The 115,343-nt window shown below is 43.1% G+C and carries 99 protein-coding genes, 2 tRNA genes, 8 pseudogenes and 1 CRISPR repeat array (2 of these 110 only partly in view); of the genes and pseudogenes, 63 read left to right on the forward strand and 46 right to left on the reverse strand.

The window, feature by feature from the left end; translation table 11 throughout:
• Together ACQY1Y_RS18120 and ACQY1Y_RS18125 are read right to left on the reverse strand one after the other, a co-directional pair.
• Positions 1–504: the beginning of a pentapeptide repeat-containing protein gene (locus ACQY1Y_RS18120; RefSeq protein WP_430014691.1), read on the reverse strand. The gene continues 561 nt to the left of window position 1, outside the view; 504 of the gene's 1,065 nt are visible here — the first part of the coding sequence; the start codon lies at positions 502–504; the stop codon falls past the left edge of the window.
• 125 nt (positions 505–629) lie between these two features.
• Positions 630–1,523: a ferritin-like domain-containing protein gene (locus ACQY1Y_RS18125; protein ID WP_002751461.1), complete on the reverse strand. Its 894-nt coding sequence runs from the start codon at positions 1,521–1,523 to the stop codon at positions 630–632.
• 411 nt (positions 1,524–1,934) lie between these two features.
• Here ACQY1Y_RS18125 and ACQY1Y_RS18130 point away from each other — a divergent pair, with 411 nt between their 5' ends.
• The 6 genes from ACQY1Y_RS18130 to ACQY1Y_RS18155 all read left to right on the forward strand — a co-directional run bounded on the left by ACQY1Y_RS18130 (position 1,935) and on the right by ACQY1Y_RS18155 (position 7,119).
• Positions 1,935–2,270: a hypothetical protein gene (locus ACQY1Y_RS18130; protein ID WP_002791025.1), complete on the forward strand. Its 336-nt coding sequence runs from the start codon at positions 1,935–1,937 to the stop codon at positions 2,268–2,270.
• Positions 2,267–2,878, forward strand: a complete 612-nt coding sequence (locus ACQY1Y_RS18135) for a class II aldolase/adducin family protein (protein WP_430013283.1) — start codon at positions 2,267–2,269, stop codon at positions 2,876–2,878. Before ACQY1Y_RS18130 ends, ACQY1Y_RS18135 begins: the two co-directional genes overlap by 4 nt.
• Positions 2,879–2,984: 106 nt before the next feature.
• The gene (locus ACQY1Y_RS18140) at positions 2,985–3,188 is read left to right on the forward strand and encodes a hypothetical protein (protein ID WP_002735090.1); all 204 of its coding nucleotides are present in this window, start codon (positions 2,985–2,987) and stop codon (positions 3,186–3,188) included.
• A gap of 169 nt (positions 3,189–3,357) precedes the next feature.
• Positions 3,358–4,773, forward strand: a complete 1,416-nt coding sequence (argH, locus tag ACQY1Y_RS18145) for an argininosuccinate lyase (RefSeq protein WP_430013284.1) — start codon at positions 3,358–3,360, stop codon at positions 4,771–4,773.
• A 460-nt stretch (positions 4,774–5,233) separates the two neighbouring features.
• Positions 5,234–5,689 carry an NUDIX hydrolase gene (locus tag ACQY1Y_RS18150; protein ID WP_002785137.1) on the forward strand — a complete coding sequence of 152 codons (456 nt, stop codon included), beginning with the start codon at positions 5,234–5,236 and terminating at the stop codon, positions 5,687–5,689.
• A gap of 269 nt (positions 5,690–5,958) precedes the next feature.
• Positions 5,959–7,119, forward strand: a complete 1,161-nt coding sequence (locus ACQY1Y_RS18155) for a restriction endonuclease subunit S (protein WP_430013285.1) — start codon at positions 5,959–5,961, stop codon at positions 7,117–7,119.
• A 454-nt stretch (positions 7,120–7,573) separates the two neighbouring features.
• Here the strand turns inward: ACQY1Y_RS18155 and ACQY1Y_RS18160 are convergent, their stop codons facing one another.
• Positions 7,574–8,656: a molecular chaperone DnaJ gene (locus tag ACQY1Y_RS18160; RefSeq protein ID WP_430013286.1), complete on the reverse strand. Its 1,083-nt coding sequence runs from the start codon at positions 8,654–8,656 to the stop codon at positions 7,574–7,576.
• A 397-nt stretch (positions 8,657–9,053) separates the two neighbouring features.
• On the opposite strand from ACQY1Y_RS18160, the gene ACQY1Y_RS18165 reads away from it, so the two are divergent.
• From ACQY1Y_RS18165 to ACQY1Y_RS18185, 5 genes are all read left to right on the forward strand, one after another.
• A complete protein-coding gene (locus ACQY1Y_RS18165; protein ID WP_430013287.1) occupies positions 9,054–10,412 on the forward strand; it encodes a CmpA/NrtA family ABC transporter substrate-binding protein in 1,359 nt (452 codons plus the stop codon).
• 112 nt (positions 10,413–10,524) lie between these two features.
• A complete protein-coding gene (gene ntrB, locus ACQY1Y_RS18170) occupies positions 10,525–11,355 on the forward strand; it encodes a nitrate ABC transporter permease (RefSeq protein WP_430013288.1) in 831 nt (276 codons plus the stop codon).
• A gap of 70 nt (positions 11,356–11,425) precedes the next feature.
• Positions 11,426–13,444, forward strand: coding sequence for a nitrate ABC transporter ATP-binding protein (locus ACQY1Y_RS18175; protein WP_016514940.1), 2,019 nt, complete (start codon positions 11,426–11,428; stop codon positions 13,442–13,444).
• Between the two features lie 79 nt (positions 13,445–13,523).
• Complete coding sequence (locus tag ACQY1Y_RS18180; RefSeq protein ID WP_287232222.1) at positions 13,524–14,363, forward strand: nitrate ABC transporter ATP-binding protein; 840 nt, start codon at positions 13,524–13,526, stop codon at positions 14,361–14,363.
• Between the two features lie 371 nt (positions 14,364–14,734).
• Positions 14,735–15,208 (forward strand): phosphate-starvation-inducible PsiE family protein, encoded by a 474-nt coding sequence (locus tag ACQY1Y_RS18185; RefSeq protein WP_002751476.1) that lies wholly within the window; start codon positions 14,735–14,737, stop codon positions 15,206–15,208.
• 159 nt (positions 15,209–15,367) lie between these two features.
• Here the strand turns inward: ACQY1Y_RS18185 and ACQY1Y_RS18190 are convergent, their stop codons facing one another.
• Together ACQY1Y_RS18190 and ACQY1Y_RS18195 are read right to left on the reverse strand one after the other, a co-directional pair.
• Positions 15,368–15,880: an SH3 domain-containing protein gene (locus ACQY1Y_RS18190; RefSeq protein WP_430013289.1), complete on the reverse strand. Its 513-nt coding sequence runs from the start codon at positions 15,878–15,880 to the stop codon at positions 15,368–15,370.
• 12 nt (positions 15,881–15,892) lie between these two features.
• Positions 15,893–17,398 carry an AAA family ATPase gene (locus ACQY1Y_RS18195; RefSeq protein ID WP_430013290.1) on the reverse strand — a complete coding sequence of 502 codons (1,506 nt, stop codon included), beginning with the start codon at positions 17,396–17,398 and terminating at the stop codon, positions 15,893–15,895.
• 738 nt (positions 17,399–18,136) lie between these two features.
• Here ACQY1Y_RS18195 and ACQY1Y_RS18200 point away from each other — a divergent pair.
• The 4 genes and pseudogenes from ACQY1Y_RS18200 to ACQY1Y_RS18215 all read left to right on the forward strand — a co-directional run bounded on the left by ACQY1Y_RS18200 (position 18,137) and on the right by ACQY1Y_RS18215 (position 21,036).
• On the forward strand, positions 18,137–19,372 hold the full coding sequence (locus tag ACQY1Y_RS18200) for an RNA-guided endonuclease InsQ/TnpB family protein (RefSeq protein WP_430013291.1): 1,236 nt from the start codon (positions 18,137–18,139) through the stop codon (positions 19,370–19,372).
• 498 nt (positions 19,373–19,870) lie between these two features.
• Positions 19,871–20,140, forward strand: a complete 270-nt coding sequence (locus ACQY1Y_RS18205) for a hypothetical protein (RefSeq protein WP_069474347.1) — start codon at positions 19,871–19,873, stop codon at positions 20,138–20,140.
• A gap of 27 nt (positions 20,141–20,167) precedes the next feature.
• Positions 20,168–20,496, forward strand: a pseudogene (locus ACQY1Y_RS18210) (DUF4351 domain-containing protein); the annotation flags it as partial.
• A gap of 39 nt (positions 20,497–20,535) precedes the next feature.
• A complete protein-coding gene (locus tag ACQY1Y_RS18215; protein WP_430013292.1) occupies positions 20,536–21,036 on the forward strand; it encodes a hypothetical protein in 501 nt (166 codons plus the stop codon).
• A 366-nt stretch (positions 21,037–21,402) separates the two neighbouring features.
• Here ACQY1Y_RS18215 and ACQY1Y_RS18220 read toward each other — a convergent pair.
• Positions 21,403–21,474, reverse strand: a tRNA-Thr gene (locus ACQY1Y_RS18220).
• A 59-nt stretch (positions 21,475–21,533) separates the two neighbouring features.
• On the opposite strand from ACQY1Y_RS18220, the gene ACQY1Y_RS18225 reads away from it, so the two are divergent.
• The 5 genes from ACQY1Y_RS18225 to ACQY1Y_RS18245 all read left to right on the forward strand — a co-directional run bounded on the left by ACQY1Y_RS18225 (position 21,534) and on the right by ACQY1Y_RS18245 (position 26,260).
• Complete coding sequence (locus tag ACQY1Y_RS18225; protein WP_002791004.1) at positions 21,534–21,788, forward strand: DUF3493 domain-containing protein; 255 nt, start codon at positions 21,534–21,536, stop codon at positions 21,786–21,788.
• Between the two features lie 221 nt (positions 21,789–22,009).
• Positions 22,010–22,303: an RNA recognition motif domain-containing protein gene (locus ACQY1Y_RS18230; protein ID WP_430013293.1), complete on the forward strand. Its 294-nt coding sequence runs from the start codon at positions 22,010–22,012 to the stop codon at positions 22,301–22,303.
• A 480-nt stretch (positions 22,304–22,783) separates the two neighbouring features.
• Entirely contained in the window at positions 22,784–23,077 is a 294-nt protein-coding gene (locus tag ACQY1Y_RS18235; RefSeq protein WP_430013294.1) for an RNA recognition motif domain-containing protein, read from the forward strand.
• A gap of 198 nt (positions 23,078–23,275) precedes the next feature.
• Complete coding sequence (locus tag ACQY1Y_RS18240; RefSeq protein WP_430013295.1) at positions 23,276–25,798, forward strand: glycogen/starch/alpha-glucan phosphorylase; 2,523 nt, start codon at positions 23,276–23,278, stop codon at positions 25,796–25,798.
• Between the two features lie 180 nt (positions 25,799–25,978).
• On the forward strand, positions 25,979–26,260 hold the full coding sequence (locus tag ACQY1Y_RS18245; RefSeq protein ID WP_430013296.1) for a hemolysin XhlA family protein: 282 nt from the start codon (positions 25,979–25,981) through the stop codon (positions 26,258–26,260).
• A 111-nt stretch (positions 26,261–26,371) separates the two neighbouring features.
• Here ACQY1Y_RS18245 and ACQY1Y_RS18250 read toward each other — a convergent pair whose 3' ends face one another.
• Both ACQY1Y_RS18250 and ACQY1Y_RS18255 read right to left on the reverse strand, forming a co-directional pair.
• A complete protein-coding gene (locus ACQY1Y_RS18250) occupies positions 26,372–26,794 on the reverse strand; it encodes a type II toxin-antitoxin system VapC family toxin (RefSeq protein WP_002740818.1) in 423 nt (140 codons plus the stop codon).
• Positions 26,781–27,041: a hypothetical protein gene (locus ACQY1Y_RS18255; RefSeq protein ID WP_002740817.1), complete on the reverse strand. Its 261-nt coding sequence runs from the start codon at positions 27,039–27,041 to the stop codon at positions 26,781–26,783. Before ACQY1Y_RS18255 ends, ACQY1Y_RS18250 begins: the two co-directional genes overlap by 14 nt.
• A gap of 562 nt (positions 27,042–27,603) precedes the next feature.
• Between ACQY1Y_RS18255 and ACQY1Y_RS18260 the strand changes: the two genes are divergently transcribed.
• The 5 genes from ACQY1Y_RS18260 to ACQY1Y_RS18280 all read left to right on the forward strand — a co-directional run bounded on the left by ACQY1Y_RS18260 (position 27,604) and on the right by ACQY1Y_RS18280 (position 33,633).
• A complete protein-coding gene (locus ACQY1Y_RS18260; RefSeq protein ID WP_002740815.1) occupies positions 27,604–27,810 on the forward strand; it encodes a type II toxin-antitoxin system HicB family antitoxin in 207 nt (68 codons plus the stop codon).
• Entirely contained in the window at positions 27,800–28,021 is a 222-nt protein-coding gene (locus ACQY1Y_RS18265) for a type II toxin-antitoxin system HicA family toxin (protein WP_002800940.1), read from the forward strand. The genes ACQY1Y_RS18260 and ACQY1Y_RS18265 overlap by 11 nt, the downstream gene beginning before the upstream one ends.
• 125 nt (positions 28,022–28,146) lie before the next feature.
• Entirely contained in the window at positions 28,147–28,419 is a 273-nt protein-coding gene (locus ACQY1Y_RS18270; RefSeq protein ID WP_430013297.1) for a hypothetical protein, read from the forward strand.
• Between the two features lie 179 nt (positions 28,420–28,598).
• Positions 28,599–29,948: an AAA family ATPase gene (locus tag ACQY1Y_RS18275; RefSeq protein ID WP_002800942.1), complete on the forward strand. Its 1,350-nt coding sequence runs from the start codon at positions 28,599–28,601 to the stop codon at positions 29,946–29,948.
• Entirely contained in the window at positions 29,935–33,633 is a 3,699-nt protein-coding gene (locus tag ACQY1Y_RS18280; protein ID WP_430013298.1) for a CHAT domain-containing protein, read from the forward strand. The genes ACQY1Y_RS18275 and ACQY1Y_RS18280 overlap by 14 nt, the downstream gene beginning before the upstream one ends.
• A gap of 79 nt (positions 33,634–33,712) precedes the next feature.
• Here ACQY1Y_RS18280 and ACQY1Y_RS18285 read toward each other — a convergent pair whose 3' ends face one another.
• The gene (locus tag ACQY1Y_RS18285) at positions 33,713–34,114 is read right to left on the reverse strand and encodes a hypothetical protein (protein WP_008206040.1); all 402 of its coding nucleotides are present in this window, start codon (positions 34,112–34,114) and stop codon (positions 33,713–33,715) included.
• A gap of 211 nt (positions 34,115–34,325) precedes the next feature.
• On the opposite strand from ACQY1Y_RS18285, the gene ACQY1Y_RS18290 reads away from it, so the two are divergent.
• Entirely contained in the window at positions 34,326–34,451 is a 126-nt protein-coding gene (locus tag ACQY1Y_RS18290) for a hypothetical protein (RefSeq protein ID WP_256377565.1), read from the forward strand.
• On the opposite strand, the gene ACQY1Y_RS18295 is transcribed toward ACQY1Y_RS18290, so the two are convergent.
• The 4 genes from ACQY1Y_RS18295 to bchL all read right to left on the reverse strand — a co-directional run bounded on the left by ACQY1Y_RS18295 (position 34,448) and on the right by bchL (position 38,618).
• On the reverse strand, positions 34,448–35,251 hold the full coding sequence (locus ACQY1Y_RS18295) for a nucleoside phosphorylase (protein WP_430013299.1): 804 nt from the start codon (positions 35,249–35,251) through the stop codon (positions 34,448–34,450). The genes ACQY1Y_RS18290 and ACQY1Y_RS18295 overlap by 4 nt on opposite strands.
• Before the next feature lie 77 nt (positions 35,252–35,328).
• On the reverse strand, positions 35,329–36,729 hold the full coding sequence (locus ACQY1Y_RS18300; RefSeq protein WP_002773285.1) for a ferredoxin:protochlorophyllide reductase (ATP-dependent) subunit N: 1,401 nt from the start codon (positions 36,727–36,729) through the stop codon (positions 35,329–35,331).
• A gap of 16 nt (positions 36,730–36,745) precedes the next feature.
• A complete protein-coding gene (locus ACQY1Y_RS18305) occupies positions 36,746–37,510 on the reverse strand; it encodes a DUF5331 domain-containing protein (protein WP_103112656.1) in 765 nt (254 codons plus the stop codon).
• Between the two features lie 238 nt (positions 37,511–37,748).
• Complete coding sequence (gene bchL / locus ACQY1Y_RS18310) at positions 37,749–38,618, reverse strand: ferredoxin:protochlorophyllide reductase (ATP-dependent) iron-sulfur ATP-binding protein (protein WP_430013300.1); 870 nt, start codon at positions 38,616–38,618, stop codon at positions 37,749–37,751.
• A 458-nt stretch (positions 38,619–39,076) separates the two neighbouring features.
• Between bchL and ACQY1Y_RS18315 the strand changes: the two genes are divergently transcribed.
• The 4 genes from ACQY1Y_RS18315 (at position 39,077) to ACQY1Y_RS18330 (ending at position 41,030) form a co-directional block, all read left to right on the forward strand.
• The gene (locus ACQY1Y_RS18315; RefSeq protein WP_430013301.1) at positions 39,077–39,922 is read left to right on the forward strand and encodes a hypothetical protein; all 846 of its coding nucleotides are present in this window, start codon (positions 39,077–39,079) and stop codon (positions 39,920–39,922) included.
• A gap of 4 nt (positions 39,923–39,926) precedes the next feature.
• Entirely contained in the window at positions 39,927–40,112 is a 186-nt protein-coding gene (locus ACQY1Y_RS18320) for a hypothetical protein (RefSeq protein WP_002751529.1), read from the forward strand.
• An 80-nt stretch (positions 40,113–40,192) separates the two neighbouring features.
• Positions 40,193–40,372 (forward strand): type II toxin-antitoxin system RelE family toxin, encoded by a 180-nt coding sequence (locus ACQY1Y_RS18325; RefSeq protein WP_002773272.1) that lies wholly within the window; start codon positions 40,193–40,195, stop codon positions 40,370–40,372.
• 289 nt (positions 40,373–40,661) lie between these two features.
• Positions 40,662–41,030 carry an STAS/SEC14 domain-containing protein gene (locus tag ACQY1Y_RS18330; protein ID WP_002738247.1) on the forward strand — a complete coding sequence of 123 codons (369 nt, stop codon included), beginning with the start codon at positions 40,662–40,664 and terminating at the stop codon, positions 41,028–41,030.
• A gap of 412 nt (positions 41,031–41,442) precedes the next feature.
• On the opposite strand, the gene ACQY1Y_RS18335 is transcribed toward ACQY1Y_RS18330, so the two are convergent.
• On the reverse strand, positions 41,443–42,384 hold the full coding sequence (locus ACQY1Y_RS18335; protein ID WP_430013302.1) for a DUF1517 domain-containing protein: 942 nt from the start codon (positions 42,382–42,384) through the stop codon (positions 41,443–41,445).
• A 208-nt stretch (positions 42,385–42,592) separates the two neighbouring features.
• Between ACQY1Y_RS18335 and ACQY1Y_RS18340 the strand changes: the two are divergent.
• Both ACQY1Y_RS18340 and ACQY1Y_RS18345 read left to right on the forward strand, forming a co-directional pair.
• Positions 42,593–43,882: pseudogene (locus ACQY1Y_RS18340) on the forward strand (phosphopantothenoylcysteine decarboxylase).
• A gap of 43 nt (positions 43,883–43,925) precedes the next feature.
• Entirely contained in the window at positions 43,926–44,225 is a 300-nt protein-coding gene (locus ACQY1Y_RS18345; RefSeq protein ID WP_430013303.1) for a 2Fe-2S iron-sulfur cluster-binding protein, read from the forward strand.
• 63 nt (positions 44,226–44,288) lie between these two features.
• Here the strand turns inward: ACQY1Y_RS18345 and psbQ are convergent, their stop codons facing one another.
• Both psbQ and ACQY1Y_RS18355 read right to left on the reverse strand, forming a co-directional pair.
• The gene (psbQ, locus tag ACQY1Y_RS18350) at positions 44,289–44,729 is read right to left on the reverse strand and encodes a photosystem II protein PsbQ (protein WP_002737745.1); all 441 of its coding nucleotides are present in this window, start codon (positions 44,727–44,729) and stop codon (positions 44,289–44,291) included.
• 241 nt (positions 44,730–44,970) lie between these two features.
• Complete coding sequence (locus ACQY1Y_RS18355) at positions 44,971–46,104, reverse strand: FAD-dependent oxidoreductase (RefSeq protein ID WP_149107473.1); 1,134 nt, start codon at positions 46,102–46,104, stop codon at positions 44,971–44,973.
• 219 nt (positions 46,105–46,323) lie between these two features.
• Between ACQY1Y_RS18355 and phaA the strand changes: the two genes are divergently transcribed.
• From phaA to ACQY1Y_RS18395, 8 genes are all read left to right on the forward strand, one after another.
• Positions 46,324–47,514, forward strand: coding sequence for an acetyl-CoA acetyltransferase PhaA (phaA, locus tag ACQY1Y_RS18360; RefSeq protein ID WP_430013304.1), 1,191 nt, complete (start codon positions 46,324–46,326; stop codon positions 47,512–47,514).
• A 12-nt stretch (positions 47,515–47,526) separates the two neighbouring features.
• Complete coding sequence (gene phaB, locus ACQY1Y_RS18365; protein ID WP_002751543.1) at positions 47,527–48,243, forward strand: acetoacetyl-CoA reductase PhaB; 717 nt, start codon at positions 47,527–47,529, stop codon at positions 48,241–48,243.
• Between the two features lie 216 nt (positions 48,244–48,459).
• Entirely contained in the window at positions 48,460–48,672 is a 213-nt protein-coding gene (locus ACQY1Y_RS18370; protein ID WP_002784823.1) for a hypothetical protein, read from the forward strand.
• A 79-nt stretch (positions 48,673–48,751) separates the two neighbouring features.
• A complete protein-coding gene (gene phaE, locus ACQY1Y_RS18375; RefSeq protein WP_002751547.1) occupies positions 48,752–49,747 on the forward strand; it encodes a class III poly(R)-hydroxyalkanoic acid synthase subunit PhaE in 996 nt (331 codons plus the stop codon).
• A gap of 159 nt (positions 49,748–49,906) precedes the next feature.
• Positions 49,907–51,001 carry a class III poly(R)-hydroxyalkanoic acid synthase subunit PhaC gene (locus tag ACQY1Y_RS18380; RefSeq protein ID WP_002737173.1) on the forward strand — a complete coding sequence of 365 codons (1,095 nt, stop codon included), beginning with the start codon at positions 49,907–49,909 and terminating at the stop codon, positions 50,999–51,001.
• Positions 51,002–51,249: 248 nt separating this feature from the next.
• On the forward strand, positions 51,250–52,467 hold the full coding sequence (gene chlP, locus ACQY1Y_RS18385; protein ID WP_002751549.1) for a geranylgeranyl reductase: 1,218 nt from the start codon (positions 51,250–51,252) through the stop codon (positions 52,465–52,467).
• Positions 52,468–52,949: 482 nt separating this feature from the next.
• Complete coding sequence (locus ACQY1Y_RS18390; RefSeq protein ID WP_002751560.1) at positions 52,950–53,894, forward strand: isoaspartyl peptidase/L-asparaginase; 945 nt, start codon at positions 52,950–52,952, stop codon at positions 53,892–53,894.
• A gap of 71 nt (positions 53,895–53,965) precedes the next feature.
• A complete protein-coding gene (locus ACQY1Y_RS18395; RefSeq protein WP_430014692.1) occupies positions 53,966–55,153 on the forward strand; it encodes an FtsW/RodA/SpoVE family cell cycle protein in 1,188 nt (395 codons plus the stop codon).
• 523 nt (positions 55,154–55,676) lie between these two features.
• Here the strand turns inward: ACQY1Y_RS18395 and ACQY1Y_RS18400 are convergent.
• From ACQY1Y_RS18400 to ACQY1Y_RS18415, 4 genes are all read right to left on the reverse strand, one after another.
• Entirely contained in the window at positions 55,677–56,981 is a 1,305-nt protein-coding gene (locus tag ACQY1Y_RS18400; protein WP_430013305.1) for an ABC transporter substrate-binding protein, read from the reverse strand.
• A gap of 432 nt (positions 56,982–57,413) precedes the next feature.
• Positions 57,414–58,652: a carboxyl-terminal processing protease CtpA gene (ctpA, locus tag ACQY1Y_RS18405; protein ID WP_430013306.1), complete on the reverse strand. Its 1,239-nt coding sequence runs from the start codon at positions 58,650–58,652 to the stop codon at positions 57,414–57,416.
• A 191-nt stretch (positions 58,653–58,843) separates the two neighbouring features.
• Positions 58,844–59,923 carry a class II fructose-bisphosphate aldolase gene (gene fba / locus ACQY1Y_RS18410; RefSeq protein WP_002751568.1) on the reverse strand — a complete coding sequence of 360 codons (1,080 nt, stop codon included), beginning with the start codon at positions 59,921–59,923 and terminating at the stop codon, positions 58,844–58,846.
• Positions 59,924–60,055: 132 nt separating this feature from the next.
• Positions 60,056–61,183, reverse strand: coding sequence for an aldo/keto reductase (locus ACQY1Y_RS18415; protein ID WP_430013307.1), 1,128 nt, complete (start codon positions 61,181–61,183; stop codon positions 60,056–60,058).
• A gap of 614 nt (positions 61,184–61,797) precedes the next feature.
• On the opposite strand from ACQY1Y_RS18415, the gene ACQY1Y_RS18420 reads away from it, so the two are divergent.
• On the forward strand, positions 61,798–63,273 hold the full coding sequence (locus ACQY1Y_RS18420) for a leucyl aminopeptidase (protein WP_430013308.1): 1,476 nt from the start codon (positions 61,798–61,800) through the stop codon (positions 63,271–63,273).
• A gap of 168 nt (positions 63,274–63,441) precedes the next feature.
• Here the strand turns inward: ACQY1Y_RS18420 and ACQY1Y_RS18425 are convergent.
• Positions 63,442–63,648, reverse strand: a pseudogene (locus ACQY1Y_RS18425) (IS200/IS605 family transposase); the annotation flags it as partial.
• A gap of 78 nt (positions 63,649–63,726) precedes the next feature.
• Between ACQY1Y_RS18425 and ACQY1Y_RS18430 the strand changes: the two are divergent.
• From ACQY1Y_RS18430 to ACQY1Y_RS18445, 4 genes are all read left to right on the forward strand, one after another.
• A complete protein-coding gene (locus tag ACQY1Y_RS18430) occupies positions 63,727–64,941 on the forward strand; it encodes an RNA-guided endonuclease InsQ/TnpB family protein (RefSeq protein WP_430013309.1) in 1,215 nt (404 codons plus the stop codon).
• Between the two features lie 134 nt (positions 64,942–65,075).
• Positions 65,076–66,260: a tetratricopeptide repeat protein gene (locus ACQY1Y_RS18435; RefSeq protein WP_430013310.1), complete on the forward strand. Its 1,185-nt coding sequence runs from the start codon at positions 65,076–65,078 to the stop codon at positions 66,258–66,260.
• 77 nt (positions 66,261–66,337) lie between these two features.
• The gene (gene ftsH4, locus ACQY1Y_RS18440) at positions 66,338–68,215 is read left to right on the forward strand and encodes an ATP-dependent zinc metalloprotease FtsH4 (protein WP_193977306.1); all 1,878 of its coding nucleotides are present in this window, start codon (positions 66,338–66,340) and stop codon (positions 68,213–68,215) included.
• A gap of 578 nt (positions 68,216–68,793) precedes the next feature.
• Complete coding sequence (locus ACQY1Y_RS18445) at positions 68,794–70,167, forward strand: TIGR03279 family radical SAM protein (protein ID WP_430013311.1); 1,374 nt, start codon at positions 68,794–68,796, stop codon at positions 70,165–70,167.
• 429 nt (positions 70,168–70,596) lie between these two features.
• Here the strand turns inward: ACQY1Y_RS18445 and ACQY1Y_RS18450 are convergent, their stop codons facing one another.
• Together ACQY1Y_RS18450 and ACQY1Y_RS18455 are read right to left on the reverse strand one after the other, a co-directional pair.
• Complete coding sequence (locus ACQY1Y_RS18450) at positions 70,597–71,391, reverse strand: MlaE family lipid ABC transporter permease subunit (protein WP_002735680.1); 795 nt, start codon at positions 71,389–71,391, stop codon at positions 70,597–70,599.
• A gap of 124 nt (positions 71,392–71,515) precedes the next feature.
• Positions 71,516–71,647 carry a hypothetical protein gene (locus ACQY1Y_RS18455; protein WP_430013312.1) on the reverse strand — a complete coding sequence of 44 codons (132 nt, stop codon included), beginning with the start codon at positions 71,645–71,647 and terminating at the stop codon, positions 71,516–71,518.
• Between ACQY1Y_RS18455 and ACQY1Y_RS18460 the strand changes: the two genes are divergently transcribed.
• The gene (locus tag ACQY1Y_RS18460) at positions 71,646–72,830 is read left to right on the forward strand and encodes a class I SAM-dependent rRNA methyltransferase (protein ID WP_430013313.1); all 1,185 of its coding nucleotides are present in this window, start codon (positions 71,646–71,648) and stop codon (positions 72,828–72,830) included. The two genes, ACQY1Y_RS18455 and ACQY1Y_RS18460, sit on opposite strands and share 2 nt — an antisense overlap.
• On the opposite strand, the gene ACQY1Y_RS18465 is transcribed toward ACQY1Y_RS18460, so the two are convergent.
• The 4 genes and pseudogenes from ACQY1Y_RS18465 to ACQY1Y_RS18480 form a co-directional block, all read right to left on the reverse strand.
• Positions 72,797–73,207: a VOC family protein gene (locus ACQY1Y_RS18465; RefSeq protein WP_430013314.1), complete on the reverse strand. Its 411-nt coding sequence runs from the start codon at positions 73,205–73,207 to the stop codon at positions 72,797–72,799. The genes ACQY1Y_RS18460 and ACQY1Y_RS18465 overlap by 34 nt on opposite strands.
• 163 nt (positions 73,208–73,370) lie before the next feature.
• On the reverse strand, positions 73,371–74,078 hold the full coding sequence (locus tag ACQY1Y_RS18470; RefSeq protein ID WP_193977310.1) for a hypothetical protein: 708 nt from the start codon (positions 74,076–74,078) through the stop codon (positions 73,371–73,373).
• Positions 74,079–74,137: 59 nt separating this feature from the next.
• Positions 74,138–74,584, reverse strand: coding sequence for a ubiquitin-like protein (locus tag ACQY1Y_RS18475; RefSeq protein WP_016515733.1), 447 nt, complete (start codon positions 74,582–74,584; stop codon positions 74,138–74,140).
• Positions 74,585–74,819: 235 nt separating this feature from the next.
• A pseudogene (locus tag ACQY1Y_RS18480) lies at positions 74,820–75,131 on the reverse strand (DNA mismatch repair endonuclease MutL); the annotation flags it as partial.
• A 124-nt stretch (positions 75,132–75,255) separates the two neighbouring features.
• Here ACQY1Y_RS18480 and ACQY1Y_RS18485 point away from each other — a divergent pair.
• The 5 genes from ACQY1Y_RS18485 to rdgB all read left to right on the forward strand — a co-directional run bounded on the left by ACQY1Y_RS18485 (position 75,256) and on the right by rdgB (position 82,861).
• Complete coding sequence (locus ACQY1Y_RS18485; protein WP_430013315.1) at positions 75,256–76,356, forward strand: S1C family serine protease; 1,101 nt, start codon at positions 75,256–75,258, stop codon at positions 76,354–76,356.
• 59 nt (positions 76,357–76,415) lie between these two features.
• The gene (locus ACQY1Y_RS18490; RefSeq protein WP_430013316.1) at positions 76,416–77,024 is read left to right on the forward strand and encodes a COP23 domain-containing protein; all 609 of its coding nucleotides are present in this window, start codon (positions 76,416–76,418) and stop codon (positions 77,022–77,024) included.
• Positions 77,025–77,063: 39 nt separating this feature from the next.
• Positions 77,064–80,879, forward strand: coding sequence for a tetratricopeptide repeat protein (locus tag ACQY1Y_RS18495; protein ID WP_430013317.1), 3,816 nt, complete (start codon positions 77,064–77,066; stop codon positions 80,877–80,879).
• A 245-nt stretch (positions 80,880–81,124) separates the two neighbouring features.
• Positions 81,125–82,030, forward strand: coding sequence for a class II fructose-bisphosphate aldolase (locus ACQY1Y_RS18500; protein ID WP_002774772.1), 906 nt, complete (start codon positions 81,125–81,127; stop codon positions 82,028–82,030).
• A 237-nt stretch (positions 82,031–82,267) separates the two neighbouring features.
• A complete protein-coding gene (gene rdgB, locus ACQY1Y_RS18505; protein ID WP_052275329.1) occupies positions 82,268–82,861 on the forward strand; it encodes an RdgB/HAM1 family non-canonical purine NTP pyrophosphatase in 594 nt (197 codons plus the stop codon).
• Here the strand turns inward: rdgB and lipA are convergent.
• Positions 82,824–83,729, reverse strand: coding sequence for a lipoyl synthase (gene lipA / locus ACQY1Y_RS18510; RefSeq protein ID WP_128575114.1), 906 nt, complete (start codon positions 83,727–83,729; stop codon positions 82,824–82,826). The two genes, rdgB and lipA, sit on opposite strands and share 38 nt — an antisense overlap.
• 71 nt (positions 83,730–83,800) lie before the next feature.
• Here lipA and ACQY1Y_RS18515 point away from each other — a divergent pair.
• The 3 genes and pseudogenes from ACQY1Y_RS18515 to ACQY1Y_RS18525 form a co-directional block, all read left to right on the forward strand.
• Positions 83,801–83,874 (forward strand) — tRNA-Pro (locus ACQY1Y_RS18515).
• A gap of 68 nt (positions 83,875–83,942) precedes the next feature.
• Positions 83,943–84,273 (forward strand): annotated as a pseudogene (locus tag ACQY1Y_RS18520) (nucleotidyltransferase family protein).
• Positions 84,258–84,446 (forward strand): annotated as a pseudogene (locus ACQY1Y_RS18525) (HepT-like ribonuclease domain-containing protein); the annotation flags it as partial. The pseudogenes ACQY1Y_RS18520 and ACQY1Y_RS18525, both read left to right, overlap by 16 nt.
• A gap of 47 nt (positions 84,447–84,493) precedes the next feature.
• On the opposite strand, the gene ACQY1Y_RS18530 reads toward ACQY1Y_RS18525, so the two are convergent.
• Positions 84,494–84,964: a DUF4079 domain-containing protein gene (locus ACQY1Y_RS18530; RefSeq protein WP_002741005.1), complete on the reverse strand. Its 471-nt coding sequence runs from the start codon at positions 84,962–84,964 to the stop codon at positions 84,494–84,496.
• A gap of 287 nt (positions 84,965–85,251) precedes the next feature.
• Here ACQY1Y_RS18530 and der point away from each other — a divergent pair, with 287 nt between their 5' ends.
• The 4 genes and pseudogenes from der to ACQY1Y_RS18550 all read left to right on the forward strand — a co-directional run.
• On the forward strand, positions 85,252–86,610 hold the full coding sequence (gene der / locus ACQY1Y_RS18535) for a ribosome biogenesis GTPase Der (RefSeq protein ID WP_430013318.1): 1,359 nt from the start codon (positions 85,252–85,254) through the stop codon (positions 86,608–86,610).
• A gap of 3 nt (positions 86,611–86,613) precedes the next feature.
• A complete protein-coding gene (locus ACQY1Y_RS18540; protein WP_002774784.1) occupies positions 86,614–87,489 on the forward strand; it encodes an energy-coupling factor transporter transmembrane component T family protein in 876 nt (291 codons plus the stop codon).
• Between the two features lie 509 nt (positions 87,490–87,998).
• On the forward strand, positions 87,999–91,190 hold the full coding sequence (locus ACQY1Y_RS18545; RefSeq protein WP_430013319.1) for a beta strand repeat-containing protein: 3,192 nt from the start codon (positions 87,999–88,001) through the stop codon (positions 91,188–91,190).
• A gap of 112 nt (positions 91,191–91,302) precedes the next feature.
• Positions 91,303–91,780, forward strand: a pseudogene (locus ACQY1Y_RS18550) (IS1634 family transposase); the annotation flags it as partial.
• Positions 91,781–92,344: 564 nt separating this feature from the next.
• Here ACQY1Y_RS18550 and ACQY1Y_RS18555 read toward each other — a convergent pair.
• The 12 genes from ACQY1Y_RS18555 to ACQY1Y_RS18610 all read right to left on the reverse strand — a co-directional run bounded on the left by ACQY1Y_RS18555 (position 92,345) and on the right by ACQY1Y_RS18610 (position 104,508).
• On the reverse strand, positions 92,345–94,021 hold the full coding sequence (locus tag ACQY1Y_RS18555) for an RAMP superfamily protein (RefSeq protein WP_430013320.1): 1,677 nt from the start codon (positions 94,019–94,021) through the stop codon (positions 92,345–92,347).
• Between the two features lie 5 nt (positions 94,022–94,026).
• Positions 94,027–94,434, reverse strand: coding sequence for a hypothetical protein (locus ACQY1Y_RS18560; protein WP_002779055.1), 408 nt, complete (start codon positions 94,432–94,434; stop codon positions 94,027–94,029).
• 19 nt (positions 94,435–94,453) lie between these two features.
• Positions 94,454–95,281, reverse strand: coding sequence for an RAMP superfamily CRISPR-associated protein (locus ACQY1Y_RS18565; RefSeq protein ID WP_069474141.1), 828 nt, complete (start codon positions 95,279–95,281; stop codon positions 94,454–94,456).
• A gap of 142 nt (positions 95,282–95,423) precedes the next feature.
• Entirely contained in the window at positions 95,424–95,549 is a 126-nt protein-coding gene (locus ACQY1Y_RS18570; RefSeq protein ID WP_430013321.1) for a hypothetical protein, read from the reverse strand.
• Positions 95,550–95,691: 142 nt separating this feature from the next.
• Positions 95,692–96,675: a type III-B CRISPR module-associated Cmr3 family protein gene (locus ACQY1Y_RS18575; RefSeq protein WP_004268164.1), complete on the reverse strand. Its 984-nt coding sequence runs from the start codon at positions 96,673–96,675 to the stop codon at positions 95,692–95,694.
• Between the two features lie 10 nt (positions 96,676–96,685).
• On the reverse strand, positions 96,686–98,110 hold the full coding sequence (locus ACQY1Y_RS18580; protein ID WP_430013322.1) for a Cas10/Cmr2 second palm domain-containing protein: 1,425 nt from the start codon (positions 98,108–98,110) through the stop codon (positions 96,686–96,688).
• Positions 98,111–98,117: 7 nt separating this feature from the next.
• Complete coding sequence (locus tag ACQY1Y_RS18585; RefSeq protein ID WP_430013323.1) at positions 98,118–99,149, reverse strand: SAVED domain-containing protein; 1,032 nt, start codon at positions 99,147–99,149, stop codon at positions 98,118–98,120.
• Positions 99,150–99,164: 15 nt separating this feature from the next.
• Positions 99,165–99,767, reverse strand: a complete 603-nt coding sequence (locus ACQY1Y_RS18590) for a Uma2 family endonuclease (protein ID WP_430013324.1) — start codon at positions 99,765–99,767, stop codon at positions 99,165–99,167.
• Between the two features lie 672 nt (positions 99,768–100,439).
• Positions 100,440–100,982: a CRISPR direct-repeat array (repeat unit 36 nt; unit sequence CCTTACCTATTAGGTCAAATAGGATTAGTTGGAAAC).
• Between the two features lie 633 nt (positions 100,983–101,615).
• Entirely contained in the window at positions 101,616–102,206 is a 591-nt protein-coding gene (gene hpsU / locus ACQY1Y_RS18595) for a hormogonium polysaccharide biosynthesis acetyltransferase HpsU (RefSeq protein WP_046661380.1), read from the reverse strand.
• Positions 102,207–102,211: 5 nt separating this feature from the next.
• Positions 102,212–103,162 (reverse strand): glycosyltransferase family 2 protein, encoded by a 951-nt coding sequence (locus ACQY1Y_RS18600; RefSeq protein ID WP_002752838.1) that lies wholly within the window; start codon positions 103,160–103,162, stop codon positions 102,212–102,214.
• Between the two features lie 148 nt (positions 103,163–103,310).
• Entirely contained in the window at positions 103,311–103,976 is a 666-nt protein-coding gene (locus ACQY1Y_RS18605; protein WP_430013325.1) for an urease accessory protein UreF, read from the reverse strand.
• Between the two features lie 28 nt (positions 103,977–104,004).
• A complete protein-coding gene (locus ACQY1Y_RS18610) occupies positions 104,005–104,508 on the reverse strand; it encodes a MogA/MoaB family molybdenum cofactor biosynthesis protein (RefSeq protein WP_016514428.1) in 504 nt (167 codons plus the stop codon).
• 314 nt (positions 104,509–104,822) lie between these two features.
• Between ACQY1Y_RS18610 and ACQY1Y_RS18615 the strand changes: the two genes are divergently transcribed.
• Together ACQY1Y_RS18615 and ACQY1Y_RS18620 are read left to right on the forward strand one after the other, a co-directional pair.
• Complete coding sequence (locus ACQY1Y_RS18615) at positions 104,823–105,680, forward strand: IS5-like element ISMae4 family transposase (RefSeq protein WP_420065461.1); 858 nt, start codon at positions 104,823–104,825, stop codon at positions 105,678–105,680.
• Between the two features lie 488 nt (positions 105,681–106,168).
• The gene (locus tag ACQY1Y_RS18620; protein WP_430013326.1) at positions 106,169–107,032 is read left to right on the forward strand and encodes a helix-turn-helix domain-containing protein; all 864 of its coding nucleotides are present in this window, start codon (positions 106,169–106,171) and stop codon (positions 107,030–107,032) included.
• Between the two features lie 54 nt (positions 107,033–107,086).
• Here ACQY1Y_RS18620 and ACQY1Y_RS18625 read toward each other — a convergent pair whose 3' ends face one another.
• Positions 107,087–107,599, reverse strand: coding sequence for a dihem cytochrome c family protein (locus ACQY1Y_RS18625; protein WP_430013327.1), 513 nt, complete (start codon positions 107,597–107,599; stop codon positions 107,087–107,089).
• Between the two features lie 955 nt (positions 107,600–108,554).
• A pseudogene (locus ACQY1Y_RS18630) lies at positions 108,555–108,949 on the reverse strand (bluetail domain-containing putative surface protein); the annotation flags it as partial.
• On the opposite strand from ACQY1Y_RS18630, the gene ACQY1Y_RS18635 reads away from it, so the two are divergent.
• Together ACQY1Y_RS18635 and ACQY1Y_RS18640 are read left to right on the forward strand one after the other, a co-directional pair.
• The gene (locus tag ACQY1Y_RS18635) at positions 108,933–110,999 is read left to right on the forward strand and encodes a CHAT domain-containing protein (protein WP_430013328.1); all 2,067 of its coding nucleotides are present in this window, start codon (positions 108,933–108,935) and stop codon (positions 110,997–110,999) included. The pseudogene ACQY1Y_RS18630 and the gene ACQY1Y_RS18635 sit on opposite strands and share 17 nt — an antisense overlap.
• Positions 110,989–111,321 carry a hypothetical protein gene (locus tag ACQY1Y_RS18640; RefSeq protein ID WP_194018217.1) on the forward strand — a complete coding sequence of 111 codons (333 nt, stop codon included), beginning with the start codon at positions 110,989–110,991 and terminating at the stop codon, positions 111,319–111,321. The genes ACQY1Y_RS18635 and ACQY1Y_RS18640 overlap by 11 nt, the downstream gene beginning before the upstream one ends.
• Positions 111,322–111,413: 92 nt before the next feature.
• Here ACQY1Y_RS18640 and ACQY1Y_RS18645 read toward each other — a convergent pair whose 3' ends face one another.
• Entirely contained in the window at positions 111,414–112,433 is a 1,020-nt protein-coding gene (locus ACQY1Y_RS18645; protein ID WP_430013329.1) for a hypothetical protein, read from the reverse strand.
• Positions 112,434–112,706: 273 nt separating this feature from the next.
• Positions 112,707–113,924, reverse strand: coding sequence for an ATP phosphoribosyltransferase regulatory subunit (locus ACQY1Y_RS18650; RefSeq protein ID WP_430013330.1), 1,218 nt, complete (start codon positions 113,922–113,924; stop codon positions 112,707–112,709).
• A 91-nt stretch (positions 113,925–114,015) separates the two neighbouring features.
• On the opposite strand from ACQY1Y_RS18650, the gene ACQY1Y_RS18655 reads away from it, so the two are divergent.
• Positions 114,016–115,203, forward strand: coding sequence for an RNA-guided endonuclease InsQ/TnpB family protein (locus ACQY1Y_RS18655; protein ID WP_430013331.1), 1,188 nt, complete (start codon positions 114,016–114,018; stop codon positions 115,201–115,203).
• A gap of 81 nt (positions 115,204–115,284) precedes the next feature.
• Here ACQY1Y_RS18655 and ACQY1Y_RS18660 read toward each other — a convergent pair whose 3' ends face one another.
• Positions 115,285–115,343 carry the 3' end of a J domain-containing protein gene (locus ACQY1Y_RS18660; protein WP_069474130.1) on the reverse strand. 880 nt of this gene lie beyond the right edge of the window, so 59 of the gene's 939 nt are visible here — the last part of the coding sequence; its start codon lies off the right edge, out of view; it ends in the stop codon at positions 115,285–115,287.

Below are 115,343 nucleotides of genomic sequence, written 5' to 3' on the forward strand. Positions count from 1 at the left end.
ACTTAAAAAAGCATCAAATTGATTTTCCATTAGGAAAAATGCTAACTTTCGCTCTAAAATACTATGTTTATTGGGACTTAGATCGTGTTTCCATAATCCCGATGTTTCCGTGATACAGATATCCGCAGCTGTCAGCGAAAATTGCACCGTCAGATGATAAGGTTCTTCCTCCACACTCACGGTTCCTAGGTTAATCCTTTCAATCGCTCCTGTAAATATTGACTGAGGACTTTTGAAAGATAACCGCCATTGATAATTATTAATACGATTTATGTATAACTCTTGACTAGAAAGAGGATTTGGTGTTAGGTGACAATTAACTAAAAGAAAATCTAATTTTCCTCCTTTTAGTCCCCATTTGATTTCCCCGCCAAGGAGAGATTGAATTTGAGCTTGTAGGTGTAAAGTTAAATATAAATCAAATTTTTGCGAGTCGGTGGCTACTGGTTCTAGGGTTAACGATACACTATCGGGGTAGCGATCAAAGGCAGCTAAAAGACGCATAATCCAAAAGAGAAAAGTCAAAATAAACAGTAAAAAAGTGGTGTTTCTCTGGCTCCAAAGCCGAGAACTCACCCCTATTTAAAACAATAGCTGATTTTCTCGATCCTTTGAAAATCAAGATTAAATTAGTTGACTTTCTCTTTTTTGCCGATATTGTCGTCCGCATTAAAAAACATCGGTAAAAAGCGTTCCATAAACATTTGTGGATCACGATTCCAGGCTTTTTGAGCCGCTTCTACCCGGAATAATTGCAATTTCGGGTCGAGAAGGGATTGGGGTAAACGTTCCATCAGATATTGAGGACGTTCCCAGAGCGGCATAGTGGCGGCGATGTCCATTAAATGACCGACGCGGCGCAATTCTGCTCCCAGGGTGATATCCATACCCGATTCATAGGCGGCCTGTTCGATCGCTGAGTATTTGGCCTTGGCTTTTTCGACTTTTTGCCGATGTTCGGGGCTTTTTTGGGCAATTTTGGCTAACCAACGATTGCCCCAACGCACATGACCTGCTTCTTCGGGAAAGATTTTGGCGATCGTTTCCTGAATTTTCAGATTTTCCGGGGTTTGTTCCCCTGCTTTGAGAGCATAAATATGGGCGGCAAAGTATTCGCATCCCCGTTTTTCCGTGACGTTAATTGCCGCTAGGGCCGCAATCAGTCCATCTTCCCTTTGTTCTTCGCCTTGGAATTGATCTTGATCGAGAAGACGTTCAAATTCATCGATATAGGACAACCCCGGCGGTTTCCCCACATCGGCCCCCAATTCGATTAATAAATCGGTTAACCAGTAGGCATGGCGGGCCTCATCGGCGACGTGACGGGAAAGCTCCTGGATCAGTTCTTTCGGTTGTCCGTCTAGGGTTTCGATCAGTTCGGTCAGGTCTTTACAGCTACGTTGTTCGTTGTAGCGGTAACGGTTGAGGGTGACAAGATGAATTTCGCGATCGCTAATGACACGCTTCATGATGTCGCGAGCGCTCATCGTCTTCTTGAATTTACGAGGGTAAGCAACGGTCATGATTTTGTATCGTTTTGTAAACGGCTTTCCGTATTCTAACGGAGTTTTTTGGCTCTCTTGGATTTGGTGGGTAAAATGTATTCTAAGATACATTCCTCCTAGAGAGGGGGTGGAACGAACCACAAAGACACAAAGGACACAAAGATCGATCAATCATATAGTAAGTTAAACTTATCACACACAACCTAGAAGAGCCGTTTTTTCCCGATCTGGCAAGGGATTGGCAAGTGGCCAGCTTTTTTCAGTGACCAGTGAAAGATAAGCTGCCCGCGCATTTAAATTGCTTGTGGAGATGAGATACTCTTTACTGTTGGCTCTTGCAAGAGTCAAGAGATTGGGGGAAGATTCGGCTAATCTAAGAATAAGCGATTAAAATGCGTCTTAGCTGATCGAGGAAAACTAGAATCGTCTATGAACACATTCACTCCCCATCAAATTGTTAGTTTATTCTGCAAAAATCGAACTTTATACGGAGAAGTAATTCAGGTGATCGAAAGTCGTTCGGCTCTTTGGGTGCGTCCTCTCTGGTTAATTATAGCCGATAATTTTGAGACCATTGATGTGCGGGAATGTTCCGATTTAATTCTACCTATCAACTTATTTAACCCCGCCTTAGATACGGAAGTTTTACCCCTATTTTCTCAAGCAATTAAAGATAATTATATCACTAATATTTCCTATCCTCTCCAGGACTTTGTGCAGAAAGTTTGTCAAAATTATCCCGAATATTTTCAGAAAAATCTATGATTGATGAAGGTTACGTTAAATACAATTGTACTTGGATTCCTGACCGTCCCTTAATAAGCTCAGAGATTGCAGAATTAAATTATTGGCGCAATCGCCTCTATCGATTAGGATTAATCGGTCAATACGATAACGGAATCGGTTTTGGGAATGTGAGTCAACGAGGAAAAATAGACAAAGAAATCATTATTTCTGGCACTAACACCGGGGGAATCCCAGTATTAAATGAATCCCATTACACCACAGTTATAGACTACGATTGGCAAGAAAATCGGGTCACTTGTCGGGGAACAATTGCCGCTTCTTCAGAAACTCTCACCCATGGAGCAATTTATGAAGCGAATCCCCAGATTAATGGGGTGATTCATATTCACCATCGCCCCCTGTGGCAAAATTTAATGTATCGAGTGCCGACCACTCAAGAAAATATCGCCTATGGAACCCCAGAAATGGCCGCAGAAATTATCCGTTTATGTCAAGAAGATCGTCTAGAGGAGCAACAAATTTTAGTGATGAGTGGTCATGAAGAAGGAATTATCGCCTTTGGGCAAGATTTAGCAAAAGCGGGCAATTTACTATTATCCTATTACCAGCAATCTCAATCATCTTGAAAGTGACCTCCTTTCCAACTCACCACCAGGGAGACAAAAGCGGTTTTGATTTAGTCGTTTTCATGTTAACTTATTCTGTAGATTTTCGTCTTTGAGGAATGCCATCGTGATCGACATCTTCCATCATCTATCCGTCTCGATCGACTTTTCGCCCCTTACCAATGTCTTGATGACTATTTCCGAGCAAGACGTGGATATCATCGGCAATGTTCAGAAATCCTTCTCAAATTTCGTCAAAACTGGGCAAGCATGGGCCCTATTAATCGGTTTCATTGCCGGTTATATGTTTCGAGGTTTTACTTCTTATTAGCTTTTCGCCTATGGGCATTCAGCCAGAGCGAGCAATTCTTGCTATTCTTATGTTTGTAGGGTTGGAGATTTTTCTAACCTGAAGCGGTAATGCTATCAGCGCCGGATTATTCCCCAAAATTGTCCAGCATATTTTGGTTAACTTTATCCACAATCATCTAACGAAAACAGTGACAGCAAAGAAAACTTGGAGCGATCGCTTTGAAGGTAGTCTCCATCCTACGATCGTAGAATTTAACGCCAGTATTGGCTTTGATATCGAATTAATCGAGTATGATCTCACCGGATCGATAGCTCACGCTAAAATGCTCGCCTATACGGGTATTATCAGCCCCGAAGAAGCAGATAGTCTCGTCTCTGGATTGGAACAAATTCGTCAAGAATACCGCACCGGCAACTTTAACCCCAGCATCGATCAAGAGGACGTGCATTTTGCCGTGGAACGTCGTTTAACCGAGATTGTGGGAGATGTGGGCAAAAAACTGCACACGGCCCGTTCGCGGAATGATCAGGTAGGAACGGATATACGTCTGTATCTTAGACAACAAATTGATGATATTAGGCAAGAAATTCGCAATTTTCAGCAAGCTTTAGTCAATCACGCTGAAAACCATCTGGAAACCCTGATCCCCGGTTACACCCACCTACAGCGCGCTCAACCGATTAGTTTAGCCCATCATCTCCTCGCTTATTTTCAAATGGCCGAACGGGATCACCAAAGATTAGGGCAAATTCGCGCCAGGACTAATATTTCGCCCCTAGGATGTGGCGCTTTAGCGGGGACGACTTTTCCGATTGATCGTCATTACAGTGCCAATTTACTCGATTTTGAGCAGGTGTATAACAATAGTCTCGATGGAGTCAGCGATCGAGATTTTGCCATTGAATTTATGACGGCCGCTAGTCTGATTATGGTCCACCTGAGCCGTTTGAGCGAAGAAATGATTCTCTGGTCTTCCCAAGAATTTAGTTTTATCACTCTCACCGATAGTTGTGCCACGGGATCTAGCATTATGCCCCAGAAAAAAAATCCCGATGTTCCCGAATTAGTGCGCGGCAAAACAGGGCGGGTTTTTGGGCATTTACAGGCGTTATTGACCTTAATGAAGGGTTTACCCCTAGCCTATAACAAAGACTTGCAGGAGGACAAGGAGGCGTTATTTGATGGCGTTAAAACCGTGCGGATTTGTTTGCAAGCGATGACGGTACTTTTAGCCACCGGGATTCAATTTAAAACCGACCGATTAGCTAATGCGGTGGCGGAAGATTTTTCTAATGCGACGGATGTGGCGGATTATTTAGCCAGTAAGGGAATTCCCTTCCGAGAAGCTTATAATTTAGTCGGGAAAGTCGTTAAAAGCAGTTTGGCAGCGGGTAAGTTATTAAAAGATTTAACCCTGACGGAATGGCAAGAATTACATCCGGCTTTTGAGGCCGATATCTATGACGCGATCGCTCCTCGTCAGGTGGTAGCGGCCCGTAATAGCTATGGTGGCACAGGTTTTGAACAAGTGCGATCAGCTTTAATTCAAGCTAAAGCCATTCTCGATCATCGAAAATTTGCGTCTGAAACCCCGCCGTTCTAGGTTGGCTTTACGTTAGAATTAAAAGGCCAGCCTCGAAAACCAAGTGGACGGCGCAGCACCGTTCGGCTGAGCTCACGGCCGAAGCCTTGAAAACTCGGCTTAGGGGGTTCCGACCAGAAAAGCTTGGCCGGGTAAAAAGTCCCGCGCAACAAGTACAAGAAGCTATAGGCGGTCAACGTACCGTGGGACACACGGAATCGGGCTTCTGAAATGGGGCGAAAGTCTGTGGACTCTGTGTAAGACAGTACATGGTTTTTTAACTGTGGTATGCGACGGTGGTGGAAGCAGAAACTTAAATCGTGAGGTTTGGGAATCACCGTCCGTTTACGGCGGTGAGGATGTCAAGATTGATATTGTTAGGGGTTTTGGGGTTTTGGGGTTTTGGGGTTTTGGGGTATTAGTTAAAATTTCCCTATCTCCCTATCTCCCTATCTCCCTATCTTCCTATCTCCTAATTCCTATGGGTCGTGTTTGGCATTTTATTAAAAGTGTGATGGGAATTATCTTTCGTCATCCTGTAACTGGGGTGACAATGATTCCGCTGCTTGCTGATGGTACAATTGTTTTAATCCGACGCAGAGACACCGGCAAATGGGCCCTACCGGGGGGAATGATCGATTGGGGGGAAGATATTTTTAATACTGCCCAAAGGGAATTAAAAGAGGAAACAGGATTAAATTTAGTCAGTTTAGGGCGTTTAGTCGGGGTTTATTCCTCTTTTGAGCGTGATCCGCGCATTCACTCCATTTCATTGTTAATTGAAGTGACGGCCGCGGGGAATTTTCAGATCAAAGATACATTAGAAGTTAGCGAGGTGAGAGCTTTTAGCGTCGAAACTTTACCTCTAGGCAATCTCAGTCACGACAATGATCGCCAACTAGAAGATTATCTCAGGGGTGCCACTGTAGTGGCTTGATTTTTTTCTAGTATCTGCGACCCTAAGTAGCTGGTTATAATTAAATTAAAAATAGATTTTAGGTTCGATCCCCCCCAACCCCCCTTAAAAAGGGGGGAGAAGAGTTCATAGTAGGGTGGGTTAGAAGGCAACAATCTAGGCGTTAAAGTCAATCTAACAATCCGTCGTAACCCACCGCTTTAGTCAACCGAAAGGATGTTTGATTTATGTTTGAAAATAAAATTGATCAGGTTTTACACGCGTTATAAGGAGATGTTGGGATGAAGTATATGTCTCTAGATGATATCTGTGAGATGGTTACAGATGGAACTCATGCCTCATTTAAGGACTCTGGTAAAGGGTTTCCATTTTTAACCGTCAAAGACATGACAGAAAACGGGTTGGACTTTAGCGGATGTATTCATATTAGCCAGGAGGAGTATGATCGCGCTGATGCTGGAAACTCAGCACCAAAGCTGGGTGATGTCCTTTTCTCTAAAGATGGAACAGTTGGAAAAGTTTGCGTAGTTAGAGAGAAGCGAGAATTTGCCGTACTCTCATCAATTGCAATCCTAAGACCAAAAAAAGAGATTGCGGATAGTAGTTATTTAGGCTATATATTAGGTTTCCAGAAAACTATTGATGAAGCATCAAAGAGAAAAACTGGTTCAGCTGTTCGCAGAATTATTCTCAAAGACTTAAAACAAGTAGAAATCCCCCTCCCACCCCTCGAAGAACAGCGAAGAATTGCGGCAATTTTAGATAAAGCGGATGGGGTGCGACGCAAGCGCAAAGAGGCAATTCGTTTGACTAAGGAGTTATTGCGATCAACTTTCCTAGAGATGTTCGGTGATCCTGTTACTAATCCGAAAGGGTGGGAGATTGTAAAGTTAGAAAAAGTATCAGAAAGTATTAGCTATGGAATTACTGCGTCTGCGGATTTTGTACCTACTGCCACTAAAATGCTTAGAATTACTGATATTCAAAATGGTGAAATTAATTGGGAAAGTGTACCGTTCTGCTCAGGTGATAAAAAAGATATACAAAAATATTCTATAGTTTCTGGTGATATCGTTTTTGCTAGAACTGGAGCAACAACAGGTAAGAGTTTTTTAATTCGTCACTGCCCTGAAAATACTTTATTTGCATCATATTTAATAAGAGTCAGACCATCTAGCTTGATAAGTCCTGAATATTTAGCATATTTTTTTAAAACTGAGTTCTATTGGAAGCAAATCCAACAAAATTCCAGTGGTTCAGCTCAACCTGGTGTTAATTCCAGTAAGCTCAAGGAATTATTAATTATACTTCCCCCTATTGAGCTTCAAAAAGGTTTCGCAAGATTAGATATATTTATTCAAAATAATTTAATGAAGATGAATAACTTTCTGCATCAGCAAGACAATCTCTTTAATTCCCTTTTACAAAAGGCATTTAGGGGGGAACTGTAGCCATGGCAGCCGGCGGATTACTACCATAATCTTGTGGGAAATGCCATTAAAAAAGACCGTTGGACAATTAACCAAGATTCAGCTACCGCCGCGGCGACTTCGACCTCTGCGGTTTTCGGGTGGTGTGCGGTGCTGGGAGGACTTTGTAACCCTTTTTCTCTTTTTTCCCTTTTTACCCTTATTCCCTATTTTTTCTCTTTTCCTTTCTTTCCCGCTCTTAGGCGGGTCGATTTTTTTGAGAAAATGGCGTTAATGTTAAATTTTATACTAAATCCAGTTATTAAAAACTGATTATTTATTCCCCCTTTTGTCTTTTGCATGAGTAGAAAACGGGTTTCTCCGAGAAACCCGTTTTCTGTGCATTACTCAACGGATTTAAAAATTAGGTAAAACCCTACACTCAGCCCCCAGGAAAAACTTTTTGCCGCATACCCTAAATATTGGCTTTCTCTCTTTAACGGCTGATTCCGCGAAGTTGCTCCAGAAGTTGATCAAGAATGTCTTCCATCTCTTCCGGGCTTCTGCCCATCCTGACCGGTCCGCGCAGAAACTCTTTAACCGTTATCTTTTTATCGCGGAAGTCACGGACAAAATTATAGATTTTTTCGGTGGATTGAACTTGTAATTTCATCTCCTCTAGCATTTGCTCAATCGGGTCGATGCCATCCTTCTCACAAGCGCGGCTGGCCCTCACCATCTCGCCTTCCGGGGTATTTCGCACCGAGCGCAGTTCTCTTTTCAGGTTCTCGTATTGCTTTTTAAGTAGTTCGTTATTGGTTTCAACCCTCTCGCACTGTCGTTGGAGGTCGCTTTCCGATGAGCCTTCAACCTCGAAAGTGTCCCCCATTTGATACTGTCGTTCGATTTCGAGCAGTTTGGCAATATCTCCCTCTTTATAGGCACGGTTGACTTCCTTCATAATCTCGTTGTGACGCATCCGAGTTTCGGGGTCTGTAACCTTGTCGGGGTGAAAAATCTCGGCCATTCTCAGGAAAGTGCGGCGTATTTGTCTAGATTCAGGAGATTTAGGCGAGCTTTCAGGTGATAGCTCTGTTCCATCATCGTGACGGCCATAGGAGTCTCCCCCAGAGAAGAAATCCTGCGCGGATTGCTCCGATGACCCTTCCGACTCTTCGTCTCCGAAAAGTTCGTCAAGTTCTTCATCTCCATCGTCAAATTTCGGGCTAATCACCCCCGTTAACTGAAGTGTCTCGTAAATTCCGAGAATCCTTTTTTTTGTCTGCTGCCCCATTTTTCTAGCAGTGAGGATTTCGTCAAAAAGGGCGTGTATTTCGCGGTCGAGGTCGGTAAGTTTTTCATAGAGAGGTTGCCCTCTCTGGAAAATCTCCGTCGCTAAGGAACGCATCTGGTCGAGGAATTTCTTCAGTTCGTTGCGTTTTCTGCCAATCTGCTTGAGGAGCCACTGATGCTCCTCCTCTAAAGCTTGGAGACGAAAATGTAGGGAAGACAGAGCCAAGGAAGGAGAGGTAGGCGAATCAGAGGAGTTCGGTGATTTCGGCTTTTTAGATCTGGTCATTACTTTGGGGTGAAAGCATATTGTCCATTCTACCAAGCCGGAAGGAGCCGCATTCCTAAAACTCACCCTTGGCTCATTTTGTTGTTTCTCCCCACTTCCATCACCCCATCACCCCTGCTCCAGCGCCCTACGGAAACCTTTTTAAGTGGCTAGAAGCTAGATATATCAATGGTCTTAATTAATTCTTATCAATCGAATTAAATTTTTGTAAATAAAATTCTCGCTCGGATTAATTATTTTTTCCAAATTCCGCTAGACTTATTTAGTAAGTTCAATCGAGATTCAATATTCCATAGCTAAATTTCTATAGCACGGGCTAGAAGGGAAGTTTAGCGAGGGATTCCTTTACCCATAATTCAGCACACATATTTGCTTTAGCAGCAGGTAGGAGGATTCTATGTCAAATTTTTCGAGACGGAAATTTTTAACCACGGCGGCAGTTTCAGCCGCAGGGGCTGTTGTCCTCAAAGGTTGTGTGGGTAATCCCCCCGACACTACGGGTGGAACCACCACCACCGCGCCCGCTGCCCCGGTTGCTTCTCCCGTCGCCATCGCCCCGGAACAAGCTCCTGAAACCACCAAAATTAAATTAGGTTATATTCCTATCGTTGAGGCCGCACCCTTAATTATTGCCAAGGAAAAAGGCTTTTTCGCCAAACACGGGATGCCCGATGTGGAAGTCTCCAAACAAGCAAACTGGGGATCCGCTAGAGATAACGTCGAAATTGGGGCAGATGCGGGCGGAATTGACGGAGGACAGTGGCAAATGCCCATGCCTTACCTAATTTCCGAGGGACTAATCACCAAAAATAACGTTAAAGTCCCCATGTATGTGTTAGCGCAGTTAAACACCCAGGGTAACGGAATTGCGATCGCAGGTAAACACGAGGGCAAAAATATCGGTTTAGACCTGAAACCCGCCAAAGATTACATCCTCGGCATGAAAACGACGGGAACTCCCTTCAAAGCTGCCTATACCTTCCCGAAAGCTAATCAGGACTTCTGGATTCGTTACTGGTTAGCCGCCGGTGGTATTAACCCCGATACGGATGTTAACCTAATTGCCGTACCCGCAGCCCAAACCGTGGCCAACATGAAAACGGGAACTATGGATGCGTTTAGTACCGGCGATCCTTGGCCGGCGAGAATTGTAGCTGATCAGATCGGTTTTATGTCAGCTTTAACCGCAGAAATCTGGCCCTATCACCCAGAAGAATACCTCGCTATCCGCGCCGATTGGGTGGATAAAAACCCGAAAGCCACCAAAGCGGTGTTAAAAGGAATTATGGAAGCGCAGCAATGGCTCGATCAAGAGGCAAATCGGGCAGAAGCGGCGGCAATTCTCGCTAAACCGGCTTATTTCAACCTCAAAGAAGAAATTATCGCCGGTCCCCTCAAAGGAATGCAGAAAATGGGTGACGGTAAACCGGAAATCACCGACAAAAATAAAGGGGTTTTCTACTGGAAAGATCCCGCCGGTAGCGTTTCCTATCCCTACAAGAGTCATGATCTCTGGTTTTTAACCGAAAGTGTTCGTTGGGGTTTCTTGCCGAAAGAAACTTTAACCACTGCCTCAACATTAATCGACAAAGTTAACCGCGAGGATCTTTGGAAAGCGGCAGCCACAGAATTAGGAGTTCCTGCGGCCGATATTCCCACCAGTACCTCCCGGGGTGTCGAAAAATTCTTTGATGGCAAAACTTTTGATCCTGCCAATCCCCAAGCTTATCTCGATAGTTTGGCGATCAAAAAATAGCGAGCTTTTCTCGATAGGCTAGGGGCATAAAATATCTAGTCTATTAATCCCAAAAGTGTTTTCTTCTCTCCCCAATCAAGTAACTTTATCTTCAACAAAGGAAAACGGCAAAATGGCAAGTAGCGTCAGCAGAACAGGTAAAGGTGGTTTCAACTTCGGTAAATTCTGGAAAAAGCATTCCCATGACATTCTTCCCCCCATTATCGGTACCCTGGGTTTTCTGATTGTTTGGCAATTAGTCTCGATGGTGGGATTAATCAAATTACCCCCCCCATCCGACCTAATCACCAATGAGCGTACCCGTACTTATTTAATGTATCCTTTCTTTGATCGTGGGGGCATTGATAAAGGACTATTCTGGCAAACTTTAGCCAGTCTGCAACGGGTATTAATCGGTTATTCTTTAGCCGCAGTGGTGGGTATTGGCGTTGGGATTATGGTCGGTTTAAATTCCTTCTTAAATAAGGCACTCGATCCCCTTTTCCAATTCCTAAGAACAGTTCCTCCTCTTGCTTGGGTTCCCCTATCTTTGGCCGCTTTACAACAAAACCAACCTGCAGCTTTATTCGTGATCTTTATTACCGCAGTTTGGCCGATTTTGATTAATACCACCGTCGGTGTCCAACAAATTCCTCAAGACTATATCAACGTTAAACAAGTCTTGCAATTGTCCAACCAAAAATTCTTTTTCAAGATATTAATTCCCTCGGCTCTTCCCTACATATTCACTGGTTTGAGAATTGCGATCGGTTTAGCTTGGTTAGCGATTATTGCGGCAGAAATCGTTATGTCGGGTATCGTCGGTATCGGTTTCTTTATCTGGGATGCCTACCAAAATAACTACATCAGCGATATTATTCTCGCTCTGTTTTATATCGGTGGTGTGGGTTTATTGCTCGATCGCTTTATGGCTTGGTTGCAAACTCAAATCGTTCGTCAATAGGGAATCAATGGGGAAACTTTCCCCATTTCTAAATAACTAAAACTTGAGCCAATTTAAGGAGAAAAAAACTATGAGTTTGTTTGTCGCTGTCGATAACATTGATAAAGTATTCCCCCTCAGTGGTGGCGGTGAATATGTGGCCTTGAAAGGTATCGATTTACAGATCAAAAAAGGGGAATTTATCTCCCTCATCGGTCACTCTGGTTGCGGAAAATCCACCCTCTTAAACATGATCGCTGGTTTAGATTTGCCCACGGAAGGGGTGGTGACTTTGCAAGGTCAAAGCATTAAAAAACCAGGACCAGATCGCATGGTAGTCTTCCAAAACTATTCCCTTTTACCCTGGTTAACCGTCAAAGAAAATATCACTCTAGCCGTCGATCAAGTTCTCGCCCAACTATCAGAAGACGAAAGAAAAGCTGAAGTCGAAAAATATATCGATCTGGTCAATCTTCGTCATGCAGTGGATAAACGTCCCAACGAATTATCGGGGGGGATGAAACAACGGGTAGCGATCGCTCGCGCCCTAGCCATCCGTCCGAAAGTCCTGCTTTTAGACGAACCCTTTGGCGCGTTAGATGCCCTGACTAGAGGTAATCTACAGGAACAGTTAATGCAGCTGTGCGAAGAATACCAAATGACCTCGGTAATGGTGACGCACGATGTGGATGAAGCAGTGCTATTATCCGATCGCATCGTCATGCTCACCAACGGCCCCGGCTCAAAAATTGGCGGTATTTTGGAAGTAGATATCCCCCGTCCCCGCAAACGCATGGAAGTGGTGGAACACCCCAGTTACTACAGTCTCCGGAGTGAAATTATCTATTTCCTCAACCAACAAAAACGGATCAAAAAACTACGCGCTCGCAAAGTCGAAGTAATTGCCCGTCACGGTTTAGAAAAAGTCAATCTAGAGATCGGTTTTGTTCCCCTCACCGCTTGCGCGCCCCTAGCAGTGGCCAAAGAAAAGGGATTCTTCACTAAACATGGTCTAGATGAGGTAAATTTGGTCCGGGAAACCAGTTGGCGAGGCGTTGTGGACGGGATCGCGGGGGGATTCCTCGACGGGGCGCAAATGCCTTCAGGAATGCCCACCTGGTTAACCGTCGGTGGTTATCAGGAGCAACCTTTGCCGATTGTCAGCGCCCTGACTATGACTCGTAACGGTAACGGTGTCACCCTCGCTAAACGCTTCTATGACGAGGGGGTGATTGACGGTAACGCCTTAAGACAGATGCTATTGGAATCGAGGGATCAGCGCCATATTTTTGGCATTGTTCACCCCTCCTCGATGCACAATTTGCTCCTGCGTTACTGGTTAGCGGCAGCGGGAATTGACCCCGATAAAGACGTTCACCTCGAAACTATTCCCCCGGCCCAAATGGTGGCCGACCTGAAAACCGGTAGTATTGACGGTTACTGTGTCGGTGAACCTTGGAATCTCAGGTCCGCCATGGAGGGTATCGGTTACACCGTCGCCACCGACTTAGAAATCTGGCAGGGCCACCCGGGTAAGGCCCTGGGAGTCCGGGAAGATTGGGCCAATAAATACCCTAATACCCACGTCGCTTTAGTTAAAGCACTGCTGGAAGGTTGTCGCTACTGTGCCGAGGAAGGGAATCAGGAAGAAATTCGTCGAATCCTCGCCAGTCGTCAGTACCTTAGTACCAATATCGATTATATCCAACTGGGTGATCCCAACTCCTATGCGTGCAGTCTCGATCGACCGATGAAAGAATATGCACACCATCTGTTCTATGGAGATGGGGTAAATCGTCCCAGTCGTACCGAACACCTCTGGATGATGACCCAAATGGCTCGCTGGGGCCACATTCCTTTCCCCCGTAACTGGGTAGAAATTCTCGAACGCGTCTGTCGGGTGGGTGTTTTTAGTACCGCGGCCCGGGAATTGGGTCTAGGGGATATTAAATATCGTCGCACACCGATCCTTTTATTCGATGGTATCGAGTTTGATGCCGAGGATCCGATCGGTTATCTCAATAGTTTAGAGATCAAACAAAACGTCACTATGGCCGAAGTGGCTATTGATGCTCGTCCTAGTGCCAGTGAATCCCGCAAAATTGCCTAAAAATCGACTAAGGGGATAATTCCTAGCCAATTATCCCTAGCCATTGCTCCTATTATCTAATTTCCCCCAAAGACTAATCATGTACACCACCACCGACACCGTTAACCGGGCAACCCAGACCCCCACTAAAGAAGCTTTTGTTACCATTGAAGGAGTTTCTAAGGTTTATCCCACTCCCAGAGGCCCCTACACCGTCCTCAAGGATGTTAATCTCAGCATCAATGAAGGTGAATTTATCTGCGTGATCGGTCACTCTGGTTGCGGTAAATCGACCCTATTAAATATGGTGTCGGGTTTTTCTTCTCCCACCGATGGCATCGTTAAAGTTAACGGTAAGACAATTACTAAACCCGGTCCCGATCGCATGGTAGTGTTTCAAAACTATGCTTTATTGCCTTGGTTAAGCGTTTTTGAAAATGTCTATCTCGCGGTAGATGCGGTGTCTCCCAATGCTCCAGAGGCACAAAAACGCTCGATCGTGCGCGACCATTTAGCTATGGTGGGTTTAACCGAAGCTATGGACAAAACCCCTCCCCAAATCTCCGGGGGGATGAAACAACGGGTTTCGATCGCCCGGGCCCTTTCTATCCGTCCGGAAGTGTTGATTCTTGATGAACCTTTCGGCGCTTTGGATGCGATTACCAAAGAGGAATTACAGGAAGAATTGCTGAAAATCTGGCAAGATAAACGCTGTACGGTCTTGATGATTACCCACGATATCGATGAGGCTCTTTTCCTCGCTGATAAGCTGGTAATGATGACCAATGGACCGGAAGCGAAAATCGGCGAAGTGATGAATATTCATTTCCCCCGTCCCCGCGATCGGGAGAGAATTATGGAGGATCCGGAATATTATCGTCTGCGTAACTATGCCCTCGACTTCCTCTATAATCGTTTCGCTCACGATGATGTTAGCTAGATGTGAGCATTTGTATTAGTTTTGGGTGCGGTTGACTTAATAGCGATCGCACCTAGATTTTTTTTCTAGGGAAGCCTTCTTCAAGTAAAATTATTTCTAAGTAGGTAGATTTTAAAAATTGTCAGATACCCCCCTTATTAAGGGGGCAGGGGGGATCAACGCCCCCCTTATTAAGGGGGGATCAAGGGGGGATCAACGCCCCCCTTATTAAGGGGGCAGGGGAGATCAACGCCCCCCTTATTAAGGGGGCAGGGGAGATCAACGCCCCCCTTATTAAGGGGGGATCAAGGGGGGATCAGCTTACTTATTAACTAAATAGAACAATTAGCAATAAAATACAATAATAATTTTTACTTTTTACTTAATTGATCATGCTCAAACAGATACGGAAACTACTTATCAATTTTGGTCAACAATGGCGCGATGAAGATTTCATGAGGTCGATTCATCTCATTGAAAACATAGTTTCTAAGGTTTTATCCGTAGCCTTAATTGTTGTTATTATTGTTTCTCTTTATGATCTAGTAGTTATCTTAATCCAAGATTTATTTACTACGGAACCCGTCGGTTTTTTTAGTAAAACTTTAATTGAAATCTTCGGATTATTTCTCAATATTTTAATCGCCTTAGAGTTATTAGAAAACGTCACTGCTTACTTAAGAAAACACATCGTACAGGTTGAATTAGTCGTAGTTACGGCTTTAATTGCCATCTCTCGAAAAATTATTATTTTCGATCCCAAGAAATACAGTAAAGATGATTTAATTGCGCTCACCGTGGGAACCTTAGCTTTAGCGGCAAGTTATTGGTTAATCAGAAAAGTTAATCGCGATAATCGCTCTTGAAGTAGTGATTGAATACCTAGACAGAATTAATCACAGATATTTTTTACTTCTGGAGTTGAGCAGTTCTGGGGTTCTCTCCTGCCAGAGTGTCAATTTAATTTTGTCCAATTACTGATTAGGGAAAGGGGTAGATTTAGAAAACCTAACCCTTATAAATATTTACTCGACTCTGGAAATATTACCTGCTTTAATCCAACCTTCGCGACCATCGGACAGACGCACGCGATGCCATTGCCCATCGCTGCTGGTTCCCACCACACTGACTTTAGTATTATAATCCAGACCGCCGAGACGAGTGGATTCACTGGTAGGTTCCGAGCGCAGACTTAAACCGCTTTGCCATGTCACCCGCGCTTGATAACCCTCGGATGTGGTTTCTTTTTTTGTTTCTTCGGGACTGGGTTTCGGGGCAGCTTTTGGTGCTGGGGCAGCTGTGGGAGACTCTTTCACCTCAGCTTGGGGTTGTTCTTGGACGGGAGTAGTGGGGATGGGTTTAGCGGCTTTTTCCTCCTTAGTTTCCTCTTTTTTCTCCTCGGTAAAGACGGGTTTAGGAGGATTAGAATTCATACCAGAGAGAAGTATATAGGCGACAGCAGTGGCCCCACCGACTAAAATGAACACTCCCAGGACAAAACCAACCATAAATTGTAATAAACCAGATAAACGCTTCATATTGGTGCTAAATTAACTGTTAGGATTAACATTAAAACGATCATCGCGAGAGGCTAAACGAGCTTTACCGGACTTGGCCCAATCCTGTAGAAACTGGATCTGTTCTTGAGCAGTGCGGGCTAGGGGTATAATCTGACTAGCGGCCTCAAGCACATCATCGGTGCTAAAGTCGCGATTTTGACTAAACCCGATGTGCATCGCTTCCACGATGGTTTGTTCGATTTCTGCCCCCGAAAAATCAGGAGTTTCGTAGGCTAGTCGCTTTATATCATAACTTTTTAGATTATGGGGCCGGACTTTCCCCAGATGAACGCTAAAAATCTCCTCGCGGGACTTTTGGCTAGGTAGTCCGACAAAAAATATCTCATCGAAGCGTCCTTTTCGCAACATTTCCGGGGGCAAAGATTGGATGTTATTAGCCGTAGCGACGACAAAAACTGGCGATTGTTTCTCCGCTAACCAAGTGATAAAAGTCCCGAAAACCCGTCCGGTGGTTCCTCCGTCGCCTTTTCCCTCCGCTCCGGCGAAAGCTTTATCGATTTCGTCTATCCACAGCACACAGGGGGCTAAAGCTTCGGCGAGATTAATCATCTGACGGGTACGCGATTCCGATTCTCCCACCAATCCGCCAAATAAACGCCCCACGTCTAGACGTAGTAGCGGTAAGTGCCAATGATGGGAAATAGCTTTCGCTGTCAGGGATTTACCCGTTCCTTGAATTCCCACCAATAGTAAACCCCGGGGATTGGGTAAACCGTAGGCGCGGGCGCGTTCACTAAAAGCACCACCGCGACGAATCAGCCAATCTTTGAGATTATCTAGGCCGCCGATGTCAGAAATCTGCTCTGTGGCGGGATAAAAGTCCAATATCTGGGTTTGACGAATCGATTGGCGTTTTTCTGCCAAAATTAATTCCACGTCCTCTGGCTCAATTTTGCCGTGACTGGCTAAACATTTAGCTAAAACCCGACGAATTCTCTCTAGGGATAATCCTTGGGCAGAAAGCACTAATTCATCGAGGAGTGGTTCTTTGACGGGTTGTCCGGTGGCAGCGATTAATCGCTGAATTTCCTGTTTAATTTCTTCGCCACTGGGGAGGGGAAAATCGACGACGGTGATTACTTCGGTGAGATCCGAGGGGATAGACAGTTCGGAAGCGACGATAATTAGGTTTTTAGGCTGAGATTTCAGGGAACGGGCAAGATTACGCAATTTTCTGGCGATGGAAATATCTTCGAGAAAGCGCTGGAAATCGCGTAAAATCATGATGGCGGCGATGTTAGTCGGCAGCTTTTCGACGAATTCAAGAGCTTGCAGGGGATTACGCCGAGCAAAGTTCTCATTATTGGGATTATCTTGATAACCATCCACAAAATCCCAGACATAGACAGCACGGTTATTGCTCTGTTTGGCAATATCGGCGATCGCTTTTTCGAGACGTTCTTCTTCTAAGGTGGTAACATAGATGAGAGGATAGCGGGCCCGCAGCAGTAATTGAAATTCTTCACCAAAGCTCATAGCTATTCGTCTATAGTTTTTGCTATTTATATCATCATCAGAAAATATAGCAGTTAGCCGTCAGTCAAATAAGGATGGCAGGTAAGCCGTACACTACATTTTAAGATAAGTTAAGCTCGTCTATAAAAAGATTTTAAAAAAACCAATTTACGCTTGTATTTTTTTAAATGTATGGTATAATGTCATTGCCTTAATCGAGATTAAACCTGTATTAACTAAATCAATATCTTGTTAATTAGATTAAGCTTTAGTAAATTAAATCGGCCCATTAGGAGGGTAAGCCAATCTTAACAATCCTTGATCAAATAAACTTTATGTGAGTTGCTTCCCCAGAGGCCGGTTCAGGCATATTTAAGTAGAATTTGCCATCTCAATTGTTAAGCAAAAATCAACCAAATGGGTCGAGTTCGTAACTATGATGATTGACTGGTATCACTTGAAATGCCGACGCGGATCACAAGTCAATTGTCAATAGCGTTTGAGATGCTCTCACCCTGGCCTATTAGGGGTTAACCACAGAAACCAAAAACCTAACTAAAGCTTTTTAAAGTTACTCATTCCTGTAGCTATATAACTAAAATAAGTAACTTTTGCCACCGATAGATTTTAAGAACGTTAAGTACCTAAGCAAAATTAATTACACATTTCGATAAAGCTTTTGCCTCTTGCCTATTGCCTCTTGCCTGTTTTCACTAGGAAATTTATTTTGCACGACTACTTATCAGGTATAATCAAGATATGAAGCTAGTTGAACGTCATATTATCAGTCAAAACCATCCCTTATGGTCAGAAATAGACCATTATGCCTTTTTGTCAAAAAATTTGTTCAATCTAGCTAACTACCATTATCGCCAATATTTCTTTGAAAACTCCCAAAAACTGAGTTTCAATCAACTCTATTATCTGGTATCTAAAACCTCAGATTATTTAGCTTTACCCACGAAAGTGAGCAAGCAGATAATCAGAAGATTGGAGCAAGCTTGGGTTAGTTATTTTGCCGCTTTTAGAGCTTGGAAAAAACACCCTGAAAAATTTTTAGGAAAACCCAAAATTATTAAGTATAAGGACAAAACCAAAGGAAGAAACCTGCTGATATATTCTCAGGAATCAATTTATAAAAAACCTCTAAAAGAAGGAATTTGTCACTTGTCTATGAGCGACTTAAAAATTACCACTTCCCGAAGAGAAATAATTGAGGTGAGAATTGTCCCCAAAAGTAGCTGTTATGTCATTGAAATAGTCTATGAAAGACGGTCGGAAACCACAGATAAACAAGAGATAGCTGGGATAGATTTAGGAGTTAATAACTTAATGGCTGTAACTACAAATCAAACAGGTGTAGCACCTCTTTTGGTAAATGGCAGACCGTTAAAAGCAATTAACACCTTCTACAACAAACAACGTTCCCGCTTACAATCTCAACTGAAAACCCAAAATAATCAACCCTCATCTAAGAGATTGCTATTCCTGACCCATAAACGAAACTGTCGAGTAGAAAATTATCTACACACAGCCAGTAAAAGAGTAATAGATTGGTGTACTATTCATCAAATAGGGACGTTAATAATTGGGCATAATGAGTGGATGAAACAATCTCTTAATCTAGGAAAAAGGAATAATCAACAATTTGTCAATATTCCCCATAATAGATTAATAGAAATGTTAACCTATAAAGCTCAATTAAAAGGAATAAAAGTCATAATAACTGAAGAATCCTATACCTCACAATCCAGTGCTTTAGATAGGGATGAGTTACCGAAATATGGTGAAGAAAAACCATTATTTAAGGGAAAAAGGTTAGCTAGGGGACTTTATAAAATGGAAACAAATCAGTTGTTAAATGCCGATGTCAATGGGGCATTTAACATCATTAGAAAAGTAATTCCTGATGTCATTGACCAGGGAATAAAGGGTTTGCCGTTTAATCCTGTAGTGCTTGACCCACTACGAATGACTAAGCTTTCAGGCTTTTAAGTAAGTTTGAGTAAGTTTAGTTGAGCGGTAACAAAAGTTAGTCATAGGTTGGCCGTTTCTTTTCTGTAAATTAATTTCAGCCTTTCTCACAACCATTTCCTAAGGAGGGTTCAATTCATGTTTAAACTAGCTGCAGACTTTTTATCTTTGGATTTTCTCTGCCGACCAAATCAGAAAAATAAGCCAGAAAGTAAGGTTCTTCGGTTTGTCTTATGCAATGGACGGGGTTATAAGGAATGAAACCTTTATAGAGACAGACATTGCCGCAATTTTTGTCAATTGTTTGCGATCTGGAGCGAACTAATCAATTAAATCTCTTGCCAGATAAGGATTGAGTCGATTTATGCCCCCCTATCGAACCATACCAAGTCCCGAAGAGCCGAAAGTAAATTTAAGGCTCTTCTAGGTTCTGTGTGATCAGCTCAACTTACCATAGAAGCGATCGATCTTTGTGTCCTTTGTGTCTCTGTGGTTCGTTCCACCCCCTCGCTAGGAGGAATGTATCTTAGAATACATTTTACCCACCAAATCCAAGAGAGTCAATTTAACTCTTTGCCAATTTCTCAAATCATGAAAGAGGGTAAAGTTTTAGCGATAATTCTCCGACGAAAGTTTAACCAAGAGGGAGTTCATTTCCTAACTCCCGATGATTTTTCCGGCTCTTCGGTTTGTGTTATGCAATGGACGGGGGTTATAAGGGATGAAACCCTTATAGAAACAGACATTACCGCAATTTTTGTCAATTGTTTGCGATCTGGAGCGAACTAATCAATTAAATCTCTTGCCAGATAAGGATTGAGTCGATTTATGCCCCCATATCGAACCATACCAAGTAACGAAGAGCCGAATTTCAACAGGAGATTAGCACATTTATTCAACCCGAACAGGAGGGAGTTATGCAGATTACCACCAGTGGGATGCGCCGAGGTTTAGAACAGAGTTTAGCAAGAGAAAGAAATCTAATTATTCGTCTGATTAAACGTAAGTTAGGAGCTATTGATGTGGCTCTAGAGAGTTGGATTATAACCTTAAATATTGATGCTCTGGAACGAGTGGGAGAAGCTTTATTGGATTTTTTGACAGTGGAGGATTTAACTAATTGGTTAAATGCTTTAGACGCTTAGTATTTTTCTATTAAACTTCACAGAAGGATATTTATTGTTATGGGTATAACTTTTGAAAATGCTATCCAGCAAACTCAAGATTTACTAAGTCAAATTGAGTTTTTAGATACCGATACAATCACTCAGGAAATTACTGAGTTAGTCTCAACAGAAAATGGAGCCAGAGGATTCTTTGTTACTTATTCAACCAGCGATTTATCCTATACGGAATATCCTAGTTTGGAGGTAATCACCGCTTTAAAAACTTCCCCGACATTGGTGAATGAATTATTAGTTAAAAATCTGGTCATGTCCACGGCAATGGTCATCTATCATCGCAGTCAAGGAGACGAAGAAAATGCTCGAGGTTCTGAGAAAGTCCAAGAAAAAACCAGTCAACTAATTAAGCAGTTATTATCGCCAGCCTTGGGGGAAAAATTACGACAATTAGCTACCAGTTTAAACACAGGACAAGGAGAATATCAAGCCTTTCTAGAACGCTGGGGATATGACGATTGCCAACGTCAAGCGATCACAGAAATTATTCAAACTTTTCTTTAGTAACTAGCTGATTTTTTCCCAAAGATTTCGACCAAAATAGGGAACGATCGGTTAGAGGAATTAACTCTTTTACCTCTTGTTTGCTGCTAAAATGGCTTATTGAAGTCAATCGGCTCTCTTACTCTTGTTGTGATAAGTTTAACTTATATAAGACCGATCAATCTTTGTGTCCTTTGTGTCTTTGTGGTTCGTTCCATTCGCTCGCCAGTGGGAATGTATCTGAGAATAGATTTTACCCACCAAACCCAAGAGAGCCGCAAATCTCTGGCAAAGGCCTTAGGGGGTTTTGCCATAGCCGCCACAAAACCAAGGCATTTAACCACTGTACCAGTATTTCTTAGTCAACTTCCGGGAGGTAAAACCCCAAGCCGATGATGGGATTTGAACCCACGACCAATTGATTACGAATCAACTACTCTACCACTGAGCTACATCGGCACATTGCCAGTTCCCGATTATATCACGGACAATAGATACAAAGCTAGAAAGATTTTTTTATGAGCAAATCCCCTCGACTCGATACCCAAAAATACGCCCGCTTGAAAGAGGAAGCGGCCAATCCCTACCGAGGTCTGCGGCAGTTTATCTATCTCGGTTTAGGTGCTTCCGGTTTTATTGGTGCGGTGGTTTTTCTGGCCCAATTAGCGGCAGGCAGGGACGTAGCCACCGCTTTACCCAATTTTGCCCTACAAATCGGTGTGGTGGCCCTGATGATTTGGTTATTTCGTCGGGAGAAAAAAGCTGGCGGTTGAGGGAGTAGCCACCGATAGCCAAAACAGTCTCTTGCCCCAGAGAATAAAAGTTAACATTAACTCCAGTCTTTTCGTGTTATGATCGAGGCGAGAGTCAAGATTGGTGTTCAAGTTCGTTTTCAGTATTAATTCGGTAAGTCTTTTACTTTAGTATTGTTCGGCTTCTCCCTGAATTTTGTGTCTCCACACCGTTTCGAGTATTGTTCGAGGATTCAAGTATTATGTCTATTTTTGTTGGTAATCTCTCTTACGAGATTTCCCAAGATGATCTGGTCGAGGTCTTTCAAGACTACGGCAAGGTCCAAAGAGTCCATATTCCCGTTGAGAAAGAGACAGGCCGCAAACGCGGTTTTGCCTTCGTGGAAATGGAAAATAAAGCCCAGGAAGCCAAAGCGATTGAGGCACTAGATGGCGCTGACTGGATGGGGCGATCAATTAAAGTTAACGAAGCCCGCGAGCGTGAAGAGCGTGCGCCCTTCAATGGTGGTGGTGGTGACAGAAAAAAACGCTATTAAGCTTTTTTTGTGAATAATTGTGGGAGGGTGGACAGGGTTCACCCTTTTTTTGTCGTTAATTAGGGTTTGCGGCAAAAAGTTTTTCGTGGGGGCAGGGTGTGGGGTGTGGGGTGTGGGGTGTGGGGTTTTACCCATTTTCAGGGGGTCAGTTACCTAATTTTCAGGGAAAAAGTACCTGAATTTTACCCCCGATCACTCCAAGGGTCAGCACTTTTTGAGGTAAAAAAAGTCTAAAAACCTTATCTAACAAGGTTTTTAGATTTATTCAGCAAACCCCAAGTAAACTATAAGGGATATCGCCATCAGATTCTGATCGGCGATCGACTCTTTCTGTGTTATGATCGAGGCGAGAGTCAAGATTGGTGTTCAAGTTCGTTTTCAGTATTAACTCGGTAAGTCTTTTACTTTAGTATTGTTCGGCTTCTCCCTGAATTTTGTGTCTCCACACCGTTTCGAGTATTGATCGAGGATTCAAGTATTATGTCTATTTTTGTTGGTAATCTCTCTTACGAGATTTCCCAAGAGGATCTAACCGGTGTCTTTGCAGAGTACGGCAAGGTTAAAAGAGTCCATATTCCCGTGGATCGGGATACGGGCCGCACACGCGGTTTCGCCTTCGTGGAAATGGAAAATAAAGCCCAGGAAACCAAAGCAATTGCCGCACTGGATGGTGCTGAATGGATGGGGCGATCAATTAAAGTTAACGAAGCCCGCGAGCGTGAAGAGCGCGCACCCTTCAATGGTGGTGGTGGTGACAGAAAAAAACGCTATTAGGCTTTTTTTGTGAATAATTGTGGAAGGGTGGACAGGGTTCACCCTTTTTTTGTTGGTAATTGCGATCGCTGATCCCCTCAAAACCAATAGAAATCTAAATGTCTGAGTCTCTCCAAAAGGTAACAAGTAAACTATAAAGGATATCGTCATCAGGTCTGATCGGCGATCGACTCCCGAATATATGGACAACAAAAACCCATGGAGACAACCTCTACCCTAGCTGATGGGCGTGAAGCACTTCAATGCCCCACTTTAGTTGAAGACGATCGCACCGGCATGAGTCCCGAAACCCTAAAACGGGCTTTTCTGGACAATCTATTTTATTTGCAAGGGGTTAACCGCACTAATGCCAGTCCCTACAATTACTATGTCGCCCTTGCCTACACCGTTCGCGATCGCCTGCTGCGTCGTTTTCTGAAATCCACCGACACCTACAAACAAGAAAAAGTTAAACTCGTCTGCTATTTCTCCGCCGAATTTCTCATGGGGCGGTATTTAGGTAATAATCTCGCTAATTTGGGTATTTACGACCTAATCAAAGAGATGATCGAGGAATTAGGTCTTGATTTTGAGGAAATTATCGAACAGGAACCAGATCCCGGCCTCGGCAACGGCGGTTTAGGGCGTTTAGCGGCTTGTTTCCTTGATTCTCTCGCTTCCTTGGAAATTCCCGCCATCGGCTACGGTATCCGCTACGAATTTGGCATTTTCCATCAAATGATCCAAGACGGTTGGCAGGTGGAAATCCCCGATAACTGGCTACGCTTCGGCAATCCTTGGGAATTACCCCGTCCCGATGAAAGTGTGGAAGTAAAACTGGGTGGCCGGACGGAAATCTATCACGATGATAAGGGACAAGAACGGGTACAATGGCTGCCGGAACGTCGGGTTTTAGCCATTCCCCACGATACCCCCGTCCCGGGTTACAAAACCAACACGGTTAATGCTTTGCGTCTCTGGAAAGCAGAAGCAAGTGAATCGTTTAATTTTGAGGCTTTTAACGCCGGGTTATACGATCAATCCGTGGCCGAAAAAATGGACGCGGAAACCATTTCTAAAGTCCTTTATCCCAACGATAATACCCCCGCCGGTCGCGAATTACGTCTCGCCCAACAATACTTTTTTGTGGCCGCTTCCCTGCAAGATTTAATTCGCATTCACCTAAAAAGCCACAAAAATCTGCAAAATTTCCACGAAACCGCCGCTATTCAACTAAACGACACTCACCCCGCCATTGCGATCGCTGAGTTAATGCGTTTGTTAGTGGATGAAAACGGCTTAGAATGGTCAAAAGCTTGGGCAATTACCCAAAAAACCTTCGCTTATACCAATCATACCCTATTGCCAGAAGCCCTAGAACGTTGGTCGGCGGATCTGATCGGGAAATTGCTACCCCGACATCTAGAAATTATCTACCTGATTAATCACTTTTTCCTCGACGATGTGCGGACTTGGTTTCCCGATAACGAGGAATTATTGGGCAAATTGTCGATAGTTGAAGAAGCTGGTTGGGGTAATAAACAAATTCGCATGGCTAATTTAGCCTGTGTGGGTAGTCACTCGATTAACGGAGTCGCTGCCTTACACACGGAGTTACTGCAAAAAGACACCCTGAAAGAGTTTGCTATGCTCTGGCCAGAAAAATTCTACAATAAAACCAATGGTGTCACCCCGCGCCGGTGGATTTTATTGAGCAATCCCCAATTATCGGCACTATTTACCGAAAAAATCGGCGATAATTGGTTAAAAGACCTGAAGGAATTGCGAAAACTGGAACAATACCTTGATGATCCTGAATTCCGTCAGCGTTGGTATGAAATTAAACAGGCGAATAAGGCCGATTTAGCGGCTTATATGCTGAAAACCCGCAATATCGAAGTGGATGTTAATTCGATTTTCGATGTGCAGGTAAAACGGATTCACGAATACAAACGCCAACATCTGGCAGTTCTGCACATTATCGCCCTTTATAATCGCATTAAACAGAACCCTCAGATCGATATTGTGCCGCGCACTTTTATCTTTGGTGGTAAGGCAGCCCCCGGTTACTTTATGGCGAAGTTAATTATTAAGTTAACTAATGCTGTGGCTGAAATTGTGAATAAGGATCCTGATGTCAGAGGTCGTTTAAAATTGGTTTTCCTGCCTAACTTTAACGTTTCTTTGGGTCAACGCATCTATCCGGCGGCGGATCTTTCCGAACAGATTTCTACGGCGGGTAAGGAAGCTTCCGGAACCGGTAATATGAAGTTTGCCATGAATGGCTCCCTCACCATTGGGACTCTGGACGGCGCTAATATCGAAATTCGCGAGGAAGCAGGGGCAGAAAATTTCTTCCTTTTTGGCTTGACAGCAGAAGAAGTTTATGCTAAGAAAGCACACGGTTATGAACCGATGAGCTATTACAAAAATAATCGCGAATTGAAGGGAGTGATCGATCGAATTAAGAGTGGTTATTTTAGCCATGGTGACCAGGAATTATTCAGGCCGATCGTTGATTCTCTCCTCTACGATGACCAGTATATGCTTTTAGCTGATTATCAATCCTACGCTGATTGTCAGGAACAGGTAAGTGAAGCTTATCGCGATCGGGACAAGTGGACGCGGATGTCGATTCTTAACTCGGTTCGTATGGCTAAATTCTCTAGCGATCGCACAATCTGGGAATATTGTCAAGAGATTTGGAAAGTTAATCCGGTCAAGATTAGTTTAGAGGATTAAAAAACTCGGTCAAGTTCGGGTTTAGTCTTTGACTAGCCCGAATTCTGGAACCGTCGCCCCCAAAATGCTTTGTGAAAAGGATGAAATTTATTATTTTTTGCTATCCAAAAACTGGGTCAACACTTTTGAGTTTTAGGGTGAATGATTCGGGGAGCTTTTTGATTATGAGGAAAAATATAAATGTCAGTAATAATTGAACAAAACCTAGGGGAAATTTTAGCTCAAATTAATCACAAATTAGAGAATTTACAAAAAGATGTTACAGACATCAAAATTGAGTTAACAGAAGCTAAGGGGGAAAGACGGGTATTAAAGGTGGAAATCGATAACCTGAAGCAAGATGTTAAGGCAATTAAAGGTTCACAACAGGCTCAAATTTGGACATTAATTGGTATTTTAATTACGGCGGTAGGAGGGTTTTTAGTGGCAGTGGGTAGGTTTGTTATTTCCGGTAATCCTTAATTACAATACCGTCTAAACTATGATTGAGAGTGATTAAATGATCGACTATGATTAGATTGTTTTTAGACAATCACACAATCACAAAAATCCTATTCATTTGATTCCCAATTACTAAGGATATTCTAAGAATAAATTTTGAAAAGTATGGTTATCCTGCCAGCGATAGATTGAAAAATCGCGGCGATCTGACGTTAAAATTCTCCCGTGTCCTAAGTTTTCAGCTAATACTACTAATGAAGCATCAGCTAGATCCATTGGTATATCTTCATAACGGTCTATGAGTTGTTCCATTCGTCTAACATGATTTGATTGTAATTCAAATACTTCAAAACCACCTGCTAAGAAATTTTGAATAAATAGCAGTTGAGCATGATTACCGAGACGAGTTAGCAAAAGGTAACAAGTTTCGGTGACAACACACCAGGTTGTTATTAGGGGTTCTCGCAATCTTTGAATTACAAGCTGTGCTTGCTGATGATGATTATCTTGCTCATTGGCGAGAGCCAACCAGAAGCCTGTATCAACTATAATCATGTTTGGCTGACCATTCTTCCTTCAGGATGGTTTTATAATTAGTAGAAAGATCGGGCGAACCTTGTCCACACCCAATAAAACCGCTTTCTTTCAGCACTTTAAGGGAATCTGAGTTGCGCGGGTGTAGTTTGGTATATTGTTGCTCAATAACTTGATTGAGCAGGGTAGTGATATCCTGATCGCTATGTTGTTGGATGTAGGCGAGTTTTTCCCTTTGTTCTTGGCTAAGATGGATGGTGATGTCCATAGTCTTTCTCCTTAATAATGTCTAAACTATGATTAGAATAATTGAACGATAAACTATGACTAGGTTATCCTTTGTCCTAGACAATCACGAATATTTATTGTATCACATTATAGCGTTTCTCACACCTGTGTGGCACAGTGAAACCTTTGCTGATTAAACTTTTCACCATCGACAATGTACCTCTTGCGAACAGGAAACGCTATATATCATAGGGTTGGTCTCTCAAAAAAAAATCACAGTCCATCACATAATCACATCAATCACAGTACAGACAATGATGGAAAACTATGCAACAGGGTTAGAAGAACAAGGAAATAATACTCCTGCGGCTTGGTTACGGGATATAAAGTATAGAATCTTGTTAAGTACCTAAGCAAAATTGATTACACATTTCGATAAAGCTTTTGCCTTTTGCCTCTTGCATGAGTGCCTATCCTAACCAAGAAATTAATTTTGCACGACTACTTATGTAGAAGTCTAAAGCATGATCTATATGATTATTTAATTGACTGTCATTCTAGCCTGACCTATAATCATGGAAAGCTCAATCAGGAAAGTGAAAATGAGACAGGTACTTACAGCGAGAATTTTTCAAGAAGATAATTGGTTTGTTGCCCAATGTTTAGAGGTTGATGTTGCTAGTCAAGGGGAAACAGAAACCGAGGCGTTAAACAATCTGCAAGAGGCTTTAGAATTACATTTTGAACCGCCTTGTGCAACAGTTATTCCCCGATTACAGAAGATAGAGGTAGAAATCAATGCCGCTTAAGCCTTTATCTTATCGTGAGATTAAACGCAAGTTGGAAGCGGCAGGGTTTGAAGTTATTAGTCAAAAGGGGAGTCATGTTAAGTTTGCCAAGGATACTCCCGAAGGAAAAATGACAACGATTGTTCCCTGTTATAAGGAGGTAACAATCGGTACAATTAGCAGTATTTTAAGGCAAGCGGGATTAAGGGTTGATGAGTTTGAGCGTTTATAGTTAATATCCTCTATAGCATTCTGTGTCATAATCGCCCTATATCAAGGGGACTCATCCTATCATAGAGTCATCCGCCAAAAAACATCATAGTCCCTCATTCAATCATTCTAATCACAGTACAGACAATGAATGAACAACGCGCCCAAGCATATATTAATTTAATTAAACAGTTGCTCGCTTGTACTGATGATGAGGAACGAACTAATATTCTGCAAGCAAATCAGGAATTGATTGATCCCGAATTTTTGCAGGTGATGGAAAACTATGCAACATGGTTAGAACAACGAGGAAATCATAATCCTGCGGCTTGGTTACGGAATATAGCGCAACAGTTGGGGCAGTTTCTCACCCTTCGACTGGTCAATACTGGATTTAGGGCAAACGCATCTAAATTCTAGATTCCTTATCTAATAAGACTTTCAGCGTTTCAGAAAAAATCAACCATGATCTCGAAAACCCTTATCCAGCCTACCTTTCAAAAATAAGATGCGTTCCCCCTGATACTGGATTTAGGGAGATTGTATTTTTTGAAAAGCTATAATATAATTAATTATGATTATTCAGATAATATTGTTCAATGACTATGACCAAAACTAATCTTGCCAAAAATCTCAAAGAAGCTTACCGAGTTTGTAATCTTGATCCTCTAAGGGGTGAAGCTATGAAACGATATTATGTTGATTTATCAAAAGTTCGCAATACCAAAGCTATAGGTCAAGTTGATACAATTCTTGAATTTCAAGAACCTGAAAAATTTACAACAATTTTATTTACAGGTCATCGTGGCTGTGGAAAAAGCACAGAATTAAGGCGAATTCAGGAAAGATGGCAAGAAAAATATTTTATTATTTATTTAGAAGCTGATCGGGAAATTGACATTGAAGATGCGCGTTATATAGACTTATATTTAGTATTAATTAAGCAAATTGAATATGAACTCAGACAACGAGGAATTAAGTTTGATGATGAACTTCTGGGTAATTTTGAAGCTTGGTTTAAAGATATCACAGAAGAAACAGAGGAAACCGTTGAGAAGTCTGTGAGTATGTCGGGAACTTTAGATGTTAGTTCCTCTCCCTTTCCTATTCCTTTTGTAGCTAAATTATTAGTGAAATTATTAGCACAAATTAAAGGGTCTGATAAACGTAAAAAAACAATTCGTCAAACCTTGGAACAAGATATTTCTCGCTTACAAGCTGATGTAAATTTTTTACTAGATGATGGGTTTAGAAAATTACAGCAAAAATTTCCTCAATATCAAGGATTTTTAGTAATATTCGACAATTTAGATCGAGTAACACCAGAAGTAGGCGATCATTTATTTTTCGATTATGCAGCACAGTTACAAGCCTTGGGATGCAATATTATTTATACTGTGCCAATTTCTACAATCTATTCAGCTAAAAAAGTCAATAATTTTTTCGAGAACTCTAATATTGTCCCGATGATCAATATCTACAATTTACAAAGAAATAAGCCCGATTTAGACTATCAAGAAGAAGCCTTAAAAGCTGTTGCTAAATTAATTGAAGTTAGGGTTAATGTTCAGGATATTTTTGCTAATTACGATGATTTATTAAGTTTAGCTAAAGCTAGTGGCGGTCATGTTAGACAACTAATGCAAATGATGAGAACTGCTATTACTTCAGCAAATGCAAAAGGCGGCTCTAAAATTGATAGTGAAGACGTACAAACTGCCATTAAACAAGTACAATTTGATTTTGAAAGAGTCATTCCTGATGAGCATTATACTCATTTAGTAAATGTCTATTTAAACAAGGAAATTAATAACAATCAAATTGGACAACTTATGTTATTTAATACTTCTGCCTTAGAATATAATGGTAATGATAGATGGAACTATATCAATCCAGTTGTTGAATCTATTCAAGCTTTTAAAAAGGTATTAAAAAATGTTAGAAACTAAATCTTTCTCTATTTCTAATCATCGTTTATTTTTAGTAAAAAATCAGCAGAGATTAGCTGAGTTACTAACTTTTATTGATTTTGCCGAAGGATTAACTATTGGCTTTATTGAAGTTAACCGCAATGAGGAAGCTAACTGGATAGTTGAGAGTTTAATGAATAATTCTCAATGTCAAAATATACAATTTATTGTTTTAAATATAGATGATTCTCAGGTGCGTTTTTTATTAGATGAAATTTTAAACTATTTATCTAAAAATCCCCCTTTAGAAGATAAAAAGCAAGTGTTAATTATCAAAGGATTAGAAAATTCTATCGGATTTAAGGATTATCCCCCTATTTTACAAAATCTCAATTTTGTTAGAGACGCTTTTACTTATGATGTTCCTTATCCCATATTATTTTGTTTACAAAACGATACTATTACTAGATTTGCTAGATTTGCCCCTGATTTTTGGGCTTGGAAATCAGGTATTTTTAAGTTTGAATCTCTACCAGAAGAAAAAAATATTGATCGTCAATTTGTGAATTTTGCTCGGGTTCTTGAACGAGATGGAGTATCAGAAACTCAAGCAAGAATTGATCTATTAACTAGATTATTTGCAGAGTATTCAGCAGAAAAAAATATATCTATGATGATAACAACTTTACAGCAATTAGGGGTTGCTTATTACCGTAGAGGAGAGTTACAAAAAGCGGAAGAATCTTTGCTAGAAGCTTGGAATTTAAGTAATCAAATAACATCATTAGAACCGACAAAAGTAGCCACTCTTGAGACCTTGGGTTATGTATATAAGAAATTAAAGAAATATGAGGAAGCAGAAACAATTTATCAACAGGTTTTGAATGTTTATTCTGAGCAAAATTTTTCTCAAAAATGGGCTAAAATTCAAAATAGTTTAGGTAATGTTTATCTTGACAAGAATCAAGGCAGTAAAGCTGATAATTTAGAAAGGGCGATCTCTTGTTTTAATTCTGCTTTAGAAGTATATACCCGTGATAGCTTTCCTTCTGAATGGGCAATGACACAAAATAATCTGGGGGTTGCTTATAGTAATCGCATCAGAGGGGAAAGAGCGGATAATTTAGAGTTAGCTATTGTTGCTTATAACCAGTCTTTAGAAGTATATACCCGTGATAGCTTTCCTGAACAATGGGCAATGACACAAAATAATCTGGGCAATGCTTATAGTGATCGTATCAGAGGGGAAAAGGCAGAAAATTTAGAGTTAGCTATTGTTGCTTATAACCTGTCATTAGAAGTATATACTCGTGATAGCTTTCCTGAACAATGGGCAATGACACAAAATAATCTGGGCAATGCTTATAGTGATCGTATCAGAGGGGAAAAGGCAGAAAATTTAGAGTTAGCTATTGTTGCTTATAACCTGTCATTAGAAGTATATACTCGTGATAGCTTTCCTGAACAATGGGCAGGAACACAAAATAATCTGGGGAATGCTTATAATAAGCGCATCAGAGAGGAAAGAGCGGATAATTTAGAGTTAGCTATTGTTGCTTATAACCTGTCATTAGAAGTATATACCCGTGATAGCTTTCCTTATGAATGGGCAATGACACAAAATAATCTGGGCAATGCTTATAGTGATCGTATCAGAGGGGAAAAGGCAGAAAATTTAGAGTTAGCTATTGTTGCTTATAACCTGTCATTAGAAGTATATACCCGCGATAGCTTTCCTTATGAATGGGCAATGACACAAAATAATCTGGGCAATGCTTATAGTGATCGTATCAGAGGGGAAAAGGCAGAAAATTTAGAGTTAGCTATTGTTGCTTTAAACCAGTCTTTAGAAGTAATAACCCCGACTGCTTATCCTATAGACTGTTTACAAACAGGACGAAACTTAGGGAATGCTGCTAACCTAATCGAAGACTGGGAAACCGCTATCAAAGGCTACAATTTAGCCATCGAAGCGTCAGAAATAACCCTACTAGAAGCATTAAACCCCCAACGACAACAAGAAATCCTCTCCGATGCAATGGATGTTTATCATGGCATTGTTAAATCCTATCTCAACCTCAATCAACCAGATCGCGCCTTAGAATACGTTGAACGTAGTAAAAACCGCTATCTAGTCCAATTGCTTACCGATCGAGATATCTATCCTAAAGGTAATATCCCCCAAACTATTATTACCGAATTAGATCGCCTCCGTCGTGCCATTATTGGGGAAGAACAACGGTTAGCCATCCAAGAACAAACCCGCAATCGGGGAGGAATTTTAACCCTAGATGAACAAAAACAACCCATCTTAAATGACTATACTCACCTCAATCAATTAAAACAAGAATTAAATCAACTCATTGACCGTGAAATAACCACCATAGACCCCACTTTTAGCTTAACTCAAAAGGTTGAAAGCATTCCTCTAAGTGACATTCAATCCTTAATTGATCAAGATACTGCCATCTTAGAATGGTATATTGCAGGGGATAGTATTATGGCGTTTATTGTTACTAATGAGGGTTTGATCCCCCCTAACCCCCCTTCAAAAGGTTTGATCCCCCCTAACCCCCCTTCAAAAGGGGGGAATAGTGAGGTAAAAGGGGTTAAAGTTTGGCAATCTTCAGCAGAAGATCGAGGAAAATTGATTGATTTTATTAAAGATTATCGTGACGCTTATGAAAATAATAAAACCGAGTGGATTAAAAATCTTAATTCTTGTTTAAATCAACTGTCAGAAATTCTCCACATTGATGAACTTTTAGAACTGATTCCTAAATCCTGCGATCGTCTCATCCTAATTCCCCATTGGTTTTTACATATTATTCCCCTTCATTGTTTACCCCTAAAAAATGGACAATTTCTTTATCAACGCTTTTCTGATGGTGTAGGATACGTTCCCAATTGCCAACTTTTAAAACTGGTAAAATCATCACGGCGTGAAAAATTTGATCGTCTTTTTGCTATTAAAAATCCCACCAGAAAAGACCTAAAACCTCTCTTAGGAGCAAATCTAGAAATCGAGAGAATTAGTCAAGGATTTGCTGCTGAAAAAACTATTATTATTGGTGAATCAGAAGCATCAGAACAAACTCTAGAAAACCGTCGTCAAGAATTACAAGCATCTCATTGTATTCACTTTTCTTGTCATGGTAAATTTGATAATGAATCCCCTAGAGATTCCGCTTTAATGTTAGCAGATCCAGATGGTAACTTAGGAGAATCAGCTAACCTAACCCTAGCAGAAGTCTTTGAAAAATTTGATTTAAGACAATGCCGTTTAGCAACTTTGTTTTGTGATGAAAGTGGTATAATCGAAAGTAATGCTAATAGTATTAGTGATGAATATGTAGGTTTACCGAGTGGTTTTCTATTTGCAGGTAGTTCTAGTGTAGTTAGTACCCTTTGGACAGTAGATCCCCTAGCAACTACGTTATTTATGACTAAATTTTATCACGATCTTAAACGAATTTCTATCCGAGATGAAGGAAGTATCGCTATTGTTTTAAATCATACTCAAACTTGGTTAAGAACATTGAACAGTAAAAAATTAGCCAGAATTAAAAATAGTCAAAAATTCCAGCAATTACTTGATCGAGTCTTTGAAAGTAAACGGGATAGAAGAAAATTCCAAGACTTATTAGAAGCTGCGGTTAAACGTGAACCCTATCCCTTTGCCAATCCCTATTATTGGACGGCATTTATCGCAACAGGAGTTTAATCTATTGTTCCTTGAGAATACAATTAAGTTGAGGTATTCTCCCCCCTTTTTAAGGGGTGTTGGGGGGGATCACTTTGATTTAAGAATCAGGATAATTTTGACAAAATTTATCCAGTCCTTGATCCTGAATATAAACAGCAACTATAGCAGATAAAATTCCCGCGACTTGCGGAGGACACATCAAATATCCTACAATAATACCTGTTAAAGTAGGGATAAGTGCGGGTAAATATTTTTCTCGCAACTTCGGTTGACAAATAGAATCCCGACATTTATTAAGAACAATAACAAACCAACGAAAATCAGCATTATCTTCTACCCCTTCAATCCCGTTACGAGTGGCAATAGACTCAGCAGCATCTGCTAAATCTCCCTCCCATTCCTCAATAACATCAAGTGCAATTAAAGCGTTCTCATTGTCCGCAAATTGAATACGGTACTGAGCAATTTTTTCCGGTGTTAACTGCGTTGCGTCTGACATAATATGATTCTTAAAGCTAAAACCAATTTTTTCCCATTATCTCACCTTATAATCGTCTCGTCGCTAAAGGTTTTGACTTTACCGATGACAAGTTAATCCGGTCAAAATTAGCTTAGAAGACTAAGAATAAGCGAATTTTTTGGGGTGAGAATTTACTTTTGTCAAAAATTATTACATATTCGCCAAAAAATACACTTTTTTGAGCAAATTAATGTACCCTAATTATACAAGGCGATCAATTATTTTGTCCCAGGAATTACGCGCTAAACTTATCTCCTGTTATCCCGAAAGTCAGGAAAAAGAGGAAGTCTTAATGAAGATGATTTCTGAACATTAATCAATTGAGGATGGGGAGAGGTTGCTAACGGTCAATATTGCCACCTGAATCGCTTTTTCGATAGCCTGTTGTTTGCTTTCTAAACTAATCCCTTCCTCTTTGCTTCTTTCGGCAATCACAGCACAAATACAAGCGGCAGTAAATCCATAAACCCCCGCCATTTTAAATAAAGTTCCCGCTTCCATTTCATAATTGAGAATATTTAAACGTCGATATTCTTCCGTAATTCCCTCTAAGTGACGCTGAAGATAAGGGTTAGCAGAAGACAGGATTCTTTCCTGTCCTTCATAAAAACTATCCACAGAAGCGGTAATACCTACATGATAATTTACTCCCAAAAATTGAGCCGATTTGACTAGAGCAACTGTCAAAAAAGGATCCGCCACTGCGGGATATTCCGGAGGAGCAATATCATTAGCTGCACCTTGCCTACATAAAGCCGCTTGCGAGATAATAATATCACCGATTTTTATTCTATTTTGAATTGCGCCACAAGTACCGATACGAATAATAGTTTTAATTCCCACCTGTATTAATTCATTAACCACAATACTCAAAGATGGCGCACCCATGCCACTGGTAGCCAGAAGAATTGGGGTAGAATTATCTAGATAGCCAAGATAACTATTTAATCCGCGATAATCCGATAGTAAACGTGCATTTTGTAAATAAGTTTCAGCAATATAGCGCGAGCGTTCTGGTTCCCCCGATAATAGGGTGATAGTCGGTTTTACTGTGCCTAAATCCTCACTGCTAAAGTTGAGATGATAGGGTTTTTGGTGAGATAAGTTATTGGACATTGAAGTGAACTAAATACAGAAAAAAGGTAAGGAATTGATTTTCCTTACCTGATGATTGTACACTTTTGACAACAGAATTACACTTTTGCTGACTCTTTAACTAACTTATCCCAACCCAATTCCTTGAGGTTATTGTTGCGACGCAGGGGACGGGTAGCTAACTCTAAAATATCTCGCGCATTGGTAAAACCATGAATTTGAGCAAAAGTAAATTCTACCGACCATTTAGTGTTAATTCCCCGCGCTTCTAAGGGATTTGCATGGGCCATTCCTGTAATTACTAAATCAGGTTTTAACTCGTAAATGCGCTGAATCTGATTGTAGTTATCAGGTTTTTCAATAATTTTCGGGATGGGGACACCCATATCATTACAGGTTTTTTCTAGTAATGCTAATTCGGCCGCTTGGTAGCGTTTATCCATGTAGGGAATACCGATTTCATCACAAGTCATCCCACAGCGAATTAGGAAACGTGCCAGAGAAATTTCTAGTAAATTATCCCCCATAAAGAAGACCGATTTACCGCGCACAAGTTGCAGATAATCCTCTAAACTTTCCCAAATTTTTGCCTCTCTTTCTTCTAATCCCTGCGGTTGTACTCCCAAAACCGAACAGATTTTTTCTATCCAAGCGCGGGTTCCATCCGGACCGATGGGAAAGGGTGCGCCAATTAATTTACACTTACGACGACGCATTAAAGTGGTGGCAGTTCGTGATAGAAAAGGATTGACACCAGCCACATAATAACCTTCTTCAATTACCGGTAATTCAGTAAAACGTTTGGCCGGCAACCAACCATCTATTTTAATTCCTTGTTTTTTTAATTCTAGGGTTAAATTAGTCACAATTGGGTCGGGAACAGAACCAAATAAAACTAAAGGATGATGGTCTTTATATTCCGATTCTTCCTGTTTAATTTCTTCTTTTTTACGTCCAAAAGTTAAGAGTTTCTGGATGGCATTCCGTTCTTCTTTTTCATCTTCATGCTTAACTTTTTCGGGACATTTATGCACCATGGAAGCGAGGACGGTATCTTCGCCTTGGGTAAAGGCATAATCTAAACCATTAGCGCGTGCTGTCACGATAGGAATACCGATTTCTGACTCTAGTTTCGGTGCTAATCCTTCTAAGTCCATTTTGATAATTTCGGTGGTACAAGTACCAATAAAAACGATAACGCTAGGGTTTCTATCTCGTTTAATTTGTAAGCAGAGGCGTTTTAGTTCTTCGTAGTCTTTTAGTTGAGCGGAAATATCCCCTTCTTCTAATTCGGCCATAGCATAACGTGGTTCGGCGAAAATCATCACCCCCATAGCATTTTGCAGGAAGTAACCACAGGTTTTTGTGCCGATAACAAGGAAGAAACTATCTTCGATTTTTTGGTATAACCAAGCAACACAGCTAATCGGACAAAAGGTGTGATAGTTGCCGGTTTCACAATCAAATTGTAAAGCGCTCGGTTCTTGAGTGGCAGTCATGTTTTTTGGTTCTCCTTTAACTTGGTTTATTTAGGTTTTCTTGTTGTAACTCTTGGCGGATTTTTTGCAGTACAGGATCCTCAGTAGGATATAAAGAATTACTTAATTCTCTTTCTTTCTTTTCTAGTCGTTTTTTCTCAGGATCAAAATTTAATCCTAAAACTTCTAGAAGTTTGTTTCCATCGGAACTAAGCTGACAAAAGGGATACATCCACACTGATAATTGAGATTCTAAAACGGTCATTGCACCTATAATGATGTCAGCACTAGGACGTTTACCACCGTCGGGAGTTTTTCGCCACGAATCTTTAGAATCCATTAAAGACTTAATCCACGGTTGATTGTTTTGGTAGTAATCTAACCATTTATCTGGTAAGATTTTTAGCAATTCCTCAAAAATAATTACTTTGTTTTTTTCGACTGATAATTGTTTTTCTCGGAATCCGTTGAGATATTCAGTGTGCGAATTAGAAATCAGTAATTCTTTTTCCGATTTTTCCAACTCCTTTTTTTCAGAATCAAAATTTAGTCCTAAGACTTCTACCAGTTTGTCCCCATCGGAACTAAGTTGACAAAAGGGATACATCCACACTGATAACTTAGGTTCTAAGGCTGTTGCTGCCGCTATAATTATGTCAGCACTGGGACGTTTACCACCGTCGGGAGTTTTTCGCCACCAGCCTCTAGAATCCATTAAAGACTTAATCCAAGCTTGATTATTTTGGTAGTAATCTAACCATCGCCGCGGTAAGGTGGCTTTTAATTCCTCAAAGTTGCTCATTTTGTCCCCTTGGCTAAATAATGATGTTTTCCCTATTAGAATTCCCAATGAGAGGAAAAAATGATCATTATCAAGTCCTCGATAAAATTCGTGGGTAGGGTGGGTTAGGTGACGATAAGTTAGGCTATTAACTAATAAGTTAATTCTTCGCCGTAACCCACCCAGAAAAAGAGTTTATTGGTGATTATTGGTGGTTATTGGTGGGTTACGCTGTCCCTAACCCACCCTACAAAATAATCTAAACCATCATTAGATCTAATTCCGCCTCGGCGTTAACTTTCGGTTTATCGGCATTAAGATAGAAATCCGATAATAAAGTGAATAATTCCCGGTCGGCAGATTCTTTGGGAATAACTCCTTCTGGTTTGGCTAAAATCTGATCGGCAATGTTGAGATAATAGTCACAAACGTAACTTAACATCGGATCTTTGTCGGCCATTTCAAAGAGAGTTTGACCTTTAACTCTGGAGACGCGAATATCTTCAATTAAGGGTAAAACTTCTAACACTGGCATGGGAACATGATCCACATATTTATTAATTAAATCGCGTTTTGAGGTGCGATTACCAATTAATCCGGCTAGTCGCAGGGGATGGGTGCGCGCTTTTTCCCGGACGGAAGCGGCGATGCGATTGGCGGCAAAAAGAGCATCAAAGCCGTTATCTGTGACAATTATGCAGTAATCGGCGTAATTTAAGGGTGCGGCAAATCCTCCACAGACCACATCCCCCAAAACATCAAACAAAATCACGTCAAATTCATCAAAAGCGTTCAATTCTTTTAATAATTTCACCGTTTCTCCGACGACGTAACCGCCACAACCAGCACCGGCCGGGTGTCCACCCGCTTCCACACATTTGACTCCACCGTAACCTTCATAGATAACGTCTTCAGGCCAGATGTCTTCGTAGTGAAAATCTTTTTCTTGTAGGGTATCGATGATTGTGGGAATAAGAAAGCCTGTCAGGGTGAAAGTGCTATCATGCTTGGGGTCACAGCCTATTTGTAGGACTTTTTTGCCTCTTTTGGCTAAAGCAGCCGAAATATTACAGCTTGTTGTCGATTTACCGATGCCACCTTTTCCGTAGACTGCGAGTGTTAAAGGCATGGAAGTTCTCCTAAATGTACGCTTGAATGGTGAGTTTGTTTATCAGTGCTTTGATCGCAATTATTGACCATCTCCCCACCCCTTGGCAAGAGGCTCAATTTTTATCTGCTATAGCTAGAGTGAGAATAAAAGCTTAAAAATTAGATTAACAATTTTTTACAGCCTATAAAGTCTCTGAAATCGACAAAAACTTATAAAAACAGTTTTATTTATATATTTAATTTAAATGCAAACAATAAACAAAAAACCGCCAAAGCTTTACAAAAACTCGATAAACAGGGTTTTACCGTGCCAAATCCAGATAAAAAAGGTCAAGATAGAGCCAGTCTAGAGACCGATGTCAGATTTTCGTGAATAATCATTACAATTTTCCCGGTCAGCAGATTAAATAAATCGATCCTGAGAAGGATGCCGAAAGGCTGTAGTACAATTAGAACAAAGTACCTGTAGGGTTTCCTATGCGAGTTAAGCAAAAAACGCTGACTACACTCTTATTAGAGAATAAAGCTCCTAAATATCGTCCTTTTCTGGGTTTTTTTCTGGCTGGGTTTCCTTTTCTGTTTTTAGCCTATGTAGTTTTTTCCCAGCGCGCTTATCTCGACTGCATTCGGTTAGGTACAAAAAGGATAGATTGTCAATATGTCCAAGAGTATAATTTTCCTATTTCTAGTCGGGAAAATTTTTCTTTAACTCACATTAAAGCTACGGCTGTCTATCAGGAAGTTTTTATCAGTGTTGAGCAGGAAAAAACTGTTAATAACGCGGTTTTATTGGTCGGAAGAAATAACCATCTCTACATCGAGAATTTTCTAGATGTGCAGTCAGCTAGTGATTTTAAAACTCGATTTGAGAATTTTGTGAATAGATATCAAGCTCAGGAAATTATTGCCAAAAGTCCCCTAGATACCTTGTCAGCACTGCTAGAACAGCATCATAATTATCCCTATTATCTCTGGGGTATGTTATGCTTATTCTCTGGTCTATTGTTATTTTATGATGCCAGCTATTGGGAGAGTTATGTCTTTAATCAGGGTACCGCCACCCTAACCCGTAGGCGACAACATTTAATTTTTAGAAGTGAAAGCGATTATCTTCTAAAGAGAATTGTTGAGGCAAAGATAGAAGATTACAATGGCTTTTTAGGGTCTAATTACCGAGGGATTATTTTAATCTTATCCAACGGGGAAAAAATTATTCTCAATCGCCGGTTACTGGAATCTATCAGTAACGGAAAAAGGGAAGAAAAAATCCTAGCAATGATTGCCGAAAAGTCAAACTTAACTCAAGAAGACCTGTTAATCTAAGTAAATGCGCTCAAATTCTAGTTATTTAAAGTCTCTTTTTTTCAGTTTCCTATTGGTGACTGTGTTAGTTTATGTATTACGCGGCATGGGAATATTATCCTTTTTACCCGGAGGATTAATTTTGTTATTAATTCTCTCTTCCGTGGTGACGGGAATCCTCTACGGAATCGATAAAACCCGCCGTTTTTAGGAAAATATTGGCTCTTCCTTTCAGTCGAGATACTGGAATCACTTCAACAGAATTAAAATACAAATTATTTGGAGATAGACTTGGCTAATTATATTCTACTCAGACAAGCAGAACGCTCCTTAGAAAGGATGCCTAAAAATGATCAAATTCCTATTCTTGAAGCTTTAGATACTTTGATTTCGGATTCTACAAAATTAGATATTAAACCCCTTTACGGAAGAGATGAACTAAGATTGCGAGTAGATAAATATCGAGTGTGATTTTTTGAAGATAGAGATAACAATCTATAGGTCATTACAACTATTAAACCTCGCGGCGATGTCTATAAATGATACCAGAACTCTTTTCTAGAGTGCTGTTTCTCCTTTCGCCATAAGACAGTGATTCACAGAAGTAAGGAGTTTCTGGTGTTTTCCACTGTTTTACCGCTTCTCATGCTTAATATCGTCTTCCATAATGTCGAGGTTATAGCTCGTCTAGTAATTCTGGTGAAACCGTCTATTTGTGATAGCATAGAGTTAGACTTCGACCATTTGGGAGAGGCAAACTATGATAGATTATAATTTAGACGCGGCGCATAGCATTCTCTGTATGCGACCTACATCTGCACTTGCGGCAGAAGATTTTGTCAAGATTGCAGAGGCAGTGGATCCCCACATTGAAGCCACTGGTGGCCTTGCTGGCGTGATCATTGAAGTTCCCGAGTTCACTGGTTGGGATAGTTTTGGTGCCTTGGTCGCCCATTTCCAGCTCATACGCGACCATCACAAGTACGTCAGTAAAGTTGCAGTGGTGACTGATTCCACTCTGGTTAAACTGATCGAAAGTCTGGCTTCCCACTTTGTCTCAGCTGAAGTCAGGCAGTTCCCTTGGGGGGAGACTGAGGTAGCGACCCAATGGATCTTGGGCGGTTCCTGATTCCCTTGCAGTATAATAGACATTTCCAGAAATTAACCTCAATCTGGCCTAAATTTTGGAGATGTCTAATACCAAATCCGTTTTTAATATAGCGTTTCTGATTCACAAGAGGTACATTCCCGATCCTGAACAGGTTAATCAGCAAAGGTTTAAGTGTGCCGCACAGATGCGAGAACCGCTATAGTATGATTGACTGCCAAGTTATGAATTGTTTTTCGCTGCTCCCTGCTCTTCTATGCCTTTTAACAGGATTTAGCCATAATCGGTGGAGTTGTTAGGTTTCCTTCCGAGGGACTAACCTACGAAACTCACCCCATCACCGGCCAATTGATTTTTTTAGCAAACCCTAATCAAAAAATCTCCCCGTAATAAGGGAGATTTTAGCTAATATCTAGAGTTATTCCCCGACAAATTACACTAATTTCAGATCGGGATAATTGGCGAGAATGTCATCTTGACTGAGAATATCACCCTCGCTTTGGGGGGTCCAAATCACTTCTACCGCTAAAAGTCGATCGCCTCCCATACTACCAATTTGTTGCAGGGCTTGTTTCAAGTCTTGGGAATCATTAATTTTGGCTAGAGAAAATTTACCAACAATGCCGGCTAAAATAGTCACCAAAATATAGCCTTCTGGTGCGGTTTTAGCTAATTCCCCAGCCGATTCGGGTAAAATATTTTCTTGAGAACCTTGACGCAGTTGATTATTGTAATTAGTTAAGGTTTCCGCCGTTAGTTTACCGCGTTCGTTAAGAGACCACTGATTAAACTTCGCTTCTGCACTGCTGAGGCTGGTTTGTTGGCAATCGACGTTACCATAAACCCAGTATTCCGGATGACGTAACAGGGCGAGGGCCGATTCTTGTAAGACTTCGACTCGTCCCTCGGAGGTGCTAGTATCGACAGTTAGGGCGATTTGATTTAATTCTTGTTGCAGATAACGGGCATTAGCCAACAAACCCACCTGTACTTTAGCCACGGAGACGGTTTCATAACCGGATTCTATCGTCATACCATTCTCGTCACTGCCTCCACCATTACGGAAAGCATTAACGAGGAAATTGGCAATAGCAAAAAAGATTAACAGAGATATTAAGCCACCGCCACCACCACCCCAAAAGAAGGGTAAGAGGAAGGGAAAACCAATACCGCCACCGTAACCGGGGGAACTGTAACCACCACCTCTAGAAGGGCTAATACTGCGACTAGGGGCGCGAAAACTACCGCCACCCATTCTACCCCCCGATGCCGCCAAAGCACTGGGAATAGAACCGAAAATCAGCGTTGTCACTAATCCTAGAACTAATAACGGCTTGGCAAGCGATCGAACTTTAGTTAAAATTTTGTCAATCATAAGAACACCGAAGCAACCCTTTATTTACTAGCATAACGAGTTTCTCGCTCAGGGATAGACAAATCTTGAATAGGGATAACCGAATCAGTTATCAGTGATCAGTTATCAGTTAGAAGGTGTTGGGTATTGAGATTTTAGGGTTTTGGGGTTTTGGGGTTTTTTAGTTGAATTCCCCCATTTCCCCATTTCCCCATTCCCCCATTCCCCCATTCCCCCATTCCCCCATTTCCCCAAATTTATGACTTGGAATTTCTCCCCTCCCACGGATTCGGACTTAGGCGATCGCGAAGTACCCTTAGAAAATCATCATCTCTGGGGTAAAAGGATTGCTTTACTGGTGACAGGAGGGATTGCGGCCATGAAAGCGCCGCTAATTGCCCGATCTTTGCGGAAATTCGGGGCCACAGTCGTGGCTTTTGTCTCGGAAGAAGCTTTAAGATACGTCACTAAGGAAGCTTTGGAATGGAGTACGCTTAATCCCGTAGTTAGTCAATTAACGGCAAAAGCAGAACATTTAAGCGATCAATCTCCCTTTGATCTTTATTTAGTCGCTCCCGCTACCTATAACACGATTAATAAGTTTCGTTACGGAATCGCTGACGGAGTGATCACTTCATGCTTGGCCTCGGCCTTGGGACGACTGGAAAAGGGAAAAACTAAAATTCTGCTCGTCCCCACCATGCACGGCAGTTTACATAATGCTATTCTGAGCGAATCTTTGCAAACTCTCGATCGCTTGGGAGTCGAGATTATGCCACCCCGGGATGATTACGGTAAACACAATCTCCCCGGGGAAAAAGAGATTACCGTGGCAGCCTGTGGGATTCTCAGTAATTCTGTCCTGAAAAATAGGCCGATTTTAGTTACTGGTTGACCCACACCCGTGATTATCGATAATATTCGTCGTTTAACCAATCGTTTTACTGGACAATTAGGGGCCGCTATTGCAGAAGAATTATACCTGCGCGGGGCCAAGGTGCAGTTAATCCACGGACGGGGCAGCTATACACCCCCCGCTTATTTACCCCACGAAATTATTGAAACTTATGACGAGTATCTAGGGAAGGTTATGGGAGAATTAGAGAGTAAAGATTATAAATTTGGGATTTTTTCGGCGGCAGTGGCAGATTATCGCTTAGAAAGCCCTTTTTCTGGTAAGATTCCCAGTGGAGGGCAGTTAAATCTTAATTTTGTGCCGACGGAAAAAGTGATTGACAAGGTGAGAGAAAATTTTCCCGATTTAGAGATGGTGACTTTCAAGTATCAGGAGGGAGTCAGTCAGGAGGAGTTACTGGAAATCGCCCGCAAACGCCTAGAAAAGGGCTATCAGGCGGTCATTGCTAATAGGGGTGAGGAAAAGGGCGATCAAGGGGAACAGGTGGCTTATTTGGTCACAAAAGCGGCACTGGGGAAATTTATCGGTAAAAAAGCGATCGCTATTGCCATCGCCGAATATTTAGAAGAGCGAGCCAAAAATGTTACAATCAAAAAAATTTAATATTTTTTAATATTAATTTGCAAAAATTTAGGGTAATACAGTCATGGGTAACATCAACTTCGTCAAAGAGAATAAGATCGTGGTAGCGGCAGATGGAGCGAATTTACGAGAGAAAGCAGTCCAGAATGGCGTTGATATCTACACTTTTAGCGGTAAATTGATGAATTGTGGCGGTTACGGTCAGTGCGGTACTTGTATAGTGGCAATTGTCGAGGGAATGGAAAATCTCTCGGTCAAAACCGACTTTGAGCAGCGCTGTCTGAAGAAAAAACCCGAAAATTATCGTTTAGCCTGTCAAACCATGGTTAATGGCCCGATCAGCGTCCAAACTAAACCAAAATAGCACTTATCGGTTTTTTAGCTGCGGCCCGATCGGTGATCACCGATCACCGATCACTGATACAAACTAACTAGGAACAATATTTAAGAAAGCATCGAAGTCTTTTAATGCTTCTTGGAATTGATTAGCAGCAAGACTAGCATCTTTTTCTTTGGCTGCCGCATCGATACGTTCAAAGTGAACGAAAAGATTTTTCGCTAACTGCTTGGCTTTTTCTTGGTCTTTGGGCAGTAAATTACGGGATAATCCTACCATTTCCTGACGCAATTGCCCCAAAGGGCCGTGGATATAGGTGCGAGTATCTACCCAATTTTTGTCAGCGATGAGGTCTTGCAAAACGCTCATTTTTTGGCGAAATCCTTCTATGGGTTGGATGTAAACCTGTAACTGTTCGATTTTTTGGGGACTATAGACGGTGGGGATAGTTGCTTGGGGACCACTGCAACTAACCAGCAGGGTAGTAACTAGGACTAAAACTAGGGAAATAATCGAGCGAAGACGTGGCATTGGTTTATATGTACTATTTAACAAACTATTGACGTTCTCTCCCTTAACCAGTCAAGGTATCGGGACGATTTTTACTTTATCAGGTTGTGGGATTCCCAAATCAGATTTTACTCCCAACGGCCTTGACAGTAACTCGGTGCTATTGGACGATAATCAGCAATTTTGCCTCTGATCCCCCCTTAATCCCCCCTCCTTGATAAGGGGGGTGTCTGATAATTTTTAACACCTACCTACTTATTAACTAGAGCTTATCAAATTGTCTCATAAAAGCTCGATCGATCCGATCTTTCCATAACCATAATAACGGTGATTGCCAGCCAAAACCGCCCCAAGATGCGATCGCTTTTTGGTCTCCTGTGCCGATTAAACTCAGATAATTTTTCTGGGGAAAATAGGGTTTTAGGGGCTGATTTTGCAGAATTCTTGCTAAATTATCGAACAGGGGTTTTCCTTGTCGGACGGCAAAAACTCCCGCTTTCGGACGGGGATAATCTGGAATCGTGGCAATATCTCCCACGGCAAAAATATGGGGATGGGAAAGAGATTGCAGATAATTATTCACTAAAATAAACCCTTTTTCATCTGTCAGTAATCCTGACGCTTTTATCCAACTAGGGGCCGAGGCAGCCGTTACCCAAATTGTATAATCCATCGGTAAAACTAACCCCGATGAACAGATAATCTGGTCTGCTTGCACTGCCGTCACATCCGTTGATAAATATAATCTAATTCCCCTTTGTTTAAAAATATTCTCCAAACGTTGACCGACCCAATTATTATGGGCTGATAGGAGTTTTTTTCCTCGATGAATTAGAGATAAATTCAAATTACTGCTAGAGTTGAGAATTTTGGCCAAACGGGACTGCATATTTAAAGCTAATTCAACTCCGCCCGCGCCACCACCAACAATGACGATATTTAGAGTATTATTAGGGTTACTAACCGCTTTTTTGAGTATTTCTTGCCATCCTTCCCGAAAAATCGGCACGGGTTTGGCGGGGATAGCGTACTCTTTAGCACCGATAACATTATCCACTGCCGGAATGCTGCCGATATCGATCGAGAGATAATCAAAGGGAATCGGTGAAGAATTATGACAAATTACTTGACATTTTTCCGTATCTATGAAATTAGCCTTGTCTAAACAGAATTGCGCTTGAGAATACCTAGCTAGAGAAGGTAAATCGATATGAGTCTCGGCAAAATCATAAAAACCGGCGATGTGGCCGGGTAACATTCCCGAATAGGGGGTATGGGTGACATCGCTAATTAAAGTTAATTGAACGTTTTTTAGGGGTGATTGCCCCCAAAGACGAAGGGCGATCGCATGACTATGGCCACCACCGATAAAAACTAGGCGCTTGACTAAATCCATAAAAAAAGGGGATTGCTGCCGGAAAAGTTAAATTCTAATGAATATATCTTCTGACACAGAAATTCTGTTGCAAAATCGAGAGTAGATAGACAAAAACTCAAGGCATCGAGGCCAGGAACTTTTAACCAATGACAGTCAATTGGGATTTTGATCTTTTCGGACTCGATATTCTTAAGTAAATTCTATCTATTATCTTCGCTTCCCAATAGAGAGAAGTCTATGCAAGAAGTTTATATCGTGGCCGCTGTCCGGACTCCAATTGGTCGTTTTGGTGGGGGATTAATCGGATTATCCCCGGCCGATTTAGGGGCAACAGTGATGAAATCTGCCCTAGAAATCGCTAATTTGCCCCCAGAAGCCCTAGATTTGTACATTTTCGGCAATGTTTTGGGATCGGGTCATGGTCAGTTAATCCCCCGACAAGCGGCGATTAAAGCGGGAATTCCCGTAAGCGTGGACGGATATCGGGTGGATATGGTTTGTTCTTCCGGAATGATTGCCGTTAGTAACGCTGCCACCTCAATTCGCGCCGGAGAAGCGGATCTCGTCCTCGCTGGTGGTATTGAATCCATGTCCCAAACTGGCTTTTTTCTCTCCCATCGGGCCCGGTGGGGTTATAAATTCCTTATGGGTGCGCCGGAACAATTAACCGACCTATTACTACACGATGGCTTAACCGATGCTACCACGACTGAGGGCATGGGTTCCCAAGTCGATCGCCTCTGTCTCGATCGCGGTGTCTCTCGGCAAGCATTAGATGAAATTGCCGCTTTATCCCACCAAAGAGCGGCCACAGCCACAGAAAAAGGCTGGTTTAAGGGCGAAATCGTGCCAATTGAGCTTAAATCTAAGAAAGGTTCCACAATTCTTGATCAAGATGAGGGTATTCGTTCCGATAGTACCCCGGAAGGTTTAGGAAAACTGCGGCCAGCTTTTAATCCGTCGGGAGTTTTAACCGCAGGGAATAGTAGTCAGATTTCCGATGGGGCTGCCGCTATCCTTTTAGCCAGTCAAAAAGCTGTGGATCAGTACGGTTTAAAACCAATTGCCAAAATCCTTGGCGGTGCTGTGGGTGCTGGCAAAACCGATCGCTTCCCAGAATTCCCCGTCCTCGCGGTGAAAAAATTACTGGCATCTCTAAATAAAACGATCGAAGATTTCGATTTAGTGGAAAATAACGAAGCTTTTGCCTTAAATAATCTGCTTTTTGAGATGGATCTGGGGTTAGCGAGGGAAAAACAAAACGTTCACGGTGGTGCGATCGCCTTGGGTCATCCCATCGGCGCTTCCGGATCGCGAATTCTGGTGACGTTAATTAACGCGTTGAAAGTACAGGATAAAACCCTGGGTATGGCGGCCATCTGTCATGGGACCGGTGGCGGAACAGCGATCGCAATTGAAAGAGTTTAGGAGGAAAAAGCTATGGTATCTCTGGGACTAGAGGAGAAAGTTATCGTCGTTACCGGCGGAAATCGAGGCATTGGGGCGGCTATTGTCTCTCTTTTGATAGATTTGGGGGCCAAGGTGGCTTACACGGATTTAGTCGCCGATAATCCCCAGGGTTTAGGCATTGTCGCCGACGTGACTAAGTTGGAATCCATGGAAGCGGCAGCTCAACAAATTGAAGCGGAATTGGGACCGGTTTACGGTATCGTCGCTAACGCGGGGATTACCAGAGATAACTTTTTCCCTAAATTAACGCCGCTAGATTGGGATTTAGTGATTAATGTCAACCTAAAAGGGGTTAATCACACGATTAAGCCGTTTATTGAGGGAATGTATGAACGACAAGCGGGATCGATCGTTTGTATTAGTTCTATTTCCGGTGATCGCGGTAATGCCGGCCAAACTAATTACGCGGCTACAAAAGCGGCAGTTATCGGTTTAGTCAAATCCTTAGCGCGAGAAGCTGCCCGTTATAATATTCGCGCCAATGCGATCGCACCGGGGTTTATTAACACGGAAATGACTTTAGCGATTCCCGATAAAGTTCGCGATAAAATCACCGCCGAAATTCCCTGTCGTCGCTTCGGTGAACCCGCAGATATCGCCTGGGCAACTGCCTATTTACTCTCTCCTGTTGCCAGCAGTTATGTCTCTGGAGAAGTCCTCAGAGTTAATGGGGCCCATCACACCTAATCAGTTATCAGTTATCAGTTATCAGTGGGTAAGTTATCAGTTATCTAATTCAAAGATGGAAAATGTGTTTGTTATCGAAAAAATCGGTTCTAAAACCTCGCCTTAAGGCGAAAAGTTTTTGGAGCGGGGCATAAATCCCCATTACAAAAACGGCCTCCTGCTCCTTGCCTCCGTTATTTAGCGCCCGTTTAGCTAGTAAACAGGAGAGAAAAAATTATGAATCAGGAGTCTGAAGAAACGGTTAATGACGAGATGCGAACTGAATATGACTTTTCTGGTGGTATTCGTGGCAAATATTATCAAGCTTATCGACAGGCTAGTAATGTGATCATTCTCGATCCCGATGTGGCGGAAATTTTTCAAGATTCAGCCTCAGTCAATGAAGCGTTAAGATTACTGGCAAAAATTGCCAAGTCTGGAAAAATATGACTTATCGGTTATCAGTTATTGGGTGTAGAGTGGGTTAGTAAACTAGCGAAATCAGCGTTAAAGGAAAAGGGCAAAAATAATGGATAAACCGACACAAGCTTGGAGTGAGATGGCCACCGATTACGTCAATCTTTGGACAGAAACCGGGGCAAAAATGTGGTCAAGTTGGTTTGATATGATGGGAGCGATACCGACTCCTATGGGCAATATTAAACCAGAATTGCAAGAGGCAACCCAGCGCTATTTTGATAATCGGGATTTATTGATCAAATTCCTAAAATTATCGATGGAAGCTTGGGAAAGTATCTTCCCGAAAATGCAAACAGGAGAAGACTGGCAAACAATTTTAGATAATTATACCCAACAGATGCGCGGTCAACTGAATAGTTTTACTACTACCACTTCCCAAAGTAGTCAAGATGTCAGTCAACTATGGACAATTTACCTGCAACAATTACAAAGTCTCAATCATTTATGGTTCGATCCTTTCGTCCTGTCAAATGACACAATAACCAAAGCTTGGTTAGGTAACACTTCTTCCTTGATCGAACTCAATAATATCTATTGGCAGAAGTTTTATGATGAGACTTTTGGCCAATGGTTACAGATGCCTTTATTGGGATTGCCACGAGAATTTAACCGCAAATTACTCGATAGTTTTGAAACTTGGCGCGTTCTTTATCAAGCTAGTATTAACTATCAAATTGTGCTGGCTGATATTCAAGTTAAATCCTTTGAAGCTTTAACTAAAAAATTAGTTTTCTTAGCAGAAAAAGGTCAACCTGTCAAGGATTGGCGAGAATTTCAAGATGTGTGGAGTGTCGTCGCTGATGATATTTTTGAAAAGGCTTTTTGTCAACCAGAAAACCTAAAAGTAAGGGGAAAATTTATTAATTCCCTCAATGATTATCGCCTCAAACAGCAGGATTTAATGGAAATTTACCTGCGCTCAATGAATCTGCCTACCCGCAGCGAAGTCGATGAAATTCATCGGACTATCTATGAATTACGCAAAGAGGTAAAAAGTCTCAAAAAAGCTTTAGGAGAAAAAAAAGAAACAGAAAGTAACAATTAGTTAATTGTGCTTGACAATCAGTTATCAGTTATCGGATTGCAGTTTTCAGTATATAGTGTTAGGTAAAAACTTCGGAACTTTCTTTTCACTGATTACTGTTTACTGTTCACTGCTCACTAAAAAATCCCCACTTCCACACTTTTCTAGGAGAATTAAATTATGTGGCCATTTTTGACGCAAGTAAAACTGGAAGATTTTACCCAAGATTATCTAGAATTAACTCAGAAAAATCTCAAAGGTTTAGACAATCTCAAACGAGTTAAAGAAGAAGATATTGAGTGTGGAGTCTCGGAAAAAGAAGCAGTTTATCGGGAAGATAAAATCATTCTCTACCACTTTAAACCCGTGGTCGAAAAACCCTTCGAGATTCCCTTGTTGATGGTTTATGCTTTGGTCAATCGTCCCTACATGGTAGATTTACAGGAAGGGCGTTCTTTAGTAGCAAATCTGCTGAAATTAGGCTTAGATATCTACTTAATTGATTGGGGATATCCCACCAGAAGCGATCGCTGGTTAACCCTTGATGATTATATCAATGGTTATGTGGATAATTGCGTCGATTTTATTCGTCAAAGTCACCATCTCGACAAAATTAATCTGTTAGGAATCTGTCAGGGGGGAACCTTTAGTTTATGCTATAGTTCCCTCTATCCCGATAAGGTAAAAAATCTGGTGACAATGGTGACACCGGTGGACTTTTATCAAACCGAGACCCTCTTAAATATGCGCGGGGGGTGTTCCTTGGGAGCCGAAGCATTAGACATCGATTTAATGGTAGATACTATGGGCAATATCCCGGGAGATTTTCTCAACTTAGAGTTTCTGGAATTGAAACCTTTGCAGTTAGGTTATCAGAAATACCTCGATTTTCCTGACATCATGGAAGACGAATCAAAATTAGTTAATTTTCTGCGTATGGAAAAATGGATTTTTGATAGTCCCGACCAAGCGGGAGAATCCTATCGACAGTTTCTCAAGGATTTCTATCAGCAAAATAAACTGATTAAAGGGGAAGTGATGTTAGGAGATAAACGGGTAGATTTACATAATCTGACTATGCCAATTCTCAATCTTTATGCGGATAAAGATCACCTTGTCCCTCCCGCTTCTTCCCTCGCTTTAGGGAATTATATCGGTACTTCTGACTATACCGCTTGTGCTTTTCCGGTCGGACATATCGGAATGTATGTCAGTGGCAAAGTGCAACGGGATTTACCCCCCGCTATTAGCGATTGGTTGAAAGCAAGAGCTTAACAATCCTCGCACCTATCCCCTTTTCCAATTTGGGAGAGGGGTTTAGCAGTTTTCTTCTCTATCGGTGTAACACAATACAACACATCGATTAAAAAAAATCTACGGGCAGTAAAATAAACTTTTGTAACAGAGGATGTTAAGCACTGTTGCAAGATCGGGCAGAATCGGAGGATATCGTTCCTTTCGGCTAAACCCCTGTGGTACACTGCAAAGCGTACTCGCTCGTAAGTATGTAGGAGAAAACCTGAGTGTTAAGAGTCGCTGTTGTGGGTTCAGGGCCGGCCGGTTCTTCGGCGGCAGAAACATTAGCTAAAGCAGGCATTGAAACCTATTTATTTGAACGCAAATTAGATAATGCTAAACCCTGTGGTGGAGCGATTCCTCTCTGTATGGTGAGCGAATTTGACCTACCTCCTGAAATTATCGATCGCCGGGTGAGAAAAATGAAAATGATCTCCCCCTCTAACGTCGAAGTCGATATTAATCTCGATAATCAAGACGAATATATCGGAATGTGTCGTCGGGAAGTCCTCGACGGTTTTATGAGAGAACGCGCCCATAAATTAGGAGCGCATTTAATCAACGGAACCGTTTACGGTCTCGACATTCCCACCAATAGCACCGATCCCTATACCCTACACTACGCCGATCACTCCCACGGCAATTCCCAAGGGGAAATGAAATCTCTGAAGGTGGATATGGTTATCGGCGCCGACGGTGCTAATTCTCGCATTGCCAAAGCTATTGATGCCGGGGATTACAACTATGCGATCGCTTTCCAAGAACGCATCCGTCTTCCCCAAGATAAAATGGCCTACTACGAAGATCTGGCCGAAATGTATGTAGGAAAAGACGTATCCCCCGACTTCTACGCTTGGGTATTCCCCAAATACGATCACGTCGCTGTCGGTACTGGCACAATGAAGGTCAATAAAGCCATGATTAAAGACCTACAAGCTGGTATTCGCGCTCGCGCGGCCCGTCGTCTGGAAGGAGGCGAAATCATCCGGGTGGAGGCTCACCCCATCCCCGAACATCCCCGTCCTCGTCGTGTAGTTGGTCGCGTGGCACTGGTGGGAGATGCTGCGGGAACAGTTACTAAGTCTTCGGGAGAAGGCATCTATTTCGCCGCTAAATCGGCGCGGATGTGTGCCGAAACCATTGTCGAAGTCACCAACGGCGGCCAACGTATTCCCACAGAGGACGAGTTAAAACTCTACCTCAAGCGTTGGGATAAGAAATACGGTATGACCTATCTGGTATTAGATATCCTGCAACGGGTTTTCTACCGTACCGATGCCACCCGGGAAGCTTTTGTGGAAATGTGTTCCGATAAGGATGTACAGAAGATGACTTTTGACAGTTATCTCTATAAAACCGTTGTTCCCGCTAATCCTCTCGTACAGATGAAGATTACCGCTAAAACCATCGGTTCTCTCCTGCGCGGTAACGCTTTAGCTCCTTAAAATCAATGTGATAACCGGAAAACCCAATCTCCCCATAGCGGTGGTTGGGTTTTCTTTTGGGTTGTCCCTTCTTGTCTTCTCTAATTCGGGTTTGCTGAATAAATTTGAAATGTAGGCAAAGTAAAGGTTTTGGGGCTTTTCTCGCGAAACAGGTGCAAGATTTTGAGAGAATCGTCGTTCAAAACCTTGCGTCTTCATCGGCCCGCGTCCTGTAGGGGCGAAGCATTCGGACAATAACCTATCGGTGAAAAGGTAGATTTTCTATCCGAATGCTTCGCCCGTACTTATTCAGCAAACCCTAATTCAAATAAAAATGCCGAAAAAATATTTGATAAGCTGTTAAGCAATTTAAATGCGCGGGCAGCTGACAGTACAGTTTATGCCCTTTTGTTAAAGGGGAAGTCAAGATAGATGGTGTAAATGCGCTACTATTTAATGGCAAAGCCGTCCTCAAGAGACGGGGTTTCGGACTCAATTTTTCGATGACCAGAGTAAATGCGAAGTTAATTATTCATGGGGGAGCGAGTTCCCTAGAGGATAAAGGTGGTTTAGAATCAGTGCGCGATTCTCTCCGGGGGATTGTTAAGAATATTTACAACCTCCTTGACAATGGTGCTAGTGCTGTGGAAGCGGTGACAAAAGGATGTATGTTACTGGAGGATGAACCGCGATTTAATGCTGGAACCGGTTCGGTGGTGCAATCGGACGGTCAGGTGCGAATGAGTGCAGCCTTGATGGATGGTCGTCACCAGCGTTTAAGCGGTGTCATTAACGTCTCGCGGGTACAGAATCCCATTAGCCTGGCTCAATTTCTCCAAAGTCAAGAGGATCGCATTCTCTCGGAAATTGGGGCTGCAGATCTGGCCCGAGAATTACAAATTCCCCTCTATGATCCCCTAACCGATTATCGGATTCAAGAATGGATGGAAGAAAGAAAGACGAACTTTAATCGCAAAATGGCCCGTTTATTCGCCGATTCGTCAGCACAACGGGGAACTATCGGGGTGGTGGCCCTTGATCAGCAAGGAGACATCGCCGCCGGAACTTCTACCGGGGGGAAGGGATTAGAAAGAATCGGTCGCGTTAGTGACAGTGCCATGCCGGCCGGCAATTATGCGAATCCATGGGCCGGAGTAAGTTGTACGGGGGTCGGGGAAGATATTATCGATGAGTGTTTAGCCGCTAAGGTGGTCATTCGCGTCACCGATGGTTTTTCCCTCGCCGCTGCCGTGGAGAAATCGATGCACGAATCCCAAACTAATGGTCGGGATCTGGGCATGATTTCCCTTGATCGTCAGGGTAATATTGTTTGGGGGAAAACGGCGGAAATTCTCTTGGCTGCCTATCACGACGGTCAGGCGATCGGTGATACCCTAGAATGGCACGGTGAAAACGCGGGTTTAATCGGTCATGTCGCCGTCGGATAGTGGAACAAACTGCGATCGAGCCTAGTCCTTTTGGTTAATCTGTGCAAGATACTTCTTTGCGAAAAATCTCCGTGTGGCAATATATTATCCCTATTTTTGACCCCGATGTGAAAAACTGGTCAGCCGAAGCGCGATTATTGCGCTGGATGACTTTTTTGTGGCTGTTAGTCGGGTTAGTCGTGCTTTTTTCTGCTTCCTACGCTCTGGCTGACAGTCGCTTTGATAACGGACTATACTATTTTATCCGCCAATTAATCTGGCTTTGGGTTGGCTTAATTGGCTTTAATTTCCTGGTGCGATTGCCGATCGAGAAACTCCTCAAAATCGCCCCCTGGATGATTTTATTAGTTTTAGGATTAATTTTGATCACTCTCATCCCCGGTTTGGGAGCTAATATCAATGGTGCCACCCGTTGGATTAAAATCGGGCCGATTCTCTTGCAACCGTCGGAATTTATGAAACCGTTTCTCGTCCTGCAAGGAGCGGCGGTTTTCGGTGGATGGCCGCGTTTAAATGTCAATCAACGGTTAACTTGGATCGCTATTTTTGGACTAATTCTAGCCGGCATCCTCTTACAACCTAACTTGAGTACCACTGCTCTGTGTGGTATAACTCTCTGGCTGATCGCTCTTGCCTCCGGTCTGCCTTTATCCTACATGACCAGCACCGCTTTACTGGGTTTAACTATGGCCGTGGTCAGTGTTACTTTCCGCGAATACCAGAGAAAACGGATTTTATCTTTCCTAGACCCCTGGCAGGATCCCCGGGGTGATGGTTATCAATTAGTGCAGAGTTTACTGGCGATCGGTTCTGGCGGAACCACTGGCAGCGGTTACGGTTTATCCCAACAAAAATTATTTTATCTACCCTTCCCAGATACGGATTTTATTTTCGCTGTCTTTGGCGAGGAATTTGGTTTTATTGGCGGTATTTTACTGTTAATCATGCTATTTCTCTACGCTACTCTCGCCCTGATCGTGGCGGTTAAATGTCGTCATCGCATCAAAAAATTAGTGGCGATCGGGGCGATGGTAATTTTAATCGGTCAATCTCTGTTAAATATCGGTGTGGCTACTGGTTCTTTACCCACTACGGGCCTACCTTTCCCTCTCTTTAGCTATGGCGGCAGTTCCAGTTTAGCCAGTCTCTTTTTAGCCGCCCTCTTAATCCGGGTGGCCAGGGAAGAAAATGACCCCGATCCAGTTCCCACCAATCAAAAAAGTCCTCAGAAAACTGTCTCGGTTTTCAGTCATCAGTGATGGATTGGGAATTATGAAGTGGGGTGTGGGAAGAATAAATAAAAATAATCTCCTATCTCCTGACTTCTGACTCCTAACCCGATATTGGTCAAAGATAAGTAAAAATTATTGATTGATGCCAAAAACTTGAGAATATTCAAATTAACATTCCGCAATATTTACAAATTCTTAAAAATTAATTGAGAAAGATTTTTATTTAACAACGATGTTATCATGGTTACAGCGATTTTACTGAATTTCATAGTGGGCAGTTCTGTGCTTTTTTGGACAGCAACGCTTGAAACCCTTGCCACAGCTAGAAGGTGATCCTAATTAAGACGGGTAAATGAGTCAATTTCACCCACAACGATGATCTTTTTTTTGTGTAGTTTTATTGCAAAAAAAAAGTTTTTTTGACAAAAAGCACAAAGTGTGCTGCTGTCAACGGACTTCGTGGGTGTTGGGGGAGAGAGGGGAGAAGGAGAGCAGAGAGAATAAATAAAAACAATCTCCTGATTACTGATCACTGATTACTGATTACTGATCACTGATTAGGTGTCACCTGATCGATAACCTTGAGAGTGCCGTCATCATTAACAGTCCAGACATCGTAACTACCGACCACATCGCCATTTTCATCGATATCCACATTGCCACTGGCCCCCTGATAGTTAATATCTTCGCCTTTGCGAATCATTTCCATGGCTTGACAAGCATCGGTTACTTCCGTCCCAGGACCATTAGCCACCTCACGAATCTTGCTTTGAATCCCTTCCCCGGTGTTAGATTTAGCCGCCTCAGCTGCTAACATCAATAAAATCGCCGCGTCCCAAGTATGGGGAACAAAAGCGGTGACATCCTTGCCAGTTTTTTCTTTCCAGAGAGTAGTAAAAGCGCTTAAAGCTTGACCGTCGGCCCCGGGGACAGTGCCTAGGGCCCCAGCAATAATTGACTTACCATCGGTTCCTTTCCCCACCTGTCTGGTGAAATCTTCCGAAAAAACCCCATCGGTGAGGAGGACGGTAACTCCTTTGGTCAATCCCTGTTTATAGGCCGCTTGTAGCAATAAACTGCCCGTTTCAGCGTAAAGGACTGCCGCTACAGCATCCGGTTGATTAGCGAAGGCAGCCGCCGCTTCACTATCGAGAGTGGCAGCTTTCGGGTCATAACGGACGGGATTTTGCTTATTAGTGATCGTGCCGCCTAATTTATCGAAAGCGCTCACGAATTCCCGTTCAAATCCGACTCCATAATCGTTATTGATCACGACGGTGGCCACATTTTGAAAACCCTTTTTCTTAGCTAGGACTGCTAAAGCTTGAGCTTGGTAGGTATCCGGGGGAGCCGTCCGCGCCCAAAAACCTTGAAAATCGCCTTTTTTCGCCCTGTCAGTAAATACGGGACTGGTGCTACCCGGAGAAACTAACATAACTTTATTTCTCACCGCCACATCGACGGCTGCTCCCGATACACTACTGGCAAAGGAACCGATCACACCGGCTACTTTATCCACCTCCGCTAGTTTCGTCATCGCCGAAGCACCGGCGGCGGGATCGGTTTGGTCATCTTCTTTCACGAGGGTGACGGGTTTGCCATTGACTCCACCACAGGCATTGATAGTCTCTACCGCTAGGGCGGCTGCTTCGGGCATATTTTGACCAATAGCGGCTAAATCTCCGGTAATGGGCAGTAAGGCTCCTAATTTTAGTCCCTCATCACCGGGGGCAGTGGTGGTGGGACTAGAGGCGTTGTTATCCGGGGTTTGGGCATTATTACAAGCGGTTAAAAAATTAGCTAACAGGCTGATGCTCAGGGTTAGGGCTAGGGGCGATCGAATATATCTCTGCATGGCAGTAAAATCAAGGATGAGTTAAGGTTGCAAGGCTGAAAAACCCGGACTGGGAAAATTCTAATCGATGTTAGCATTCTCTCCAAATCAAACAGGTTTTCATCTTAATTTAGATATTGATGGAAAAAACGGCTAATTTGTTCGATTTATGCCCTAGTAATTATGAATTATGAATTATGAATTATGGTTCTTCGGTTTGTCTTATGCAACGTACAGGGTTATAAGGAATGAAACTCTTATAGAGAAAGACATTTGGCGATTTTTGTTAATTGTTTTCGCTCTAGAGCGAACTAATCAATTAAATCTCTTGCCAGATAAGGATTTAGTCGATTTATGCCACCCGATCGAACCAGACCAAGTAACTAAGAACCCTGAAAACTCGCATCTGATAACTGGTAACTGATGGCTGGTAACTGATGGCTGAAAACCCACTTAGGAAGCTTTGGCTAAAACGGTGTTCTGGTTTAAAAACTGAATCGCGGTTTGGTATTGACTATCTTTTTCGGTGCCGATTTCCTCATAGGTGATCGGTTCCTGGGCCACCAGTTGATCCGGCATAATTCCTAACTTATGAATATCATGGTGGCCGGGAGTTTCATATTTAGCTACGGTAATCGCTAATCCTGCGCCATCGGGTAACTCGAATAGGGACTGAATTAATCCCTTACCGAAAGTCTTTTCTCCCACTAAAACCCCTCGCTGATTGTCCTGTAATGCTCCGGCTAAAATCTCGCTGGCGCTGGCGGTTCCCTGATTGACTAAAACCACTAGAGGCGCGTCAGTTAAAGCATTGCCAGCAGCGGCAAAACTATCGGCAATTCCCTCACGATTAACCGTATAAACGATAGTTCCCTGATTAATCCACATCCGAGCGATTTCTATGCCCGCTTGCAGTAAACCACCGGGGTTATTTCTTAGATCCAAAATATAACCCTTGGCTCCTTGTTTTTGTAAGTTCGTCACCGCTTCCGAGACTTCTTTAGCAGCGTTAGCACTAAATTGATTTAAGCGCACATAACCGATCGGCAAGGAACTAGAATTTTTATCCAAAACCGCCACCACTGGACTTAAAGAAATGCGTTGGCGGGTTAAAGATAGGGTTTTTGGTTGACTTTTTTGATAGGGAAGAATCACCAAAGAAACTTCTGTTCCGGCAGTCCCGCGCATTTTTGCCGCCGCCGCATCGAGGGTTAAAGTAGTGGTATCGATACCATCAATAAACAAAATGCGATCGTGGCTAGTCAAACCAGCGGCCTCGGCAGGAGAACCGGCAAGGGGGGCAACCACTTCTAAGTAACCATTATCTGGATTGATATTAATTTGCAGTCCTACCCCCGATAATTCCCCCGTGGTGCTAATTTGTAGGTTATGGTATTGATCCGGTCGCAGGAGACGGGTAAAGGGTTCATCGAGAGTGGCTAACATCTGTTCGATCGCATTATAGGCCGCCGTCCGATCGTTAAGGGGTTTTTTGATGAATTGTTCCCGCACCTGCCACCAGTTTTGATGATTAAAGGTGTCATCATAATAGGATTGGTTGACTAATCGCCAAGATTGTAGTAGTAATTTTTGTTCTTCGCTAAAGGCGGCTGCTGTGGGTGTCCATGCCATCCAAGTCAGACAAAACCAAAATCCCACCAATAATCCCGCCCACAACGATTTTTTTCTCATCTTGCTTCTCTTATAAATCCAGTGCTGATCTGCTGATTATTCTCAGTATAGTCTTTTCTCTGAAATCGATTCTTATCTGGTAACTCTTTCCCTTGAAGGCATTCCCATAAAAAAGAGGGTAGTTATGGTTAACTACCCCAAAAAATCCTACTAAATCGGTGCTATTAAGCGATCGCTTAATTGTTCAGCCACTAGACAGCCACAACTTTTTTGCTGACTTGGGTTAATTGCCCTTTAGCATATTTGGCTGCGTAATCATCAAGGGACATTTGTTTGATTTTGCTGGCGTTACCGGCGGTACCAAATTGTTGATAGCGATCGGCACAAACTTTCTGCATATAGGTGATCGAGGGTTTCAGGAAGGAACGGGGATCAAACTCTTTCGGGTTGCTGAATAGTGCTTCACGAACTGCGGCAGTAATTGCTAAACGGCAGTCGGTGTCGATATTGATTTTACGCACACCACTCTTGATGCCTTTTTGGATTTCTTCCACGGGAACACCGTAGGTTTCAGGGATAGCGCCACCGAATTGGTTAATTAATTCGAGGAGATCTTCAGGAACCGAGGAAGAACCGTGCATGACCAAGTGAGTATTGGGTAAGCGGTTATGAATTTCTTCAATACGGCTAATAGCGAGAATTTCGCCGGTGGGTTTGCGGGTAAATTTGTAAGCGCCGTGGCTAGTACCAATGGCTACTGCTAAAGCATCTACTTGGGTTCTTTCGACGAAATCCACCGCTTCATCGGGATCGGTTAACAGCATCGAGTGATCTAATTCTCCCTCAAAACCGTGACCGTCTTCTGCTTCTCCTTTACCGGTTTCTAAGGAACCTAAACAACCGAGTTCCCCTTCCACACTAGCACCGATCGAGTGGGCAACTTTTACTACTTCAGCAGTAACGTTAACGTTGTACTCGTAGGTGGCGGGAGTTTTAGCATCCGCTTCTAAGGAACCATCCATCATGACGCTGGTGAAACCGTTACGGATCGCCGAATAGCAGGTGGCGGGTTCATTACCGTGATCTTGGTGCATCACGATGGGGATATGAGGATAGGTTTCCACCGCGGCGGTGATCAAGTGACGCAGGAAGTTTTCCCCTGCATATTTGCGCGCACCGCGAGAAGCTTGTAGGATAACGGGGCTGTCGGTGGCTGCCGCCGCTTGCATGATCGCTTGGATCTGCTCCATATTATTTACGTTAAAAGCGGGGATGCCATATCCGTTCTCAGCCGCGTGATCCAACAATAACCGCATGGGGACGAGTGCCATATCCTTTACTCCTTAATCTATTTCTTGTTTTTTGTCTCTTTAAATTCAAGAAAGTTAATTCTCTTACCTGTTAATCTTAAGATAGTTTTTACACTTTGACGATCCCCAAAAAAAATTTTTCCCAGTTTCGTCCTAAGATGACCACAATCTCCGTTGCGCTGGTCCGTTAAGTAGTTCGTGTGTATCAAATAACAGACTGGGAATCGGCAATTTTTCCGGGCAGCGAGGTAAACAATCACCACATTCAGTACAATTATTGGCCTTGCGTCCGGGGAACCAATGACCGGCATTTTCCAGCATTCGATAGCGATACTGGCCAAAATCGGTCATTTCGTAAGCTACTGCCAGATTCCGCAGTCTCAACACTTCGGGGATATTAATATTTTCAGGACAGGGTAAACATTGATAACATTGGCTACATAAATCTGTAGCCAATTTATCGGTTAAATGTGTCTCTAAACGCTTAAAAACGGCAATTTCTGCCGCATCTAGGGGCTGATCTTCTTCGCATACGTTAATAATTGCCTCTAATTCCTCTGGTATCGCTGCCCCGACGCTGAGGGTAGTAATGCGCGGATCGCTCAATAAAAAGCGATAATTTAGCTCTAGGGGTGAAAAAGGGGCGCATAATTCCTCTAGCTTCTTGGGAGGTCTGTGGAGATTACCTCCCTTATCAGCAGGGGAGATAATAAACACACCCATGTCCTTTGCTTGGGCTAAAGCGATCGCTGGTTGCTGTCTTTGCCAAAAAAAATAGTAATGGATATTGACAAAAGCGAAGAAATCTGTATTGATCGTCTCGAGAATAATTTCTAGGGGTGCATGGGTAGAAAAGCCAATATGACCGATTTTTCCAGCTTCTTGGGCCATAAAAACGGCTTTCATGCAGCCTTGCGGGTCTTTAATCCAGTTTAAATGCTCGCGGGTGTTAATACCGTGAATTGCTAGACAATCGAGGTGATTTAATTGTAATCGTTCTAGGGATTCGGCGATCGCTTTTTCCATAGTTTGGCGATCGGGAGTGGGGACCAATTTCGTGGTCAGATAAACCCGCTCCCGCACCCCTTGACGCTGCAGGTAGCGACCGAGAAAAACTTCGCTATTACCGTAACCTCTGGCCGTTTCTAGGTGATTAATCCCCAATTCTAGGGCGCGATCGAGTGTTGCGGCAAATACCGACTCTGAGGACAAACAGCGCATTGTCCCCAGAGAAAACAGCGAAAATTGCCAATTAGTACGGCCAAATCGTCGATAACGCATTGATTCAGTTACCAGTTACCAGTTACCAGTTATCAGTTACCAGTTATCAGTTATCAGTTACCAGTTATCAGTTATCAGTTATCAGTTACCAGTTACCAGTTACCAGTTAAGTAGGGCTTGCTGAATAAATCTAAAAACCTTGTTGGATAAGAATTTTAGACTTTTTTCCCATCAAAAAGTGCCAGACATTGGGGTGAGCGGGGGGAAGTTTAGGCACTTTTTCCCTGAAAATTAGGTAATTGACCCCCTGAAAATCGCTAAAACCCTAAACCCTACACCCTACACCCCACACCCTGCCCCCACGAAAAACTTTTTGCCGCAAACCCTAAGTAGGTAACCTCAGTTCGGGATAAGCTAAAACCCTGATGCTACCGTAGCCTGAAACTCGTATTCTTTCGTGGAAGCTATGGCAAAATTCCCTTATCCCGAACTGAAGTTAAGATACAGTCTTATGGGCGAGTGAGTGGAACGAACCACTCCAGACACAAAGGACACAGAGATCGATCACTACTATATAAGTTAAACTTATCACACAAAGAATAAGACAGCCACTGATAGAGCTTACAGTATAGTGATTAATATAAGCATTTTGCAAAGAATTATCGAGATAAAGAATGGATATTCGATCGACTGACACCTCGCTCCTTACTTGGACAGGAGATACTTTAGCCCTAGGTTTACCAGAAGGAGCCATAGAGATTGCAGGAGAATTGGCAGAATTGAACGATAAACTGGGGGGAATCCTAGAGGATCTCATCTCCGAGACGGAATTCGAGGGAAAATTAAGCAGCAGTGCGGCGACTCGTCTAGGTGGTGGGGGTCCGATTCGCAAATTAATCCTGGTGGGATTGGGAAAAACTGCCGATTTCGACCTGCAAACCCTGCGTCTAGCGGCCGCCGCCATCGCTCGTCTGGCCAAACAACAAAAAAGCCAAGCTCTGGCCATCAGTTTACCGGTAGTTGGGGATCAGTCCGCCACTGCCGGAGCAATCACGGAAGGGCTGCTGCTGGCCAATCATCAGGATACCCGCTTCAAGTCCACTAAGGAGGAAAAAGGAGCCAAATTAGCAACCGTCGAGTTATTGGGTTTAGGAGAGCAAGCATCTGCGATCGCCAAGGCCGAGCAAATCTGTTCCGGGGTGATTCTGGCCAGAGAATTAGTCAATGCTCCCGCTAACACCGTTACCCCCCTAACCATGGCAGAAACCGCCGAGCAAATTGCCACCGAATACGGATTAAGTCTTAATATTCTGGAACAGGAAGAATGCGAAAGCTTGGGTATGGGAGCCTTCCTAGGAGTGGCCAAAGCCTCGGATATTCCCCCGAAATTCATCCATTTAATCTATAAACCCCAAGGAACCCCGAAATGTAAACTAGCAATCGTCGGTAAAAGTCTAACCTTTGATTCCGGCGGTTTGAATATTAAAGGGGCCGGCAGCGGCATCGAAACCATGAAAACGGATATGGGGGGTGGTGCCGCCACCCTAGGCGCGGCCAAGGCGATCGCCCAATTACGGCCAGAAGTGGAAGTACACTTTATCTGTCCGGCTACGGAAAATATGATTAGTGGTCGCGCTATGCACCCCGGTGACATTTTAACCGCTTCTAACGGCAAAACTATTGAAGTCAATAACACCGATGCCGAGGGACGATTAACCCTGGCCGATGGCTTGGTTTTTGCGGAAAAATTAGAGGTGGATGCGATCGTGGATCTAGCCACTTTAACTGGGGCCTGTGTCGTCGCTTTGGGGGACGATATCGCCGGTTTATGGAGTAGCGATGAGAGTCTCGCTGCTCAACTCCAAGAGGCCGCTAAATTAGCCGGCGAAAAATTCTGGCCAATGCCTCTAGAAGAAAAATATTTCGAGGGTCTGAAGTCTCCAATTGCCGATATGAAAAACACTGGCCCGCGCCCCGGCGGTTCCATTACAGCCGCTTTATTTTTGAAGCAATTCATTAATAATACTCCCTGGCTCCACCTAGATATCGCAGGACCCGTCTGGTCCGACAAAGAAAATGGCGTTAATAATTCCGGGGCCACTGGTTTTCCCGTCCGCACTCTAGTTAATTGGGTAATGGCCAATAATTAAGTTATCGGTGATCGGTAAGCGGTATTAAGTGAGGAGTATTTTCACTGATTACTGTTTACTGATCCCTGAAAAATCTGCCCCACCCCTCACCCCTATCTCAAGGTCGCGAGAGGACTCCCGTTAAACTGCGTAGCGGTTAACGGGAGATGAATCGCGACCAGAATGAAACTAACGCAGTAGCCTTTCCACTTTTGGGGAGTTTTGGTTCTCGACGTATTTTTTTAGTTGTTCGACAGTAACGTCGCCACAACTAGCCACGAAATAAGCTCCCGCCCAAAAATAGGGTTTGTTGTCGAAATACTTTGCCGCCAAATCTGGAAATTCTTGTCTAATTAAGCGACTACTAACTGTTTTAAGGTTAGCGATTAGTTTGGTCCATGATTGTAATCAGTTGAAATATTGGGCGGTAAGTGTTACAATTTAACTATACATCACATCACGAAGCTAACGACAGTGATAACGCTTACCTATCAGTACAAACTAAAGGTAAACAAGAAACAGGAACGAGAGATTGTCCACATTCTTGATGTTTGCAAAAGCGTTTATAATTACGCGCTCTCGGAACGGAAAGATTGGTTAAACTCTCGAAAGTGTCTTGCGGATCGCTGTTCGCTAGTTTCTGAGTACATAATTCCTGCGGATCAACCCTATCCAAATTACTTCGTTCAAGCTAAAAATCTAACGGAAGCTAAAAAAGTTTACCCGATATTAAAGACGGTTAACGCTCAAGTCTTACAGCAAGTTTTAAAAACTGTAGATAAAGCGTTTGACCATATAAAATCGAAAGGCTTCGGCTTTCCTAGATTTAAGAAAAAGATGCGAAGTTTTGTTTTCCCCGCGCTCTCGAAAAATTTTCTAGGTGACGAATACTTAAATTTTCCACAATTGGGAAAAATTCGGATTAGGAAATCTAGGGAGTACCCGTCTGGGTTTGAGCCTAAACAAGCTCGAATTATCCAAAAAGCGTCGGGATTTTACGTTTTGGTTTCTTTCCAATCTACGGAATTAGTTCCCGATATGACAGTTGGGAAAACCTGTTTAGGAATCGACGTGGGAATTGAAAGTTTTGTCGCTACTTCACGGGGAGATTTAATCAAAGCCCCTCGATTTTTGTTGAAAGTACAGAGTAAGCTTAAATTGCTACAAAGACGCTTGAAACATCAAGTCAAAGGCTCGAACAATTGGTTGAAACTCCAAGATAAGATAGCGAGATTACACGAAAAAGTGTCTAATACTCGTAGAGATTGGCATTTTAAGTTAGCTCATTACCTTTGCGATCTCGCTGATAATATCTTTGTTGAAGATATTAACTTCGTTTCCTGGTCTAGAGGGATCGTTAGAAAACAATCTCTGGATTCAGGTATCGGTAGTTTTATTAACGAGATATTACCGTTTGTCGCTTGGAAACGGGGAAAATATTATCTTAAGGTTGATAAAAACGGAACCTCGCAAGAGTGTCCGAATTGTGGCGCAATTACTGGTAAAAAAGCGTTATCGGAAAGAGTTCACCGGTGTGATTCTTGCGGCCACATTGAACCGAGAGATACGGCATCAGCGAAGGTAATTGAGAACCGAGGAAAAAACGCGGTCGGACTGACCGTGTTAGAAAACGCTCGCGGAGGCGATTTGACGGGGATCGACTGGGTTAAACTCGGTCGATCTAGTTAAAAGCCTAAGAACCGAGAATCCCCCGCTACACCGCGCGAGCGGTTAGCGGGGGAGAGTCAATCCCCGATAACTGATAACTGCTAGACTAATTGGGTGATGCTTGCAAGATTAATAAAACCAGTGTCGAGATTAGAATGCAGGGACTTTTAAGAAAACTTTGGCGTGCGATCGAAAACTTTTTTACCCGACTTTTGGGGGGACAAGGGGGAAAGGGGAAAGTACAAGCGATCGAATCTGTTCCCCTAACCGATACAGACTACGAGTTTCTCTATATGGAGTTACTCGATGGGGTGGCCCACGGTTGGCACGAAGGCAGAATTCTGAGATTTTTTGAGAAATTGGGCGATCGAGGTCGGCAAAAAGATTGGGTAGAATGGTTAGAGCTCTTTGGCACCCGTCTGCAATCCTCCGCTTCCCTTAACCAAATTCTCGCCACCAGAATGATCCGTTTGGGAGAATTAGCTCGCGCTTTCCCCGGGATTGAACGTATTGGTGAAGCTTCCTACGAGATCGGTTATCAACTCTACAGCAAAGAAACTGCCACTTTAATCTGGGAATACGCCGGGGAAGATGAGGCCCCGGGCAGTTATTCCCTGCCGCAACCCCCAGAAAATCTCTTATATTCCGGTGAAACTAGCGATTTTAACGGTAATAACCCAGAAAATCCCCAATTAGAAACCCTCACCCTCGATGAATTATTTGACCGTCTGCAAAACGATTCTACCCTAGCGGGCCAAATGGCCGAACAATTGGGCATCGAAAATAAGGACGCAGAAAGCATTATTGATAGTCTCATCGCTCAATTTTCCGCCCAGGAAGGTAAAAACCCTGAAACTGCCGAAGATTGGTTTCATCAGGGCTTAGAACAGGCAAATTTAGGCAATTGGTCAAATGCGATCGCTGATTGGGAACAGGCCTTAAAGATCGACCCCCAATTAGCCTCGGCCTGGCATAATCGTGGTAGTGCCTTAGCCATGATTGGTAACTACGAAGAAGCGTTAAGTAGTTATGATCGCGCCCTAGAAATCACCCCCAACGATCACCAAATCATTAACGCTAGAGGCAGCGCCCTATACGGACTGCAACGTTGGCAAGAAGCTTTAGAATCTTGGCAACAGGTGCTAGAAGCGGACGATAATTTTTATCAAGCTTGGTACAATCGCGGCAGTACCCTAGAAAATTTAGGCGAAACCCAAGCAGCGATCGCCTGTTATCAAAAAGCTTTAGGGATTGCGCCGGATTTTGAGCTTGCCCAAACCCGTCTAGAGGCTTTACTAGAGCAAAAACCGCCCGAAGACGACGGTAATCCCCCTGCCTGATTTAATCTGAACTTGAGCAGTCAACAGCCTACAATGAGGAGAGGATAGAGAATAATTTTAATGAATCAGGCCCAGCAATGAGTATAAAAAGCAAACCTCCTTCACAATCCCGCCTGATCGGTAATGTTTTATTAGCCGTGGGCGGCTTATTTCTGATTGTTAACCTCCTTTTTCCGCAATTATTTGGCCCTAGCGTCCCCAAAGTTCCCTATAGTCTTTTTATCGACCAAGTGGAAGATGGCAACGTCGCTAGGGTATCCGTGGGACAGAATGAGATTCGTTATCAGCTTAAAAACGACCAAGAGGGCAACTACGGACGAATTTTCAGCACTACACCGATTTTTGACCTAGAATTGCCCAAACGTCTGGAAGCCAAGGGCGTAGAGTTCGCCGCCGCACCACCGCCAAAAAATGGCTGGATTGGTAGTGTCCTTAGTTGGGTGATTCCTCCCCTGATTTTTGTCGGTATTTGGCAATTTTTCCTCGCTCGCAGCGGTGGCGGTGGTCCAGCTGGGGCTTTATCGATTACCAAAAGTCGCGCTAAAGTCTATGTGGAAGGAGACACCACCAAAACCACTTTTGAAGATGTGGCCGGTGTGGAAGAAGCGAAAACCGAATTAGCCGAAATCGTCGAATTTCTCAAATATCCCCAACGTTACATTCAAATCGGGGCGCGGATTCCCAAGGGTGTCCTCCTAGTTGGTCCGCCGGGGACAGGAAAAACCCTGCTGGCAAAAGCAGTAGCGGGAGAAGCGGGAGTTTCTTTTTTTAGTATCTCGGGTTCGGAATTCGTGGAACTCTTTGTCGGTGCGGGTGCGGCCCGAGTGCGAGATCTGTTTGAACAGGCCAAGAAAAAAGCCCCCTGTATTATTTTTATCGATGAATTAGACGCGATCGGTAAATCTCGCGCTAACGGTAATTTTATGGGGGGTAACGATGAACGGGAACAGACTTTAAACCAATTATTGACGGAAATGGACGGTTTTAACGCTGGTGATGCGACGGTGATCGTGCTGGCCGCCACTAACCGCCCCGAAACTCTTGATACCGCCCTTTTACGCCCCGGCCGTTTTGATCGTCAAGTGTTAGTTGATCGCCCCGATCTGGCTGGACGCTTAAAAATCCTCGAAATCTACGCAGGTAAGGTAAAATTAGGATCGGGTGTGGATTTAAAACAGATTGCTACCCGTACCCCCGGTTTTGCCGGTGCTGACTTAGCTAATCTAGTCAATGAGGCCGCTTTATTGGCAGCCCGCAATCAACGCAGCACCGTCGCCCAAGAGGACTTTAATGAGGCAATCGAGCGGGTAGTGGCGGGTTTAGAGAAGAAAAGCCGGGTTCTCTCGGAAAAAGAGAAGAAAATCGTCGCTTATCACGAAGTTGGTCACGCTCTCGTCGGTGCAGTTATGCCGGGGGGTGGTAAAGTTGCTAAGATTTCGATCGTGCCTCGCGGCATGGCAGCCCTCGGTTATACCCTGCAAATGCCCACGGAAGACCGTTTCCTTATGGATGATACGGAATTACGCGACCAAATTGCTACTCTTTTAGGCGGTCGGGCCGCCGAGGAAATTATCTTTGGTAGTATTACTACTGGGGCTGCTAATGACCTGCAGCGGGCGACGGACTTGGCCGAACGCATGGTGACGACCTATGGTATGAGTAAGACTCTCGGTCCTCTAGCCTACGAAAAAGGTCAACAGAATAGTTTTCTGGGAGATGGTATGATGAATCCCCGGCGCTTGGTGAGCGATGACACGGCCAAAGCGATCGACAATGAAGTGAAAGAGATTGTCGAAAATGGTCATCAGCAGGCCCTGGATATCCTGGCTCAAAATCGCGATTTACTCGAAGAAATTGCCCAAGAAATCCTCAGTAAAGAGGTGATTGAAGGGGAACAATTGCAAGCACTGCTCGAGCGCGTTAAACCCCTCGATCGAGAACCTGTTACTGTTTAGATTGATTTGATTTTTGCCTTACCCCATCTTGAACAAAGATGGGTTTTTTGCCATTATACTAAATCTGATTATTAAAAACTGATTATTCATTCCTCCTTTTGCCCTTTGCCTCTCCGCAGTCCCAGAACCCCAAAAGTTCCAATTAATCTTAACCCCTATTAGAGATTAATACTTTGTAGGGTTGATTCATGAATCAACCCTACAGCGTTCCCATTAATCTTAACCCCTATTAGAGATTGAAACTTGCAGGCAAAAATCAGCGATACTGATATTGAGATCACGATGGTGAATCCAGAAGAGCTAAAGGAGACAGAAAATGGCTAACGAAACCGTCACTTATTCCCTAGAAGCTGTTTTGACAAGGATTGAGGGGAAAATCGACTCTCTGGGAAATGCAGTTAAATAATTGGATGGCAACCTAAAAACATGGCTCTCCCCGGTTTGGTGGGTAAAATGTATTCTAAGATATAGTCTTGCGGGCAAGTGAGTGGAACGAACCACAGAGACACAAAGGACACAGAGATCGATCACTACTATATAAGTTAAACTTATCACACAAAGAATAAGAGAGCCCAAACATGAGTGAATTAACTATTCGTCCAGCTAAAATTAGTGGTGTCATCCCAGATTCGATCGCCGCCGAGGTAGGTTTTGAAATCGGGGATTCGCTCGTCTCTATTAATGGTAGTCGTCCCCGGGATTTAATCGATTATCAATTTTTATGTGCCGATGAATTTTTAACCCTAGAAGTGCTTGATAGTCATGGCAAAACTCACCAAGTAAAAATTGAAAAAGATTATCATGAAGACTTAGGTTTAGAGTTTGAAACTGCCCTTTTTGATGGCTTAATTCAGTGTAATAACAAATGTCCTTTTTGCTTTATCGATCAACAACCAGAGGGCAAAAGAGAAACTTTATACTATAAAGATGATGACTATCGCTTAAGTTTTCTCTATGGCAGTTATTTAACCTTAACTAATCTCACCTCAAAAGAATGGCAGCGGATCGAAAAGATGCGGATATCACCGCTTTTTGTGTCCGTTCATGCCACGGAACCCGATCTGAGAATTCGTCTCTTAAAAAATCACCGCGCTGGTCAAATTTTAGACCATTTAAAGTGGCTACAAGCGAGACAATTACAAATTCATGCACAAGTGGTAGTTTGTCCCAATATTAATGATGGAATTCATCTCGAAAGAACTCTGTTAGATCTGGTTTCTTTTCATCGGGGAGATATTCCCTGTGTGGAGTCGATTGCCGTAGTTCCCGTGGGATTAACCCGCTTTCGTCCCCAAGAAGATGAATTAATTCCCGTTAGCCAAGAAAAAGCGCGAGAAGTGATCGAACAAGTCCAAACTTTACAGAAAAAATTTCGTCAAGAATTTGGCAGTAATGTGGTATGGTTAGCCGATGAATGGTTTTTAATTGCCCGAGTCGATTTACCACCTCAATCTCACTACGAAGACTATCCCCAAATCGGTAACGGGGTTGGCTCGATTCGTCAATTTATTAGGGATTTCCAGAAGACAGCCAAGAAGTTATTGCCTGCTCAAATTACTCCCTCTAGACGGTTGGTATGGGTAGTGGGAAATGCGGTAGAACAAGCTTTTCAACCCCTAGTTAAACAGTTAAATAAGGTGCAGGGTTTAACCGTGGAATTAGTGGCTTTAAATAGTGATTATTGGGGACAGGAAATCACGGTTACGGGTTTATTAACCGGGCAAGATATTCTCAAAGGATTACAAGGTAAAAATCTTGGGGATGGGGTTTTATTACCTTCTCTCATGCTTAAGCATGGGGAAGCGGTATTTTTAGATGATATCACCCTAGAAACTGTTATTAATCAGTTAAGAGTCCCTATTTATCCAGTCCTGGGAGTGGAGGAATTAATTAAAACTTGTCTTACTCTCAATCCTTTCTCTGACTTTCTCTCACATATAGGTGAGCAGTAAAAGTTATTAAAAGAGGGCGAATGCAATTCGCCCCTACAATAATATTATTGCGCCAATGGTAGGGGCGCATCGCGTGCGCCCAAATATAATATAGATATTTCGACCAAATTGATTTGAGTTTTTAGTGAGCGTTATTAAGTAGAAAATTGCCGTTTTCTTGGCACTGATAACTGTTTATGGTAATCGGATTGGGTGCATCTCCTATCTGTGACTTTTTCTCACATATTGGTGAGCAGTAAAAGTGATTAAAAGAGGGCGAATGCAATTCGCCCCTACAATAATATTATTGCGCCAATGGTAGGGGCGCATCGCGTGCGCCCAAAATGTAATATAGATATTTCGACCAAATTGATTTGAGTTTTTAGTGAGCGTTATTAAGTAGAAAATTGCCGTTTTCTTGGCACTGATAACTGATAACTGATAACTGTCTTAGCCGATTTCCACATTACCAGTCCCTTGAAACATCAGCCAAGAGAGGAAAAAATTAGCCACAAAAATCGCCAATAAAGAAGTTACCACAGCCGTGGTAGTGGATTGACCAACTCCTTTAGCACCGCCGGTGGTGGTTAAACCCCAACTGCAACCGATAATGGCAATTAAAATCCCAAAAATTAGGGACTTTAACATAGAACTAATTAAATCCCATGTTTGTAGAAAATTTTGGGCTGATTGTAAGAATAGGGAATAGGAAACACCGTAAAGACTATCAGAAATCAATAAACCACCCAGTAATCCCGTGACTAAAGAGATAATAGTGAGCAGGGGTAACATTAAACTACAGGCAATCACCCGGGGAATGACCAAATAATCGATCGGATCGGTTTTTAAAATATATAAAGCGTCAATTTGTTCTGTTACTCGCATTGTACCAATTTCGGCGGCAAAAGCCGAGCCAACTCTCCCCGCCACCACCACCGCAGTTAAAACCGGGGCTAATTCTCTTGTTAAAGCCAAGGAAAGGACTCCCCCAACAAAACTACCCGCCCCAAAAAAAATAAATTCTCTGGCTACCTGAATAGTGAAAACCATACCCACAAAAGCAGCAGTAATTAGGGCAATTGTCAAGGATTCTGGTCCAACAATGCTCATTTGTTCCAGAGTATTACGACGGTGGATTTTGCCATTAAGAATATGCAAAAAAGTTTGTCCCGCTAATAAACTGGCAGCGCCCAAACGCTGAAACCATAAACTTAAACCACTGGCAGCATCACTTTTCCTTGGCATTTGTCGAGGGACTATCGCTAAAATTTAACTTATTATAGGCGAGAATTCCCTATGATACTAAATCCGTTGAGTAACGCACAGAAAACGGGTTTCTCCGAGAAACCCGTTTTCTACTCATGTATGATTATCCCTCGATTGTGGGGACTTGCTTTGATGCCACTCGATCGAGGGATAACAAACCATGGTTTTGTGCTGCCAGCAGGGGATAATAGAATTTCCAGTAGCCGTCAGCTATCAACCCTGATTCTTTATCCATGCCAGATTTACCGAAAATTATCCTGAGAAACCATAAAATTGATGCTGTTAAACGATTCCATCCTTGGATATTTTCCGGGGCGATTAAAGAGATGGAGGGGGAAGTCAAAGAGGGTGCTATCGTGGAGGTTTATAGCGATCGAGGCGAATATCTAGCCACTGGACTGTATAATCCTAGCAATATTGCCGTTAAAATTCTTTCTTTCCCAAAAGTCAGCGATATTGCTCAATTATTTCTCGAAAAATTCCAGAATGCCTATCAGCTGCGGCAACAAATCGGTTTAGTGGATAACCCGAAAACTAACTGTTATCGTTTAATTAACGCTGAAGGAGACGGTTTACCCAGTTTAATCGTCGATTGGTACAATGGCACGGCGGTTATTCAAGCTTATTCCCTAGCTTTATACCAACGTCTCGATCTGATTGTCGATTGTCTGAAAACTATCTACGCTGACAATTTACGGGCAGTTTACGATAAAAGTGCCGCAGTTTTAGCGAAAAGCGCCCATATTTCCGAAAATAAATACTTATTTGGTCAAAAAACCAGCGATGAGGTGTTAGAATCCGGCCATCGCTTTATTATTGATTGGGAAAAAGGACAAAAAACGGGATTTTTCCTCGATCAAAGGGAAAATAGAGCCTTATTATCTCAATATTCCCATAATAAACGGGTTTTAAACACTTTTTCTTATTCTGGTGGCTTTTCCGTCTATGCTATGCAAGCGGGGGCTGCCCTAGTCGATTCCGTTGATAGTTCCCACGGTGCGATCGATCTTACCGAAAAAAATATCGCCCTGAATAATCTCAGTCAAGTTCCCCATCAATCCTACAGTGCCGATGTTTTTAACTTCCTGCGCGACTGTCAGGAGGATTACGATCTGATTGTCCTCGATCCCCCCGCTTTTGCCAAAAGTATCCAATCCCGTCATCAGGCGGTTATGGCTTATAAAAGATTAAATCAGCAAGCTTTCCAGAAAATTCGCCCCCAAGGTATTATTTTCACTTTTTCCTGTTCCCAAGTGGTTAACGAAGAACATTTTCAGGGGGCTGTCATGGCTGCCGCCATTGAATCGGCTCGCCCAGTGCGAATTTTAGCACGTTTAAGCCAACCAGCCGACCATCCCACCAGTATTTATCACTCGGAAGGTTCCTACCTGAAAGGATTGGTTTTAGCGGTGGATTGATGGAAAATTAAACGATTACCATCGGGATCATAGATGTAGATTTCCGGACCGTGGGAAGTTTGGCTAATTTCTCCCCTAGCACCATAGCCGATTTCGCTCCAATGCTCAAGGGCTTTTTCGAGACTCTCCACCTCGAAACAAATGCTCATGCCACTGCCCCTAGAATCGCCAAATTCGTCTCTGTGGGACTCTTTAGGGCAAAAAAGACCTAATTTAAGGTTGATCAGCCTAAATTCCGCATAAACGTCGGCAAGGTAGGGGTTTGGTTCCTGTTGCAACAATTGACGATAAAACTGCACTGAGCGATCAAAATTACTCGTGCCTAGGGCAATAAAAGCCTCTGTGTAATTGAATGGACTATCGGGGGGGTTATTCATTGGGGTTGGCAAGCTTTTTCAGTGATCGGTAAACAGTAAACTGATAACTGAATAACTGATAACTGTTTACTGATTCAAGATTGATGCTGCTACCGTTGTGGTTGACAATCTTTTGGCTAAAGTTCCACAAATGAAAGTATCTTCGGGTGGACATTGCTACTATTTATTGAATTTTAACATTTAATTTATAGGTGGCATTGCCGCGAGTTCCTCCTACAATTATTTCATAATTTCCAGTAGCAGGTAATTTTAGACTAGATTGGGTAGCTTCTGTTGTCAATATTTCCCCATTCGGTGCAATCACATCAAATACGGCATTATTTTCTAATGATGTAATTTTCAGATCCATTCTCTGTCCTTGATTTGCTCTTAAGAGATAAATATTTCGACTCCCTCGCACAACCGATTGATTAACGGTGGCGCTATTAGTCCCTGGTGCAAACCGGATTTGAGACAATAAACAAGGTTGTCTTTGATAAACTTCTCGTCCCGTATTCAAAGAATCTGCGGTTAATGTCCAGATTGCTTGAGTTTTTTGGGTGTCTAACTCAATTTTTGTCGTGATATTTAAGTTTAACTGATTCCCCTTTTTTGTTCCTTGTAAGGTTTGAGTATAGGAACTATAATAAGCTGCTTGTTCATTATGAATTGTAGCTTCTACCCGACCCGTGACTTGATTTCCCTGAATATAAATCCTCGCGGTAGCATCCAGATTATCATTAGCGACCGAAAAACAATAACCTTGAATCGAAGAAGTGCTAGACGCTTGAGCAACTTGTCGGGGGGAATGAATTGCCATCCCTGGTGTAACATTGACTAAACTTGCAAAAATGACTAGACATCCTAATAATTTCATCATCATCGGAACCATTCCAAGTTTTCACTAATACTAAACTAATTATCGCCCTAGCCACCATATTTAGGAGAAGTTCATTTATGAACTATTTTACCCGATTTTAAAGAATTTTGGTCTGTTTTTTTCCTCCGTTGATTAAGATTCGTCGATCTTACTATTATAGACCCTAACCCTAGAAAAATTAGAGCGGCTGTTACCGAAGGTTCAAAAACAGTTACCGGTGAATTTTGGATTAGATGTAATGTGCTTTCTCTTTGGATGTTATAATCAGCTAAAGTTCGCCCCTCTTCTAAAACCTTACCAGCAAATATCAAAGTTTGCTGCTCTGGGAGAATACCTTCTTTGTCTTGAATCTTATCTTTTACATTCTCAATTGTATCAGATGGCTCAACCTCTAAAGTTATGGTTTTGCCAGTTATCGTTTTGACAAAAATTTGCATCGCTATTGCTGATGTAGCTCCTAAAGCTAAAAAGGTAATGGTTAACAAAATAACAATTGTACTCTTAGATTTTTTAAGCATTGATATTCTCTCGGGTATTTGACTCTTTTGGATTTGGTGGGTAAAATGTATTCTGAGATATAGTCCTGCTGGCGAGGGAGTGGAGGGAACCACTCCAGACACAGAGGACACAAAGATCGATCGATCATATAGTAAGTTAAACTTATCACACAGAACCTAGAAGAGCCCAGAGAGGGGAGAGGAGAATAAATAAAAATAATCTCCTGAATCCCGACTCCTGAATCCTGATAACTGATTAAATGCCGTGACTTTTGCCGATTACCCAATGACGACGGAAGAAGCGAGCGAGCGAAGTTTCTTCTAAGGATAAGTAAATCGGTCTTCCGTGGGGACAAGTGCGGGGATTACGAGTATTTTGCCAATCATCGAGTAAATTCTGCATTTCTTCTAAACTTAAAGCTGTACCGTTGCGGATCGCACTACGGCAAGCGGTAGCAACCTGAGCGGTTTGTAAATCGCCCCCTAAACTTAATTCTAGTAAAGCATCAGCCCGATCCTCCCGTTCTTTTAGTAGAACAGGAATACTACGAATTGCCCAAGAGCGATCGCTCTCCCCCTCTAAACTTTTGTGAAAAAAGCAACCTGAGGACTTAAAACTTAATCGCATAATTGGGAAAAAACCAACGATAACATCCTTGCAAGTATCCCTCGACTAAAGAGGAGCCAACCCGATGAAACCAATTACTTTCACCCTATCGGTGCTACTGGCCACCACTGGCCTACTCGTTCAACCAGGAGGCTTCCTGATGGAAAACATTCCACCCATCCTCGCACAGGAGCAGACCGCTTCTAGAGTCTATCAGAAAGCCAGCCCCGCCGTCGTCACCGTCAAAAATGGCAGCGGCCACGGTAGCGGCTTTCTCGTCAGTCCCGACGGTATCATCATTACCAACGCCCACGTTGTTGCGGACGGACCCCGGGTGGTGACGGTGAAATTTTCCAACGGACAGCAGGCCTCGGCAGACGTGATCGGCTTCGCTAAAAATGGCGTGGATCTGGCCGTCCTGCGGATTTATAACCGCCAAAACCTGCCCTATCTTCCCCTGGCCCGTCCGAACTCCGCCAAAGTCGGCGAAAGCGTTTTCGCCATCGGCACACCCTTAAACGAGGACTATCAAAACACCCTCACCCAGGGCATTATCAGCCGTCTCGACCCCGAAAAAGGCATTGTGCAACACAACGCTAATATCAACAAAGGCAATTCCGGCGGGCCGCTTTTGAATTCACGGGGGGAAGTGGTGGGGGTTAACGTCGCAGGCGATATCGGGAGTTACGTTTACGACGGTGCGGGAAACCCGATCGGCCTTACCCAGAGCGGCATTAATTTCGCCGTTTCCCTCGATCGCCTGCAAGCTTTCCTCACCGCAGTTAAAACAGGTGATGTCTCCACCGTCTCAACATTAGGACAGGACGATCGGATACAGTTACTCGCCCTCCCTCTTAACGGTCAGACCGTTCAAGGCAACTTGACCAAAGACCAAAACCAACAATATTACAGGTTCGAGGGTCGTGCCGGACAGAAAATCGTTCTGGATATGAACAGCAACGAGATCGCTCCCTATCTTGTCCTCTATCGCGTTCTCCAATCTTCCGAGGGGACAAAATACCCAGAGGTCGCCCGTAGTGACCAGCGCGTCGATCGCGCCCCCGGGGATTTTAACGCTCGACTTGTAACCGAATTACCCGCCGATGGAGTTTATATCCTAGTGGCCACCTCTCGCGAAGGGGGTGAATCGGGTCGCTACACCCTCAACGCCGCCGCTAACCCTTAAATAATCCCATTTTGACCCTAATCACGATTCTAATCCCTATTTTCTGAGGAACTATCCCTATGAACTCTAGATATATTTCCCACCGTCTCGCTTGCGTCGGCCTCCTCGCCACTGTCCTCCTCGGTGGTATCGCCCCCGGTTTCAGCCAATCGACCACCCCGAATCGCGTCACCTTCTTCTGTAAAGAGGTGTTCGATCGCGCATCGGGAGGAAAAATCCCCGCTACCCTGGCTTGGATTCCCCAAAGAAGCGGCAATGTGCGGATTATCGGCTGGAAATCGGAATATTTCTCCAAACGTTCCCCGGTTCGTTGCGAGGAAGTCACGAAAAAATTCCAGGAAGCATATAATCAAGGGCGTTTTAACTATCTCACCACCGGCCGGGCGAAGGGATACCCGATCATCTGCAGCGTTTCACGATCCGGCGATCCCTGCGACGGCAATAGCCAACTTTTTACCCTTAAACCCCACGACAATCCAGATTTAGTCTTGCAACAACTCATGGACATCCTAGAGGGGAAAACCTCGGATATGCTCCTCCAGAATTCCGGAGATAAAACCTATATCTCGATGAGGGAGTTTTTCGCCAAAGCTCCACTCGCCGATCGCGACGCACCCTGTGGTACGAGATCTGCTGGCCCGCAAAATAATTGCGTTCCCACCCGCTAGAATTTTCGCTGTTTTACCCCGAATTTCCCCATAATAACCATGTTGAAACCCTTTCCCCTACTCCTAAGCCTCCTACTTCTGCCCGTCGTACCGGTTAAAGCACTATCCCCTTTCTCTGCTCCGGCGATCGTGGCGGAAGACAGCCCAAACGCGCAGATCGAGCGATCGATCCGTCAAGTCACTGTTAAGATTACTAGCGAGATAAATCGGGGATCGGGAATCATTATCGGGAAAAAAGGCAGTATATACCTCGTTTTGACCAACGCTCACGTTATCCGCGGCGCGAAAACCCTACAGATCCAAACCCACGACGGCCAAACCCGCACAGCCTCGATCGCGCCGAATTCCCTTTTAAAAGATAAGGATCTGGCCCTGGTGGAGTTTAGCGATACCCGGGATTATCCGATCGCTAAAATTCGCGCCATTTCCCCGGATGCGGAACTAGATATCACTGTAACCGGTTATTCCGCAGAAACGGGGCAGTACACCACCGATAACGGGAAAATTGAACAGGTGAGCAATCGACCCCTCCTGGAAGGCTACAGCGTCGGTTATAGTGGCGATATCGTGCAGGGAATGAGCGGCGGTGGTATCTTTTTCGAGGATGAGTTAATCGGCATTAACGGGCGATCGGCCTATCCGATTCTCTCTAACTACACCTACGAAGACGGTACAAAACCCACAGACGCGGAAATCCAACAGATGAGAGCGGTTAACTGGGGCATTTCCATCAATACCCTATTAACCTACATCCGGCCCGAAATCCTGACCGCGTACCAATTACCCTTACCGAAAAGCTCACCGGGCATCGAAAACCCCACCTATACTGGCTATATCGCCCAATTAGAAACAAAAGCGAAGGGTTTCACCGTGCGGATCGATAGTAGCAGTCAGGCCAACGGTAGCGGCGCAATTATCGCCCGCGAAGGAAAAACCTACACCGTATTAACCGCCGATCATGTCCTCTGTGAGAAAATCGCCGAGGAGAAAACCTGTGCCGATTACACCTATACCCTCACCACCAGCGACGGCAAAACCCTTCCCCTCGACCGAAAAACCATTATTCGACAGGAAGGGGTCGATCTGGCCATTTTTACCTTCGAGAGTAACGAGAATTATCCGGTCGCAGAAATCGCCAACTATAGCCCCAATCGAGAGAGTCCCGTTTTTGTAGCGGGATTTCCCAAAATCGGCGATAAACGAGCGGGATGGCTCTTTAGCGGCGGTGCAGTGAAAAGTCAGGAGGAAGGACTTCTCGCCACGCGACAGAGTGATTTTACGATTACCCAAAGTGGGGCATCGATCAGGGTTAGTTCCCTGAGCGGCGGTTACGATATGGTCTATACCAGTATTACCTTCGGCGGTATGAGCGGCGGTCCAGTCTTAAACGCTGCAGGACAGGTGATCGGTATTCACGGACGCTCCGAGGGGGTTAAGGGGAAAATTCAGCTAGGTTTTAGCTTAGGGATTCCCATTAATAGTTTTATCGGTTTACAGGAAAGATTTCGAGTTAAATTATCTTCTTTCGTTACCGCTCAACCCCAGTTAACAGCACAACAACAGCAGGAGATCGATCGCACTCTTGTCAGTGTAGAAGTACCGGAAACCAACGCCTCCGCAGACATCTGGATCGAGCGGGGAAATCAACTCTGGCGCTTGAAAAAAGACGAGCGGGCCCTGCAAGCCTTCGATCGGGCGATACAATTAAACGATCCCGAATATACCTATTTAGCTTGGTACGGTAAGGCAATGGTTTACGGGCGCAAATACAAAGCTCGAGAAGCACTCGAAGCCCTCGATCAAGCCCTCGCTACTCTACCCGCTCGCGAGAAAGGTTCGGAATTTCATAGGGAAATTTTAAATTATCAGGGTGTATTTTATGAGCAGATGAATCAATCCGAAAAAGCGATCGCTTTTTTTGAACAAGCGATCAAAATCTCTCCCCAGAATCCCAACTATTACAATAGTCTATCGTCGGCACTACAAAACGTAAAACGGTACGATCGAGCCTTAGCAGCGATTAACCGCGCTATAGAAATCGCTCCTCGCTCCAGTTGGTATAGCAATCGCGGGAATATATACAAGGACCTAAAAAAATCGGATCTCGCTTTAGCTGATTATAATCAAGCTCTGGTGTTGAATCCGAATAACCCTAGGGCTTATATAGCTCGCGCCGATGTGTACGAAGAGCGGAAAGAATGGGATTTAGCCCTGGCTGATTATAACCGAGCCATCGAGATCGATGCTAATTTCGCGCCAGCCTACCGGTCCCGGGGATATTTTTACATGGCTCGAAAACAATGGGATTTAGCCCTAGCGGATTTTAACAAAGCAATTACCATCGATCCTAACAATCCTAACTCTTATGAAATGAGAGGTATTTTTTATAATTTTCAAAGTGAAGAGGAGTTAGCGATCGCCGATCTCACAAAAGCGATCGAAATCAATCCCTATTCCGTTGTCGCCTATTTAATGCGCGGTTTCGCTTACGACAACTGGCAAAAATGGGATTTAGCCCTAGCGGATTTTAATAAAGCGCTCGAACTCGATCCGAATTCCGGCTTCGGTTATGAGAGTCGCGGGCAATTCTATACGGAGCGGCAAGAATGGGACTTAGCTCTAGCGGATTTTAATAAAGCGCTCGAACTCGATCCGAATTCTGGCGCGGGTTACGGGTTGCGGGGAACTCTTTACAGTCACCAGAAAAAGTGGGATCTCGCTCTCGCTGATCTTAACAAGGCGATCGAACTCGGTTATTTTAGTAGTTATGGCAATCGAGGAAATGTTTATTTTCAACAACAAAAGTGGGAGCTCGCCCTCGCTGATTTTAACAAGGCGATCGAACTCTCGCCATACCCCGAATTCGCTTACGCAGCTAGAGCAATTTTATACTGGGATCGAAAAGAATGGGATCTGGCCCTCACCGATTTAAGTCAAGCGATCCGAATTAATCCTTATTTAGAGTTAGCCTATCGCTATCGGGGAGATATTTATCGCGATCAAAATCAATTCGATCTCGCCCTCGCCGATTATAACAAGGCGATCAAGCTTAATAGTAACGATGCAGAACTGTATTACAACCGTGGGGAAATTTACCGACAACAGCAAAAATCGGATATCGCCTTAGCTGATTACAGTCGGGCGATCGAACTCGATCCGAAATACTGGTCGGCTTATTTACAACGTTATATTATTTATGAGCAACAAAAGAAATGGGATTTAGCGATTGCAGATATCACGAAAGTTATCGAGATCAAGCAATTTCCCGGTGCCTACTTCGTCCGCGGATCCAAGTACCTAGAATGGCAAAAATGGGATTTAGCTCTAGCGGATTTTAATAAGGCAATTGAGCTTAAGCCGGATAATGCTTCATTTTACTTTACGCGAGGAATGCTTTACTATCAAACTCAAAAATGGGATTTAGCTCTAGCGGATTTTAATCAGGCGATCATTCTCGATCCCAAGCTCAAGGACTCTTATAATTTCCGGGGAGAAATTTACAAAAGACAAAAACGCTATAGCGAGGCATTACAAGACTATCAAAAAGTTCTCGAACTGGACGAAAAAAATCTGATTGCGATTACCAATATTGGCTTAATTCATTACGAACAAGGCGATCTAAATTTGGCCAGTAGCCAATTTCAAAAAAGTCTGGAAATTAACCCCCAATCTGCCGAAAATCAACTGGCTCTCGCTGTTACTCTCTACCGTCAAGGCAATACGGAGAAAGCGATCAAACTTGCTAAAAGTGCGCTTAAAATCGACCCTGAATTTGCTCAGGTTGAAACCCTGCAAAAAAATCTCTGGGGTGATCAAATCATCGCCGATGCTCGAAAACTGTTCTCGCAACTGTAGTAGTTTCTTAGGTTGGGTTGAGCGAATAAATATGTTAAAGAAAACCTCTAAATTCTCAGGAAAAGCGAAACCCAACAGCCAACATCTAAATCTGTCTGAATCTTTTTATTGGGTTTCCTTGGGTCTATGGTTGGGTTTCCTTAGGTCAATCCAACCTACTTTAGTTTCCTTGGGTCAATCCAATCGACGATAATTGCTATGATTACTATAGTCCGTAGTCGTGGTCTTTGGTTATTTTCCATATTATGCTCGCTTCTACTCAGGAACTCCTCGAAACCGCTCGCAAAAATATCTATGCGATCGGAGCTTTTAATGTTTATAACCTAGAAGGGGTCAAAGCGGTGATTAGTGCCGCCGAGGATTGCCGTAGTCCCGCTATGTTGCAAATTCACCCCAGTGCTTTGCGTTATGGCAGTTCCACCCTCGTCGCTCTCTGTTTAGAGGCCGCTCGCTCGGCCAAGGTTCCTATCTCAGTCCATCTTGACCATAGCACTAAAGCCAGCAACATCTACGAGGCCCTAGAAGCGGGAATGACCTCAATTATGGCCGATGGCTCTCATCTTCCCTACCAAGATAATCTCGCTTTTACCAAAGAAATGACTCGTCTCGCTCACGAATACGGGGCCGTGGTGGAGGCAGAAATTGGCCGAATTAGCGGCACTGAGGACGGGTTAACTATTGCCGAAAAAGAGGCTAAAATGACAGATCCGGAGCAAGCAGTGCAATTTGTGCAGGCGACGGGAGTGGATTCTCTGGCCGTAACTATCGGTAATGTCCATGGCGAGTACAAAAGTCCGCCCCGTCTCGATTTCGATCGCCTGGCCCAGATTCGACAACTTCTTTCTATTCCCCTAGTTTTACACGGTGCTTCTGGTTTACCCCCAGAAATGATCGGGCGATCGATCCAGTTAGGAGTCTGCAAATTTAATGTTAATACGGAAGTGCGTCAAGCTTATATGCAGTCCCTAAAACGGGAAATTTGTAGGCCAGAGGATAAGGATTTATTAGAGATCGCAGGAGAGGCAATTTCCGCAATGAAATCGGTAATTATCGACAAATTAACCCTTTTTGGTGCTGTCAATAAGGCCCACCTCCACGAAACTCCCTACGCTCAAATGTTAGCGGGACTATCAGTTATCAGTAAACAGTAATCAGTTATCAGTAGATATCTGCAATTCACTGAAAAAATACGGCTCTCTTAGGTTTGGTGGGTAAAATGTATTCTAAGATACAGTCCTGCTGGCGAGCGAGTGGAAGGAACCACTCCAGACACAGAGGACACAAAGATCGATCACTACTATATAAGTTAAACTTATCACACAGAACCCAGAAGAGCCCTCACATCTGATAACTGGTAACTGATCACTGATCACTGAGATAAAATGCCAATGAAAAAATTAATTCTAGCCACGAGTAATCCGGGTAAATTGGCAGAGATAGGGGAATACTTAACTGATATCGACCTAGAATTGCAGTTAAAACCAGATGATTTAGAGATCGAGGAAACCGGGGCGACTTTTGCTGAAAATGCCTATTTAAAAGCTGCTCAAATTGCCCTAACATTGGGAGAATGGTCGATCGCCGATGATTCGGGATTGGAAGTAACCGGGTTAGGAAATGCCCCGGGGATTTACTCGGCCCGCTATGGTAAAAATGATCGAGAAAGAATCGATCGCCTCGTCAGAGAATTAGGAGATAATCAGGATCGTTCGGCCCGTTTTGTCTGTGTAATTGCGATCGCCCGTCCCGATGGTGAGATTGCCTTGAGCGCCACAGGAATCTGTACGGGAGAAATTCTCACCAGTCCTAGGGGTAAAGGTGGTTTTGGTTACGATCCGATTTTTTATGTTCCCGAATACGCTTTAACCTTTGCGGAAATGTCTCCGGAATTAAAAAGAAAAATCAGCCACCGAGGACGAGCTTTTCAGCAATTGCTGCCCCATCTCAAGACTCTCGCGGGTACAAATTCATCAAGGCTCTGACTTGTTCAGCATGATAAGAGCTTCTTGTCAAGGGACTCGCAACAATTTGTAAAAATCCCAGAGATTCCCCGTATTCGCGCCAAGCTTGGAACTGTTCGGGGGTGATAAATTCCTGTACACCGAGATGTTTTGGCGATGGTTGCAGATACTGCCCGATGGTGAGAATATCACAATCGACGGCCCTTAAATCGCCCATCACTTGCCGCACTTCCTCGTCGGTTTCCCCCAATCCCACCATAATGCCCGATTTTGTGTAGGTAGCGGGAACAATGGCGCGAGCGCGCTGCAATAATTCTAGAGAACGCTGGTAATCACCCTGGGGACGCACGCGACGATAGAGACGGGGGACAGTTTCGGTATTGTGGTTTAAAACTTCAGGTTTAGCAGCAAGAATTAAAGCTAAAGCCTGCCAATTGCCGCAAAGATCGGGGATCAGCACTTCGATGGTGGTTTTTGGAGAAATGCGGCGAATTTCCTCGATACAACGGACAAATTGACTAGCGCCACCATCAGCCAAATCATCGCGATTGACAGAAGTGATCACTACATGATTAAGATCAAGACGTTGTACGGCTGCCGCTAGTCGCAGGGGTTCCGTGGAGTCTAAAGGTTGCGGTTTTTTCTCAAAATCTATATCACAGTAAGGACAGGCGCGAGTGCAAGCAGGACCCATAATTAGAAAGGTAGCCGTCCCCGCGTGGAAACATTCGCCGATATTGGGACAGGAAGCCTCCTCACAAACGGTATTTAAGCCTAAATCGCGTAAAACTTCCTTAACACTGCCGACTCGCTGCCATTGCGGTGCTTTCACCCGTAACCACTCTGGTTTGACCGTCACGCCTGAACTACTCCGATAATTTTTGCCTATATCCCTAATATCCTAGCAAGTCTCGACCCAATCAAGGCCGAATATGCTATGATGATTTAGCTGAAAATTTTCGGGATGTAGCGCAGCTTGGTAGCGCACTTCGTTCGGGACGAAGGGGCCGCAGGTTCGAATCCTGTCATCCCGATTAAAGACAATCAAGGTGTAATCTGTTCTACGGTTAAGTAGATAGGTGTTCAAAATTGTCAGTAGATCATGAAAATTGAGGAATTACTCAAAAACAAACGAGAAAAAATCATTGCTATTTATTGCTGCTAAACACGGCGCGAATAACGTGCGAATCTTTGGTTCTGTCGCACGGGGAGAAGCTGACGAAAAAAGCGATATTGATTTATTAATTGATTATTGTAGCGAACGTCGGAGTTCCTGGTTTCCTTTGCCGTTAATTCGAGAACTGGAAGCTTTGTTAGGCGGCAAAGTTGATATTGTTACCGAACAGGGACTTAAAGATAGAATCAGAGAGCGGGTACTTAAAGAAGCAATACCACTAGGAGAGATGATACCGAACGCTTGCGGGATATTTTAGAAGCAATTGAGCGTGTAGAAAAGTATGCTCCACAGGGAAAAACCCTGTTTGAACAACAAGAATTAATTCAAACTTGGATTGTCTATCATTGACAAATTATTGGTGAAGCAGCGAGAGCAACTTCTCAAGAATTTCCAGGAAGATACCCCGAAGTTCCTTGGCGAGATGCCAGCGTTCGGTGAGATGCGTCTGATGACGCATCCTCTCTGTTCAGGTTTTCTCACATTTTGCTGAGAATACGCTGGACTATATCCATTCCTGTGAAGGCTTGCCAGCCAAAAAGACCTAAAATGACGGCATTAAGGGTAATATGGGTGATTCTAGCCAATTCGTTGCCTTTTTGCATTAAAGGTACTAAAGCGGCACTGATTGAGATTAAACCCACCATCCCTAAACCGGCCAGCAGATGGGGACCAACAAATAATTTACCGTTATTAATATAAGTCACCGCCATACCTCCGATCGTCCCCAACACCATTAAAGCCAGGATTAGGGAGCCAATTTGATAGTGTTTAGTGCGAAAATTTTTGGGCAATAATTCTTTTTTTAGGTCTTTATCTGCTGTCCGCGTCCGTCGCCATTGTAGCCCCGAATAGAGCGCATAGATAGTTAATCCTAATAAAACCCACATTAAAATGGGATGGCCAAATTGTGACCAAGTTTTTACGGCACTGGGAATCTCGAAGTTCATAGTTGTCTGTTCTCATCAAAGATCGCTTCTTAATAAAAATTAACATGAATCGCTCGCGCTTCCTTGTTTTCTGGGTCATTAGACCTGTCATACTAAATCCCGTTTAAAAGCTATAGGAGAGGGGGGTATGGGGAGAATAAATAGAAATAGTCTCCTGAATCCTGACGACCGACTCCTATCTCCATCACTACTACCTTTGTGTAAACCAACGTTCAAATCAACCAAGGTCGATCGCAAATCGCTATGATAGAATATTGGGTCTTTAATTTCCGTCCCCTCCTCCCTTTATGAAACTGCCTGTCGTCGCTATTATCGGTCGTCCCAATGTGGGCAAATCTACCCTCGTCAATCGTATCGCTGGAGATCAACAGGCGATCGTTTTTGATCAACCCGGGATTACCAGAGATCGCACCTATCAACCGGCTTTCTGGTGCGATCGAGATTTTCAAATTGTCGATACAGGAGGGCTAGTTTTTAACGATGACAGCGAATTTCTCCCTTTAATCCGCGAACAGGCTTTAATCGCCCTAGCAGAGGCAAGTGTGGCGATTTTTGTTGTCGATGGCCAGGCAGGAATTACCGCCGGCGATCGAGAAATTGCCGCTTGGTTACGACAGCAAAATGTGCCGATACTTTTGGCAGTTAATAAATGTGAATCGGTGGAACAGGGTGTCCTGCAAGCGACGGAATTCTGGGAATTAGCCATCGGTGAACCCTTCCCCATCTCGGCCATTCACGGCTCTGGTACAGGTGAACTACTTGATGCGGTGATTAAATATTTGCCACCCGGGGCGGAAATTCCCGAAAATGAAGAGATTAAAGTGGCAATTATCGGTCGTCCTAACGTGGGTAAATCCAGTCTCCTCAATGCTTTAACTGGACAACAACGGGCGATCGTTAGTCCGATTTCGGGAACTACCAGAGACTCGATCGATACTTTAATTGAACGAGAAGGACAGGTGTATCGGTTAATTGACACCGCCGGGATTCGCCGTAAGAAGAATGTGGACTATGGAGCCGAATTTTTCAGTATTAACCGTGCTTTTAAGGCCATTCGCCGGTCTGACGTGGTGTTATTCGTCATCGATGTGCTAGATGGTGTCACCGAACAGGATTTAAAATTGGCGGGACGAATCATTGAAGAAGGGCGTGCGGTGGTGCTAGTGGTCAATAAATGGGATGCGGTGGAGAAAGACACCTACACCATCAATACTTACACCAAAATGCTCCAAGATCGGCTGTATTTTATGGATTGGGCAGAAATGATCTTTGTCAGCGCCATGACGGGGCAAAGAGTCACCAAAATCCTCGAATTAGTCGATATTGCCGCCGAATCTCACCGTCGTCGCGTCAGTACCTCGGTAATCAACGATGTAATCGAAGATGCGGTTAAATGGCACAATCCCCCCACCACAAGAGGCGGAAAACAGGGGAAACTATACTATGGCACGCAAGTATCGAGTCAACCTCCCACGATCGCCCTTTTCGTTAACGATCCCCAGCGCTTTAATGATAACTATCGCCGTTACATCGAAGGGCAATTCCGGCAACAGTTAGGCTTTAAAGGAACCCCGATCCGCTTAATCTGGCGCGGCAAACCGGCGCGAGAAGTGGAAAAAACGGTTAATAGAGCCACCAAGGTCTAATTTATGGATTTATTGCGAAGTTTGCCCATCGGTCTTTATCTCGATCAACCAATTACCCGACTACATCAACTAGATGCGCGGGTAAAATTTATCTGGTTAATGGCTTTTTTAGCAGCACCTTTATTGGCTAATCCTTGGTGGCGTTTAGCTTTGGTGGGATTGTTAATGTTGTTAACCCTGTTGGCTCCTATTCCCCCCCGCGTCTGGCGGCAACAGATGGGCTGGCTGATATTTTTAGCGATTATCGTCTTTCTGATTACTGCTATCACTCCCGATGGTTTAGGGGTGAGTATTCAGCCGCGTTTACCGGAGGAAGGGCTGAATTTACCGCCAGCAAGTGATTATCAGTATGTTTTATGGGATAGAGGCCGTTTATTTGTTACCCGACGTTCTTTGGAATTAGCAGTGAGAATTAGTACCCTAATTTTTACTTTGATTTATAGCACTAATCTCTTTTTATTGACGACGGCCCCGGAAGAAATTACCGAAGGTTTAGAGAATTTAATGAGTCCTTTACGGCGATTTAATGTGCCAGTGACGGAAATTTCTCTGACTCTGACCCTCTCTTTGCGCTTTATTCCCCTGGTTTTAGAAGAAGTGCAAAATCTGGCTAGGGCAGTGAGAACTAGGGCGATCGATTGGCAAAAATTAGGGATTAAAAGAAGTTTAAACGTCTGGTTAACAGTAGTGGAAAAATTACTAGATAATTTGCTTTTACGCGCCGAACAAATAGCGATCGCTATGGAGGTTCGCGGTTTTACCAGTCCCAATCAGCATCAAGTACGCTGGCACGAATTAAAGTTAAGATGGGCTGATTTTATCGCTTTATTTTTGTTAATTCCCTTTTGGGCAGCCCGATTAGTTTGGGGGGGTTTATAGCAGTTATCAGTTATTAGTTATCAGTTATCAGATTTGAGTTTTAAGTGTGCAGTATTAAATAGAAGTTTCCTACTGTCTTTGCACTGATTACTGATTACTGTTTACTGTTCACAGCAAAAAACTCCCCACAGCCTACACCCAGCCTAGACTTTAACCTCGTTGTCACCCTTTCAGGGCGGAGATGCTGATGGTAGTGACGAGCCTGCGTTCTCAGAACCGCAATGTTTTGGAATTTATAACCGAGGAACCCTTCGCGCCTCTGGGAGGAGTAGTAATTCTCCCTCTCTGCTACCCCAGGAGAGTCCTTCCATAGAATCAATGCCACTGGCTGCTTGCCCCCCCTAAATGGTTACATACGCTACATAATCTGTTATCATTTAGATACGGCGGTTCCTCTATCCGTGTGGCACCGATAACTCTTTATTGGATAAGCGTTTCCACTTAGAAGATGTACCAGACTGAGCCTGAATCTGCCGTATGTATAGAATTGTTGATTGGGAATTTTTATTATGACATTGCAGGAAGGCACTTACACCTGGGAATACGGCGACACCACCCAGGCTCTCTGGTTCACCGCTTCTTACAACACAGTCACAAATCAATGGACTGTTGATATGAAGAAGGGGTCAATGGACCTCAACGCGTTATGGTGGTCGAATGGCGATAGCAACGCGGATGGGACTATCAGATTGTTATCGAAGGATAACAGTCTCAATATGAATGGGACTGGTATCGTCTGGGATGGATACGACAAGATTTCCGATACGGGGTTAACGGGAACGGAGCATAATGGCAGCAGTCTTCTGACTGCGGGTAATACCTATACTTACAGCTACAGCAAGGATCAAGGGGTAGAGATTGAATCGTTATTGGCTCAGGGTGTTGTCACCCTTGGTGTCAGAGCCACAAGCGTCAACGGCACTGGTGGTATCAAGGCGGTAGATGGGCAATTTGTTTTCGTTCCCTACGACAATACCCCACCCACAGTGACGGTCGATATCGTTAATGCTTCTCTGAACGACGGAACTAACAGTTCTCTAGTCACCTTTGAATTCAGCGAAGATGTCGCCGGTTTTGACAACAGTGATGTGAACGTCAGCGGTGGAACCCTGAGCGACTTCACCCTGGTGGATGGTAACAGCTATACGGCCATCTTCACGGCCGACGACGCGGTGGAAACCATTGGCTCGGTGTCCGTGGCAGCCGATAGCTACACCGATATTGCCGGTAACAATGGTGGAGCGGGTACGGATACGGTGACGATTGACACGCTCAATCCGACCCTTGCACTGGACATTGTTGATGCTTCCTTGAACGACGGAGACAACAGTTCTCTAGTCAGCTTTGAATTCAGCGAAGATGTCACCGGTTTTGACAACAGTGATGTGAACGTCAGCGGTGGAACCCTGAGCGACTTCACCCAGGTGGATGGTAACAGCTATACGGCCATCTTCACGGCCGACGACGCGGTGGAAACCATTGGCTCGGTGTCCGTGGCAGCCGATAGCTACACCGATATTGCCGGTAACAATGGTGGAGCGGGTACGGATACGGTGACGATTGACACGCTCAATCCGACCCTTGCACTGGACATTGTTGATGCTTCCTTGAACGACGGAGACAACAGTTCTCTAGTCAGCTTTGAATTCAGCGAAGATGTCACCGGTTTTGACAACAGTGATGTGAACGTCAGCGGTGGAACCCTGAGCGACTTCACCCAGGTGGATGGTAACAGCTATACGGCCATCTTCACGGCCGACGACGCGGTGGAAACCATTGGCTCGGTGTCCGTGGCAGCCGATAGCTACACCGATATTGCCGGTAACAATGGTGGAGCGGGTACGGATACGGTGACGATTGACACGCTCAATCCGACCCTTGCACTGGACATTGTTGATGCTTCCTTGAACGACGGAGACAACAGTTCTCTAGTCAGCTTTGAATTCAGCGAAGATGTCACCGGTTTTGACAACAGTGATGTGAACGTCAGCGGTGGAACCCTGAGCGACTTCACCCAGGTGGATGGTAACAGCTATACGGCCATCTTCACGGCCGACGACGCGGTGGAAACCATTGGCTCGGTGTCCGTGGCAGCCGATAGCTACAGCGACGTGGCAGGTAACACCGGCTCCGCAGGCTCGGATACGGTGACGATTGACACCAAAAATCCGACCCTCGCAGTCGATATCGTTGATACTTCCCTCAACGACGACGATAACAGTTCTCTGGTAACCTTTGAGTTCAGCGAAGATGTCGCCGGTTTTGACAACAGTGATGTGAACGTCATCGGCGGAACACTGAGCGACTTCACCCTGGTGGATGGTAACAGCTATACGGCCATCTTCACGGCCGACGACGCGGTGGAAACCACCGGCTCGGTGTCCGTGGCAGCCGATAGCTACAGCGATATTGCCGGTAACAATGGTGGAGCGGGTACGGACACGGTGACGATTGACACCAAAAATCCGACCCTCGCAGTCGATATCGTTGATCCTTCCCTCAACGACGACGATAACAGTTCTCTGGTAACCTTTGAATTCAGCGAAGATGTCACCGGTTTTGACAACAGTGATGTGAACGTCAGCGGTGGAACCCTGAGCGACTTCACCCTGGTGGATGGCAGCAGCTATACGGCCATCTTCACGGCCGACGATGCGGTGGAAACCACCGGCTCGGTGTCCGTGGCAGCGGCCAGCTACACCGACGTGGCGGGCAAAGATGGTGGAGCCGGCTCGGATACGGTGACGATTGATACGCTCAATCCGACAGTGGGCATCAACTTTGCCAGCCAACTGCTCACTGGCCAGAACTTTAGCACTACAGTTACCTTCCAGTTCAGCGAAGCCGTAAGCGGTTTCGCCGCCAGCGACGTGACCCTGACCAACGGGGTGCTGAGCAACTTCACCGGCAGCGGCAGCAGCTACACCGCCACGTTCACTGCCACCAACTTCCAGTCAGCAACGGGAACAGTGGCAGTGTCCAACGACTATTTCGATACCCTTGGCAACCAGGGTGTTGCCAATTCGGCCAACATCGCTATGACCGTGGGCGTCGGTCCTGACCCGAATGATGGTCCGTCTGGAGGCGATAGTGTGATTGGCTCAGGTACAATTGGCGCGGATTCCATCACTGGATCAACCGGTAATGACACCATCAATGGCGGCGAAGGCACTGACACCATCAATGGCGGCGACGGCAACGACATCATCGACGGCGGCAACGGCTACGACACTATCAGGGGCGGCACCGGCAACGACACCATCAGCGGAATCGGCGGCTTTGATCTGATCTACGGCGGATCTGGCAATGATATCATCAATGGTGGTAATGGTAATGACACCATCGTCGGCGGGTTCGGCAATGATTCCCTCGCTGGTAGCGGCGGCAACGACACCTTCCAGTTCCTGAGCATCTACGACCGGCAGGATGTGATTACCAATTTCAGTGCAATTTCCGGCGATACCGACACCATCGTGTTCAATACCACTGGTGCCAGCGCCTTCACGTCCTTGGGTAGCGTGTCTTTGGGAACCACAAACTATACCGACGCCCTTGCAGCTGGCTACCTCACCTACAGCGGTGGGGTACTCTCCTACGATGCCGATGGTTCCGCGGGATCAACCTTCAGTCCGTTGGCGATCATCACGTTGACGGGATCTCCTACTCTCAGTAACACCAACGTACTGTTCCAGAACCTCTAGCTCAAGCAGGCATTCCCCGCCTTATTTCTCCGGCCACTGCTGGCCATTATTGCGGGGAATGTTCTTAACTTCTTCTGCTCTGCACCTGCTGGTAATGATTTGGTAGTAAATGTTGATGGATGCAGCGACAACGGTTAAAGCTTATAAAAGTGTATCTCAAGTGGAGGAGGCATTTCGCTGTTATAAGTCAATTGATTTAAAGGTGCGTCCTATCTATCATTATCAGGGTGATAGAATCAAAGCCCATATCTTTTTGTGTATGTTGGCTTATTATGTGGAATGGCATTTAAAACAGTGCTTGGCTCCTTGGTTATTTGAGGATGAAGAAATTGATGATAGTTCTCTGAATGTGATTAAAGCTAGTCGCAGTGAATCCGCTCAATCTAAAGAGAGAAAAAAACGGAATCAAGAAAACCTCCCTGTGCATAGTTTTCGGACTTTGTTGGAAGACCTGGGGACAATTTGCTTGCATACAGTAGAATGTACGATTAGAGAAGGAAGTTATCGTTTTTCTAAGATAACTTGACCGACTGAACTACAACAATCATGCGTTAGATTTATTAGGGGTTTCCCTAATTTGTACCCAGTAACGGGGCGGCGGAAATTCTTTTAATCCCTCCTACAGCACAGGTTATGGCCTTTTGTCAACAGGGAAGTCCAGTAATAGGTAAGAGATAAGAGTAGGGCTAATTCCGGAATTAGCCCTACTTTTTTAGGTTCCAACTAATCCTATTTGACCTAATAGGTAAAGACTACTCGAAACCGTCGAGCCGGATTGGGGAATAGCCTTGATGTTTCCAACTAATCCTATTTGACCTAATAGGTAATGGTGGTTCGATTGTCCATATCGACACCTACGATAAGAAGTTTCCAACTAATCCTATTTGACCCAATAGGTAAGGTTGCGAAAATTTCAAAGGCACTTGGTTAGAATGGGTGGAATTGCTTCCAACTAATCCTATTTGACCTAATAGGTAAGGCGATTACTTGGACAAGCGGACTAAATGAGGGGTTAACGTTTCCAACTAATCCTATTTGACCTAATAGGTAAGGGATAAGAGTAAGGCTAATTAATGAATTAGCCTTACTCTTTATGTTTCCAACTAATCCTAATTTGTCATTAATTTTGCTTAGGTACTTAACTATAAACGAGATTATTTCGGCCAAAGTTTTTGAAATTTTCCCTCTTGACCATTATTCTCGTCTAGAAAACCTAGAAAATAAGCACAATCATCAGAGTCATCAGGAAAAATTGTTAATAATTCTAGATATTTATAGGTGTCTTTCGGTCTTTTTTTGCCCTGTTCAGTAGTGATAATATTCACAAGGGGATACATTCGATGCCAAAGACGACCAACTTGATTGATATTTTTTGTTACTATTCCTGTCACCGAGGTTTTATAGATACTTAAATCATCCAATTTTTGATAGGCTTTGTGAAGCCATTTTATGGCTAGGGAATCATCTTTATCTTCGGCAATTCTTCCCCAAACTTCGACATTTTTAGGATGCCAACTTTCTCGCCAGTTAGCACTATTATCGGGAGTTATGGGGATATTTTGTTGTAAGGACATCCATTGTTTAGCAATAGTGCGAACATCTTTGATAAAGGGATGAACATGAGTTAAATCTATGACTTTATTATCGTTGATTAAAGAACTTTTATCCCCCCATTGCCAATGACAGCCAATTAAGGGTTTATTGGGATAATAATCCTCATAGAAAATACTATGATCTGCTCGTCGCCATGATTTACCAAATCCTCCTAATAACATGGCAAAACGAGTGAGAAAACAAATTAATTTTTTTAAGCATTCTTGCTGGTTTTCGGGGAGAGATTGGGATTGGGTGAGAATCCAGCGCAATTCTCCTGTTACTGTGTAGGTGGGTTCGTTGTAACCCTTGGCAAAGGTTCCTAACTCTAGAGATTTGACACAAAAATCGACCGCTAGTAAACCTTGGCTTGCTTCTCCGTCAATTCCTCCAAATAGCTGATTAACTAACTTTTCGGCATTTTTAGCATCAGTTAAACCGCCAAAAATACGCAAGGCATGACCGCGAATTGCTCCTCGAAAAATATTGGGTCGAAATTCCCTTGCACCATCGAGGCTTTTAGGAGCCATTCCTTGCCCTTTCAGAAAACATTTATATAAAGGTTCTTTTGAAGATTTAATGTCTTTTGGTAAGCCGTAACCGCTACTAACACGGCATCCTAGACCAGATTCTAAAGCTCTTTCCCAGATAGTCCAAATCTCCTCCCAATCGGGTTGTTCTATTGAGGTAGAAATGCCAAATTTTAGGGTAGGTTGATAGAGAGAAATTAAAGCAAAACCACTTTCTCCACTGGGTTTTTGTCGAGTGTTTGGGGTTTTTACTTGCCATCCCTGTTGCGGGTGAACAATATCTAAAAGATTTTCCGTCCAATCATTAACGGGATAACCGCCATGGAAGCGCAAAAGACTAGGGTTATCGCTATCTTTTTCGAGGTGATAACGTTGTTTTTGTTCGGGGGTGCAAGCTTGACAAAAGGCTCCTTTCATGCTGGAACCGGGATAAAATGGTATGCCATAAGCACCCATTACAGGCCGAATTATTCCTTCATCTTGTCCCCCATTAGTGACGAATCGCCACGATATTTGATATTCTTTGGTTTTTACTTCTTGACCAAATTGGGGAGGATTTTCATCGACTCGTTCTATCCATTCCTTTACCCATTTTTGGCTATCATTTTCATCTTTTTTAGAGTCAATATATTGTAATTGCGATCGCCCTTTGGTTTGTGCGCGAAACATCAGGGGGATTTTGTCACCAATATCGGGAATATTAACCATATAATTTATCGCTCCTTTGTTCCTTTATATCTTTGAGTCCACCAAACTAAACAATCGCATAGTTGCGTTAAAACAGCGAGGGTAATTCTCTGGTCTTCTAGCTTTAATTCCCAGAGTTTTTCTGCCATTACTTGAACAGATTCGGTATCATTTACCTGTACGGTATCGTTAGGGATAGGAATCCCCGCTTCTGCCATGGTTTCGACTAATTTATCCCAAGTTTCTTTCCAGTATTGTGCCTTATTGGGTTCCTTGGATTGTAAGCGCAGATGTTCACCCCAGAATCTTTCTAGTCCATAGGAAACGGATTCACGCATTTTAAAAGATTGATTGAGAGAATCTCGATCCCGTAGTTTGGCAGCGAGAACTAATTTCTGAGCAATGCGATCGAGATTGTATTCTTTCCAAGCCATAATATTAGATAAAATGTAATTATTGATTAGCGTAGTTTAAAATAGTAACTTGGCAACGACCAAAACCGATAGATTCTAATCCTCCGAAATATAATTCTTTTTGGTTTACCGATTCTCCAAAAGGTTGCCATCCTGTTTCTTTGCAAGCAATGGGAAAAACTAAAATACTACCCACGGGTAAAGCTTCCACATTGAAAAAAGCTCCTTTTTCTGTATCCACTTTTTTCTGACCTTCTAGTAGTTTAACCCGGCTTTGTCGGTAGAGTGCCATATCGTGCAGCATGGATATATCGTTATCATCAACGACGACTAATTGAGAAGCTTTTAAATCCGCTTGCGGGGGAATCCAGGGGGAAAGCTCCTCTAAGTGTTCAATTTCGAGAAATCCTAAGTTAAAAAATAAAACTTTGCTATTGCGGTTAACTCCCTGCACTACTCGCGCTTGTAAACTAGGGGAAGCAGTATAGGGATTGGGTACTTTTGCAGAGATTCCCGTGATTTGTTTGTAGCGTTTTAATAATAGGGGAGAAGTAACCCAAACTATCGGCTGCCCCGGACAAAATACCGGCAACCAAACGAGGGAAGCATATTCAAATTTAACTTTTGCTTCGGTGGTTCCTCCGTCTTCTTGTCCTGGGATTGTTTCGTGTCCGTACCATGTACGTTTTTCATCTATATTGTTCATATCGGCACGAAAACGGCCGCGAATAGAACTACCGGGGATAATTGCTGTTTGGGTGAATTGGTCACGAAAAATGAGGTTAAGATTACCCGTTTCTTCTCCTGCGGTTGCTCCCACATGAAGGGGTGCTAAGGTTTCAAGTATGCCATAACTTTTGTGATACATTTTTTGGTAAAAGTGAGTATTTTAGATGCTTAGGGATTATTCTAAACTAGGTTAACATTAATGTCAGGATTTTCTAAGATTTTGTTAATATTTGATCGTGGTATTTAGGCTATTAGGACAGCACAAAGCTATAGGTTTAGTCTTAATCAATTGCAACACCCTTTAATAATTCATCGATTTCTTTAGCCATTTCCTCTGTGTAAGGAGTGAGAGAAGAAGGGTTTTTAAAGGCATCTTCTACAAAAAAATCTAAAAACATACGCAGCATTTTATTTTTGCTAATTTTTGAGCTTTGATTATTACCACTTTTTCAATAATCTAATAAAGCTTTTCGGGTAAATCTAGTTTTTAGTTTTGCCATAGCTATCACTTATTCTCGTCTCATTTACCCTACTCAATAATTATAGGCTTTATTTGGCAATATTTTCTAAGGGTAAGGCTAATCCGCAGCCCCAACGTTTGAGAGAAACCCCTTCGCTGGGGAACCAAGATTCCTGCCAATTTTGCCAAGATGGTAAGGGGTTTTTTAAGCGATAAACTGTTCCTGCGGGAACTGCATAACGTCCCCTAGATAAGCGCTTAACTTTATCTTTTCCTCCGAATCGATAACGATAGGTTATTGGTCTTTCGGTGTTGAGGGTTTCTAATTGCCAATCACTGGGATTGCGAGTTGATAGGCGATTTGTTCCCCAGATTGCGGCAGTAATGAGGGCAAAATATTGACCGACATCTTGATTAAATAAAGTTTGGAGATGGCTGCTTAGTTCAAGTGATTTAACTTCCACTAGATGGGATTCTCCACCAAAGCGATACCAGCCATTTTCTAGGGGTTGATTAGCTAAATAAACTAGACAAGCATCTGGATGTAACTGGACGGCATTTTCGAGGAATAATTCTCCAGTTTTTACCTTTCTTTGCTCCTCTAACAAACGCGGATGGAGATGGGGATGATATTGCCACGGAGAACCATAGGCTTTTTGAGGATTATACCATTGGTTGATAGGAATCCAACTATCTCGATCGAATTTTCCCTCAATTTGTTTACTGTCTTTCTCTTGCCATTTTTCTTGCCATGTTAAGGTGTGTTGAATTTTTCCATTGTCGTTATTTTCTTGGTCTTGAAAATAATTTGCGAGGGGTTTTTTAGCCAAATAAATAAAGGGAGTGGGGACAAAAAAGTTATCTGGTTGTTCACTGTTTGCCCAAAAAGGGCCGGCAATTTGTAAATCGCGAATATTGGTGGGATTGCTGTGAGCAAATAGTCCCGAAACTGTGGCAGCAGTGGGGGGAAAACGATTTCCTGAACGTCCAACTAGATTTTCTGGAGACAGAAACGGACCGGCGCTACCGTAGAGAAATCCCAAAGGTTTAATTATGATCAGATATTGCAACATTTTTCTATGTTTAGGTGAGATGATTGGCCACTTTTGAGAGGTTAATTACCCAGTTATTTCTATCTTGGTGAGAGGTGGTATCGATGGGTATATTTTGATTAAAATAAAGGTTAAAAACTGCATTGGCAATATCGTGATTATCATCGGTAAAAGCGCGGCGATTTTCTAAAGTTGCTATATCATTATAGAAATGTGTCCAGTTTTTTCCTTCACTGCGATCGCAATAACTATCGAGGATATCTTTTAAGTTTTCCCAGGGACAAACCCACTCTAAATAGTTACCACTGTTAAAAAGAATTCGCACCGCTAGACGATTTTTACCTTGATTTTTAGCGGATTTTTCTGCTTCTCGACATTGTTGTAATATGTCACGCTGAGGAACTCCTGAAGCTGCCCAAACGAAACCGACGCTAACAGTTATATCCTGAGAATAACCGTGTTTTGGCCAGATTTCCCGATGAAATTGATCAAACCAATATAGACAATCTTGTAGGGTTAATTTTGGTTCTGATTTTTGTGGAAACAAAACCCCTAGAAAGTCATCTCCTCCCGCATAAATAATGCGACCAAAGTTAAGATGATTTTCTAGTTCTTCTCCCCATTGTCGCATTCTTTGACTAAATTCTTTTCGTGAGGATATGGACAGATTTTTTAGGTAATTTCCCATCCCGTCACCGTCCCCTTGAAACCATCCTGTATAGGATTTTTCCTCGTAGCGATTTAGTTCCACAAATTTTTTAGGAAGTTCTAGGTTTAAAGGCTTGCCAATATCATATAATGTAATCATTCTTTTGACTAATTCGGGAATGCTAAGACGTTCGGTTTCATCGAGGATAGCATTAGAAAGTTTTTGACTTAATTGTTGATAAAATTCAGTGATTTGCTGATTTTGTTGGGAAATACTAGAATATAAAGGATGGGTTTGATCCGTCATTCCATACCAAACAATGGCATCGGAACCCGATAAGCTAGAACTTTCTCCTTGCCAATTAATTCCCGTCCAATCTCGTTGATATTTTTTCTGTTGCAGACTTTTAAACACACAATCGATCGAGTCCTCTTGCGCCCAGAAGAATTCCCAAGTATGATTAATCCATAGGTTCCATTCTCGTCGCCAAGTATAATTGTATTGTGGTAAATTTTGTTCAATCCAAACCCGACACTTATTAACCACTTTTTGCCATGCGTCATTGAAGACTTGTTCGGCCTCTTTTTTGGGAAAATTACCCGCGATTAAGATTTGGTTGGGAGTTCCTCTTTTAACGTCAATTAAAGCCGGAGAAATAAGGCTACATTCAGGATATTTATCCGCTGCCTGACAGATAGCATCGGCAAGATAGGATAATAAAAAAGAACCACCGTATAAGTCCCTTAGTTTACGCGATTTTTCGATGAATCCTTGCACAGGAGCAAAGGTAATTACAGTATAGTTCATTTTATCTTTATTGTCCTCGATAAAGTTTAAATTCCTGAAGATTAATAAGATTTCTGTAGGTAGAACTTTCGTATTGAGTTAGGAGAATTGGCCAGTATTGTTGAACTGCCATTCCGACAAGTATTCCCAAAGTTATAGGCATGGAATAAACTAGCTTAATCTCTTGATAGTTTTTTTGTTGAGCGATGTTGATAGTTTTAAAGATTTCTCTAGAATATTGTAGCCAATCTTCATTTTTTTCAATTGTACCACTGCCTTTACTTTTCAGATAAATTAAATCGCCGTAGTTTTCAATACTCTGATCATTAAGATTAATTTTATGGGAAGAAACATCAATGGCTATAGTTACTCTATCTTGACCTTTTTCGGTGACAACACGCTCAAATTTTTCGTATTCCTTAATATCTTCTTTGAGTTTGCGATCGCTAATTTCCACCACAGGATAATAACTATCAGAAGATTTATTATATTGAAAGATTTTTACTCCTTCGGTAGCGAGAATAGTGCCGACCATAATAGCGACGCTAATCGGACCGATATAGGCAAGATAAATAATAGTATTTTGGGGAGTTTTTTTCTTAAGTTTCTCTAGATTATAGCGTAGTATTTGCAGAAAAGTTTTCAGCATTTCTTGATCATAAATATCACAGGAGTAGTTAAAAATTAAATCTGTTTCGCTAATATTGAGATACTGGTCAAGATTATTTTGATGATCTTTGTATTTATTTTCTGTTTCGATGATATTAAAAAGCGATTGCAGAGCCTTATTACTATTAGCAAAATTAGCAATATTAATCACTATCGGTAGAGGAATCGCCTGATGTTTATAGAGGTCGTATTTCTGAGATTCTAGCCAGATACCGATGATAACTAGAGCCAAAGTAATCAGAAAAATTAGATAATATCCCTGGCCAAATTGATCGGCAATTAGTGCTAAAATAGCGGCGATGGCTAATGCTGCATTGGTGAGGGGATTAAAGATAATATTATAGGGATATTGACGCAGATTACTCAGGACATTTTTAAGAGATTTCAGCATAATTTTACTAGAGATTTAGGGCATAATATCGAGAAGACACAGAGACAATTCGGGAAAAACTGCCGAACTAATGCGCTCATAAAGACGATATAATTTTTGTTGATATTCATCACTTTCTAGCTGACAAATAGTCAAAGTAGGCTGTTTGGGTTTACCGATAAAAGAGATGCCACCCAATCCACGAAAATCGACAATCCAATATTCAGCAATACCTAAAGATGAGTATTCTTCAACTTTGCGTGCATAATCATCTTGCCAATTACTACTAACCACTTCTACCACTAATTTAATTGCTGGGGAGCTAGTTAAAATTGCTTGTTTTTCCCAGAGAGGTTCGGTGCTAAAGTCCACTTCATCCAAAATGATGACATCGGGACGTAAAGCAGTAGCTTGACCCGATTCTGGACGGAGCAAACAGTTTTTAGGAATTGTCCAGGGTAGATGTAATCGCAAGATTTCTCCCCACAGTCTTCCTGCGATTTTTCCCGCTACGGATTCCTGAAGTCCAGTGGGTTCCATGTCTCGCAACTCCCCGTCAATTAATTGATAGCGTGGGTCATCTCCATACTGGTTTAAAAAGTCTTCAAAAGTGAATAATTTAGGAGATAGGTAGGTCATGATTTTTATCGGATTAGACCTAAAGCTTGTTGTTGTTATCCATGATACTGATTGCTCGCCAGAATCGGGGGATTTTGGGGGTTAAAAAATCCTTAAAAAAACTCCCACCCCCGCTACCCTCCTTAATCAGTAGCTAGACAATTAAGTAGGTAGGTATTAAAAACTTTCAGATCCCCCCGCCTATCGGCACCCCCCTTATCAAGAGGGGCAGGGGGGATCGAACCTAAAATCCATTTTTAATTTAATTATAACCAGCTACTTAATTACAGATAATTACTTAAGCAAAATTAATTACACATCCAGAGGCGGAAACTGTACGCTAAAGTAGTAGAAAGGGTCAATCCTCAAGAGGATGATGTGCGCTTCTATGGGATTCCCGAAGAAGCTGTCTCTAGATTGTTGGTGATGGGAGGTTCTCCTCCTCAACTACCCCCAAATCTCTACATCATCTAGCTTGTCCCCTAACTCTTGACTGAAAATCGATGCACCCCCTCCCCGACCTAAAACCCCGATTCTCTGGTTGAGGTGCGTCGATTGCTCTCCCAGTCAGGGTTCTACCCTTTGGTATCGGGACTTTTACCCCCCCCAGTACCACTTTTTAACCCTCTTTTTGCAGGTGCGTCGATTTGGGGGTCTGTCTTCCCCTCTCGATGAGACTTTCCAAGGGGTACTCCTTACCTATTAGGTCAAATAGGATTAGTTGGAAACGAAAAGGAACTTAATAACTGCATCTGGTGCGGTCCTTACCTATTAGGTCAAATAGGATTAGTTGGAAACACTTATACAGCCCTCCTATAAATCCTATAAAAAAGCCTTACCTATTAGGTCAAATAGGATTAGTTGGAAACTGTATTCTACACCATCTTGTTTGGCCTTTTCCTTGCCTTACCTATTAGGTCAAATAGGATTAGTTGGAAATATCAAAAACATCTTGGGCTGTCCGGCGCATCAAAACCTTCCTTACCTATTAGGTCAAATAGGATTAGTTGGAAACCCGATAATTTCGCCATTTTCAACTCTATCAGCTAAAACCTTACCTATTAGGTCAAATAGGATTAGTTGGAAACCCATTGAGTAATAAAACATCGTCAAAGGCTATCTCGACCCTTACCTATTAGGTCAAATAGGATTAGTTGGAAACAAATTTTCTAGTGCGTCAAAAAGTTTTTGAGCGTCATACCTTACCTATTAGGTCAAATAGGATTAGTTGGAAACTAGAAAAAGGGTTTCTTTATAAACCCTTTTTCTGCCTTTCAATTTTGTCGAAATATCTATAAGTAGGTGGGTGGAATTAAATATAAAATGAACGTAGGTTGGGTTGAAGCATGAAACCCAACGCCCGATTATGTTACGCTACCGCTAACCCATCCTACAAATAATTGTGCCTACCTACTTAGGACATTCTGGGCGCACGCGATGCGCCCCTACCATTGGCACAATAATAATATTATTATTATTGTAGGGGCGAATTGCATTCGCCCAAATAATTGTGCCTACCTACTTAGGACATTCTGGGCGCACGCGATGCGCCCCTACCATTGGCACAATAATAATATTATTATTATTGTAGGGGCGAATTGCATTCGCCCAAATAATTGTGCCTACCTACTTAGGACATTCTGGGCGCACGCGATGCGCCCCTACCATTGGCACAATAATAATATTATTATTGTAGGGGCGAATTGCATTCGCCCTCTTTAATTAGAAACCCTTTTTCTAATAAATTGTGTCAAATATATCTTGACAAAAATCGATAAAAATGCTAATTAAATTACGAACAGCTTAATATGTCCCGTGGGAAACAGTGGGGCAAAAGCGAGCGGAAGACCGCCAAAAATGCCTCTTAGCTTAACTGCTATAAGAATTCATCTTTCTATCGTATTGAGGACGACAGGGACTACCCCAAGCGACCTTTTGAGCGGGAATATCGGCAAATACGCTGCTTCTTGCCCCAATAACAACATTAGAGCCAATTTTTACCCCCGGAGCCAAAAAACAATCGGCCGCGATCCATGTACCATTACCGATGAGGATGGGAGTGGTTTTTAAGCCAAAAGAGCGATCGCCGGGATCGTGACTGCCAGTGCAAAGATAGCATTTTTGAGAAATCACACAATGACTGCCGATGGTAACATTATCTAAACTATAAATCACCACATCATCGCCAATCCAAGTATAATCGCCGATCGCCACTTTCCAGGGATAAGTCACCCTTACCGTCGGGCGAATTTTCACCCCAAGGCCGATTTTAGCCCCAAATAGCCGCAAAACAGCGCAGCGAAAGCTATCCATCTGGTGCAAACTGAGGGGAAAAAGAATTCCCTGTACTAACCACCAAAGTAGGATAATTGGATTAGAACGACCGCGATCGAACCAAGATTGATCGTAGGTACGCAGATCTAGCCATGCTTCCTCATCGGTGCGGATTTCTGGGGACATAGGACCTATTTAATCATTTCTACCGGTTGAGGTTCCGAGGGTTTAATCGGGGGATTAACATGGGTATTAACGTTTAATTTACCGCCAAATCTCCGTAATTCGTACAATTTAACCCCAATTTGGTATTCATACTGACTCAAAAGACGACCGTAGATATAACCAGCTTTGCCATCCAAGAAACCGAGACGGATAACATAAAAGAGAATAAAGCGGAGCAGCGGTTTAAAGGGCAATTTTACCCAAATTTTCTTTAAAAAACGTTTTCTCTGCACCGCATCACCGAAGAGGTGCGCTCCGATCGTGCCGCTTTCGTCATTACCCGTGAGAATATTGTAATAAACCCGGGCCTCCCAGTTGGAATAACGATTATGTCTTTCTAACCAATGATAGATATCGCGGAAATCGATGTGCAGCATATCATTTTTTAGATAGCCCACCTTGCCATTAAGGATAACGTGTTCGTGAACTTCGTTATCTCCCGTGTTGGGTATATCTTCCGTGTTTAAATTCTCGTATCTACCCGACTTATGTTTAAATAAACGCAGATTCCAGTCGGGATACTTGCCACCATAACGGATCCATTGTCCGAGGAAGAAAACGCGACGATTGAGATAATAACCGTTATAGTTGGAATCTTGGATCACGGTGGCGATTTCGTCCCATAGTTCGGGGGTGATTCTCTCATCACAATCGACGATTAATACCCATTCGTTGCGAAAAGGCAGGTTATCGAGGGACCAGTTTTTCTTTTTCGGCCAACGACCATTAAAATAAAATTGGACTACATTAGCCCCATAGTTGGTAGATATTTCGATCGAGCGATCGATACTTTGGGAATCGACGACAAACACTTCATCAGCCCTAGCAACACTCTCTAAACAAGCGGGAAGGTTAGATTCCTCGTCTTTGGCGGGAATTAACACCGAAACGGGAATTTTTTCTGATTGACTAAACATTGGTACACTGTGGCTAGGTAAAGTGTTCGCATCTTTCCTTAAAACCCTCCGTCACTCAGAAAGTGAGAACTAGGACTTAAGATTTTTTTCAATCATACTATACCTTATTTGGTTTTTAAGTCATTCTCCTGCTTTTCTCCCTAAATTGCTAACTGCGAAATAGACGACTATACTGGGTTTCGTGGTTCATACTGGCAAAACTTAGCCCCCAACTCCAACTGGTCAGGTTTTCATCGGCTAAACTGATAATATCTGCTGTTGCTGTTAATAAACTGGGCTGTAAACCGATCAGAAGCGCTTGTCCTAGGGTTTGTCCAAGGGGAATTAAACGCAGTCCTGCATTGATTAAATTACTTGCCCAACTGTGTAAATAGCCTAAAACCGCTAATTCTTCCCCAATTTGCCAATGACTTGCCCCGATCGCAAAGGCGGTGGCATAATTAGCCTGTTCCAGTAGATTATCTCTGTCTGGTGCTAACTCCCGCAATAGGTTTAACAGCGATCGCCCCATTTGCCAGCTTTGTTGTCTTAATTCGGCCGTTTCCCGCGTTGCCGATAACCAATTGTCCCAATAATTAAGTTTTGTAAAATCTTCTTGACAAAAACAACGATATACCCTTAGCAAAACAGCCGCTTCTAAGCGAATCGAGCCTTGACAAAGCGATCGCTCTAACCAATCATTCAAGGTGGCACTATTGGAGATAATCCCCTTTTCGACGAGGGTTTCTAGCCCTTCGGAATAACTATAGGCCCCCACGGGTAAAATGGGACTAGCCAATTGTAATAAACACAAAAGTTCTTTTTGATCGAGCATAGAAAACCGAGAAAATTGTCCTTATCAATTATCCATTCATCTGTTTAACCAGATGTAAAATTTCAGGAAGAATCAGTTTTTCTAGGGCTAATTTAACGGCATTAGTGGAACCAGGGAGAGAAAAGACCAATAGGTTTTGATAAACCCCAGCTATTGCCCTCGATGCCATGGCACGGGAGCCGATTTCCTGATAGCTAAGATAACGAAATAATTCGCCAAAACCGGGCAAAGTAATCCTTAATAAAGGTACTAAAGCATCGTAGGTGGTGTCTCTAGGAGCAATACCCGTCCCCCCATTAAGAATTAAGACTTTTATCTGATTTTGATTGCTAATCTCTGGTAAAATTGCTTGAATTTGTAAGGGTTCATCGGGGATAATTAAGTATAGGCCGATATCGTGACCCGATCGAGTTAGTAACTCTTGAATTATTTGGCCACTTCTATCCGTCTCTGGGGTACGAGTATCGCTCACCGTGACTACGGCACAGGTAAGGTGAAGGGGGGTGGCGTCGGGATGGGGAATAAAGGTCATAATTAGGGTTTGCGGCAAAAAGTTTTTCTTGGGTGTAGGGTGTAGGGTGTAGGGTTTTACCGATTTTGAGGTAGTCAATTACCTAATTTTCAGGGAAAAAGTAGCTGAATTTTCCCCCCGATCACTCCCATATCGGATACTTTTTGATTGACAAAAAGTCTAAAAGTCTTATCCAACAAGGTTTTTAGATTAGACCTCTTGCATAATTTTTTTATGGTATAATATAAGGTTTTGCTTTTTTCTCAATTCTTAGATTGAAGTGGAAAAAAGAATAAAATGTGATCTTAGGTCAGGAAATCATCTATAATTTTGCTATGTTTATTAGCAAAATTATGGATTATCAAAACTTATCAGATGAACAATTCAAACGCCGTTTCGGTGTGTACAAACAAACATATAGAAAGATGGTAGAATCAGTAAAAAGTGTTGAAGCCGACTCTAATTCACCATCTAAAAGGGGACCGAAACCTAAACTATCTATAGAAGAACAAGTTTTAGTAACGTTAGAATATTGGCGAGAATATAGAACATATTTTCACATTGGTACAAGCTGGGAACTATCAGAATCAACTATATGTCGGATTGTAAATAAGACGGAAAAAATGCTTTTACAATCGGGAAACTTCCGTTTAAAAGGAAAAAAAGCTTTACTCAATCAAGCAGAGATACCGGTCGTAACGGTAATGGATGTGACGGAAACTCCCATTGAACGCCCCCAAAAGAAACAGAAAGATTTTTTTTCGGGTAAAAGAGGTTATCATACTTTAAAATCCCAATTAGTAGCTGATCAAAATACCGAGGAAATTATCTGTGTCTTTTGTGGGAAAGGTAGAGGTCATGATTTTAGTTTATTTAAAAAAAGTCGAGTTCGTTTTCATCCTTTAACTACCAGCATAGAAGACAGTGGTTATCAGGGAATAGCTGCATACCATAGTAATAGTTATACACCGAAAAAGAAATCGAAAAATAGAAAATTAACAGAGTTAGAAAAAGAGTATAACAAGGCTTTAGCCAAAGAAAGGATTATCATTGAACATATAAATAGGAAACTCAAAATCTTTAAAATCTTATCCTGTAAATATCGGAATCGTCGTCGAAGATATAGTTTAAGAGTTAACTTGTTGGCGGCTATTTATAACTGTGAGTTAGGGATAGGTATAGCAGCTTCTTAAAAGTTGCCTAAAGATTAATCAAGTCAAGGAGAATTTATTCTCAATTTTTATAATTGAGATAGTTTGTGCCGCTTAAATAAAGAGGTTTTGATAACCAAATTAAAGCAGCTCTAAAGAGTTTTGAGTTAAAAGTTAAACTTCAAGTTTTCATTCAGGACGAATGTACTGATTAACTAATTTTTTGGGGAAAATTAGTTAACCCATCATTATAACATATAATTAATTTGCAAGAGTTCTATTTATTCAGCCAGCCCTAATTAACGATATGCTGAGAGTTGGAGAAAAACAAGCATTAAGAACAAATGTATGTACTGACTGGCCAGTGCAGTCACCCTGAAATAAAAAACTTAACTTTGGCAAGTATTGCCGATTTTTGCTGGTTTTTGCAACCTTTTCGCTGGTAATGACGACAAAGTAAAGGGAACTTCTAGAGAACAGATTATCCCAAAATAACAAAATCGAGATTATCATCTAAGTTGGTATAGATTATGACTGGAATTATGAGTCAACTCAGTCCCCTACAAGCCGAACAAATCAAGGAAATCGGGACTTATTTACGTCAAAAACGAGAAGAAAGCTGCCTGAGCATAGACGATATCGCCGCCGTGACGATGATTAGATTGCCAATGCTAGAAGCGTTGGAAACGGGGAATTGGGAGAAATTACCAGAATTAATTTATGTCAAGGGATTTATCAAACGCTACGGTGATGCCCTAAAAATTGATGGTAAAGCTTTAGCCGATCGCTTGTCTCCTAGTGCGGAACAATTAGCCCAAGAGGTAACTATCCCGAAAACACTGCCCACAAAAGCTACCCCCATCTCCAAGGCTGAACCGGCTGCCCCAAAAGCGGAACGAGTGAAACCAGAAAACCCGGCCCCAGAAACTAGCCCCCAACCAGCTAAATCGACCTTTTTCGGGATATATCTCTGGTTAGGCTTACTGGCGGGCATATTTTGTGGTATTGGCTATCTTTTCCTCCGTCCCCCTCTCTCTAATCCCCCTGCCGTTACTCCCTCTCCTTCCCCCGTGGGTTCCCTCGCACCGGTAGTCCCTCCTGCGCTGGTAGCCTCTCCTTCCCCTTCTCCTCCGCCAAAAGTTCCCCTCTCAGCCGAAGTAACTATTGAACAGGCCACTTGGGTAAGGGTAATTGCCGATGGCAAAAAAGTCCACGAAGGCAATCTCCAACCCGGGACCAAACGAACTTGGACAGCCCAAAAGAGTTTAAATATTCGATCGGGCAATGCTGGTGCTGTTAAAATCTCTCTTAACGACAACCCTGCCCAATTAATGGGTAAAGCTGACCAAATCGGCGAAATCACCCTCACTGCACCCCCTCTCAGTGATCAGTAAACAGTAATCAGTGAACTAAAAACTCACATCTGAAAACTGAAAACTGATAACTGATTAGGCTGCATCATCCCAGATGGGGGTAAGGGTTTGATAATCGTAGCGGGAAGCGTTGGGATGACAGGTGACACAGGTGGTGTGACCGAGAGGAGTGGGTAAATTGACCCTAGGGTGCAAAACCTTTACATAGCTGGACTGTTCAATTAGGAGGGGAACAAAAGTAGTCTCCCTAAGAGGGCGGGAAGAATAACTGAGATAATCCCAGATAAGACGCTGAGTAATGCCGACAATTGGTTTTAAACGGATACCATAGTGAGAATTAGGATTTTCTAGGATTTTTTTCCAAGTTTGACTCGGTAGGATACTGGGAGCAATGGCAATATGGCAGCTGGCACAATTTTCTAGATAGGTTTGCTGTCCAATTTGATAACGATTTAGCAATGTATCCGAGGAGGGAGATTGGGCGATCGCTGGTTGTTGAAGTAGCGAAGCCAGTAGAATACCCCCTAGAATACTGAGGAGAAAGAGGATCAGAAAAAAAATCGATTTCACTTGACCGCTGGAAGGCATGACTGGGATGACGAGTAATTGAACACAATTTTGACACTCTCGCCATCACAATGCCAAGCTGTGTGATGGGAGATTCTTGCTTCACAGAAACCTGCTTTTTAAGACGAATCCCAACGAGTCTTACAGTCTCTCCACAAGTTTAAACTCCTGACTGCCCATCAGTATTTGGGTTCTTCTGGTTTATGTGTGGAAACGAGGTCTATACTGATATTTTCTAGTTTCTTCTGCGGCTCGACTGAGCATCGCCGAACGTCAAAATAGCCCTAAAAGTCTTGCTTGATAGGTATTTCACGGTTTCATAAGCAAAAATCAAGTAGGTAGGCGTTAAAAATTATCAGATGCCCCCCTTATTAAGGGGGGACTAAGGGGGGATCGGCACCCCCCTTATCAAGGGGGGGACTAAGGGGGGATCGGCACCCCCTTTATCAAGGGGGGACTAAGGGGGGATCGGCACCCCCCTTATCAAGGGGGGACTAAGGGGGGATCGGCACCCCCCTTATTAAGGGGGGACTAAGGGGGGATCGGCACCCCCCTTATCAAGGGGGGACTAAGGGGGGATTGGCACCCCCCTTATCAAGGGGGGACTAAGGGGGGATTGGCACCCCCCTTATCAAGGGGGGACTAAGGGGGGATTGGCACCCCCCTTATCAAGGGGGGACTAAGGGGGGATTGGCACCCCCCTTATCAAGGGGGGACTAAGGGGGGATCGGCACCCCCCTTATCAAGGGGGGACTAAGGGGGGATCGGCACCCCCCTTATCAAGGGGGGACTAAGGGGGGATCGGCACCCCCCTTATCAAGGGGGGACTAAGGGGGGATCAGAGGCAAAATCCATTTTTAATTTAATTATAACCAGCTACTTATAACACAAAGTCGAGAAGAGCCTCTTAACTTTTTTTGTATCAAAATTACTTGAACGGGAGCATTAAAAGGGGGGAATTAATCCCCCCATTAATTTAGACAAAGAAACTATTGACCGCAATAGTACCTAGCGCCGGTAAACTACCCGTTAACCCAGTCAGATTAATCACCAAATCATTAGCACTTTGGAAGCCTGCTGTACCATCGTTGATAATTAGGTAAGTAGAAGAACTATTGTCCCGCACTAAAACAGCGCTGTTCATCCCGAGAGCTTGATTTCCGGCTGTTGCCCCATTAGCATCGGTAAAGACGTTAGTAACAATGGTGTTAATATTGGTCGTGGTGCTATCTGTTGCCCGGGTAAAAGCGACCGGGGCATTAATTGCCAGATTGACAAGGCATTACCCGTGCCATTAAGATTACCAGTACCAGTGAGGACGAGATTTTCCACGTTGTTAGGAAGGGTATAGGAAATGGAAACTCGCAGTGAAACACCCCGTGAAACTTGGCTGCAACCGATTGTCGCTCTTCTGGGAGAAGGGGAATTCGCCGAGGCTTATGCTTTGGCTGCATACTTTCCTAACACTCGCAATAGGCAACTCGTACAACTTGCTGCATTGTTGGGACAAAATAAGTTTAGTGAAGCTGATACTCTCTTAAAGAAATTTGCTGCTGAAACTCAAAGCCTTGTAGCTGAATTTGCAACTATTCTGAACCAAGTCGATTTGGACCTCCTTGAGACAGCTTATCAAGCTATTAAGGATCAATATTTCGAGTTAGCTGATTTCTGTATTCAATTTCAACTGCTGACTCATCCAGAAACAAACTTATCAGTAATTGTTGATAGAAGCGCTATTACCAGTAAAGGCCTAACCATGAACGAGCGCAGAAGGATTATGCAAACGCTATGTATTATTGACGAGGAGGAGAAGGATAAAATCTTATACTGCGAGCAAAAACTACCCTTAATCTATCGGTTCCGTGAATATTTTGCTAGGGATAAAGATAAAAGCGTAACAATTGAACGCCACACTCGAATCGAATTCCCATCAGGATGTGTTCTTGAACAAAAAGTTGATTTAAAGATTCAGCTAACTGAAGAGATTCCAAAATTTACTCGTGTTCTAGAAAAAATTTTGCTTACAGTAGGACGTAATACTAAGCAAGTTGAACTAAATGTCAAGGTTACTGCTCCAGCATTTGCCATAAGACCTTATCAGCAGCAGTTGACTGTTCCAGTTAAAGGCGATTCCAACGAAGTGATTTTTACCCTTGTTCCTCTTGAAAGAGGTGAGCAAGTTATTGAGATTGAGTTTTTCAGAGGAGCAACAAGAGTTGGGTATGTAATCGTTCAAACTTATGTAAGTTCCTACAGGTATCGTGAAAAATCGCCAAAAGTTTTATCAATGGAAGACCCAATTGATGGTCTCAAAAACTTAGAAAGTATGACGGTTAATCCCGATAAACATACACTTAATGTTACTTGGATTGAGAGAGAAAGTAAATTACTCTATACTATCTTCCCAGCGAATCGCTTAGGCGAGTGGAAGAAAACAATTCCTAATATTCAGCAACAAATTGAAGATGATTTGCGAAGTTTGAATGCTTTCCTGACAGAAGTAGTGCAACAAGGAAACCCCTCTGATGAGCGTTGGGAGAGTATCTGTTTCAATCTTCAGAGTGTTGGCGCTAACTTGTTCGAGATGTTAATTCCCTCTGAAGTAGCAAAAAAAGTGCGAGATTGGAAGATTGGTTCTCCTGTCATTATCTCCACTAATGAACAGTGGATTCCTTGGGAATTAATGTACGACGGCGAAGATTTTTGGGGAAAGAAGTTTATTATTGCTCGCTCTCCTCGCCTCAGCGATAGTCAAGATTTACCAGATAAAAATAGACCTGAAAGTAAGGGAAAAAGACAAATCAAGCGGATTGTCAATATTGTCGGTGGAGATGTACCTTCCTCGGAAGCAGAGCGAGCTACCCATCTATTCTCTAATCTTCTCCCCCTGGAAGCGGTACAATTGTTAGCTAAACAGCCAATTTCGTCCCTTGTAAAAGCTATTCCAGGCACAGATGCGCTTCATTTTACCTGTCACGGACATTTAGAACCGCACCTACTCCAAATTGCTGGCGATAAAAACAAAACCCGAATTGAAAACTTGCTCCCTGAAACCATTCTAAGGCTACCCCTTGAGCCAGGTAGTCTTGTGTTTGCTAACGCCTGTGCTTCAACCGTTCCCGTGTTAACCTTTGGAAAATTTAGCAGTTTTGGCTGGAAATTTTATCAGCGTGGTGCAGATGCTTTCATTGGAACTTTAGGAGCCGTACCAGTGAAATATGCCGTCAACTTTGCCGAAATTGTTTACCGTGAATTATTCAACCCAGATGAGAAAATTACTATCGGACAGGCTGTAGCCAAAGCCAAAGAAGTTGCAGCCAATGAGAGAAACTTATTTTGGCTACTGTATTGTATTTATGGCGATCCAGATTTCTCGATTGTACAGCAAAAAAATTCCAAGGAGGAAGACCATGCCAATTAAAGTATATGCCACAGCCGTCGATCCAGCTTCAGTTAGTAGCTTACAAACTGAGGATGAGGAAATCCTGACTACTTTGGGACCACAAGAGGAAACCGTCGCAGTTCAGTTGCAAGAACTCTTTGAATCTGTCATGGAAGCTCTTTCTAGTAAGGTAGATGTAGAAAGTAAGTTGACTGTTGAAATTAATGGTTCAGTCAGCCTAAAGGCGCAGGGAGGACTCAAATATCTGTTTTTCAACATTGGAGCAGAAACAGCCAATACAAACACGATGAAAGTTACCCTATCTACAACTTTGCAGCCAAAAATACAGAAAACGAAGTAAATGTCCACCATTAAAACAAAAAGCCAGAGGTCGGTATCCGGTCTCTCAAAGAAAACGGGTTTCTCAAAGAGTTTCTCAAAGAAAACCGTTTTCTAGATATTGATTTTTGCCAAAGACTGCTTAAATTCTGCGAGAGAATTAGCAGTAGCTGCTAATTTAACAATCTCTTGTAATGTAGATAGTACCGAAACTTTATTCAGGTATTGTTCCACATCTAAAGGAACTTCACCTAAGCGAGCTTGCAAAACTGTTTTGACAAAATCACGAGCATTTTCTAACGCCCCAATTTCCTTACCGATTTCCTTACCGCGTTCTATCCCTCGTAACTCCCCAATTTCCTTACCAATTTCTTTACCGCGTTCGATTCCTCGTAACTCCATATTACTCATTAAAGGCATGGTTCTTTCCTCCTCAAATTGTTTGATTTTACTTTCTAAACTTGACTGTAATTCAGCGGATAAAGTCATCATATTGTCGATGATTTCAAACAGTTTAATTATCTGTTCTCTCTCGAACTCCTTTTCATATAATCCCCTGATTAACTTCCACTTCCACTGTTCCCGTTGTGGCATCTTTCCAGTAGTCGCTTTTGTTTTCAGGTGTGCCATCACTATTATAGCAAAGGGATTGCTACTTGTTTCTAGTTCTGTCCATCTTTCCTCATAGTCCAGTAATTTAACCGTTGGGAATTTCAGACTCACTTCACAGCCAGCAATGGTATAATTATAGGAATCTGGTCGCCAATTTACTCGTTCATCTCCTAAAATTGCCAGACTGATAACTGGTTTCTGATACAAATCAAAGGCACGATAGTTATAAATATACATCCTCTGAGGGAAGTTTTCTTCGTATTGACTTTGAATTTCAATATGAATCAAAATCCAGACTTCTTCACCTCTGAGTAACCAAACTTTATAGAGTTTGTCAGCGAAACGTTTTTTTGTCTTTGCTGAAGCGGTAATCCGTTTGAGTTCTTTTTCTAGGGATTCGGGAATTTTTGTCCAATCAATCAATTGGTGAACTTCGGGAAAAAAGAAGTATAAAAACGCTTCAAAATACTCGGTTAATGCTTCTTTCCAAGGTTCATCATAATTGGCGGTTGTTGGGTTCATGGCAAGTCGCTACCAATTGGAAAGTTAGGCACTCATCTAAATCTATTATTCCCCATAAATATCATCAATGCCACTTGTCGTCACAAAACTTCCCATTAGAGCAACCTACATCTACATCTTTGTCCTGTAGGGGCGAAGCATTCGGATAAAAAATCTACGGTTTCACCGATAGGTTATTGCCCGAATGCTTCGCCCGTACTTTTTGCCGCAAACCCTAGATAGAGTCCTATAGCAGCGGATAAAAGACAGGATTTTCGCCACTTTTGCCCCCTTTTAGAGAGATTCTTCGATCACGGAACCATCTTCTTGCACCCAGGCGAGATTTTTAATCATTCGATCGCGGGCATAGGTGCGAATTTGTGCCTCGCTGCGACCACCTAAATCGATCGCCACCCTCAGATTCGGATCACTGGTGCGAAGGGAGCGAGCTTTACTAAAAGTCGCTATCTGGGCGTTATTACCCAAAGGGATAAGTAACCAGTCGAGGGGGGGAGCTTGGGTGGGTAAAATCTGCCCTGATAATAGACTTTCGTGCAGTTCTTCGATATTTAGGGAAAAACCGATACCCGGAGCCGATTGGCCCTGGGGATGAAAAACGCCCAATAATTGATCATAGCGTCCGCCCTGGCCTAAAATACTGAGATTTTGCTGGTGATCACTAACCGCTTTAAAAACGATGCCGGTGTAGTAATCAAAGGTTTGAATCAGACTTAAATCGAGAATTAGGGGGAAAGGACTAGAGCGATCGGCATTAAGCAGCTCTACTAGGGATTTAAGGTTATTAACGGCTTTTTGGGCTGATTCTTCCTGGGCTAATAGGGCCACTTGTGCGAGGACATCCTCAGGATTACCGCGCAGATGAAATAATTGTCGGGCTTGCTGCCGGAGGATTTCGTTGGGATAGGGAAGATTTTCGAGGCTAACGTAGTCCAGGAGGGCTAAACAGCGTTTCACCTGTTCGCGTAAGGGACCGGGAAAAGGGGAAAGTAGGGAACGAGTCAAACCCGCTTCTCCTAAAATAATCTGCCAGTTAGGGACGGCCAAACTATCGAAACAGTCAGCCAAGAGCAGTAAAATCTCGGCATCAGCTAGTAAACCGCCAGAAAAGAGCAGTTCTACCCCCGCTTGATAGAATTCCACTTGACGACCGTGATAACCGGCGCTAGGGCGACGAAAAACGTTGGCCCGATAACAGAGACGTTGGGGATAGGACTCCCCACTCATGCGGGAGACGGCACTACGCGCAATGGAAGCGGTTAATTCAGGGCGTAATCCCGATAGTCCTTGACTATCCCCGTGGAGTTGGATCACGGTGCTGGGATCGATCGTACCGCCTGCGGTGAGGGTATCGAGCCATTCAATGGTGGAGGTGACGATCCTTTGATAGCCCCAACGCTGAAAGACAGACTGAAGGCGATCATTAATCCAGCCTTTTTGGGTAACTTCTAGGGGTAATAAATCCCTTGTCCCCGCCGGGGGTTGATGAATCATCGAAAATTTTGGGTCTGAAACCCCGTCGTTCTACGACGGCTTTACTGTTAAATATTAGCACATTTACAAAATATATGCTAGAATGTGAGACATGGAAAAAGCCTACTCGTTTCGATTTTACCCCACACCCGAACAAGAGTCGCTATTGCGGCGCACTTTGGGCTGTGTAAGATTAGTTTACAATAAAGCTCTCCACGAACGAACACAAGCATGGTACGAAAGACAAGAAAGAGTAGGATATGTTCAAACTTCTTCAATGCTAACCGATTGGAAAAAACAAGAAGAATTAAACTTTCTCAATGAAGTAAGCTGTGTACCTTTACAACAAGGGTTAAGACATTTACAAACAGCTTTCACTAACTTCTTTGCTGGTCGTACTAAGTATCCTAACTTTAAGAAAAAACATCAAGGAGAAAGTGCCGAATTTACCAAATCTGCTTTTAAATTTAAAGACAAACAAATCTATTTAGCCAAATGCACAGAACCTTTACCTATTCGATGGTCAAGACAAATACCAGAAAGCTGTGAACCAAGCACAGTAACAGTCAGATTACATCCTTCTGGACGTTGGCATATCTCAATTAGATTTGATGACCCAACAATTAAGCCATTACCAGTAACAGATAAAGCCATCGGAATTGACTTAGGAATTAGTAGCCTAGTAATTACCAGCGACGGCGATAAAGTGTCTAATCCCAAGCATTTTAACAAGTATTATCGGAGACTGCGAAAGGCACAAAAAAGCCTTTCGAGAAAACAGAAAGGGTCAAAAAATCGGGAAAAAGCAAGAATCAAAGTAGCCAAGATTCACGCTCAAATCACCGATAGTAGAAAAGACCATTTACATAAGCTAACCACTCAATTAGTTCGTGAAAACCAAACGATTGTGGTTGAGAATTTAGCTGTCAAGAATATGGTCAAAAACCCGAAATTATCTCAGGCAATATCTGACGTTAGTTGGGGAGAAATCACCCGACAATTAGCCTATAAATGCCGTTGGTATGGGAGAAATTACATCGAAATAGATAGATGGTTTCCTAGTTCTAAAAGGTGTAGTAATTGCGGGTATATTGCTGAGAAAATGCCGTTAAATGTTCGAGAGTGGGATTGTCCAGACTGTGGGACGCACCATGACCGAGATATTAACGCCAGTAAAAATATTTTGGCCGCAGGGCTTGCGGTGTCAGTCTGTAGAGCGACCATAAGACCAGAACAGAGTAAATCTGGGGCGGCAGGTGCGAAAAATCCTTCGGGAAAGAAGCAGAAACCCAAATCGTGAGGTTTGGGAATCGCCGTCCGTTTTACGGCGGCGAGGATGTCAAGGGAGTTTGCTAATCAAAATCGGTGGCACTGGTCAGTCCTATTTCTTTTTACCACCAAATCGAGACCAAAAACCGCCCTTGCGCTCTCCTTCCTCTT

Origin of the sequence: Microcystis ichthyoblabe FBCC-A1114 (assembly GCF_050500245.1) — a bacterium.
Taxonomy (GTDB): domain Bacteria; phylum Cyanobacteriota; class Cyanobacteriia; order Cyanobacteriales; family Microcystaceae; genus Microcystis; species Microcystis ichthyoblabe_A.

What these genes read in the sequence shown, in the direction of transcription:
- ACQY1Y_RS18225 (WP_002791004.1), top strand. Translation starts at nt 21,534, where the DNA reads ATGAGCAAATCCCCTCGACTCGATACCCAAAAATACGCCCGCTTGAAA.
- ACQY1Y_RS18455 (WP_430013312.1), bottom strand. Translation starts at nt 71,647, where the DNA reads ATGGATAAAGAATCAGGGTTGATAGCTGACGGCTACTGGAAATTCTAT.
- fba (WP_002751568.1), bottom strand. Translation starts at nt 59,923, where the DNA reads ATGGCACTCGTCCCCATGCGGTTATTGTTGGATCACGCGGCTGAGAAC.
- ACQY1Y_RS18265 (WP_002800940.1), top strand. Translation starts at nt 27,800, where the DNA reads ATGCCGCTTAAGCCTTTATCTTATCGTGAGATTAAACGCAAGTTGGAA.
- ACQY1Y_RS18470 (WP_193977310.1), bottom strand. Translation starts at nt 74,078, where the DNA reads ATGGTTCCGATGATGATGAAATTATTAGGATGTCTAGTCATTTTTGCA.
- ACQY1Y_RS18130 (WP_002791025.1), top strand. Translation starts at nt 1,935, where the DNA reads ATGAACACATTCACTCCCCATCAAATTGTTAGTTTATTCTGCAAAAAT.
- bchL (WP_430013300.1), bottom strand. Translation starts at nt 38,618, where the DNA reads ATGCCTTTAACACTCGCAGTCTACGGAAAAGGTGGCATCGGTAAATCG.
- psbQ (WP_002737745.1), bottom strand. Translation starts at nt 44,729, where the DNA reads ATGCCACGTCTTCGCTCGATTATTTCCCTAGTTTTAGTCCTAGTTACT.
- phaA (WP_430013304.1), top strand. Translation starts at nt 46,324, where the DNA reads ATGCAAGAAGTTTATATCGTGGCCGCTGTCCGGACTCCAATTGGTCGT.
- ACQY1Y_RS18370 (WP_002784823.1), top strand. Translation starts at nt 48,460, where the DNA reads ATGAATCAGGAGTCTGAAGAAACGGTTAATGACGAGATGCGAACTGAA.
- ACQY1Y_RS18540 (WP_002774784.1), top strand. Translation starts at nt 86,614, where the DNA reads ATGGATTTATTGCGAAGTTTGCCCATCGGTCTTTATCTCGATCAACCA.
- ACQY1Y_RS18300 (WP_002773285.1), bottom strand. Translation starts at nt 36,729, where the DNA reads ATGACTGCCACTCAAGAACCGAGCGCTTTACAATTTGATTGTGAAACC.
- ACQY1Y_RS18465 (WP_430013314.1), bottom strand. Translation starts at nt 73,207, where the DNA reads ATGAATAACCCCCCCGATAGTCCATTCAATTACACAGAGGCTTTTATT.
- ACQY1Y_RS18250 (WP_002740818.1), bottom strand. Translation starts at nt 26,794, where the DNA reads ATGATTATAGTTGATACAGGCTTCTGGTTGGCTCTCGCCAATGAGCAA.
- phaE (WP_002751547.1), top strand. Translation starts at nt 48,752, where the DNA reads ATGGATAAACCGACACAAGCTTGGAGTGAGATGGCCACCGATTACGTC.
- ACQY1Y_RS18345 (WP_430013303.1), top strand. Translation starts at nt 43,926, where the DNA reads ATGGGTAACATCAACTTCGTCAAAGAGAATAAGATCGTGGTAGCGGCA.
- ACQY1Y_RS18380 (WP_002737173.1), top strand. Translation starts at nt 49,907, where the DNA reads ATGTGGCCATTTTTGACGCAAGTAAAACTGGAAGATTTTACCCAAGAT.
- ACQY1Y_RS18235 (WP_430013294.1), top strand. Translation starts at nt 22,784, where the DNA reads ATGTCTATTTTTGTTGGTAATCTCTCTTACGAGATTTCCCAAGAGGAT.
- ACQY1Y_RS18570 (WP_430013321.1), bottom strand. Translation starts at nt 95,549, where the DNA reads ATGCTGCGTATGTTTTTAGATTTTTTTGTAGAAGATGCCTTTAAAAAC.
- ACQY1Y_RS18295 (WP_430013299.1), bottom strand. Translation starts at nt 35,251, where the DNA reads ATGTCCAATAACTTATCTCACCAAAAACCCTATCATCTCAACTTTAGC.
- ACQY1Y_RS18125 (WP_002751461.1), bottom strand. Translation starts at nt 1,523, where the DNA reads ATGACCGTTGCTTACCCTCGTAAATTCAAGAAGACGATGAGCGCTCGC.
- ACQY1Y_RS18500 (WP_002774772.1), top strand. Translation starts at nt 81,125, where the DNA reads ATGCTCGCTTCTACTCAGGAACTCCTCGAAACCGCTCGCAAAAATATC.
- ACQY1Y_RS18185 (WP_002751476.1), top strand. Translation starts at nt 14,735, where the DNA reads ATGCTCAAACAGATACGGAAACTACTTATCAATTTTGGTCAACAATGG.
- ACQY1Y_RS18280 (WP_430013298.1), top strand. Translation starts at nt 29,935, where the DNA reads ATGTTAGAAACTAAATCTTTCTCTATTTCTAATCATCGTTTATTTTTA.
- ACQY1Y_RS18285 (WP_008206040.1), bottom strand. Translation starts at nt 34,114, where the DNA reads ATGTCAGACGCAACGCAGTTAACACCGGAAAAAATTGCTCAGTACCGT.
- ACQY1Y_RS18400 (WP_430013305.1), bottom strand. Translation starts at nt 56,981, where the DNA reads ATGCAGAGATATATTCGATCGCCCCTAGCCCTAACCCTGAGCATCAGC.
- ACQY1Y_RS18260 (WP_002740815.1), top strand. Translation starts at nt 27,604, where the DNA reads ATGAGACAGGTACTTACAGCGAGAATTTTTCAAGAAGATAATTGGTTT.
- ACQY1Y_RS18355 (WP_149107473.1), bottom strand. Translation starts at nt 46,104, where the DNA reads ATGGATTTAGTCAAGCGCCTAGTTTTTATCGGTGGTGGCCATAGTCAT.
- ACQY1Y_RS18485 (WP_430013315.1), top strand. Translation starts at nt 75,256, where the DNA reads ATGAAACCAATTACTTTCACCCTATCGGTGCTACTGGCCACCACTGGC.
- ACQY1Y_RS18560 (WP_002779055.1), bottom strand. Translation starts at nt 94,434, where the DNA reads ATGGCTTGGAAAGAATACAATCTCGATCGCATTGCTCAGAAATTAGTT.
- ACQY1Y_RS18625 (WP_430013327.1), bottom strand. Translation starts at nt 107,599, where the DNA reads ATGCCTTCCAGCGGTCAAGTGAAATCGATTTTTTTTCTGATCCTCTTT.
- ACQY1Y_RS18195 (WP_430013290.1), bottom strand. Translation starts at nt 17,398, where the DNA reads ATGAGCTTTGGTGAAGAATTTCAATTACTGCTGCGGGCCCGCTATCCT.
- ACQY1Y_RS18230 (WP_430013293.1), top strand. Translation starts at nt 22,010, where the DNA reads ATGTCTATTTTTGTTGGTAATCTCTCTTACGAGATTTCCCAAGATGAT.
- ACQY1Y_RS18590 (WP_430013324.1), bottom strand. Translation starts at nt 99,767, where the DNA reads ATGACCTACCTATCTCCTAAATTATTCACTTTTGAAGACTTTTTAAAC.
- ACQY1Y_RS18420 (WP_430013308.1), top strand. Translation starts at nt 61,798, where the DNA reads ATGGATATTCGATCGACTGACACCTCGCTCCTTACTTGGACAGGAGAT.
- ACQY1Y_RS18475 (WP_016515733.1), bottom strand. Translation starts at nt 74,584, where the DNA reads ATGCTTAAAAAATCTAAGAGTACAATTGTTATTTTGTTAACCATTACC.
- ACQY1Y_RS18305 (WP_103112656.1), bottom strand. Translation starts at nt 37,510, where the DNA reads ATGAGCAACTTTGAGGAATTAAAAGCCACCTTACCGCGGCGATGGTTA.
- ACQY1Y_RS18640 (WP_194018217.1), top strand. Translation starts at nt 110,989, where the DNA reads ATGCCAATTAAAGTATATGCCACAGCCGTCGATCCAGCTTCAGTTAGT.
- ACQY1Y_RS18450 (WP_002735680.1), bottom strand. Translation starts at nt 71,391, where the DNA reads ATGCCAAGGAAAAGTGATGCTGCCAGTGGTTTAAGTTTATGGTTTCAG.
- ACQY1Y_RS18205 (WP_069474347.1), top strand. Translation starts at nt 19,871, where the DNA reads ATGTATCTTAGAATACATTTTACCCACCAAATCCAAGAGAGTCAATTT.
- ACQY1Y_RS18645 (WP_430013329.1), bottom strand. Translation starts at nt 112,433, where the DNA reads ATGAACCCAACAACCGCCAATTATGATGAACCTTGGAAAGAAGCATTA.
- der (WP_430013318.1), top strand. Translation starts at nt 85,252, where the DNA reads ATGAAACTGCCTGTCGTCGCTATTATCGGTCGTCCCAATGTGGGCAAA.
- ACQY1Y_RS18545 (WP_430013319.1), top strand. Translation starts at nt 87,999, where the DNA reads ATGACATTGCAGGAAGGCACTTACACCTGGGAATACGGCGACACCACC.
- ACQY1Y_RS18215 (WP_430013292.1), top strand. Translation starts at nt 20,536, where the DNA reads ATGGGTATAACTTTTGAAAATGCTATCCAGCAAACTCAAGATTTACTA.
- ACQY1Y_RS18320 (WP_002751529.1), top strand. Translation starts at nt 39,927, where the DNA reads ATGCGCTCAAATTCTAGTTATTTAAAGTCTCTTTTTTTCAGTTTCCTA.
- ACQY1Y_RS18460 (WP_430013313.1), top strand. Translation starts at nt 71,646, where the DNA reads ATGCCAGATTTACCGAAAATTATCCTGAGAAACCATAAAATTGATGCT.
- ACQY1Y_RS18600 (WP_002752838.1), bottom strand. Translation starts at nt 103,162, where the DNA reads ATGTTTAGTCAATCAGAAAAAATTCCCGTTTCGGTGTTAATTCCCGCC.
- ACQY1Y_RS18565 (WP_069474141.1), bottom strand. Translation starts at nt 95,281, where the DNA reads ATGTATCACAAAAGTTATGGCATACTTGAAACCTTAGCACCCCTTCAT.
- ACQY1Y_RS18620 (WP_430013326.1), top strand. Translation starts at nt 106,169, where the DNA reads ATGACTGGAATTATGAGTCAACTCAGTCCCCTACAAGCCGAACAAATC.
- ACQY1Y_RS18495 (WP_430013317.1), top strand. Translation starts at nt 77,064, where the DNA reads ATGTTGAAACCCTTTCCCCTACTCCTAAGCCTCCTACTTCTGCCCGTC.
- ACQY1Y_RS18255 (WP_002740817.1), bottom strand. Translation starts at nt 27,041, where the DNA reads ATGGACATCACCATCCATCTTAGCCAAGAACAAAGGGAAAAACTCGCC.
- ACQY1Y_RS18390 (WP_002751560.1), top strand. Translation starts at nt 52,950, where the DNA reads ATGACCAGAGTAAATGCGAAGTTAATTATTCATGGGGGAGCGAGTTCC.
- ACQY1Y_RS18245 (WP_430013296.1), top strand. Translation starts at nt 25,979, where the DNA reads ATGTCAGTAATAATTGAACAAAACCTAGGGGAAATTTTAGCTCAAATT.
- ACQY1Y_RS18580 (WP_430013322.1), bottom strand. Translation starts at nt 98,110, where the DNA reads ATGAACTATACTGTAATTACCTTTGCTCCTGTGCAAGGATTCATCGAA.
- ACQY1Y_RS18180 (WP_287232222.1), top strand. Translation starts at nt 13,524, where the DNA reads ATGTACACCACCACCGACACCGTTAACCGGGCAACCCAGACCCCCACT.
- ACQY1Y_RS18165 (WP_430013287.1), top strand. Translation starts at nt 9,054, where the DNA reads ATGTCAAATTTTTCGAGACGGAAATTTTTAACCACGGCGGCAGTTTCA.
- ACQY1Y_RS18240 (WP_430013295.1), top strand. Translation starts at nt 23,276, where the DNA reads ATGGAGACAACCTCTACCCTAGCTGATGGGCGTGAAGCACTTCAATGC.
- ACQY1Y_RS18330 (WP_002738247.1), top strand. Translation starts at nt 40,662, where the DNA reads ATGATAGATTATAATTTAGACGCGGCGCATAGCATTCTCTGTATGCGA.
- ACQY1Y_RS18615 (WP_420065461.1), top strand. Translation starts at nt 104,823, where the DNA reads ATGTTTATTAGCAAAATTATGGATTATCAAAACTTATCAGATGAACAA.
- ACQY1Y_RS18605 (WP_430013325.1), bottom strand. Translation starts at nt 103,976, where the DNA reads ATGCTCGATCAAAAAGAACTTTTGTGTTTATTACAATTGGCTAGTCCC.
- ACQY1Y_RS18155 (WP_430013285.1), top strand. Translation starts at nt 5,959, where the DNA reads ATGTCTCTAGATGATATCTGTGAGATGGTTACAGATGGAACTCATGCC.
- ACQY1Y_RS18315 (WP_430013301.1), top strand. Translation starts at nt 39,077, where the DNA reads ATGCGAGTTAAGCAAAAAACGCTGACTACACTCTTATTAGAGAATAAA.
- ACQY1Y_RS18335 (WP_430013302.1), bottom strand. Translation starts at nt 42,384, where the DNA reads ATGATTGACAAAATTTTAACTAAAGTTCGATCGCTTGCCAAGCCGTTA.
- ACQY1Y_RS18160 (WP_430013286.1), bottom strand. Translation starts at nt 8,656, where the DNA reads ATGACCAGATCTAAAAAGCCGAAATCACCGAACTCCTCTGATTCGCCT.
- ctpA (WP_430013306.1), bottom strand. Translation starts at nt 58,652, where the DNA reads ATGAGAAAAAAATCGTTGTGGGCGGGATTATTGGTGGGATTTTGGTTT.
- ACQY1Y_RS18270 (WP_430013297.1), top strand. Translation starts at nt 28,147, where the DNA reads ATGAATGAACAACGCGCCCAAGCATATATTAATTTAATTAAACAGTTG.
- ACQY1Y_RS18655 (WP_430013331.1), top strand. Translation starts at nt 114,016, where the DNA reads ATGGAAAAAGCCTACTCGTTTCGATTTTACCCCACACCCGAACAAGAG.
- phaB (WP_002751543.1), top strand. Translation starts at nt 47,527, where the DNA reads ATGGTATCTCTGGGACTAGAGGAGAAAGTTATCGTCGTTACCGGCGGA.
- ACQY1Y_RS18585 (WP_430013323.1), bottom strand. Translation starts at nt 99,149, where the DNA reads ATGCTGAAATCTCTTAAAAATGTCCTGAGTAATCTGCGTCAATATCCC.
- ACQY1Y_RS18275 (WP_002800942.1), top strand. Translation starts at nt 28,599, where the DNA reads ATGACTATGACCAAAACTAATCTTGCCAAAAATCTCAAAGAAGCTTAC.
- ACQY1Y_RS18555 (WP_430013320.1), bottom strand. Translation starts at nt 94,021, where the DNA reads ATGGTTAATATTCCCGATATTGGTGACAAAATCCCCCTGATGTTTCGC.
- ACQY1Y_RS18435 (WP_430013310.1), top strand. Translation starts at nt 65,076, where the DNA reads ATGCAGGGACTTTTAAGAAAACTTTGGCGTGCGATCGAAAACTTTTTT.
- ACQY1Y_RS18575 (WP_004268164.1), bottom strand. Translation starts at nt 96,675, where the DNA reads ATGTTGCAATATCTGATCATAATTAAACCTTTGGGATTTCTCTACGGT.
- ACQY1Y_RS18175 (WP_016514940.1), top strand. Translation starts at nt 11,426, where the DNA reads ATGAGTTTGTTTGTCGCTGTCGATAACATTGATAAAGTATTCCCCCTC.
- ACQY1Y_RS18530 (WP_002741005.1), bottom strand. Translation starts at nt 84,964, where the DNA reads ATGAACTTCGAGATTCCCAGTGCCGTAAAAACTTGGTCACAATTTGGC.
- ACQY1Y_RS18650 (WP_430013330.1), bottom strand. Translation starts at nt 113,924, where the DNA reads ATGATTCATCAACCCCCGGCGGGGACAAGGGATTTATTACCCCTAGAA.
- ACQY1Y_RS18445 (WP_430013311.1), top strand. Translation starts at nt 68,794, where the DNA reads ATGAGTGAATTAACTATTCGTCCAGCTAAAATTAGTGGTGTCATCCCA.
- ACQY1Y_RS18190 (WP_430013289.1), bottom strand. Translation starts at nt 15,880, where the DNA reads ATGAAGCGTTTATCTGGTTTATTACAATTTATGGTTGGTTTTGTCCTG.
- rdgB (WP_052275329.1), top strand. Translation starts at nt 82,268, where the DNA reads ATGAAAAAATTAATTCTAGCCACGAGTAATCCGGGTAAATTGGCAGAG.
- ntrB (WP_430013288.1), top strand. Translation starts at nt 10,525, where the DNA reads ATGGCAAGTAGCGTCAGCAGAACAGGTAAAGGTGGTTTCAACTTCGGT.
- ACQY1Y_RS18490 (WP_430013316.1), top strand. Translation starts at nt 76,416, where the DNA reads ATGAACTCTAGATATATTTCCCACCGTCTCGCTTGCGTCGGCCTCCTC.
- ACQY1Y_RS18635 (WP_430013328.1), top strand. Translation starts at nt 108,933, where the DNA reads ATGGAAACTCGCAGTGAAACACCCCGTGAAACTTGGCTGCAACCGATT.
- ACQY1Y_RS18415 (WP_430013307.1), bottom strand. Translation starts at nt 61,183, where the DNA reads ATGCGTTATCGACGATTTGGCCGTACTAATTGGCAATTTTCGCTGTTT.
- ACQY1Y_RS18150 (WP_002785137.1), top strand. Translation starts at nt 5,234, where the DNA reads ATGGGTCGTGTTTGGCATTTTATTAAAAGTGTGATGGGAATTATCTTT.
- ACQY1Y_RS18290 (WP_256377565.1), top strand. Translation starts at nt 34,326, where the DNA reads ATGTACCCTAATTATACAAGGCGATCAATTATTTTGTCCCAGGAATTA.
- ACQY1Y_RS18200 (WP_430013291.1), top strand. Translation starts at nt 18,137, where the DNA reads ATGAAGCTAGTTGAACGTCATATTATCAGTCAAAACCATCCCTTATGG.
- ACQY1Y_RS18135 (WP_430013283.1), top strand. Translation starts at nt 2,267, where the DNA reads ATGATTGATGAAGGTTACGTTAAATACAATTGTACTTGGATTCCTGAC.
- ACQY1Y_RS18610 (WP_016514428.1), bottom strand. Translation starts at nt 104,508, where the DNA reads ATGACCTTTATTCCCCATCCCGACGCCACCCCCCTTCACCTTACCTGT.
- hpsU (WP_046661380.1), bottom strand. Translation starts at nt 102,206, where the DNA reads ATGTCCCCAGAAATCCGCACCGATGAGGAAGCATGGCTAGATCTGCGT.
- ftsH4 (WP_193977306.1), top strand. Translation starts at nt 66,338, where the DNA reads ATGAGTATAAAAAGCAAACCTCCTTCACAATCCCGCCTGATCGGTAAT.